The following is a 110,334-nucleotide window of genomic DNA, read 5'->3' on the forward strand; positions in this document are numbered from 1 at the left end:
ATCAGTACAAGATTTTCGCGAATGCAACCGCGACATTGCGCGGGGGGCCATCGGATTCAGATTGGTCGATTGAGCTGATCTGTGATCTGAGCGCGAAAACCTGTGCCGTGACTGAAATCGGCACCCCGCCAGCGAATGCACCCCAAGTTGCCCGCCGTCTTGAACAGTGTTTTGTCCCTAGCCCCGAAATTAACGCTGACGCAGCCCAGCCCACGGGTGAGCCGCCGACAGATGTTGGGGTGGCGGAAACCACGTTTGATCAACAGGCCCCTACCGAAAATCCGTTAGAGGGTGCTGTACAGGAAACCTGCGGTGTCGCGCTTGTCGATGAGCAAAGCGATGTAGCGATCATGCAAAGACTGCTGATCATGGTCGGTTCTGATCCCGGCGTCGTTGACGGGTTTTTGGGGCCCGCGACATTCGAAGCGATGGATGATCACGTCGAAAATTCCGGCTGGGATACGTCAATTCCTGATCTGATTTCACAGCTCGATCGTTTGCACTGTTCGGGCTCCTGAACGCCTAATTCCTTTTCAAGGGAACGCTGGATGCACGGCTGCGTGTTCCCTTTGGCGTGCATAAAGATAAAGAAAATAGCCACGCGTCTAGAGGTCCTATCCGTTTGGGACTTTCGATATCTCTTTGACCCTTATGATTTTTCTCGCTGGTCTGCGAAACACTATCCAACGAAATCATACACGGTCAGGGCCGCGCTTTCCCTCCTCTAGCGGTCCTGACATTTAGAAAAGAGATAGGCGCTCCCATGAAAGATATCCTTACCCCAACCGTATTCGACGTTCTTGGAACAGTAGAAAATGACGTCATTCAACACGTAGAAGGTGCCGTTGGCATCAACGGTCTTAAAGGCAGCGACCGCATTAGCACCGCGTCAGAAAATGATCTTGTTGCGGGCGATATGGTTGGCAAGGAATGGACCTTTTACGATGGGGAATGGCATTACGATGCGGACGCCGTCATCGTGTCAGATTACGGCAGAACGGACACGTTTTCGGATACCATCACCACGGGCGCGGGCAATGATGTCCTGCTGGGCAACGGCGGCAACGACATGCTTTTTGCTGGTGCCGGTAACGACCGAGCAAATGCTGGTCGCGGTGACGACTTTGTTTTTGGCGGCTATGGCAACGATATCTTGAACCTTGAAAGCGGCGATGATTTTGCTGAGGGCGGGTACGGCAACGACACGATCAATGGTGGTTCCGGTGATGATGTCATCTACGGCGATCTTCAAAGCGAAAACCTTCTGGACGGCGCAGGCGCCGGGGCCGCAACGTTCGAAGATTTTGCCGACAGCGGCACGTGGACGATGACGGATACATTTGGTGACGCCGTCATTTCACAATCCGCGCAAACCATCGCCGGTGAAACCTACACAATTTCGTTCGGTCTGGCTGCGAACCTGGCTGGTGGCCAGTCAACCGGTGCCGTTGATGTGATGTGGAACGGTGAAGTGATCGATACTGTCCAAACAACGTCCGGCGCGTACGAAACATTCCAGATCGATGTTGTTAGCACAGGAAGCGAAGGCGAACTAAGCTTTAAGGCCGTCGAAAGCGAAGGCGATGTTACGTATAATTTTGACGGGCCGATTGTTTCTTATGAGGTCGAATTTGAATCGGGCGGAACCAGTGTTGTTGTCGATGCGTTCGCACCGGGCCAGGCAAAATTGTATCAAGTGATCGATGGTCAGTTGAACGTCTTTGATGTTGAATCAAAGGATTACGTTACCGTCGGGGACCAGCCCGATTTCAAGATTAATTCGATCGGTTTCAACATCGAAGACGACCTTATTTATGGTGTTGCCAAGTCGAACGGGACGGATTCTTTGGGGAATGCTGTCGGCACGTCTGACATTGTGATGGTCGATGCATCTGGCGAAACTTACCGCGTTGGTGACGGGTTCTATGGCGACTACGTTGGTGATTTTGACGGCAGTGGAAATCTTTGGACATTCCAGTCGGGCATTGACCGCGTGAGCGTTGTTGATGTTGATCAGTTGGATGCAGATGGCAATCCACATATCGACCACTACAAATTCCCGAAAGATTTGTTCAGCGATCGGACATACGACATCGCCTTTAATGATAAAGATGGCAGTTTTTACGCTGTCGTTTCCCCGGGCAAGAACGGCCAGGCGGGCAAGGTTGTAAAGATCGACGTCAGCGGTGTGACCGAGGGCGCCATGCCGACATTCACAGAAATCGCGATCACGGGCACGCTGTATGGCGACGAAATGGAAACGGGTCTTGTGAAAGGGGCCTTTGGTGCGGTCTTTTTGGACGGTGAAGGCAATCTGTATTTTGGCCTTAATAAAGGGGACCATGATCTAGATGCGTCCACAGGCACCGAAGGCGCGATCTTTCAGGTTCACGCCGATTGGGAAACGGGCCAGGCCTATGCCGAGTTCATGTCAGAAGCCCCCACCACTGGATCCAACGACGGTGCGGTTGACCCGCGCGCTGCTGATCCTTTCGCGGAAATCGATGCGGACGCGGCGGTTTTGATCAGTGAACCAACACTGACTTTGGTGGACGGCGGCAACGACGTTCTGCGGGGTGGCCGCGGTGATGACGAGATTTACGGCAACGAAGGTGACGACCACATCAATGGTGGGGCAAACGAGGACCTGTTGTTCGGCGGGCAAGGCAATGACAAGTTATTTGGCGGAGGCGGAAACGATGTTTTGCACGGCGAGGACGGCAAGGACAAACTTTGGGGCCGGGCCGACGATGACGAGATGTTTGGCGGCGCGGGCAATGATTACCTGAACGGCGGAGAGAACAACGACAGCCTGTTTGGCGGCGAAGGCGTCGACAAAATTGTCGGTGGAACCGGATCAGACGTCATCGAAGGCGGCGCTGGCAATGACCATCTTTGGGGCGGGAGCTGGTCCGGCGATGGCAGCGAAGATACGTTCATTTTTTCATCCGGAACCGGAAAAGACTATGTTCATGACTTCGAAGTGGACAGGGACATCGTTGATTTGTCGCAGTTTTTCACGGATCGGCAAAGCGTCGAAGACGCCACGACGGATCATGGGTGGGCCACGGTTATCGATCTTCAGCTTCTGGATGGAGGCCAGGACGGTGACCGGATTGTTCTTAAATCGGTCAGCGCAGATGACCTGAGTGGTGACAATTTCATTTTTTGATGCGCAAGACATTTGAACATCCGGCAAGACAGGGCCGGTCGGAATGACAGAAAGATTCCGACCGGCATACTTGCCAGTATCAGCGTTCAAATTGCGAATTTCCCGACTGCGGATTGGAGTGACGACAATGTATATGACACGGCGACACGCGCTCCGTTTGCTTGGACTGTCTGAAAGGTCTTCACCGGTTGATGTACGGGTTGCCCGTCGTTCGATGGCTTTCAAGCATCATCCCGATATCTGTAATAATGTCTTGGGGGCGACGCAAAAAATGGCCGCCATGAATGCCGCGGCAGATTTCCTTTTGTCAATTCTGGAACGGGAACGTTCAGATGCATCCCCACAAGACATATCTTTGCCAGCGAAGGCCGCTTTTGCGAGTAAGGGTTTGTCGTATGAAGGGACAGCGGCCGATCCACGCAGTGCAATGGCTAAGACGACGGTGGAGCGAATGTTGGGCGTTCCCGCCTTGAGGAATGCTGGGAATTCAGCGCCTATTTTCGGGCAAAATGACGTTGTGAACCGTAATTCAACACCCTCCAAGTCAGTCGCGGAGTCCTATCGGCGCACAATTGTTCAGATCGGTGAAACTGCTGGTGGCTCTTCTGTTGATATGAAAATACTGGCTTTTCCGACAGGACACATTTAGATATTTGTCCGAAGCAAAACCTCTACCCGGATGCGTTCTTGCGATCCCGTCGCGACACGTTTGTCCGTTATTGCCTTTAGCTTTCTGACAGCGCTGCGGACAAGATGGCCAGGATCTTGCGCAATGACAGCATCGAGGCTTCCGTTTCGAAGGGCCGCCTCAGTGAACGGGGTGCGTTCATGGGAAATTTTGATCAGATGATCGGTGTTCATATTTTCGTTCAAGATCGTTAGCGGCACGCGGGCTTCGGATGACAGCACATATACCCCGACGAGGTCCGGATTGTTGATGACCGAATTATAAATAACGCGTTCAGCGCGTTCTTCGTCGCCATACGTTTCCAAGGAGGGCAGGGGGCGCAATCCGGGGGAATGTTGGTTCATCTCGGCGTCAAAACCGATCCGACGTTCAAGACTGTCGCGTGACCTCATGCTTTCGGAGATGACGAGGACAGAGCCTTCAGGTGCAGGGCAAAACCGGCCAATAAGCGTCGCTGCGGTTGCGCCTGCGGCATGGTGATCTGTTCCGACCCAATGTTCTTCCATTGTAGATTGATCGGCGATGAAAGGCAGCGCGGCTACGCCCCGTTCTTGCAAACGAAAGATCGCGTCACGCACCTGTGGCGATTCAGGGGCCATAATCGCGACGCCGGTTGTCTCGTTCGGATCGAGCGTTGCAAGAAAGGCCGAAATGCTATGGGGATCGTTTTCATCAATGTGGACCACATCGCACCAAACGAGGTCGGTCGCGAACGTCTCGTTTGCTTCGTCAATATGGCGCACGATTTCTTCTAGAAACAGGTCACCCGAGCGTGGGAGAGCGAAAACAAATCTGTACCTTTGGGATCGTGCAAGGTTTGCAGCCTGAATGTTGCGCACAAAGCCGAGTTCTTGGATTGCATCGTTTACGCGATCCACAGTTCGTTTTTTCACGCCTTCACGTCCATTCAAGACCCGATCCACTGTCGCGCGGCTGACGCCAGCCGCTTTCGCGAGGTCTTTCGTGGTGGGTCTTAACATAACTTCTCTGACGTCCATCAATGCGTATTCCATCATCTTATCAGACCTTTGCCCTGTCACAACTGCATCATTTCGGTCCCGTCTAGCAGTGTGTTTCGAGGATTATAGGTCATTTTGAGGCACGTGCATCAAAAATATGTTGCATTGACGCACGTGCCTCATTTAGCAATGTAGGGAGCGTGAGTCGTGGCGGGGAGCCATGTCCCGCCATAACTGGGAGGAGTTACCCTTATGAAAAAGAACCTATTCACCACAGCAGCAGTGGGCGCGATCATTGCATCCGGCCTCGCTAGCTCTGCGATGGCTGATGGCTATGCAACTGATCTGACACTGTGCTGGGCCGCTTGGGATCCTGCGAATTCCCTGATTGAGCTAAGCAAGGATTTCGAAGAACAATCCGGCCACACGATGAATTTCGAATTCGTGCCTTGGACCAGCTTTGCCGACCGAATGCTGAATGAGCTGAACTCGGGCGGGCAATTGTGTGACCTGATGATCGGTGACAGCCAGTGGATCGGGGGCGGCGCTGAAAATGGCCACTACGTGAAATTGAATGATTTCTTTGATGCGAACGGCATCAGCATGGACGATTTTCTGCCCGCGACGGTAACCGGTTACGCGGAATGGCCAAAGAACACGCCAAACTACTATGCGCTGCCAGCTTATGCGGATGTTGTTGGTTGGACGTACCGCAAGGACTGGTTTGAACGCCCAGAGCTTCAGGCCGAGTTTATGGAAACGTATGGCTATGCTCTCGATGCGCCAGCTGACCTCGGCCAGCTCAAGGACATCGCCGAATTTTTCCAAGGTCGTGACGTCGATGGCACCACTGTTTATGGCGCTGCGATCTACACAGAGCGCGGGTCCGAAGGCATCACGATGGGTGTCACAAACGCGCTTTATAACTTTGGTTTTGAGTATGAAAACCCGGATCAACCCTATGATTTGGATGGTTTTGTGAACTCCGCAGGGGCGGTTGCCGGTCTTGAGTTTTACAAGGAGCTGTACGACGTCGGGACGCCTCCGGGATCGTCAAATTGGTACATGGGCGAAAATATCGATGCCTACCGTTCTGGTCAGGTCGCGATGCAGATGAACTTTGCGTTCGTGTGGCCCGGTGTGGAAGCGGATGAAACTGTTGGCGGCGGCAATTCCGGGTTTTTCCCGAACCCCGCAGGCCCCGCAGGCCAGTTCGCCCAGCTTGGCGGGCAGGGCATTTCGGTTGTTGCCTATTCCGAAAAGCAGGACGCGGCGTTGGAATATATCCAGTGGTTCGCGCAGCCTGAAATCCAGCAGCGCTGGTGGGATCTGGGTGGCGCATCTGCACTGCGCGCCGTTGTCGAAGCTGATGATTTCGCCACAAGCCAGCCGTATGCGCAGACGTTCCTTGACAGCATGGCGATCGTTAAAGACTTCTGGGCAGAGCCTGCCTATGCGGACCTTTTGATCCCAATGCAGGAGCGCATGCACAACTTTGTCATTGCTGGTGACGGCACGGCCCAAGAGGCCCTGGACGGTTTGGTTCGTGATTGGACCGAAGTGTTTGAAGACGAAGACAAGCTTTAACATCCTCCCTGTCGGATGCCCTTCCTGAGTGGGGCGTCAGATAACAGCTCTGGCCGGCCGGTTGGTTGGCCAGGGCGCCCTTCATTGAACATTGACGTTTGCGCGAGGGATGCACGCCCCGCGACAAGGACACACACCATGACCCTTTCCCCCATGGAAACAGCGGCAGCAAAGACGCCCGATAGTATGGCAAAGCGCATTCGCGGGCTGTCTAACAGGACAATTGCGTGGATATTTGTCGCGCCGACGATTTTCCTGCTGCTGGCCGTGAATATCTTTCCGCTGATCTGGACGATCCGGCTGAGCTTTACCAATTTTCGCGTGAACCGCCCCAACAATGATGTCGAATGGGTTGGGCTGCGCAATTACGAACGCATCCTGAATGATCCAGATGTGTGGAACACGATGCAGGCCACCGCGCATTTCCTGATCTGGACGATCACGTTGCAGGTGTTGATCGGCTTTGCGCTCGCCTATCTGATCAACAAGAAATTCAAAGGCAACGACATGTGGACGACGATCATCGTCTTCCCGATGATGTTGTCCCCCGCTGTTGTCGGCAATTTCTGGACGTTCCTGTATCAGCCGCAAATTGGCCTGTTTAACTATGTGGTCGCGTTCTTTACCGGCGCTGATCCGGCAAGTTTTTCGATGATTGGCGATGTGCATCTGGCGCCTTGGGCAATCGTGATTGCCGACACATGGATGTGGACGCCCTTCGTTATGTTGATCTGTCTGGCGGGCCTGCGATCCATTCCCGACAGTATTTATGAGGCCGCCGAATGTGACCGTGCATCCAAGTGGCGCCAGTTTTGGACAATCACTATCCCTATGGCGCTGCCGTTCCTAATGCTGGCCGTGCTGTTCCGCGGGATCGAGAATTTCAAGATGTTCGATCTGGTCGTGCAACTGACGGGGGGCGGGCCGGGTAACACCACCACGCTGACCTCAATCGACCTCAAACGCGAAGCATTCGAGAAATGGCGCACGGGCTATTCGTCCGCCTACGCCGTGATCCTCTTCGTGACCGTCTTTGGCCTTGCGTCGATCTACGTCAAAGCCCTGAACAAGGTAAAAGAAAGATGAGCTTTTCTGTCACAGAGCCCACAAAGGGCACCAAATGGTTCGCCGGAATTTTGGTGATCGGCTATGCCTGCATCACCTTGGTTCCCCTGCTTTGGATTGTCGCGACGGGGTTCAAATCCCCCGCAGATTCCATCGCCTATCCACCCGTGGTCGTTTTTGAACCCACGCTTGAGGGGTACGTGAACCTGTTCACCGACCGCACCCGTGCGACCCCTGACATGATCGAGGCCGCAGGACCTGCCGAAACCTGGTATGACCAGATTGCCCGCGAACGTGGCACCGTCATTTCCGGCCCATCACGGTATGGCGAACGTTTCCTGAACTCAGTCATCATCGGATTTGGATCGACGTTTCTGTGCATGGTTCTAGGTACGATGGCCGCTTACGCGTTCAGCCGCTTTAAGGTCCCTCTAAAGGATGATCTGTTGTTCTTCATCCTGTCCACGCGGATGATGCCGCCTATCGCGGTCGCCATTCCGATCTTTTTGATGTTCCGCAATCTGGGCCTGAACGACACGCACCTTGGGATGATCCTGCTGTATACCGCCGTTAACCTGTCCCTGTCGGTTTGGCTTCTCAAAGGGTTCATCGACGAAATCCCGATTGAATACGAAGAAGCGGCCCTGATCGACGGCTACACACGGTTCCAGGCGTTCTACAAAGTGGTCCTACCACAGGCCGCCACCGGCATCGCATCCACCGCCATCTTCTGTCTGATCTTTGCATGGAATGAATATGCCTTTGCGGTTCTGCTGACGTCTGGCACGGCACAAACGGCACCACCGTTCATCCCGACAATCATCGGCACATCGGGCAAAGATTGGCCTGCAGTTGCGGCGGGCGCGACGATCTTCCTCGTGCCGGTCATGGTTTTCACCATCCTGTTGCGCAAGCATCTGCTGCGCGGGATCACATTCGGGGCAGTCCGCAAATGATGAATATACTCAACGGTTTGCTGCGGCTTCGCCGTGGTCCCTGGGAAATGCTGGCGACGATCCTGATCGCATTGGGGGTCATCATGCTGATGCAGCCCTTCGTGATCGGCCTTTACAGCTATTCCTTCATTGTCACCCTTGTCGGCACGGTGATGTTCATCATCGTCAGCCATTTTCCGGAGTAATCATGGCACAGATACGTATTGAAAACGTGCGCAAGGATTTCGGGGCGTTCAACGCGGTGAAATCTTCGACGTTCACGATTGAGGACGGCGAATTCTTTATGCTGCTGGGCCCGTCAGGCTGCGGCAAGACCACGACGTTGCGAATGATGGCAGGGCTGGAACTGCCCACATCGGGCGAGATTTATATCGACGGCGAAGAGGTCGGCATGAAACCCGCCTCGCAGCGCGATATTGCCTTCGTGTTTCAGATGTTCGCTTTGTATCCGCATATGAACGTGGGCAAGAACATCAGCTACCCGTTGCGGTCGCAGGGCATGCCCAAAGCCGCCGTGAAAAAGAAGGTGGACGAGATTGCTGAGATCCTTGGCATCACGGACATCCTCAACAAACCTGTGGGCGGGCTTTCGGGTGGGGATCGTCAGCGTGTTGCCCTTGGCCGTGCGATTGTGCGTGACCCCAAGGCGTTTTTTATGGATGAACCACTCGGCGCGTTGGATGCAGAGTTTCGCGAACACATGTCCGAAGAACTGCGCGCGCTGCATGACCGCATGAACGCCACCACCGTCTACGTCACCCACGACCAGCTAGAGGCGATGCAGATGGGCGACAAGATTGTGGTGATGAACCATGGCGTCGTCGAACAATTCGGTGTCCCGCAAGACATCTACGATTGGCCTGCGACGAAATTTGTGGCGCAGTTCATCGGATCACCGTCGATGAACTTCCTCGATTTTCACGGAATGATCGGCAAGGGCGGCAACGAAGTGCGGCTGAACGACGTCGCGCTGAGCGTCCCCACAAGCATTGATGGTGCCAATGGTGTGATGTCGTTTGGCGTGCGTCCTGAACATGTGCGTCTTGATGACAGTGCGGCCTATCGTGGTCGGGTGAAGGCAACAGAATACCTGGGAACGACGCAGATCGTGACGCTTGAAACAGCAAACGGTGATATCAAAGCCCGCGTGGCCAGTTCTGACAAAGTCAGTGTTGGCGATCAAACGGGGCTTACGTTTGATCCGCGCACGATCACCTTATTTGACGCGGACACCGGTGCTGCGCTGCTTTCGCAGGCCAACGAAGGAGTGCTGATCCATGGCTGAAGTGACCCTGACAGGAATTTCCAAAAACTACGGTGACGAGGTCGCATTGGACGACGTGACAATGACCATTCCGGACGGTGCGTTTGTTGTTCTGCTTGGGCCGACGGGGGCGGGTAAAACCACGACGCTGCGGATGGTGTCGGGGCTGGATAAACCGGACACAGGGGCGGTGACGATTGGCGGCCGTGATATGGCGGCCCTGACGCCGGCACAGCGCGATGTGGCGATGGTGTTTCAGCAATACTCGCTTTATCCGCATCTTACCGTGCGCCAGAACCTTGAATTTCCTTTGAAATCCCCGATCCTGAAAACCCCGCAAGCGGAGATTGACCGCAAGGTCGGTGAGGTCGCAGAGGTTTTGCAGATCACCCACAAGCTCGACAACAAGGCGACGGCCCTGTCGGGCGGGGAAATGCAGCGCGTGTCGATTGGGCGGGCCCTCGTGCGCGAACCCTCTGTGTACCTGATGGACGAACCGCTAAGTTCGCTGGATGCCAAATTGCGGTCTGATCTGCGGATTGAATTGAAAAGCATTCAGGCGGATTCAGGGGCAACGATGCTTTATGTGACCCATGACCAGACCGAGGCCATGACGATGGCGACGCACGTCGGCGTTTTGGACAATGGTCGGTTGGTGCAATACGGCAGCCCGCGCGAGATTTATGAAGACCCTGTCAGCATCTATGCCGCCAGCCGCCTTGGCCAACCGCGCATCAACGTGTTGCCGTCGGATGTGTTTGGCGGCGCGCCCAGCACGGCCACCCATATCGGGTTGCGCCCCGAACAGATCATGCAAGGTGACGGCGAAGACAGCTTTGTGCAGCGCGTCGAACATCTGGGCGATCAGACCCGGCTGCATTTGTCATTCAAATCGCACGATCTGATTACGGTGACGGACGCGCGCACGATCCTCAAAGAAGGGGACATCATCAAAATTCGCCCGGACAAACCATTCTTTTTTGACGCCTCTGGCGCTCGTATTTCGTAGGAGAGACACCATGAAACAGTTTACCAATGCCAAACAGGACATGGTGACCGAAGCGATTGATGGCACGATCGCCGCATCGGGCGGGACATTGACGCGCCTGGATGGGTACCCCCACATTCGCGTCGTCGTGCGCACCGATTGGGACAAATCCAAGGTTGCCTTGGTCTCGGGCGGCGGGTCAGGGCACGAACCGGCGCACGCGGGGTTTGTCGGCGAAGGCATGCTGACGGCGGCGGTTTGTGGTGACGTGTTTGCGTCGCCATCGGTTGATGCGGTGCTGGCCGCGATCCTTGCGGTGACAGGACCGGCGGGCTGTTTGCTGATCGTGAAAAACTACACCGGTGATCGGTTGAACTTCGGGCTCGCAGCGGAACGCGCGCGCGCCTTTGGCCACAAAGTCAGCGTTGTCATTGTCGACGACGATATTGCCCTGCCGGATTTACCACAAGCAAGGGGTCTTGCGGGCGCACTTTTCGTTCACAAAATTGCAGGCGCAATGGCAGCAAACGGCGCCAACCTTGAGGCATGTACGATTGCGGCGACGCGGGTAATCGCATCGACGCGCAGCATCGGCTTGTCGCTGGATACCTGTTCTGTTCCCGGATCGTTAAAGGAAGATCGCATCCCGCCCGGGATGGCGGAACTTGGCCTTGGCATTCACGGTGAGGCGGGCGTTGAACAAGTCGCATCGGCGGGGGCCGTGGACGCAATCACGAAGATGACGGACAAACTGAGTGTCGATATGCCAAAGACGCCCCACGTCGTTTTAATCAATAACCTTGGCGGCGCGTCCTGCCTTGAAATGGCTATCCTGACGGACAGCCTTTTGTCATCGGATTTCGGGCAATACATTCGCCTTGTTGTCGGTCCGGGTACGATGATGACCGCACTTGATATGCACGGGTTCTCGATCTCGCTTTGCGAACTGGCCGACGGGGACGAAAAGTTTCTGAAAGAAGCCGCGAATGTGCTGGCGTGGCCCGGTTGTCGGTCAATTGAAAAGCCCACGATCCTGCCGCTGCCGGATGGTCTAACACCAATTCGAGCACCTGCTTCTGCACATGCGCCAACAAAGGCATTCTTGACGCACTGCTGTGAAGTGCTGATCGCCGCGGAAGGTGATTTGAACCTGCTTGATGCAAAATCAGGGGATGGTGATACCGGATCCACCTTGTCTGGTGCGTCTCGTGCTTTGATTGGGGCGATGGATAAATTGCCGCTTGCAGATCATACACAGCTTTACCGTGCCATCGGGTTGGAGTTGAGCCAGACAATGGGCGGATCTTCTGGGGTGTTGCTTGCGATCTTTTTTGCAGCAGCTGGGGATGCATCATCGTCCGGCCAGACGATGCGGGATGCCTTGATATCAGGGCTTGACCGGATGCGCCAAATTGGCGGCGCTAATCCCGGTGATCGGACCATGGTTGACGCATTGTTGCCCGCGTTGGAGGCTTTGAGCGACGGATTGCCTGCGGCTGCAACGGCCGCGCGCAAAGGGGCGGAATACACGGCCTCGTTGACGTCTGCAAAGGCGGGGCGCGCAAGTTATATCAACGCAGAGCAGCTTGAGGGGCATATCGACCCGGGAGCAGAGGCCGTTGCGCGGTTGTTTGAGCATTTGGCCAACTGACATGCAGCCTACAACACTAAGTGCCTACCTTGCCCGCAACGCAGGCGAGGTAGCACTCGCTGACCTGATCGAATGTATCGCGAGCGCGCGTTGGTCTATATCCAACCTCGTCAAGGCAAGTGCGCTGGACGGTCACCAAGGGGCTACGGACGAAATCAATCCACAAGGAGAGGTTCAAAAGCCGCTCGATATTTTGGCGGATGAAGCGTTTTTTCAATCTTGCAGTGCCAACAAAAACCTGTCGGCTTTGATTTCAGAAGAGGTGGAAGAAGTAACCCGGCTGCGCCCTGCGCAGGCAGGGACATTCGTTTTGGCATATGATCCGTTGGATGGGTCATCAAATGCGGCGGGGGGGCAGTGCGACGAACGGGCGTATCCGTCTTCTTGATGTTGCCGCCGCGACGCCCCACCAGCGCACATCTGTCATTCTTGGCGCGCGTGAAGAAACCGATCTGATCGGCGCGGCTTATTCCTGATCAATTCTAGGACACCAATATGGCTCTTATTTCGCTCAAACAACTGATGGACGATGCTAGTGAGCATGGCTATGCCATCCCCGCATTCAACGTCAACAATATGGAACAGATGCTGCCGATTATGGGCGCCGCCGATGCCACAGACAGCCCTGTGATCATGCAAGCCAGTCGCGGCGCGCGGGCATTTGCTAATGACATTGTCCTGTCCCATCTCATCAAGGCTGCGATAGCTCTTTATCCTCATGTTCCTGTTTGTATGCATCAGGATCATGGCAATTCGCCCGCAACGTGTATGTCTGCAATCGCCAACGGTTTCAGTTCGGTGATGATGGATGGATCATTGTCAGAAGATGGTGCCACGCCCACAACATTTGAGGAAAACGTGGCTGTCACCGCCAAGGTGGTTGAGATGGCCCATCTTGTCGGTGTGTCTGTTGAAGGTGAAATCGGCCATCTTGGCAGCCTTGAAACAGGGCGAGGAGAAGCCGAAGACGGCCACGGATTTGACGGCGTGCTTTCCAAGGACATGCTCCTGACCGATCCCAATGAAGCAGCACGATTTGTTGAGCTGACGAAGGTGGACGCATTGGCGGTTGCGATTGGCACGTCGCACGGGGCCTATAAATTCACGCGCAAACCGGACGGGGATATTCTTGCGATTGATCGGCTGAAGGAAATCCATGACCTCATTCCCGATGTTCCGCTGGTGATGCACGGCGCGTCATCCGTTCCCGAGGAACTCCAGGACATTATCAACGCCCATGGTGGGGACATAAAGCCGACATGGGGTGTTCCCGTGGAAGAAATCCAGCAAGGGATCAAGTTTGGCGTGCGCAAGGTCAATGTCGATACGGATTTACGGATGGCGATGACCGGCGCGATCCGGCAGGTGCTTACGGCGAACCCCGCCGAATTTGACCCTCGGAAATATCTTGCACCGTCTATCGCGGCCATGAGGTCGGTTTGCGAACACCGTTATGAGAGTTTTGGTGCGGCGGGGCGCGGCAGTGCAATCAAGCCACTGGGCTTACCCGAGATGGTAAAATTGTTTTACTAGCACCGCGTTTCGCAACTGGATGCTGTGCGCAAATGGCAAATCCCCGACAATCGCATTTCAAGCACGTTTTGTCGTGACGAGGGATGGACGTTATGCATAGAAGCATGTGAATTCATTCCAGAGTTTTAAGTCAGGACGCCGCATGCCGACCCCAGATCACCGCCTGTTAAATGGCATCCCCGTTAAGACACGTATCATCGATGAGGTTCGCGATTACACGGATCGCCAAGACACCATGCCACGGCTGGTTTCGATCCTGATCGGGGATGTGCCAGAAGCAGCGGTTTATGTGCGCAACCAAGCGCGTAGTGCAAAGGCAGCCGGATTACCGTTTGAGCAAGAAAACTGGCCCGGTGATATCACGCAAGAGACGTGCAAGGCGCGTCTGTTGGAAATGAACGATGACCCGACGGTGTTGGGGATTATTCTGCAACGCCCCGTGCCGGAGCATATCAATGTGCGGTCATTGCAATCGGCAATTCACCCTCTGAAAGACGTCGAGGGCATGAACCCCGCATCCATCGGCAATATTGTCTATTCGGACGTGGCTTTGGCGCCGTGTACAGCGGCGGCAAGTGTTGAGCTGATCAAGCAGACAGGTTTGAACATGGAAGGGCTTGAGGTCGTGATGATCGGGCATTCCGAAATCGTTGGTAAACCCGCAGCGATGATGTTGATGGCCGAAGGCTGCACTGTCACCGTGTGCCACCATATGACGCGGTCTGTGCCGATGCATTCACGTCGCGCCGATGTTGTTGTCGTCGCCGTAGGCAAGGCCCATCTGGTGGGGCCGGACATGATTAAGCCTGGGGCGGCGGTCATTGATATCGGGATCAATCAGATTGAAACCGAAGATGGCCCCAAAATCGTTGGTGATGTGGATACAGACGCTGTGTTGGATGTGGCCGGTTGGATCACGCCTGTGCCGGGTGGGGTTGGGCCAGTGACGGTTGCTATTTTGATGCGCAACGCCATTGTCGCCCACCAACGCCAGATCGCGGCGGGTTGGCTTTAGATCGCTAGGATTCCAACGCCCATGAAGGCAATGATGCAGCCCGTCCATTGCGGCAGGGTCATCCGTTCCTTCAGGAACATCCATGCCAGTACAATTGTCAGCAATCCGAACATGGATGACGTAACAGAGGCATATTGCGCGTCCGGCAGCGCACCTGCGGACAACACACAATAAAGCGCGACGCCATCGGCCACCCCCATGGCAACCAAACACGGCAACGCCGGGCGGCCCGGCCAGAACGGCTGCTTGAACATCAGCAGGATTACCACCACCAGCCCCACCGCCATGAGGCGCGTGACGAGGGTTGTGGACATCTCTCCGCTGATGTCCGCCGCCGCTTGACCCAAGGCAAAGGTGCCCGCAAAGCCGCAAGCAGAGATTACGGAAAAAAGGATCGTGGGGCCAAATGACGGGGCCGCGTCTTCGCCATCATCCGACAAGGCGGCAACCAAACCGACCCCGATGACAATGGCCAGAACCGCCCCCCACTGCAAAAGACTGATCGGTGTGCCTTGCCATGTGGCAACAGCAACCGACAGGATCGGGTAACTCGCGATCAGCGGGGCGACAAGGCGCACGGGCCCACGTTTGAACGCGTGATATAGGCCGAAGGTTGCGATCACAAAGAACACGCCCGCGCCCAGCGACAGCCAGATGGCGGTGGTGGACAGGGCATGAATATCGCCTGTGACGCCCATAAGGCCGAGGTGAAACACAAGCCCCGTGACGAGAACCACAAAGATACATCCTGTCAGCGGTGTTTTCTGACTCAGAAACCGGACGCAGATGTCATGGAATCCCCAGCACAGCGCGGCGATCAGCCCCAAGGCGAGGGCACTCATTTATCGGACCGGAAGTAGGGAATCATAAAGACGAGACAGGCGATCAGAAAGAACACCGATCCGAACATCGCCCAAAAACTGCCAATGGATGCTATAATAAAGCCAATTGCGGAAACCACAAAGAGGATCCAGCCGAGAAAAGTGATCTGATGATTGCTCATGTGGTCCGATTTTGTTTGCTGGAAAACAGGGGGCGTGTATTCTCTACGTTAAATAATTATTCCGCTCATGCAACACGAGTTGGAAAGGGAACCCCATGCTAGACGACTACCCTAAGGTTCAATCCGGCCCGCCGAAACCCAGTTCTGTGATCAGGCCGCAGGTATTTTCCATGCCACCGGGCACGGAACGCTATGTCGTCGAAGGGCAGGGGGCTGTCCTAATCCCGATTGAGACGGGCGATCAGATCACCATTATCAACGACGAAGGTGGGCAGCGGTGCGAAATTGTCGTCTGCGATCCAAAGGGCCGCGTGGATGCTGGCATCATCGGGGCCGCGACCCATGGCGATGCGGGTGGGCTAAAGGCGCTATTGGATAGTGATACCCAATCCTTGCGGGGTCTGCGCATGGGGCTCGATGCGCGTGGGATTGATGTGGCAGGTGCGCAAGCCGTGCATCTGTTTGAAACAACGACACCAGCCAAGACCGAAGCCAGCTTTACCGCGACCCGCGATGGGTCTGTCATCATCGCCGCCCCCGGTGGCGTGATGGATAGTGAAACCCAAGACACCGCAACGCCGTTGGTGGTGATGATCAAGCGCGCGGTGTTGAAAAGCCATGTGAAGTTTGAATTGCCCGATCCGCTGGCCGACCCTGTGGCCGACATTCGCGTGCATACCCAAACCGCCGAGGCGTTTTTTGTCAAAGCGGGGGATTACATCCAGATCATTGATGTGGATGGCCGTCAGTGTACGGATTTTGAATGCTTTTCTGCGCGAAAGCTCGACAAGGGCATCGAACATGCGCTGGACGTGACGACCACGCGCACCCTGATGGGCCACGCTTATCCGATGCCGGGGCTTCATGCGAAATACTACGATCAGGAAATGGTACCGTTGGTTGAGGTCGTGCAGGACACCTGCGGGCGCCATGATGCCTTTGCGTTGGCGTGCAGTGCGAAATACTACGACGACATCGGCTATCCCGGCCACGTGAATTGTTCTGAGAACTTCAATAAGGCGCTGGGCAAATTCGGTGTCACGGGCCGCCCCGGTTGGATGGCGATCAATTTCTTTTTCAACACGTTTCTGGATGACCACGGTGTCATGTATTCTGATGAACCGTGGTCGCGCCCCGGCGATTACGTGTTGCTGCGCGCGCTGACCGACATTGTTTGCGTGTCCAGCGCCTGCCCGGATGACACGACAGCCGCCAACGGCTGGAACCCCACCGATATTCACGTCCGCACCTACAGCGGCAAAGAAACCTTTCAGCGGGCCATAGCGATCCGCACGACCCCAGATTCGGAGCCGAAAATGACCAAGCAAACCGGTTTCCACGACAGCTTTGCCAAGCACACGCGGAATTTCATTGAATACAAAGGCTATTGGCTGGCGAATGGTTTTGCCGAAGTTGGACCGATCGAGGAATACCATGCCTGCCGCGAAAAGGCGGTCATTATGGATCTGTCGCCCCTGCGCAAATTCGAAATTACGGGGCCGGACGCAGAGGCGCTGTGCCAATACGCCTTTACCCGGAATATAAAGACACTGGCGATCGGCGGCGTGGTCTACACGGCCATGTGTTACGAACACGGCGGGATGATTGATGACGGCACGGTGTTTCGTCTGGGTAAGGACAACTTCCGCTGGATCGGCGGGGATGACTACGGCGGGGAATGGCTGCGTGAACTGGCCGAAAAGCATGGGCTAAAGGCGCTCGTGCGATCCTCTACGGATCAGTTGCACAATGTCGCAGTGCAAGGGCCGGAGTCCCGCGATCTGCTGCGCAAAATCACATGGACCGCGCCGCATAATCCCGAATTTGATCAACTGGGCTGGTTTCGTTTCACACCTGCACGTTTGCACAACGAGAGCGGCACGCCGTTCGTGTTGTCGCGCACGGGCTATACCGGAGAGCTTGGCTATGAAGTCATGTGCCATCCAAAAGACTGCGCCGAGATTTTTGATGCGATCTGGGACGCGGGCCAAGACCACGGGCTAAAACCCATGGGGCTTGAGGCGCTGGATATGGTGCGTATTGAGGCGGGTTTGATCTTTGCTGGTTATGATTTTTCAGACCAAACGGACCCGTTTGAGGCAGGTATCGGGTTCACCTGCCCGCTGAAATCCAAAACGGATGATTTTGTAGGGCGCGATGCGCTGATCCGGCGCAAGGAACACCCGATGAAAAAGCTCGTGGGGCTTGAGATCGACAGCAATGTCGATGTTGGCCACGGCGACTGCATCCACATCGGCCGCGCGCAAATTGGCGAAATCACGTCAGCGATGCGCTCTCCGCTGCTCAAGAAACACATTGCCTTGGCGCGGATCGATGTGGCCCACGCAGAGCCGGGAACCGAGGTTGAGATTGGCAAGTTGGATGGCCATCAGATGCGTCTGCCTGCGCGGATCGCCGAGACGCTCGCGGCATATGATCCGACGAAAGAAAAGCCACGCTCATGATGCGGTGTGTTCTGCCTTTGGTGTTCATGGCAGCCAGTGTTCAGGCGCAGTCGGTCAAACTGGCGGCGGACGAGATTGAGATCCTGCTGTCTGGCAACACCGCGATCGGCGTTTGGGACGACGTGCCGTACCGCCAGTATTTCGGGGACGACGGCGTGACCATCTTTGCCCAAGACGGGACGCGATCGGCCCGCGGTGAATGGCGCGTGGATATGGATGCGGATGAATACCAAAGCATCTGGGCCGGCGATGGGAACTGGGAAGGCTGGTTCGTCATGGAATATGCGGGCGACTGGTTTTGGGTCAGCAAGACAACGCCACCCTCGCCGTTTTCTATGTTAGACGGGGAACAGCTGGTCGCGGACTAGGCATCGACAACAAAAAAGGGGCAATACGATGATCCGTCTTGCGGCAATTTTGGCGATTTTAGCCTGTCCGGTCACGGCGCAATCGTTGTGTGATGTTTTGGATGATCTGGATGGTGATATTCTGGATTTGCCACAGGGGCAGGCGAACTGCCGCACATCGTTGGCACTTGGCGGCACGCGCAGTATTCATTGTGCGTTGGAATTCTCCTATCGGTCTGACGCTGCGGTGCAGGCGTTTGATGAACTGGTCACGCAAATGACGGCTTGCATTGGCCAGGATGCGACCGTCACTCGGGACCAATCCGTGAACCACCCTGACGCATACGATTTGCGCACATTTGAAAACGGTTCACGCGCCTATGCAGTGTCGATCAAAGACAAAGGCGCCTTGCGGCAAACCCTTGTCTTTGTGCGGGTACAGCGCCCCTAGTTCTTAAGGTATTCTGAAAGGCTGTCATCCAGCGCGTCGATCCATGGGGTGTGGTGTTTGGGGGCCATGGTGCCGGTGATGACAGATTTGTAGCCATTGTCGCGGAACGTCATGATGCCCTGTTTCTTGTGGCCCTTCCACGCTTTGAACGCCTGACAGGCCCCTTCAAGATCAAAGCTGGGATAGTCCGTTTCGGCCACCAGTTCTTTGATGTAGTCGCCCTGATACCAGATCGCGTCATAGTCATCTTCGCCCGCGTCTTCGCGCGCGATACGGTCGGCGACATCGGCCTCCATTGTCGCGTGATCAGGGATCGCGATGCGGCCCATGATGACGTCGCGCGCCCACCAGGCTTGTGCGTCGAACATGTTGAAGGTGAACCATTGGTCCTGCATGCCGATATAAAACAGATCGGGGTCATGGACGTAGGCGACGCCCTTATACAGATCGGAAGTGGCCAAGCGGTTTGCAGTTTTCAGGCGCAATGCATCGGGCAGGAACGGAAAGTGGTGTTTGTAGCCAGTGCACAGGATCACGGCGTCCACATCGCGTGATGTACCATCTTTGAAATGTGCGGTGTTGCCGTCCACGTGGGTCAGCAACGGAACCTCGGCCCAGTTGTCGGGCCAATCGTAGCCCATGGCGGCGGTGCGGTGGCTGACGGTGATGGATTTCGCGCCGTATTTCCAGCACTGGCTGCCAATGTCTTCGGCGGAATAGGACGTTCCGACGATCAGGATATCCTTGTCTTTGAACTCCATCGCGTCGCGGAAATCATGGGCGTGCAGCACGCGGCCCTTGAAGCTTTCAAACCCGTCGAATTGCGGGACGTTGGGCGTGCTGAAATGGCCATTGCAGACGATGACGTGATCGAAGACCTCGGTGTAGGTATGATCCTCGGGCAGGTTACAAACGGTGACGTTGAATGTCCCGTCTTCCTTTTCGACCCAACGCACAGCGTGTTCGAACTTGATCCAGTCGCGCACGCCAGCCTTTTGCACACGGCCTTGGATGTAATCAAACAACACGGCACGGGGCGGATAGGATGCGATCTGTTTACCAAAGTGTTCTTCGAACGAATAATCGGCGAATTCCAGACCTTCCTTCGGCCCGTTCGACCAAAGATAGCGGTACATCGAACCGTGCACAGGTTCGCCGTATTCATCTAGCCCCGTGCGCCATGTGTAGTTCCACAAGCCGCCCCAGTTGGATTGCTTTTCAAAGCAAACGATTTCCGGGATGTCAGCACCTTGGGCCGCCGCCGATTGAAAGGCGCGCAGTTGGGCAAGACCAGAGGGCCCAGCCCCGATTACAGCAATTCGTTTTGTCATATCGATTGGTTCCCTTGGCGTTTCGGTTGACCCAATTCGACGCCAAACCACCCATAAAAGTCAACAAATATTCCTATCAGTAAAGTATTGCGGTGCGCGGTCTGGCGTGACGGGCCGGGTGTGGTTAGAATTGTTGCGACGTAAGAAAACGAGGAAGATCATGACGAAACCACATTTCAGCTTTTGGGTGGTCGCTGTCTTGGGGCTGTTATGGAACCTCGGCGGCTGTCTGAATTACATCATGCAGACGAACCCCGACAACGTGGCGCAGATGCCAGAGGTCTATCAGGTGATCATCAACGGCAGGCCTGCATGGGCCACGGGCGCGTTTATGATCGCTGTGTTTGGTGGGGCCGTCGGGTGTATCCTGCTTTTGTTGCGGCGCAATGTGGCGGCATATGCTTTGCTGGTGTCGCTGATGGGAGTCCTTGTGACGGCGGTCTTCACAGTGCAGGTGGCGGGCATTGTGCCGTCTGTTTTACTGTCGGTCTTGGTGGCCAGCGCGTTGCTTTGGTATTCGACGTTTGCGCGTCGCGCAGGCTGGTTGCGCTGACACAGAAAAGCCGCGCCCAAGGTTTCAAGGACGCGGCTTTATGAGTGACCGCCAGATCAGATATCCAGCGTGTTGGCCTTTTCCCAATCCGAGAAGTGGCCGCAGAAATCGTTCCATTCCTGCATTTTCATCTTGAGGTAGGCGGCTGAGAATTCTTCGCCCATCGCCGCCTTAAGGCCCTTGTCCTTATCGTATTCGCGCAGGGCGTCGAGCATGTTGAGCGGCAGTTTCGGTGCACCGCGGACCTTGTGACCGTCCGCGTACATGTCGATGTCATGGCGTTTGCCCGGATCGGCCTGCGACCGTACACCCGACAGACCTGCCGCGATGATGACGGCCTGCAACAGGTAGGGGTTCACCGCACCGTCCGGCAGGCGCAATTCAAACCGGCCGGGGCCGGGGACGCGCACCATGTGCGTGCGGTTGTTGCCTGTCCATGTGACCGTATTGGGTGCCCAAGTCGCACCAGACGTCGTGCGCGGTGCGTTGATGCGTTTGTAGCTGTTCACCGTCGGGTTGGTGATCGCGGCAAGCGCGCTCGCGTGTTTCATGATGCCGCCAAGAAAGTGACGGCCCTTGTCGGATAGGCCCAATTCGGCGGTCTGGCTGCTGTCATTGGGTTCGGCCGCGAACACGTTAGTCTTGCCCGCAGCGTCCCAGACCGAGATATGCGCGTGGCAACCGTTGCCCGTTAGGCCCTCAATCGGTTTGGGCATGAACGTCGCGCGGTAGCCATGTTTTTCAGCGACGCATTTCGTCATGAACTTGAAGAAGCTGTGCTTGTCAGCGGTCTTAAGCGCGTCGTCGAAATCCCAGTTCATTTCCCACTGGCCGTTCGCGTCCTCGTGGTCGTTCTGGTAGGCACCCCAGCCGAGCTCAAGCATATAATCGGAAATCTCGCGGATCACATCGAGGCGACGCATAAACGCCTGTTGGTCATAACAGGGCTTGGCGGCGGTATCGAATTCATCGCTGATCTGATCACCCGCTGGGGTTAGCAGGAAAAACTCAGCCTCGATCCCCGTTTTGACGTGCATGCCTTCGGCGGCGGCCTCTGCGATCAGTTGGCGCAGCACGTTGCGCGGGGCTTGTTCGACGTCCTCGCCTTCCATCACGCAGTTGCCGGGCACCCATGCGATTTCTTTGTTCCACGGCAGGATGATCACCGCCTCGGGGTCTGGCACGGCCAGCATATCGGGGTGGGCAGGGGTCAGGTCCAACCATGTGGCGAACCCGGCGAACCCTGCGCCGTCTTCCTGCATATCCGCAATCGCGCGGGCCGGAACCAGCTTGGCGCGTTGCCCGCCGAACAGGTCCGTAAAGGAGATCATGAAGTATTTGATGCCGTTGTCTTCGGCGAATTTTGCGAGGTCTGTAGCCATCGTTTTTATCCCTGTCTTGGTATGGAAAGGGCGCGTGCCAGTGTTGGCCGCGCCCTGTTGTTATCAGAATCCTGTGCCGGGTTTGCCGGGGTACCAATCGGTGCCTGCCAGCGGAACCTTGGCCATTGCGGCCGCTTCCATTGTCAGAGCAACCAAATCCTCTGGTTCCAGATTGTGCAGGTGGTTTTTGCCACACGCCCGCGCGATCGTCTGTGCCTCAAGCGTCATCACCTTGAGGTAGTTTTTTAGGCGACGACCGCCTTCGATCGGGTCAAACCTCTTCATCAGCTCCGGGTCTTGGGTGGTGATGCCTGCGGGGTCTTGGCCTTCGTGCCAGTCATCATACGCACCCGCTGTGGTGCCCAGTTCGTTATATTCCTTTTCCCACTTTGGGTCATTGTCACCCAAAGCGATCAGGGCCGCTGTGCCGATTGCCACTGCATCAGCGCCAAGCGCCATGGCCTTGGCCACGTCCGCGCCAGAGCGGATACCGCCAGACAGGATCAGTTGTACCTTGCGGTGCATGCCAAGGTCTTGCAGTGCTTGAACGGCGGGGCGAACGATGGCGAGAGTGGGCTGACCGACATGTTCGATGAACACATCCTGCGTCGCCGCTGTGCCGCCTTGCATACCGTCCAGAACAACCGCATCTGCGCCCGCTTTGATCGCCAGTGTCGTGTCGTAATAAGGGCGCGCGCCCGCGACTTTGACGTAGATCGGGACTTTCCAACCTGTAATTTCGCGCAGTTCAAGGATTTTGATTTCAAGATCATCAGGGCCGGTCCAATCCGGGTGGCGACAGGCAGAACGCTGGTCGATCCCCTTGGGCAGGTTGCGCATGTCCGCCACACGGTCAGAGATTTTCTGGCCGAGCAACATGCCACCGCCACCGGGTTTCGCGCCTTGCCCCACAACGATTTCAATCGCGTCTGCTTTGCGCAGGTCGTCGGGGTTCATGCCGTAACGGCTGGGCAAGTACTGATAAACCAGCTTGTCAGAATGCCCGCGTTCTTCGGGTGTCATGCCGCCGTCGCCTGTTGTGGTTGATGTGCCTGCCATGGATGCGCCACGGCCCAAGGCCTCTTTGGCGGGGCCGGACAATGCGCCGAACGACATGCCCGCAATGGTGATTGGGATGTCCAATTCGATGGGGTTAGACGCGTTCAGCCCGCCGATGGTGACGTTCGTGTCGCACTTCTCGCGGTACCCTTCCAAAGGATAGCGGGAAATGGATGCGCCCATGAACAGCAGGTCGTCAAATGATGGCACCTTGCGTTTCGCGCCGCCCCCACGGATGTCGTAGATGCCCGTGGCCGCCGCGCGGCGGATGTCGGAATTGACGTCTTGTGTGAACGTCGCGGATTGGCGCGGCGTCGTTGTCGGGATTTTGTTGTTGCTCATTCTTATGGTCCCTCAATACGCGCCAGCGTTATCAACGTCGAAGTTATACAGATTACGGGCGGACCCGTATCGCGTGAAATCTTTGGGATCGGCATCGATGCCTGCCTCGTCCAGAAGCCCCTGCAGCAGCGTCAGATGCTCATCGCGCATCTCTTTCTTTTCGCAATCCGCCCCAAGGGATTTGACGCTTCCGCGCACAAAGAACTGTGCTTCATAGCAGCTGTCGCCAAGCGCGTCGCCCGCGTCGCCGCACACCACAAGATTGCCGGACTGACCCATAAACGCAGACATATGGCCGATGTTGCCCTGAACGACGATGTTGACGCCTTTCATGGAAATCCCGCACCGCGAGGACGCGTTGCCTTTGACAACAATCAATCCGCCATGGCCCGTCGCGCCCAGATATTGGCTGGCATCACCTTCGATGACGATCTTACCCGACATGATGTTTTCACCCGTACCCGGACCAGCAGAGCCGCGGATGTTTACCGTCGCCTGTTGGTTCATGCCCGCGCAATAATACCCCGTTGATCCTTTAACAGTGACCTCAATCGGGGCGTCCAGCCCGCAGGCAATGGCGTGGCTGCCGCGTGGGTTGATGATTTCCCACTGGGTTTGGTTCGTGTCGGCAGCTTGCGCATGCAGCGTCTTGTTGGTTTCACGCAGACCGACGTCTGACAAATCGATTGTTTGCATACTTATGCGGCCTTTTCAGAAGATGTCGGGGCTGAAGAGTGGCTCCAGAAATAGACGGTGGCGGGCTCGGGTTCCCAAACGCGGGCGTTTTCGATGCCCGGCAGGTCAACCAGCGCGCGATATTCGGACCCAAACGCCACGTATTGATCGGTTTCGGCCATCACGGCGGGTTTGCAGGCAATCGGGTCGCGTACAACGCCAAAGCCGTCTTTGGTGCCCACAAGAAACGTGAAGAATCCGTCGAGATCATCAAGCGAGCTTTCCAGTGCTTCGCCCAAAGTCGCGCCGTTCTGCATCTGCCATGTGAGGTAGGCCGCGCCCACTTCGGTGTCGTTTTCCGTTTCGATGTGCACCCCGTCACGGCGCAGTTTGCGGCGCAGGGAATTGTGGTTGGACAAAGATCCGTTGTGCACAAGGCACTGATCGTCGCCGGTGTTGAACGGGTGCGCGCCCATGGTTGTGACGGCTGATTCTGTCGCCATGCGGGTGTGGCCGATGCCATGGGTGCCCGACATGGATGGCACATCGAATCGTGCCGCCACGTCTTTGGGCAGGCCCACTTCTTTGAAAATCTCAATCGAGTCGCCGCGGCTCATGACGCGGATGCCACGATCCATTTCATCGAGTGCTGTGCGGGCCGTTGCAGTGGTGCCAGCCGGAAGATCAAGAATCGCATGGGTGCTTTTGATCGTCATCTTAACCGTACCGCCCAGAACCTTCGCGAGGGTTTTGTCGAGGCCGTCAAAGGCAACATCGGGGTCATCCGATTGCACGGTCATCTTCGTGCGACCTGCTGATTCTCCGCCATAAATTGCAATACCTGCACTATCAGGGCCACGGTCTGTCATCGTGACGAGCATTGCTGTGAGCATCTCACCCAGCTTGGGTTCAAGCGATTTGTCTTTAAGGAACAACCCTACAATTCCACACATTTCGTGATTCCCTTTCGTGCGCTGCTTGGCAATTACGCAATCTGCTTAAACGCTATCATCAAAAAACAGAAACTCAACCGTGGGGAAACTTTTTTTCACTTAAGGCAAAAAATGCTATGGGAAAACGACATTCCATGTTTCATTTTCGTCAACGGCCCGTCGTGGGTGGCAGGGCCGCGTCTAAACAAAGCTGAAAAGGGGACACCTGTGGAAGAACAATTAGCCGAACTGGCCGCGCAAGTCGCGGCACTGGAAGCCGCGAGCGGGGGCAGCGTCACGAATACGATGTTCGCCGAAACCTATTACTACCTGACCATCCCGCTGATGATTATCATTCACGCGGGGTTCCTTGCGTATGAAATGGGCGCGTCGCGGCTCAAGAACGTGCTGAGCTCGGGTGTGAAGAACATCCTCGCGTTCGCATTTATGATCCCGACGTTCTACTTCTTTGGCTGGTGGATTTATTTCGGTTTCCCAACAGGTATTCCCGGTGCAGCCGGCCCTATGGGCATTTCCGGCGTTGAATATGCCAACGCGATCGCGTGGGGCTGGGGTGACAGTGCGCAGTACATGGGGCCAAACATCGCCGATAACATTTCTGGCGTGTTCTTTGGTGCGTTTGCGCTGTTTGCCTGTACGACAGCATCCATCATGTCCGGTGCCGTGATTGAACGCATCCAGACGGTTGGGTTTATCATCCTTGCTGTTGTGCTCGGCTCTTTCGCTTGGGTCGTTGCGGCCGCTTGGGGGTGGCATGCTGATGGCTGGTTGGTCACTAAATTTGGCGTCCATGACTTTGGTGCGGCTGGCCTTGTGCACGCTGTTGCCGGTTTCTTTGCGCTGGGTGTTCTTATCAACCTTGGACCACGCATCGGTAAGTTTAACGCTGATGGTTCGGCCAACCACATTCCGGGGCACAACATGCCGCTGACTGTTGTGGGCCTGATGCTGATCATCGTCGGTTTCTGGGGCTTCTTGATGGCCTGTGTCGTGCCTCCGGGCGAAGCATGGAGCTGGTTCCCGGACAAGTTTGCCACGATCTACGGCACGCCGATTACGCTCGGGTCGCTGTCGTTCAACATTCTGATGGGTGTTGCGGGCGGTATCATCGGTGCGTGGTTGTTCACCCGTGATCCGTTCTGGATGATGTCGGGCGCTCTGGCAGGGATCATCTCGACCGCGTCTGGCCTTGATATCTACTTTCCGGCGCATGCTTTCGTCATCGCGTTCTCTGCGGGTATCATCCTGAAGCCTTGCGCGGATTGGTTGGAAAACCGTGGTATCGACGATGCAGTTGGCGCGGTCACCGTGCACGGCACAATCGGCCTTTATGGTTTGATCATGCTGGGCATATGGGGCGCTGGTTTCCCGGCACTCGCGATCGACAATGCACCAACTATCAGCTTGGTTGGCCAGATCGTCGGGGCTGTCGTGTTCTTCCTGCTGGGCTTCGTGCCGGGCTACGTTGTGTCCCTCATTCTTAAGATGCTGGGCATGCTGCGTGTTCCCGAAGGTGCGGAAATTGCGGGCATGGACGCCGTTAAGGTTCCAGCCGCGGGCTATCCGGAATGGGGCAATGACGCACCCGTCACACCTGCGCATCCCGCTGAATAATGAAACATAAAGGAGAAACACATGTTCTTTCCAAGTGACGAAGCAAACTGGGCGGCCATTGATGGCGCGATGTTCATCGGGTGGGGGTCTATGCTTCCTGGTTTGATGACATTCATTGCTGCGGTGATCTGTGTTGCGGTTCTGGTGATCGGTCAAAGGTCCGAAGTTGCCAAAGCCAAAGCGTTCGACAAATAAGCGCCGTTCGCAGAACCAAAACAGGAGGGCCGTCCATAGGGGCGGCCCTTCCCGCTTGAATTGCCTGACAGGAAAAAAAGTTGCACCGCAATGTTGCTTTTTGAAATGGGCTGGGGCTGAATACTGCTCAATACAAAAGACTCGCAAACAGGGAACAGACACATGGCCATTCTATGGAGAGCCTCCGCGCTCGCGCACCGTCACGCTGAAATCGGCGGAGAACTTGAGGATTGGAACGGGATGGGCACCGCGTGGTTCTACGATCACACGCCCGAACGCGCCAAAGCCGACTATGAGGCGATCCGCACATCTGCGGGCCTTATGGATGTGTCCGGCCTAAAGAAAATCCATGTCACGGGGGCCGACGCGGCCTATGTGATTGACCGCTGCACGACCCGCAACGTTGAAAAGATCGCACCGGGGCGCGCGGTTTATGCGGCGATGCTGAATTCCGATGGTAAGTTCATCGATGACTGCGTGATCTATCACTTGGCCGTCAATACATGGATGGTCGTCGTCGGCACGGGTACGGGCATGGAATCCCTGACGGCCGTGGCGGCGGGCAAAGATTGCAACGTCCTGTTTGACGATGATCTGCACGACATCTCCTTTCAGGGGCCGAAATCCGTGGATATTCTGGCGACGCAAATCCCGGCTATCCGTGATCTCGCCTATTTTGGGATCATGCAGACGCGCCTGTTTGGTCGCGACGTTATGATTTCGCGGACAGGGTATACGGGTGAACGTGGGTATGAAATTTTCTGCCGCGCCAAAGATGCCGTGCACTTGTGGGATAACATCCTTGAAACGGGCGGCGACGATGTGCGTCCGACGCAATTTAGCACACTCGATATGCTGCGCATCGAAAGCTATCTGCTATTTTATCCCGGCGATAACTCCGAAACCTTCCCGTTCCCGGATGAACCAGCTGGCGATACACTTTGGGAACTTGGTCTGGAATTCGTTGTGTCACCGGGCAAAGAAGGTTTTATCGGCGCCGAGAACCACTACGCCCTGCAAGGCAAAGAGCGCATCAAGATCTACGGTGTGCAGCTAACCGACAGCATGGACCAGATGGAAATGCATGCACGCGTCATGAGCGGCGGCAAAGACGTGGGCGTCATCACCTACGGTCTGAGTTCCGAGCTTAACGGTTATTCCGTCGCCATTGCGCGCCTTGATCCATCCGTGGCGAAAGCTGGGACAAAGCTGACGGTTGTACAGCCGGACGGCACCGAACTTGCGGCGACGGCAGAAGAAATGCCGTTCTATGACAAAGACAAATCGGTCCGCACCGCCAAGGGCTGATCTGCTGTTCTGGGCGCGGCGGGACACCTGCCGCGCCTGATTTCCTGCACGAGGACAAGATGTCGAAATTTACCTTTCCCGAAAGTATCCGCAGCCGCCCCGTCTATGGCACGCTGGAACCGCGCGCAGGTGCCGCGCATTTACTGATCGCTGACGCCCACGGCGCTGAGGCGATCCTGGATATTGCAACGCCGGATATGATGGCCAAGGCCCATATCATCTACATCCCAAAGGGAGAGGCGTTCGAAGACAAGCTGCGCGCGCTGAACCCTGCGCAATTCTACGCTGGCCCGACCTACGGTGCCGCTGAAAGCCGCATTCACAAGGCATTGTCAGATGCGAAGATGGGTTTGCAGGTCTATCTGAGTGGCACCGAAGGTTTGATGGGGCAGGCGCAACACGCGGCCATGCAGGCTGGCATTCCGCACACCGCGATCCAGACCGAACACCGCGGATCTGTCGCGCGCCGCATGCAATGTGTGCACTGCAAAGGCATTACCGAAGACGTCGAAATCGATCCGTTTGTCTGCGCGCACTGCGGGCTGAACTTGTTTGTGCGTGACCACTATTCGCGCCGTCTGGCCGCCTATCAAGGCGTGTGCATCGATGCCGAAGACCCGGGCAACGTGCCCGAAGCCAAGGGGATTTACGAATGAGCGGGGCCGAGAAAATCGCTGTGACCGTCACGGATATTGTGCCACTCAACGAACTGGTTACACGGTTCGAATTCAAGCGTACCGATGGTGGGCTGTTGCCGACGTTTTCGGGCGGCGCACACACGGTGGTTGAGATGCGGGACGGTGATTTGACCCGCATGAACCCCTATTCGCTGATGTCCGACCCGATGGATCAGACTGCCTACACAATTTCCGTGCGGCGCGACGACGAAGGGCGGGGCGGATCGCTGTTCATGCACAGGAACGTCTCTGTCGGGGACGAAATGACCATCAGCTATCCGGTCAATCTGTTCAGCCTTGATCTGCGGGCCAAGAAACATTTGTTTGTTGCAGGTGGCATCGGGATCACCCCGTTCTTGGCGCAGATCAAACAGCTTGAAAGGTTCAATGGAAATTGGGAACTGCATTACGCCTGCCGCTCAGAGGCGCTCGGGTCGTACGTGGACGACCTGACCAGCCATCACCCCAATGAAACGCATGTTTATTACGACGATCAGGATCAGGCGATTGATCTGGTGAACCTGCTCGACGGGCAACCGCTCGGCACGCATATCTATGTGTGTGGCCCCAAGGGGATGATCGATTGGGTGCGTGCGACGGCGGCCAAAGAAGGCTGGCCGCGAGAGGCGATCCACTACGAAGAATTCCTTGCGCCACAGCCGGGCAAACCATTTGAGGTGAAGCTGGCCGTTTCCAACAAAGTTATCCAGGTGGGTGAACAAGAAAGCCTACTGGAAGCGATAGAGCGCGAAGGCGTAGATGCGCCCTATCTGTGTCGGGGCGGGGCCTGTGGGCAATGCGAAACCCGCGTCATTGATTACACTGGCAACTTCATTCACCGCGATCACTGGCTTGAGGATGACGAACATGCCTCGGGAGAGAAAATCATGCCCTGTGTGTCCCGCTTTGAGGGCAAAACCCTTGTTTTGGATAGGTAGACCATGACAATTCAGTTTAACGACGAAACCTTCCGCGACGATTATTCGTTCCGCAATTCCGAATGGGCGATCAAGCGGTTCCCGTTTCCGTTTCATGAAGACAGCTACATGTATTCGGTCAACATGGAACAGCACCGTGGCGGCCCAGAAGGATCGGTCTACGAAAAGCGGTTCGATGTGGATGAACACTACGTCGCCGAAATGCGCGACCGTGCGATGGTGCTGGCCGATGATCCGCTGCGCTGCCAGTCCCTGCCGCATATGACGCTGGCGGGCTGGGATCTGCTCGAACTGATCATGGTGTCCAAATCCGAAGACTACCCCGACCTGTTTGAGCTGTATCGCGATGGCAACAACTGGCGCTGGGTGAACAAGCCATTGGGCATCGACGACAGTTTTGTGTTCTTGGACGAAACGACGCTGCCTTACGGACCGATGGAATATATCACCCGTCAGGCTCAGGGGGATTTCTGTGTGCTGGACCAGCGCGATGATAACCTGTGGATGGATGCGGGCACGGTTACGACGCAGGCGGATTGGTCGCTGGATTTTGATATCGGTATGAATTTCTTTGAATGGCACGCGCCGGTGCCGCTGGCCCACGAAAAGGGTATCTTTGTTCGGGCGTTGAAATTCCTTCTCAACATCCAGCAGGGCGCCCCCGCGCGGCGGTTGAACTGGACGATGACGGTCAATCCGTTGCTCGATACCTCGCCTGAAAACTACCACAAATGGGGTATCCAGAAGACGACGATTACGCCTGAAAACATCGGGGCCAAACAACACCTGCGGGTGGAGCTACAGACGTTCTTTCGTTTGCCACGATCCAACGCGTTGGTCTTCCCGATCCGGTGTTATCTGTGCAATTTCCAAGACCTGATGACTGTGCCCAAATGGGGGCGCCGTCTGCACCGCGTGATCCGTGATCTGCCCGAAGAATTGGCGACGTACAAAGGCTTCATCGACAATCGCCCGATGATGTTGGACTATCTGTCAAAGTTTGATGATGGCCAGCCAACGTCTGATGGAATTTGGCCTGATCTGGACAGTGAACCGCCACTGAAAGCCTAAGGTAAAATGGATAGAACGCGCGTCATTCAGGGTTTCAGAATGATGCGCGTTTTGCTTTTGTTGGGTGCGATCTGTTGCGGAACGTCTGTTGCGGCGCAATCGTGTCGTCAGGCCCTGGTGTTGGCGCTGGATGTGTCGGGGTCGGTTAATCAGACGGAATACCGTCAACAAACCGATGGGCTGGCTGCGGCCCTTGACGCGCCAGACGTGCGCGATTTGATCCTGTCGGGGATTGAGGCCCCTGTCGTCCTTGCGGTTTATGAATGGAGTTCGCGGAACCACCAATATGTTATTCAACCTTGGATCAGGCTGGACAGTGCTGTCGCGTTGGACGCAGCAATTGCGCGCATCAGGGGCCACCGACCAGTGCGCGCGGGCCTGAAGACCGCGCTGGGCACGTCTTTGACGTTTGCGGCTGGCATGTTGGATCAACAATCACAGTGTTGGGAATTGACGATTGATGTGTCTGGTGATGGACGCAACAACATCGGGCCAACAGCAAGGCAGGCCTATTCGCTTGGCGGGTTCGAACGTGTGACCGTGAATGCTTTGGTCGTTGGCGATCCGCTCGGCGGGACCATAGATTCAAACGGGCTGAGTGGGGAATTGCTTCGCAGCTACTTTGAAGATGAGGTGATCCGTGGACCTCAGGCCTTTGTCATGGTCGCAAATGGTTACGGGGATTATGCCGACGCGATGCGCCTAAAGCTGATCCGCGAGCTGACCTTGCCGATGCTGGGGCAACTTAGCCTGCCTAGGCGTCCTGCGGGTAACTGATGATGGAAAGATAGCGCGCTGGCAAAGCCACAAGGATTTCGGGCCCATGCGGGGCGTTCGCATCAAAGAACAGCGTATCACCGGGTTTCAAGGAATAAACGGTGTCACCATGGCGATAATCGACTTCCCCTTCGAGCATGTAAATCGTTTCGATTCCGCCATGTTGGAACGTCGGGAACACATCTGATTTATCGGACAGCGTGATCAAATAGGGTTCTACAATCACGCCGCTGGAGTTCGATCCGATATGACCCAGCAGGTTGTATTGGTGGTTGGCGCGGGTTCCTTCGCGGTCCATCTCAACGCCTTCGCCGGCTTTCGTATGGATCGCTGCACGCTTTTCTTCAAATCCGCGAAAAAACGACGTTAGCGGCACTGACAAAGCGTCCGACAAAGACTGCAAGGTCGTCAACGACGGTGACGTGTTGCCGTTTTCAATCTTGGACAACATCCCGATGGAAATGCCCGTGGTGGCTGACAGTTCGGCAACAGTGATTTCCTGCTTGCGCCGATACGCGCGCACTTCGCGGCCAATCGCGACTTCAAGTACCTTTTCACGAGTCTCACGAATACGGTGAGGGTCTTGCTGTAAAGTCCGGGCGTTCATTAGGAATCCAATCGAATACTCGTATCGAGATAGGTCATTGAAATCGCCGCGCAAAGGGGCGACACAATAATTTCTTCCCGACTATGGCCTAGCGTAGCATTAATTTTTCTTGTTAGGATAATTTTATGCCTGACACTAATATCACCACCATTGGCTTTCTGATCTTCCCCGGTTTTCCGATGTCCTGTCTGACCTCGATGATCGAACCTTTGCGCGTGGCAAATGAAATCAACGGCACGGATGTTTTTGGCTGGAAACTGGTGTCAGAAGATGGTGGGCGGGTGCAGGCCAGTGCGAACGTCTGGTTTGAACCGGACCTGTCTTTGGCGGACTGCGGGGCGCTTGATCAATTGTTTGTCCTCAGCGGGCCGACGTCTCAGTTTGAGGCGCAACAAAAGTCCAACGGGCAATTGCGCAAGCTGGCGCGCCACGGCGTGGCAATGGGTGCGATTAGCGGCGGTATCTTTCCATTGGCCCGTGCGGGGTTGTTGGATGGGCAGGTCACGTCTGTGCATTGGTGCTATGAGGCGGCGTTCAGTGCGGAGTTTCCGCATATTGCGGCAACGGAACATGTTATTGCGATGGGGGGCAAATGCCTGACGGCATCCGGGGCCGCGGCTGCGTTTGATCTGTCGCTGCATCTGATCGATGAGGCGATAAACGCAGACACGGCCACCGAAGTGGCCTGTTGGTTTCAGCATCCAGTGGTGCGCGGGCAGGGGGTAACGCAGCGCAAGCCGACGTTTGCAGCGGAAATCACCAACGATATGCTGCCCGATATCGTTCGCAGATCGATTGATATCTTTACGGCCAACATTGAATACCCGCTGAAAATATCCGAGGTTGCGGCGGAAATCGGCGTATCATTGCGCCAGCTTGAACGGGTTTTTTTACAGGCCACGGGCAAGACGCCGCTGGGGTATTACAAATCAATCCGCATGCACAAAGCACGGCATTTGTTGCTGTATGGCAAGGACAACATGATCCAGATTGCACTGGCGGTTGGCTATTCCAGCACAGCCACCATGAGCCGTACCTACATGGAAGAATTCGGCATCTTGCCCAAGGATGATCGTAAGAAAATCAATATGTTCCGCGTCAAAGAAAACACAGTTCTGCCCCAAGCCTAGGCGGTTGAGTAGGCCGCCGCGATCAGCGCATGATGCAGCGTCGCCGCTGAGGCACGCGGACCAAGGATGCGGACATGATCATCGTCTGCGCGCCGGATCACGAAACATCCGAGTTGGTGAACGACGGTGCGGCGCACATCGCCTGACTCCATCTGGCGGATCGGGATGTTGCACAGCCGTTCGCACATGTCTTCCATTGCTGCACCGCGCAGATCAAAACAAACCCAAGCGCCTGATTGTTCGGTGACAGACGCGCTGTCACCGAAGTGGTCTTTCAACTGATCGGCGAGCAGTTCATGCGTGTTACGCGGCGCGCCCAGCATCCATTGCGCGGGGCCCATGCAAAATCCGGCCTCTGGGTCACGCAGTACGGCCCGCCCGATGGCAGGCACGGCACCCAGCAGTTGTCTTAACGCTTTTTCACAGGCCGCTTCTTTGCCCAAACGTGCAACGACAGACGCTAACGCAAGGCCATCGTTTTCCTCGATGGTGATGTGATCGAAGGCATCAACGCGCGGTTCAGTGCCGCCCAATGCGGTTATTGGCGTAAGATCATGCACGGAGCCGTTCTCCCTCTGGGTCGATAAAGTGGGCGCTAACGATTTCGACTTCGACGGAAACGTCTGTCAGCGGGCTGACAAGGCGCATGCGTTCGCCCATCCGTTCAGCCCCGTTCTTGAGAAACCCGATCGCGATGGAATGTCCGAGGTTGGGCGAATAACAGGCGCTCGTGGCGTAGCCTTGGTCGTGTGCTGCATCGACGGGGCCATCGGCATTCATCAAATGCGCACCAGCTGGCACTGGGTCTTTGGGATCAACCGGTTTGATGCCAACCTGGCGCAGATCGCCATCCGCATTCAGGCCATCGCGCTCGGACAGGATGGACCCGATGCTGTCTTTCTTTTTGGACACCATCCGCCACATGCCAAGGTTTTGCGCGGTGGTCGTCCCGTTCAATTCATTGCCTGCCGCGTGGCCCTTTTCGATGCGCATCACGCCGAGGGCTTCGGTGCCATAGGGGGTGACGTCGAATTCGGCCCCGACCTCCATGATTTTACGCATCAGCGCGTCGCCGTAGGCCGTGGGTACGGCGATTTCATAGGCCAATTCACCCGAAAACGAGATGCGGAACAACCGCGCCCGCAGACCGCCGCAGATGGTGATATTGGCACAGGCCATAAAAGGGAACGCGTCGTTGGAAATGTCGACGTCCACGATTTTTTCCAGCAGCTTGCGGCTGTTAGGCCCTGCAACGGCGTATTGTGCCCAGGCCTCGGTTGTCGAAATCAACTGTACGTCCATGTCAGGGAACAGACATTGGCGCACAAATTCCATGTGGCGGTAGACAGGAAGGGCATTGGCGGTCGTTGTGGTGACAACAAAGTGGTCTTCGGCCAGACGCGCGGCGGTGCCATCGTCCATCGCGATCCCGTCTTCACGCAACATCAGCCCATAACGGACCTTGCCCACGGCGAGTTTCGCAAACCCGTTACAGTAGATTTTGTTTAGAAAATCAGCAGTATCCGTGCCTTGCACATCCACCTTGCCCAGTGTCGTTACATCGCAAACCCCGACGGAATTGCGGGTCGCCAGAACTTCGCGGTCAACGCTTTCACGCCAGTGGGTTTCGCCTGTGCGCGGGAACCATTGCGCCCGCATCCAGTTGCCGACCTCAACGAACACTGCACCTTGTTCTTCGCCCCATTTATGACTGGGTGTCAGGCGGGTCGGGTGGAATTCCATCCCGCGATGACGCCCGGCAAAGGTGCCGATGGCAGTTGGCGTGTAGGGGGGGCGGAAGATTGTCGTACCAACCTCTGGGATGGTTTTACCCGCAAGTTCGGCCATGATCGCTAGGCCACCCATGTTGGATGTTTTGCCCTGATCCGTCGCCATCCCGAGCGTCGTGTAGCGTTTCAAGTGTTCAACGCTGCGAAACCCCTCTTGGTGGCTGAGTTTGACGTCCTTTACAGTCACATCGTTTTGCTGATCCAGCCACGCGCGGCTGCACCCTTCGACGTACCAGAATGGCTTGAGGTTGATCGGGGCGTCTTCGGCCTCTGGTACCTTCGCCAGCCGCCCCTTAAGCCCCAATGCGGCCTTCGCCGCAGCCGCGCCGCCCTGCAACGCGCCATGCGTCGACATATCGCCATTGGCGGCCCCCGCGACCATCATACCGGGGGGCAATTCACCGCCCGGCACGAACGCCGCGAGGTCCTCGTTCCACGTCGGACGGCCCCGTTGATGGCATGTCATATGCACGTTCGGGTTCCATCCGCCGGACAGACCCAGCGCGCCGCATTCCAGCGTGCGCGTGCCGCCATCTGCGAGCCTCACTTCCGCAAAAGTCAGGCCCAACCGCCCCTTGGTGTCGATGATTTCGCCGTTCAGCACTTCGTAGTTCGCGGAGCGCGGCGCATCCGCCCGCACGTCCACCACGGCCGCAATTTTCACGCCCTGCGCATGTAGATCCGCAGCGGTGCGGTGCCCGTCGTCATTGTTGGTAAAGATCGCGATACGTTTGTCTGCTGCGACCCCAAACCGGTTGGCATAGGTGCGAATCGCCGAACCGAGCATGATGCCAGGGCGGTCGTTGTTTTCAAACGCGATGGGGCGTTCGATGGCTCCTGCGGCCAAGACTGTGCCTTTGGTGTAGATGCGCCACAGGATTTGGCGGGGTTTGCCTGCGTCGGGCATGTGCATGTGGTCGCTGACCCGTTCAACCGCACCGTAAATGCCGTGATCAAACGCACCAATCACCGTCGTACGCGTCATGATCCGCACGTTGGACAAGCTGCCCAGTTCGGCCAAGGCAGAGGCAACCCACGCGGTGCCAGCGTCTTCCCCAATCGCGATGGTTTCGCTGTTCAACCGTCCACCAATCGTGAAATCTTCGTCCGCCAAAATCACCTGCCCGCCGGAGCGTCCTGCGGTCAACGCGGCAGACAGCCCTGCCGGACCTGCACCAATGATCAGCAAATCGCAGTGCAAAAAACCTTTGTCATAAACGTCAGGATCATCCTTTAACGAAAGCGACCCAAGGCCCGCGGCGTTGCGGATGATCGGTTCGTATACCTTTTCCCAGAACGCCTTGGGCCACATGAAGGTCTTGTAGTAAAAGCCCGCCGTCAGAAAGTTTGAAAACCGGTCGTTGATCGACAAAAGGTCGAATTTCAACGACCCAAGGCGGTTTTGGCTTTTGGCCAACAAACCATCGTAAAGTTCAATCGTTGTCGCGCGGGTGTTGGGTTCTTGGCGCGCGCCGCCACGCAGTTCGACCAAGGCGTTTGGTTCTTCGGACCCCGCCGTCAGCACGCCGCGCGGGCGGTGGTATTTGAATGAACGCCCCATCAGCCGCACGCCATTTGCCAACAGCGCGGAGGCCAGAGTGTCGCCCTGATGGCCCGTGTAGCTTTTGCCGTCGAACATGAATTTCAACGTCCTGGTGCGGTCAATCTGGCCGCCCTCTATCCGGTTTTTCTGGCTCACTTGCTTCTTCCCCGTGCGCGGGCCACATCACGGGCGAGTTCTACTTTCGAAATCTCATGCGTTACCGTGTTGCGGGTCACGACGAGCCAACTGCGATCACCCTGTTCATGAAACCAAAGCTCATTGTGCCAACCGGCGGGGTTGTCGCGCAGGTAGCCGTATTCATAAAAATCCCGCGCGGCGGTGTCTGACTGCCAATCGGGGCGGTCGATCAGTTTTGCATCGCCCATATAGGTGAATTCGGCGCTGTCGCGGGGGCCAAGGAGGGGGTGGTTGATAATCATCAGCAGGTCTCCTCAGTGCAGGTTGGGCTGATTGCCCATGCCTTTTTCATCGATCATGTGGCCTGTCTCAAACCGGTTGAACCGATAGGCTGTGGCCGTTGGGTGGGGTTCGTCGCGCGCGAGCAGGTGCGCAAAGCAGAAACCGGACGCAGGCGTGGCCTTGAACCCGCCGTAGCACCAGCCGCCATTGAAATAGAGCCCGTCGATATGCGTGCGGTCGATGATGGGCGATCCGTCCATGGACATATCCATAATACCGCCCCACATCCGCAGCAGGCGCGCGCGCCCAAAGGCCGGGAAAATCGCCATGCCGCCTTCGCAGACGTCTTCGACCACGGGCAGGTTGCCGCGCTGGGCGTAGGAATTGTAACCGTCCAGATCGCCGCCAAAGACCAGTCCGCCCTTGTCAGACTGGCTGCAATAGAAATGGCCCGCGCCGAACGTCACAACGCCCGGCATCACGGGTTTCAAACCTTCGGACACAAACGCCTGCAACACGTGGCTTTCCATTGGCAACTGCATGTCGATTTTAGACATCAGGCGGCTGGATGATCCGGCAACCGCGCAGCCCACTTTACCCGCACCGATATACCCGCGTGACGTTTCTACGCCCACGACGCGGCCATTTTCCTGTTTGAACCCAGTGACTTCGCAGTTCTGAATAATATCAACGCCACGGCTGTCCGCCCCGCGCGCATAGCCCCAAGCCACTGCATCATGGCGCACCGTGCCACCGCGATGCTGCGCCAATCCGCCCTTGATCGGGAAACGGGCGTCGTTGGTGTTCAGATAGGGGTAGCGTGCCTTGATCTGTTCGGTCGTCAGCATCTCTGCATCTGCGCCATTCAGAATCATCGCATTGCCACGGCGGATAAACGCATCGCGCTGGGCGTCCGAATGGATCAGATTCAGGATACCGCGCTGGGAAATCATCGCGTTGTAATTGAAATCTTGTTCCAACCCCTCCCAGAGCTTCAGAGAGAATTCGTAGAACGGTTCATTGCCGTCCAGCAGGTAGTTTGAGCGGATGATCGTCGTGTTGCGGCCCACGTTGCCACCACCGATCCAGCCTTTTTCAAGGACGGCGATCCTTTTTTGTCCGAATTCCTTGGCAAGGTAGTAGGCCGTCGCTAGTCCGTGGCCGCCACCACCAATGATAACAATGTCATAATGAGGCTGCGGATCGGGATCGCGCCAGGCCGGGGTCCAGCCTTTGTGACCCGTGAGGGCCTGTTTGATCACCTGAAATCCTGAATACCGCATAAAACAGCCTCCTAAAGACAGCATGCCGAAAAACCGAGTCCTATTGGGTGCTGGGATCGGACAAATCCCTATCCAAAAACGACATTTCACGCGGGCAACTCAGCGTACCAGCATACCCCAAGAAGAAAAAAACTTGATTGGTAGGAAAATAATGCGAGAGTGAAAGCAGATGTACGCAGAAGCGATCATAAGAATCGCATCGCAGATGTCTCTGGCCCCTAAGACTCGGGGCACGCGAAGCGCCGGTTTTCGGGGCGATGCCAAAATAGGGAGAAAGACATGAAAAAATTTACCACAGCTTTGACAGCGGGCGTGCTGGCATGTGCACCGTTTGCCGCAATGGCCGAAGATAGCAGCGATCCGATTGTGATCCCAATCCACAACTGGTCCAGCCAGATTGTGATGTCCAACGTGGTTGGCCAAATCTTGGAAGAGCAGGGTGCAGCCGTCGAATATGTCACCACAGACAGCCAAGCGGTCTACGAATCGATCCGGCTGGGCGATGTGACGTTTGAAGTCGAAGTCTGGGAAGGCGCATTTGGCGCATCTTTCCGCGCGGCACAGGAAAAGGGCGGCATCGTAGATGTTGCGACCCATGACGCTGTTACACGCGAAGACTGGTGGTATCCAATGTGGACCAAAGATGCATGCCCCGGCCTGCCTTCCTGGGAAGCATTGAATGACTGTGCGGCGTTGTTCGCGACAGCTGAAACAGGTGATCAGGGCCGCTATCTTGATGGTCCGGTTGACTGGCTCAAGCACGGTCAGGAACGCGTCGAAGCGCTGGAAATGAACTTTGTCGTTGTGAACGCGGGTTCCGCCGCAGCGCTTTGGGCTGAAATCGGCGCCGCCGAAGCTGACCAGCGCCCCATCGTTGTGTTCAACTGGACACCAAACTTTGCCGAAGCCGTTTGGCCCGGTGAGTTTGTTGAATTCCCAGCATGGGAAGATGGTTGTGATACAGACCCAGCCGTTGGTCCGAACCCTGACGCATTGTTCGATTGCGGCAACCCGGCAACAGGTTACCTGAAGATCGCCGCATGGGATGGCATGGAAGAGAAATGGCCAGGTGCCTACGCGACCCTTCAGCAGATCAATTTCACCAACCCACAGATCGCTGAAATGGCCAAAATGGTCGACATCGACGAGATGGAGCCTGAAGAGGCAGCCGAAGTCTGGCTCGAAGAGAACGCGGACGTCTGGAGCGCTTGGGTCAACTAAACCCGTCTTCACACGACCTATATATACTGTTCCCCGTCCGGTGTACTCTGGGCGGGGACATTTCTCGCAAGGACCATCATGTCAGCTGAACCTCCGGTAATTTCCTGTAAGAATGTATGGAAAATCTTTGGCCCGAACCCTGAAGCATTTCACAAACAACTGACACCCGAGATGAGTTTTGAAGACATTCGCGCCGCGGGATATATCGCCGGTGTGAAAGACGTCACCATTGATGTTCACAAAGGTGAAATGCTGGTGATCATGGGGCTGTCAGGGTCTGGCAAATCCACGCTGGTGCGATGCTTTTCGCGCCTTCATGACATTACCGGCGGAACGATTTCTGTCGACGGGCGGGACATTATGTCTTTGCCGGAAAAAGAGCTGATCGAATTGCGCCGATCCAAAATGGGGATGGTGTTTCAGTCGTTCGGATTGCTGCCGCACCGCACGGTTCTTGAAAACGTGGCCTTCCCGTTGGAAATGCGCGGCCAAGACAAACACACGCGGCGCGAACGCGCGCTTGAGGTGGTCAAACTTGTCGGGCTTGAGGGGCGCGAGGATTATTTCCCGCGCGAGCTGTCAGGCGGTCAGCAGCAACGTGTGGGCATCGCGCGGTCTTTGGCGATCGAGCCCGATATCTGGTTTCTGGATGAGCCGTTTTCGGCGCTTGATCCATTGATCCGCCGCGAAATGCAGGATGAATTCTTGCGTCTGCAAAACATGCTGAACAAGACGATTGTGTTCATTACCCACGATTTCGACGAGGCGTTGCGCCTTGCCGACCGGATTGCGATCATGAAGGACGGCGCGGTTGAGCAATGCGACACACCCGACCAGATCGTATTGCACCCCGCGACGGAATATGTCCGCAAGTTCACCGAAGAGATCGACAAGGCCCGCGTTGTGACGGCAGGTGCGTTGTCCAAAGAAGGTACAAAAGGCACCGGCGATCCTGTGGATCACAGCACGTCAATCAAGGATTTGGCAAAGGTGTTGGTCCATGACAAACGCAAAACCATCCCCGTTGCCAAAGATGGATCGGTGATCGGTGCGCTGGATCGTGCAGATGCTTTGTCTGTTCTGCTTGGGGACGACTGATGGCAGAGGTCGCGACCAGCCCATCAACGACCTCATCGACACGCAAAAACGTCGTAAGCGGGCTTTTTATCATTGCGGCCGTGCTGACCGTCGCGCAGTACCTGGGACTGCTGCCTGAATGGCTCCACCGGCTGCCGGAACGGTTTGTGCCGCCATTTGAACAATGGTTGGACGCGACGTTCAACTTCATCAAAGACGATTTGCACCTGCTGGATCTGACACGATTTTTGACCGGCGGCCTGCAGTGGCTGATTGATGCATCGTCCAACATTCTATTTGGCAAACGCCGCTGGCCGAATTTCCAACCAATCCCGTGGACGGCGATTACCGCCGTGGCGGGTGTGGTCGGGTATTACCTAGGCGGCTGGCGTCTGGCGGCCTTGGGGGCAGGGACGTTCATTTGGACCGCCCTGATAGGCCAGTGGGAAATCGCGATGGAGACGATGTCAGTCTTGGTTGTGGCGGCACCTCTCGCGTTCATGATCGGCCTTTTGTTAGGGATTTGGGGTTGGAAAAGTAAAGCGGTCGAAAACGCGCTGACACCTATCCTTGCGCTGCTTCAGACGATCCCGTTCTTTACCTATCTCTTGCCCGCTGTGATCTTCTTTAAGGTGGGGCCTACGGCGGGGGCGGTCGCGACGACCGTTTATGCGATCCCGCCGATGATCTTAATGACGTCTCTGGGCCTCAAAAAGGTGAGCCCCGAAGTGGTGGAAGCAGGGAAAATGTCCGGCTGCTCGCGGTGGCAAATGCTGCGCTATGTCTACATCCCGTCCGCCCGCTCAGAGATTTTGGTGGGCGTGAACCAGGTTATCATGCTGTCGCTGGCAATGGTTGTTTTGACCGCCTTCATCGGCATGCCGGGATTGGGTGCAAAACTGTTGTCGATGATGGGCAGCTTCAAACTGGGCCGCAGTCTGGAAATCGGAATTACGATTGTTTTGTTGGCCGTAATGCTGGACCGCTTGTCAAAGGCATGGGTCGTCAAACAACCGGTACATCACGAAAAAGGAACCAGCTGGCTTGTGCGCCACAAGTTTTCCGTCATGGCATTGGCCGCATTTGTCGGCTGCATTATTCTGGCGCAATTCGTGGCCGTCGCGGGCGAAATTGGCCGCGGTCAGGATTTCAGTCAGGGCCGTGAACTGGACCGTTTCGTCAAAGACGATCTGCTTCAAAATCCGGTCTTGAAAGCGGTGACAAACGGGTTGCGCGTGTTCATGAACAACTACGTTCTGATCCCGTTTCGCAACTTCCTGCTGTCGATCCCCACGCCGGCCTTTATTGCCATTGTCGTTGCAATCGCTTGGGGCATGGCGGGACGCAAACAGGCGTTGATCGCATTCTTGTTCTTTTTGTGGGTCGCACTGTCGGGCTGGTGGGACCGGTCTGTGATCACGATCTACTATGTGCTTACATCCACGGTAGTGGCCGCCTTGATTGCCATTCCCTTGGCCGTGTGGGGCGCAAGCCCGCCAGCCGAGCGGATCGATTTTTCAAAAGGCTTATCACTTTCGATGGCGGTCGGCGTTCTCAGCCTCGTTTTCCGCCGCAGTGTTATCTTCTTTGGTGCAGCAATCGCAGCAGGCGTGTTGCGCTACATCCTTTGGTCGTGGGGTCTGTTCGGTGAGGAACCGAATGCGGTGATTTATGGCATAGTGTTCTGGGCCATTTTCGCTGTCAGTTTCTATGTGATCTGGAAACTCGTAGGGCAAATGCTGCGCGATGTGTTCTTGTTGTTGGCTGCTGATACGGCGCAAACCTTTCCAAGTTTTGTGTATCTGTTGCCGGCAATCATGCTGTTTTCAATCACGCCGATTGCAGTTTTGTTTGCGATCGTGATCTTCGCCATGGTGCCACTGATCCGCTACACCATCGAAGGCCTGCGATCCGTGCCAGAAGAAATGACCGAAGCCGCAGATATGTCTGGCGCCACGCGAATGCAGAAACTGTGGACGGTGCAATTCCCAATGGCCCTGCCGACGATGGCCGTCGGGTTTAACCAGGCCCTGATGTTTGCGTTTTTCATGACCATGATCGCGGCCTATATCGGGACAATTGATCTTGGCCAGGAATTGCAGCGGACCTTGGCTGGCACGGACTTGGGAAAGAATTTTGTTCTCGGCCTGAACGTGGCGTTCATGGCACTGAGCTTTGATCTGGTGATCAATCACTGGGCCACCAAAAAGAAGCGCACCTTGGGTCTTAAATAAACGCGCCGCCGTGGATGGGGTGACAAAACAGAGAAGTTTTTGGGGCAGTTAGAACAGACCAAAAATGAACTTCGCCAGAACAATGTTGTAAGATTCCCGGTAGCATGGCGATCTGTTAGTCGAAGTCCGGAGGGCTAAGTACTTGAAGCCAGATGGAGGCGAGTACCGGAATCGAACCGGTGTACACGGATTTGCAATCCATCGTCTTTCCTCACAAAAATAGACACTTAGGGTCAAAAAAGTATCAGGACATTTGGCGAACAAGAAATGAACCTGATACCCGTGTTTTGGCAGGCTCAAAGCCATGAGCGGCATGGCGTTGATCTGGGCCGCGAATGTCAAAGGCTTGAAACCCGCCGCCAAGATTGTGCTGATCCAACTGGCTGACTTCCACAATAAAGAGACCGGCCAGTGCAATCCCAGCGCACAGCGTTTGGCGGATGAATGCGAGATGGGCCGCGCTACACTTTTTCGGCATATGACGACGTTAGAGGAATGCGGCCTTGTCACGCGCCATGCCCGTGGGGATGGCGATGGCGGGCGCGGGTCCAATCAGTATGAGCTGCACCTCGACATTTCCCTCGGTCCAAGCGCACGCCCGAAGGGTGGGGGTAGCGATCCTAATGGGGTTGAGTCTCAAAATGAGACGGGGGGAAACGTCTCAAAAATGCGGGAGAAAAGTCTCAAGGGTGAGACGGGGGTAGTCTCAAATCGGGACAGGAACCTTACCATTGAACCTAAGAAAGAACCTCCTTCGCGCAGGCGCGAGGCGGTGGAGGCTGAGAAGATTTTGGCGGCCTATCCGCCCGACCGTTTGCGGGGCAAGGCGGTCTGCATTGCCCAGATCGAAGAGGCCATGAAGGAAGAGATCGAATCCGAGGACTTGCTGTTAGCGGTCCAAGCCTACGCCACCGACAGCGCAGGATTCACTCGTTCGAAGGTCTGCTTTTCCGACAACTGGTTTCAGTCGCGGCGCTGGCTGGCCTTTGTCGAAAGGCAGGCGGAAGATCGAGAAAAGGCGACGGCATTACAGGTTGATCACCACAAACGGCTGGCCTGTTGGATCAGCGACCGCAGCCCGATGTGCAAGCACATTACGGCCCCGCAGGTCACGGCATTGCTTGCCTCAAAGCTGGTCACAACAGCCCAAATCCAAGCCGCTGGCCTCAGAACATGACCGCAACCGATCCGACCACAGAGCAGACAGCAAGGTTACCCACCGATTACATCGGCGGGACTTGTGAGGGGCGGCGAGCCTCCCCTTCAAACCCCAACCAGACGCGCGAGGAGCGCGTCAAGGAAGGCCTTTCCGAGACTGTGATCTTTCGATGCACAGTTGCGGAAAAGGCCGCGCTTGTCGCCAAAGCGGACGCGGTTGGACTGCCCAATGCCACGCTGATGCGTGAGGCTTTGGGGCTGGTCCAAGCACGACGGCGCAAGCCCGTGCCGCGTGTTGATCCGCTGTTGACCGTTGCCGTCGCCCGCGTTGGCGGCAATCTCAATCAACTGGCGCGCTGGATCAACGGGGCCGTTAAATCTGGCCGCGCAAGCAACATCGATGCACTCAAGGTCAGCATGCGGCTTGTCGCGATTGAGCGCCAGCTTGCGCAGATCATTGGCCAGCACAGCGATGGCCCGCGATGATCATCTCGTTCTTTTCGTCCGGCACGGGTGGCGGTGCGGCCCCCGTCGATTACCTGACCGCCCCCGAGGTTTTGGCCTATGACGAAAACCGCAACCTGATCCGCGATGAATACGGCCAACCGCAGACCAAAATTCGCGACCCACTGCCAGAAGTGCTCCATGGAAACCCTGACCGGACGCGGGATTTGATCGACGCCAGCGCGAACAAGTGGAGCTACACCGCTGGCGTGGTCAGCTTTGCGGACAGCGATCAGCCCAGCGAGGACGCCCAGCAAGAGGCCATTGAGCTATTTGAGGCTCTGGCCTTTGCGGGGCTTGAGGCGGATCAATACGACTGCCTTTGGGTGCGCCATGTCCACGAGGGCAATGTCGAGCTGCACTTCTGCACGCCGCGCTTGGAGCTGGCGACGGGCAGGGCGTTGAACATCGCACCGCCCGGCCATGAGGCCGCGTTCAGCACATTGCGCGACGTGTTGAACAAGACCCACGGTTGGGCCGACCCGATGGAACCTGACCTTGCTCGTGACTTCAAACTTGTACGCGAAAGTGCTGACCGCGCCGAGGCGAGGCAGGTCATCGTTTCCGCGCTCTATGACCAGATCGACGCGGGCTTGATCACCGACCGCGCGTCGATGGTCGCGTTCTTTGAAGACACAGGGTTCGAGGTCACGCGCCAAGCCGCAAAATCAATCAGTGTCCGCGATCCTGAATTTACGAAACCGTTCAAACTTGAAGGCGTCCTGACCCATGAAAACTGGTCCACAACCCGACACGCAGAAATCGCGGCTGAGCATGAAACTGACGCAGATGCAAACCGAACAAGAAGACTTGATGGCATCTCACATGACAGCCTTCGTTCGGACCTCGCGGACCATGTTGAACGACGCGCAAAATACAATGAAGAACGATACGGCGCACTTTCTGTTTCACAACAGGAACTTGTTCGAGGAACGAATCGAACTGATCAAGAATTGGATGACGTTCTCACCTTGGATCATCACGGGGATAATCGTGACGGGGATCGCCTTGATGATGGTCGCGAGCTGGCTTTGGACGGTACAACTGACGCGCTCGGAACTGACCGAACTGGGCCTGACGCGGATCGACAGGGAGGACGGGACATGGCTGGTGCTGGACCCGACCAAGACGCGACTAAGGAGCTGTACGCTGGGCGGCAGATCAGTGACCTGCATCAAGCTCGAGGAGAACTAAATGACGGCAACCCTGACAGCCTTGGAACGCGACTTGCTCGCCTGCGTCGAGCGGTTGGTGACGGCCTGCGAGGTCTCAGCAAAGGAATTGAGCGGATTAGAGGAACGCTCGACGAACGGGATGCAGAGCCAGATGGATGGTATCGCACAATGCGTGACGCTGCTGGTGCGTTCGCAGGCCGTATCAATGCAAGCATTGCGTGGATTGTTGAACGAGGAAGCGAGCTACGCGACGCTGGACGAACAATTGAGCAGGAGCTTGAGCTTAGCGAAGGACGCCGAAGAGAGGCTGAGACAGAGCTAGAAGCGCGGGAGGTCGAGATGGACCGGAGGTTGACGCATTGATGTGGCAAAACCGATTGACAAATGGTAACGTATATGTCACCAACGGCCGTAATGAATAAGCTTGTTGTCTATGTCACCGAAGCGGGGAAAACGCCGTTTGATGATTGGTTCAATGGTCTGGATACGGCGGCAGCATTGAAGGTGCGAACGGCGCTTGCACGGATCGAGACCGGAAACCTTGGCGACGTGAAGCCAGTCGGACAAGGCGTGTCAGAGCGGCGCATCACCTTCGGCCCCGGCTACCGTGTCTATTTTGGGCAAGACGGGGATACCTTCGTGATCCTGCTGTGTGGCGGCACCAAGAAGCGCCAGTCGAAGGACATCGAGCAGGCCAAAGCATATTGGGACGACTACAAGGCCCGCAAAGAGGAAGGCGAATAACATGCCCCTGACGAAAGACTTCAAAGACACAATCAAGGCACGCGCCGAGCGCGATCCTGAATTTCGCGCTGGTCTGTTCCGTGAAGCCATTGAGGCGATGCTCAGCGACGATTTGGAGACGGGTAAGGTGCTGCTCCGTGATTATGTGAACGCCACGGTGGGGTTCGAGGCCTTGGCGCAAGACATGGACAAAGACCCCAAGAGCCTGATGCGGATGCTCAGCGCCAAGGGAAACCCACGCGCTGACAATTTGCTGGCAATGGTATCGCGGTTGAAGCAGCGTGAACGGATGTCGTTTTCAATCACCCCGAACGATAGACAGCATGTGTAGCGTTTCGCTCAACCAGATTGCGCTTGGTCAAGACCCTTTGCCCTATTTGAGAGCTGAAAGCTATTTTGATCGGTGAAGCTTTCACCGCGTGATACGGTTTTGGCTCGTTTCGAACTAAGTCTCGGGACACCTGACTAATGTAGGTTTTCTATCTTGGTCAACCACTGGGAAAAAACTGGGCACTCTTCGCGCATTCGAGCTAGAGTCACGTCCAGTGCTGCAACGTTCCCGTGAAGGACCTTGTTATAGCCGGGCACGAGCGCCTTAATTCTCTTTGAAGGAGCCGTAATTGGACTGTCGTTGATGTGCTCAGGTGTTTCGAATGCGTCGCGGATCCCTTGAAAGTCAGCTGCCATAGCACTTTCGCCCATCCCCTTGGCCATTAAAGTGGGGTCGCTGAATAAGAGGCCTTCGAACTCATACATCGCCACAAATGGTATAAACCTCGCGGCCATGACCGCACCGTAGCGGTATTCAAAATCTTCAGAGAGCGCGGCTTGTATGTGCGCAGCTTTTCCAGCGACGTCCATTGCCTCGCAACCAGACCGTCCTGGCCAACCCGTCTGCTCATTCGCAGGCAGCGCATAGTAGTCAACAATTGTCGTTCCAAAAGCTTCCTGATCTTGGGCCAGATGTCTAGAAATCTCAGTATGAACTGAATCCCAAGGGCAGGCACCACCGCGCCTTTTTCGAATTCGTGACCTTCCAACTAGACGAGCTGAAACCCCGGTAAACCCTTTAGTGTAAAGGTGCGGCGCGAGGACAGAATTGACGAATTCTTCTTCGGTCTGGCCTTCTACATGAACTAGGATGCGCGTCACTTGTTATTGCCCGCCCGGTCTTCCGCCAATTTCATTTTTTTCCCAAAGTTCACCAAGGCTGTAGTCATCAAGCCATTCTCCAAGGTCTGATTTGTCCAGCCTTTCAAAAGAGGATGCGCCTCCATCATGTTGCACCACGACGACTTCTTCGGGTTCAAACATGTCAAGCAGCATGGGCGACTGCGTCGAGATGATCACTTGGACGTCTTTTGAAGCCTGTCGTACCAAAGCTCCCAAAACGGTGATGGCTGAGGGATGCAGACCCAGTTCAGGTTCGTCCAATAGAATTACCGAAGGTTTGTATTGTTCCGGCTGTAATAGAAGAATTGTCAACGCAATGAATCGAAGTGTGCCGTCAGAAAAACTGGACACATCAAAGTAAGACTCCGTCCCACGGTGCATCCACTCCAATCGAATTCTATCTTCGTCTAGCGATCTTGGCTCAAGCACGAAATCATCGAAGAAAGGAGCAATGCGCCGGATAGTATTCCGGATCATTCGATATTCTTCCTCGTGCTTTGTTTTCAGCAGATAGAGGAAAGCGGGTAGGTTCGCACCGTCGGCACGGAAGTACCTGTTATCATCGACGTTCGCGGTCTTCTTCAAAGGTGATGTGTCGCTGGTGTCATGGAAATGGTACACGCGCCAACTTTGCAAGGCACTTCGGACGTGCGCCCTAACGGAAGCAGAGCTTTTTGAGCTAATTGCAGCTTCGGCGCCAGCACTGCTCAAACCTTCGGCATAGGGATGTGGGTACGAATTTTTTTTCCAAAAATAGACCGTTTCTGAGGTTGGTACCAAACCATCCTCTACTGTTGGGGATAAAGAGATTTCGTACTGATCCACATGATCGTTGAGGTAGACGTGAAGGGAAATCTCCGAGGTTTGCTTCGAACCAAAGTGCAGAATAGAATCTGCCCCACCAGATTTTTTAACATAGTTCTCTAAGCGGCCTTCGGTGATTTCCCGGAGGAACTTGAAAACTCCAATAAAATTTGATTTGCCTGACCCATTGCCCCCGATCAAGACATTGATATCCTTGATGTCGAGGTTCAGCTTTGCAATGCTCTTAAAGCCGCTGATGGATATTTTATCTATTCGGGCCAATGTGTTATGCCTCTTCGAGCCTGTTTTCCGCCTTGGTCATATCCGCTATCATACCCCGGACTTCCTGCGATTGTCTTCTTTGCAAAGCATTTGGCAGTTGGCTGCGTTTGTTTTGCCCCCTGCGTGCCAAGGATCGATGTGGTCGGCTTCCATCCCTTCAATCGGAAAGGTCTGTTTGCAGACGGGGCATTCGCCGTTTTGCCGTTCAAACGCCTCGGTTCTATCTTTTTCGGTGAACTTACGGATGCTTAGGTGGCGTTCCTTGCCGTCGAAGATGTAGCTGTAAATGCCTGATTTGGCTGATACATCATCATCAATAAGCAGACGCTTGACCTCATCTTCTGCCTTTGCAGCATCGATAACTGCGGGGCCATATTCGTTGTAAAGCGGCCCCCACGGAACACCCTTCATCTGTTTGCGATACTTGGGAAAACAGGCCTGCGCCCATTCGATGACAGCTTGGAAATAGTCCCAAAGTTCTTTGGCTGACTGCTGCTTTTGATGGTCCGACATGTATTGCTCTATGTCGCCACCCGGTGCGTGCCACATAATTGCCGTTTCAAGGTAATCTTGTCGGATCGCGGAGCCTGTCAGATAGTTTGAGCCGATAGCCTGTGCGGGGCAGTTTGGGCGGCTGAACCACTTTTTGGCGTCTGTGACCCATTCACCATGGTAGACCGCGTTGCGCAGCTCTTGGTTGGTAAGTTGCTCGCCCGCGATGTTGATGGTTTTGAACCATTCAAGTTTTTCTGTGTCGGTGCCGCTGCATTGGTAGACTGTCAGCGGGTAGTCGAGCAGCTTTTCCTGTTCATCATCCTGCAGATTGTGAAATGCGCGCTTTTCTTTGATTGTGCCGAACTGAACCGAAAAATCGCCTTGGACATACTGGCACAGCGAGATTGTGCGCTGTTGGCCATCGATGATCTCGAACTCACCATTTTCGCGCACAGACCAATACATGACATTCAAGGGGAAGCCCTTGGAAGCAGTGTCGATCACAGCATCGCGCTGAGCGTCTTTATAAACGAATTCACGTTGGAAAGGTGGCCGGATATCCAGCTTGCCGCCGTAGCCCGTGACGCCGCCTTCGGTATTGTCTGTATAGCTTCCGCTTAGCTCTCGGACAGTGATTTCTTTCAGGATAATCTTCATAGTGCTTTGTTCTTTATTACTATTCTGGCGTAAATTTCTTTTCCGTTTATGCGAAAGCGGCTAACTCTCCCCGTTTGTTCTTCGACTAGCACCCGATCAATGCCAAGTATCGAAAACTGATCAGGGTTGTATTTATTCATGAAGGTGATCGGCACACCCATCAGGCCTTCATAGTCTGTGGGGATCTCATTTGTCTTTGAGACTTCGATGGCGTCAAAATTATCGTATTTTGGATAGGAGGCGGGGTCATACGTCTTGTAAAGCGGCAGGACTTCGTGCCGTTTTGAGTTGTCTAGGTTGGTAAACCAGCAGGTGTTGTTGGAAGAAACGACCCGATTGCCATGCTCGTCCATGCGTGCTTCCGTCCCGTGCAATGGATAATGGTCTGGGACAATGAAGCCAGAAAAATTTCGATTGCTGTTAATTCCGATCCAGAGCTTGTCATCTTTCAGCAGGCTGAAAATGTCCTTGTAAGCAATCGCGTTCCACGTCCCAACCACAAGAAACTTCTTGTCGTGCTCTACCAGTTGCGCAACATATTCGCGGAAAAGCGAGAACGGGGGGTTTGTCACAACGATATCGGCTTCCTTGAGCAGCTCGACACATTCCACGCTGCGAAAATCGCCGTCACCATTGAGCGTCTTGATACCAATTTCTTCTAAGTCAGGGACCTTATTTTGATTCTTGTCGCCTTCATACTCAAGGTAAATCGCCGCCTCATTATCATGGCGACTGAACAACTCCATATCCTGACTTTTGTAGCAGGTCGTGATCAACTTCTTTAGGCCGAGCTTTTCAAAGTTATAGGAAAAGTAGTGAAAGAAGTTGCTGATGCGCGGATCATCGCAGTTGCATAACACAACTTTACCTTCAAAGTGATGGCGATAGTGCTTCAGCTCTTTTTCAACATCAGCAAGGCGTGTGTAAAATTCGTCACTTTTAGCTTTGCGCGCTTGCTGCAGCGTCTTGTTGGTGGCCACCCTTGCCATATTGTCTGCTCCGTCTTTTTGTTGTTGCTTTCTTGGTTAGCGACCGACGTCTTACCGATCAAAAATCGAAAGTTCTTTGCGCCGGTGCTTCATCAATATGCGCAGAAGTCTTTGTGCGATGACTATGCCCACGGGGCCGAGCACCACCATGGCGAAGTAGAGGGAACGCGCAATGTCCCAAGTTGCCTGACCTGACGTGGCAATCAGTGCAATCACGCCACCAAAAAACAAGAACGCGCCCGAAATGCCAACTTGCCGCGCAAAGGTAAGAACCTCTTGGTCGCAAGGATCCAAATCAGATTTTGCGACTTTGGGCTGGTGATATGTGTCAGTCATGTCGGCGTTCCTTTCTAGAGTGTGTCGAAATATTTGCAGGTAACCTGCGCTGGCGTCTCGCCAGTTTGAGCGGACTGGGCGGCGACAAAGCCAATTATCTTGCCAAGCTTGGCTATTGGCAAACCTGCCTCTCGTCCCTCGTTTTCGGTAAGGACAGCAATCGCGCAGGCTTCCGCCAGTTCTGGATCGTTGCTTTTGTGAGCCTTGCCGACTCCCGTCAGTAACCACTCTAAGTTAATGGCGAACGCTTCACTAATCTTGACTGCGGCTAATGCGGGAATCTCACGTTTTTCTTGTTCGTAGTATTTGTAGGTGCGGTCTGACACGTCGATTGCGGCGGCCATGACGGGCTGCGTCAGGTCATTGTCCTTGCGAATTTCTCTCAGTCGCAGGCCGATTCCAGACAAGTCAGTTGACAAGATGCACCTTTGGTTATTAAAAGTGACTAATAGTGCACTTTGGTTGTGTTCAGGGCGATTTTGTTCACTCTTGCATTGTTCAGAAGTAGAATCCAACGGAAAGGTGAGCCGTGACCAAACCACTCGAAACACCGAAAGAACTGGCCGATCGGGTAGGCCTGCCCGTGACCAACATCCGATATCTGATCCGCGAGGATATGCTGGATCATATTTTTACCGCACCTGGACAGCGCAACCCGAAGATTCCCAGCGGCGCTTGGGAGAAGTATGTCTCTCAATTCACGGTCAAAGCGCAAAAGCCGGCGCGATGCAGAGCAGGCCAAGAAATGGGGGCAGACAAATGACGCGGCACACACCCATCATGGCCAGTGAGACCACTGCCGCGCGGTTGCTCGATCTGCGGACAAACGAGTTCAAGGCTTTGGTCGATGAAGGTCACCTACCGCCGGGGCATGAAATTGCGCCCGGCGTTGTTCGTTGGGATACTGAGGTCCTCAAACGAATTTCAGCGGGGGATGTGGCAGAGCTATGGGATCAAATTCAGTGGTAGGCCGACGCAAGAAATACCTTTGGCGGCATCCGTCCGGCCGTTGGTATGTGCGCAAGAGCGTCAACGGGAAGATGATTTATCTGGGACGTATCACTGCTGAAGAGGGTACGGCTGAATTCGACCGCCAATATTGGGAAATTTTAAGTGGCAAAAAGGCTAATGTAAAAACGTCGTGGACTGCGCTCATCGGCGCAATGCGAGAAACAGACAAGTGGGCCGGGTTTTCCCCCCGCTACCGAGGTGACCTTGAAAATGCCTTCGAATATCTGACCGAAAAAATCGGCAATATGGATGTGTCTCGGCTAACCCAAGCCGATATCTACGAGGCGATGGACCAAAATCGCCATCGGGTCAGGTTTGCCAATTACCTTCCCACAGCGATCAGCATGTTGTGCAAGTTGGCGATCCGAAAGCGTTGGCGTGACGACAATCCTGCAACCGAAATAGAACAGCTCAAAGTTCCAGAAGGTCGCAAGAAGCCACACTTGCCATGGACCGATTGGGCTGTTGAGAAGATGCGGGAAGAGGGCGCGCCATTGCCTCGTCTGATTTTTGAGATTGGTGTCGGAAGTGTGCAGCGTCCCGGCGACTGGGTGGATTTTCAATGGGGCGACTATGACGGCGATACCCTTAAACTGCGCCAGAATAAGACAGATACCGTCCTGTCACTGCCCTGCACGATTGCACTCAAGGCGGCACTGGACGGTGCGAAGGCCGATCTGGGGTTCGCGCCCCACCCATCGCGCCACATCCTGACGCGCGCTAACGGTTCCAAAATGGACTATCACGCGATGGCCCGTGTCATGGTGCGCGAGCGTAAGCGGTTAGGCCTGATGGCCCATGACCAACACGCCTTGCGGTATCGCGGCGTGATGGAATTGGCGTGGGCGGGATGCACTGACGATGAAATCGCCAGCTACAGCGGCCACACATCCAAAGAGATGATCATCAAATATGCGGGTGAGGCGCGGCAAATCATGCGGGCGCGACAGGCGGTAGCAAAGCGCAAATGACCCCGAACAGAACAGGCACAGAACGTGAAACTGATACCAGAGGTGATACCCAATGAGCAGGAAAATTCGTAACCCATTGTTTTTATTGGAGGCGAGTAGGAGAATCGAACTCCTGTACACGGATTTGCAATCCGCTGCGTAACCACTCCGCCAACTCGCCGCCTTGTGGTCTGGGCTGCGTTTAGCGGCCAACGGCGCCGGGTTCAATGGGGGAATTGGTTGACTTGGGCGGTTGTGCAAATGTCGCGCAAAGGGCCGTTGCCCACGCCACTGCGCTGTGGCATGAAGAACAGGTAGAATCTGAACGAAAGAGTTTAGCTCGTGGCCAACTACCAAAACCGCAGAAATCTGATGGTCGACACACAGGTCCGCCCGTCTGATGTTACCAAATTCCCGATCATCGAAGCCCTGCTTCATATTCCGCGCGAAGACTATGTGCCGGACGATAAGCGCGATGCGGCCTACGTTGGCGAAAACATTGCGATTGGCGGCGATCGTGTTCTGCTTGAACCACGCACATTGGCGAAGATGCTGGACGCGCTTGATGTGCAGCCCAGCGATGTTGTGCTCGATCTTGGATGCGGGTTTGGCTATTCAACGGCGGTTCTGGCGCAGCTTGCTGATTTTGTCGTCGCTGTTGAGGATGACGCGGCCCGCGCCGAAGAGGCGCAGCAAATCTTGTCATCCCACGGCGTAGACAATGCGGCGGTGTTCGAAGCACCCCTGGTCGAAGGTGCGGCGAAAAATGGCCCCTACGATGTGATTATTCTGCAAGGTGCTGTGGAAACCATTCCTGACGCGTTGTTGGCACAGATCAAGGAGGGCGGGCGCATCGCGGCAATTTTTGCCGAGGGTGCGTTGGGCGTGGTCCGTGTGGGCCGCAAGATTGACGGCATCGTCAACTGGCGCATGTCGTTTAATGCAGGTGCGCCTGTGTTGCCCGGTTTTGCCAAAGACGCGGCATTTACGTTTTAAACAACTTCAACGGTAGGGGCCGCATGGGCCGCCCCGAGTAATTCTAAACGGGGACTTGATCATGACCAGCTGCCGGACGTTCCTTGCAATGTGTTTTGCTGCAACTGTATCCGCATTGCCTGTCAGTGCAGAAAGCCTTGGCGATGCGTTGCGTGACACCTACCACAATTCCGGCCTGCTGGATCAAAACCGTGCGTTGTTGCGGGCCGCAGACGAGGATGTTGCACAGTCATTGGCTGCATTGCGTCCCGTGATCACGTGGCAGGCGCAGGCGATTTATGCGACGTCATCTGCGGCAACGACAAACAGCTTGTCAGACAGCCTTGATGGGACGATTTCCGTCACGGCGAGCCTTTTGTTGCATGATGGTGGCGCAAGCGCACTGGCAACCGAAGCGCAAAAAGAACTGGTGCTGCAAACGCGCCAAGGTCTTGTTCAGGTTGAACAGCAAGTCCTGTTTCGCACCGTGTCTGCCTATATGGAAGTGCGTCGCGCGTCTGAATTTCTGGCCCTGCGCCGCAGCAATGTCGGTGTGATCACTCAGGAATTGCGCGCAGCACGGGACCGGTTTGAAGTCGGTGAAGTGACGCGCACAGATGTGTCCTTGGCCGAAGCCCGCCTTGCCGCCGCGCGCAGCCTTTTGGCCGCAGCCGAAGGTGGTCTTGTGCAGGCCAACGAAGAATATCGCGCGGCGGTCGGGCGTGTGCCGGGCCGTTTGGCCGTGGTCAGCCCTGCGGATGTGCAACAAGATCTTGAGGCCGCGCGGGCCTTTGCGGTGCGCCGCCATCCCGATGCGCTGGGCGCGCAGCATGCCGTGTCCGCCGCAGAACTTAACATCCGTCGTGCCCAAGCGGCGCTAAACCCCACTGTGGGGTTGAGCGGAACATTGGGTTTGAACGACACCGGTGATGCCACCCGTCAACTAAGCCTGACCTATGGCGGCACGATTTATCAGGGCGGCCAGCTGCAATCGATTATTCGACAGGCGCAGGCACGTCGAGATGCATCCCGTGCGTCCCTTTTGATCACGTCCCAAACCATCAGCCAGAATGTGGGCAATGCCTATGCGCTTTTGTCGGTGGCCCGGGCCAGCCGCGATGCTTCGACCCTGCAAGTTACTGCAGCCCGCACAGCATTTCGTGGTGTGCGCGAAGAAGCCACATTGGGTGCGCGGACCACGCTTGATGTGTTGAACGCGGAACAAGAACTGCTGGATGCGCAGGCAAACGCGATTTCTGCGCAAGCGGATGAGGTCGTAGCCAGCTATCAGGTATTGGCGTCTATGGGCCTGCTGACGGCGGAACACCTGAACCTCGGCGTGCAATCCTATGATCCGACAGCCTATTACAACCTCGTGCGCGACGCGCCGGCAACGGTATCGCGCCAAGGTCAGGCGCTGGATCGTGTTCTGGAATCCATTGGCGAATAGATAACAGTTTAGTTGATCAAATCCCGACTATCTGTTGTTTGGATTGTTTCGGCAGGGTAAACAGTACACCTGAGGCCAAAGCAGGATAAACAATGTCCGATCCCGTGACGAACGTAGAAATCGAAGACGTCTTGTCGTCCATCCGTCGCCTTGTAAGCGATGGAGATAAGGCGCGTACGCGTGATCCGGCCCCGGTTGAGGCGACCGATAAGGCACCACAATCCGAAGCCGAAGAAGCCCCCGAATCGACACCGCAAAACGATTTGTCGGATCGTCTGGTACTGACGCCCGCATTTCTTGTGGTGGATGGGGACAATGAACCCCGCGACGCCGATCATGCGCCCCAAGACGATGCAAATGATGATGGCGACGACGAGTGGCACGAAGAAGACTGGCCGGACCAGCAGCCCGAGCCCGAAGCCGAAAGCGATGTGGACGAGGCCCCGCTGCCGCTGACGGAAATGGTTTTCGAAGACGTCGATGATGACCCATCCCCGGACGATAGCGCGCCGTCCGCGACAGATCGTTCCGGCCTTGTCGCAACGATAGCCGAACTCGAAGCGGCGATCAGTGCTGGTGACGATGATTATGAACCGGACGGCAGCGAAGCGGTGTCTGAAACAATCGCTTGGCCTGGTGCCACGGCGCGTGATGTGGACGCGATCGAAGATGCCGACATCAGCGATGAAACCGAAGACGACGCCGTCCATGACGATGAAAACCACGAAGACGCACAGCAGGGCGTCGAAACAACTACGTCAGACCACCAAGACGCCGAAGACGTCCCGACAGATGCCGACGAAAGTGCTGAGCAGATTGACGAATACGGTGACGATGATCTTGATGGACTGCTTGAAGCAGGCGGGGCGACGCTGGACGAAGAAGCCCTGCGCGAATTGGTGTCCGAAGTCGTGCGCGAAGAACTGACAGGCCCGCTGGGCGAACGCATCACACGCAACGTGCGCAAACTGGTCCGCCGTGAGATTTACCGCATCCTATCCAGCCAGGAATTCGACTAAAGCGGCACAGTTTCGGCGAGGTTGAGCAGGCCGTCAATGTCCAAATGGGCCTCAAGGTGGTCAGCCAGTGCGTCAAGCGTGGCATCGACACCCGCATCGTAGTGCATCGTTTGAACCGGCGCGCCGATGCCCGCCATATAGGCGTTGCGAAATCCGTCAGACGTGAACAGCCCATGCAAATAGCAACCTTTGACGCGCCCATCGGCGCTTGCGGCACCGGCGCGCCGACTATCCAGTGTCAGCCAACCGTTGCGGCCGTCCGGCCCCGTCGTTTCGCCAATATGGATTTCATAACCTGTCACAGGATCGCCCGTCGCGTCATAGGTTGCGTTGCTGAGGGTGACAGTCTTTTGCGCGGACATCACGGTTGTGACATCCAGCAACCCAAGCCCGCGCACACGGGTTGCAGGGCCTTCAATGCCTTCGGGGTCTGCAATTTCGCGACCCAGCATTTGATAACCGCCACAAATCCCCAAGACATGCCCACCGCGCCGAACGTGGGCCAGCAAATCCGTATCCCACCCTTGCGCGCGAAAATGCGCGAGGTCGGCAATGGTGGATTTTGACCCCGGGATCAGCACGAGGTCCGCATCGCCGGGCAGGGGGCGTCCCGCCTCTATGATTTCAACGGTGACATCAGGCTGGGCTGCCAGCGGATCAAGATCATCGAAATTGGCGATCCGGTTCAGACGGGGCACGACGATTTTGATCGCACCACCTTTGCGGGTCGCCACATCCATCACGTCTTCGGCAGGAAGTTTCCATGCGTCCGCAAACCACGGCACAATCCCCAGCGGCACCCAACCGGTATGATCGGTGATTGCTGTCATGCCTTCAGCGAACAGCGTCGTGTCACCGCGAAATTTGTTGATGGCAAACCCTTTGATCCGCACGCGGTCATGGTCAGGAAGGATAACATCGGTGCCAACCAATTGCGCAATCACACCGCCGCGGTCGATGTCGCCGACAAGGATGACAGGGCAATCCGCTGCCTCTGCAAAGCCCATGTTGGCAATGTCGCCTGCGCGCAAATTCACCTCAGCCGGTGATCCTGCGCCCTCTATCACGATAAGATCATGTGCAGCCGCAAGGCGGTGATAACTTTCGAGAACACGCGGGATCAGGTCGGCCTTACGCGTCCCGTATTCACGTGCTTTCATTGTGGCGAACCGTTTGCCTTGCACGATCACCTGCGCACCCACATCCGTTTCAGGCTTGAGCAAGACGGGATTCATATCGGTGTGCGGTTCAAGCCCGCAGGCCCGCGCCTGCAGTGCCTGTGCGCGGCCAATTTCACCACCATCCGTCGTCACGGCGGCATTGTTAGACATGTTCTGCGGTTTGAAGGGGGCAACCGACAAACCACGGCGCACGGCTGCGCGCGCGATGCCAGCCACCAACATGGATTTCCCCACATTGGATCCCGCCCCTTGGATCATGATTGCCTTCGCCATGCGCATCCTCCACGGTACGTGTCTAGCAGGCGCGTAGGTAAGGGGAAGAGCATGTATACACCGACGCATCTGATTTTCGGGATGGCCGCGTTCGGACGCCCTGACGCGCCAAAGATAACGGCCGCAGCGATTGCTGGGGCGGCGATCCCGGATCTGTCGCTTTATCTGTTGGCGGGCACGCATTTGTTGATCCTTGGCACCGATCCGCAGGTCGTCTTCGGCGAAATGTATTTTTCGGACGCGTGGCAAAGCGTCTTTCGAATAGACAATTCTTTTTTGGTGTGGGGGATGGTGTTGGCCTTGGGGCTGGCGCTGCGCCGTGCGTGGATCGTTGCGTTGGCGGGGTCCGCGTTGCTCCATATCGGGTTGGATTTTCCGCTACATCATGATGATGGCCGCGCGCATTTCTGGCCGATCACGAATTGGATATTCGAAAGCCCGGTAAGTTATTGGGACCCTGCACACTTTGGGCGCATCTTGACCCCGATCGAGGTTCTCGTGTCGTGGGGCGTGTGCGCGTGGCTAAGTCAGCGGTATAGGGGATCGGCCATGCGCGCCGTCATCGGCGTGTTCGGCCTGTTGCAGGTGCCTGTTGCTTACGCTTGGGTTGTCGGGGTCGGGACGTAACCGCAATATCGCAAAAGAAAAACGCGACCCCGAGCAGAGGGCCGCGTTCTTTGGCAGTCTAAACTTTGGAAACGATTAAGCGGCTTGGCTTTCGAGTTCAGCGGCTTCGGCCACTGCACGACGTTCGCTTTCTTCACGTGACAGCGCCACGGAGGTGCGAACACCTTTGCCTACGAAGTCCATCAGACCTGTCACAACGCGTTCGTTGGGGTCGATGCCAGCACAGGACAATACTTCGCGACCATCGCGGGACCGGGCCCAGCGTGCGATCTGTTCTGGTCCGTTGCCATACTTCTTGTCGTCTGCAATCGCGTCATCCAACGCGGCCAAGACCACAGCCGCAAATAGCTTGCGTGCGCGGTTGCCTTGTTCGTTGTTGAATGCTGTGCCGTCGACGAAATCTCGCATATTCGGTCCTTGTTGTTATTAGCCTTGTATCTGGCGTGATGGCACTTATGCCCTGTATCCGCCCGATTCGGGGTTCTTCATTTGGAATGGCAGCCATGCGTTTATGGCATACCTGCGACTCTCAGTAAACAGTATCTGGTTGGCTTGCGCGGTGTTGCGACCCAAGATATAGGGTCCGTTAAACTTCCTTCAACCTTTTGACATCATTTGGACACATTTGAGCATGGCAAAGATTAACGGCAACGAAATCCGCATTGGTAACGTGCTTGAGCACAATGGTGGCCTTTGGGTCGCAGTCAAAACGGATCATGTAAAACCTGGTAAGGGTGGTGCGTTCGCACAAGTAGAACTGCGCAACCTGCGCAATGGTTCCAAGCTAAACGAACGCTTCCGGTCCGCCGACAAAGTTGAGAAGGTCCGTTTGGAGCAAAAAGATCAACAATTCCTCTACGAGACGGATGGAATGTTGACGTTCATGGACACCGAAACCTACGAGCAGATCGAACTCCCGTCCGAGCTGTTGGGCGAACGCCGCCCGTTCCTGCAAGACGGGATGATCGCCGTTGTAGAATTCCACGAAGACGAAGCGCTGAACGCGCGTCTGCCGCAAAAAGTCACCTGCCGGATCGTTGAGACCGAACCAGTGGTAAAAGGACAGACCGCGGCCAATTCGTTCAAGCCCGCAATTCTGGACAATGGTGTGCGTGTGATGGTGCCGCCGTTTGTCGGGCAGGATACGGATATCATCGTCGATACCGAAACGATGGAATATTCCGAACGTGCGTAACAACGACGTTTTCGGCAAACGGATTTACGGGCGGCGCAGCAATGCGTCGCCTGCTTTCATGTCGCCTGTTGCGCGATCAAACCGAAGGTGTGCCAACGCGCGACCATCGCTTTGTGTAAACAAAGTGCCTGCCGGTTTCCCGTCTGCGGTGATATCGGACCCCATGGGGGCGCTGCCCTCAATCTCGACTTGGGTCAGGCCCTTTTTCAGTTCTGTCTTGTGCTTCATCCGTGCGGCGATTTCCTGGCCGACATAGCAGCCTTTTTTGAAATCCACCCCGTTGAGGCGTTCAAACCCGGCCTCAAGGATATAGGTGTCCGGTGTCAGCTCGATCCCGGTTTCGGGGATGATATGGGCCACGCGCAAGGCGTCCCAATCGGTATCATCCGACTGGTTTGTGTCTGAATACATCCGCCACCCCAGATCAGGATGGCGCGGATCGGGCAGGGCACCGTCAGGGGCCGGACCTGTGCCGCGCGACACGACCAAGGGCATTTCGTCGATCTGCACATCTGCGCGGAGGCGATACATCGCAAGGCGCTGCGCCAGCGTCGGGGCGTGGGACGTTGCAACATCAATCAGGATCGTGTCACCGCGCGTCGTGATGAAAAAGTCGGCAATGTATTTGCCCTGCGGCGTGAGCAGGGCGGCATAGACCAGCGCGTCGCGCGATTTGGTCACATCGTTTGTCACCAATCCCTGCAACAAATCGGCGGCGTCGGGGCCCGTCAGGCCGATGAGGGTACGATCAGTCATGAGAGGTACTTAAGAACCCGCAGGACGTCTGAAAAGGCGCGCGAGGAAAGATCGTTTCGGTTGATCCGCCTTGTATGTTTTGGTGGCCTTGCGCGGGCGGCGGGGTTGTTCGCTGACTTGTTTGCCGTCGCGAAACTGCAAACGGTACAGATCGGCATAAAGCCCGCCACGGGCCAGCAGGGCATCATGAGTGCCTTCATCTACAACGCGGCCTTGGTCCATCACCACGATCTTATGGGCGTTTTGAATGGTGGACAGGCGGTGTGCGATCACCAGCGTCGTGCGCCCTTGTGCGAGCGTATCAAGCGCGCTTTGCACGATGGCTTCTGATTTTGTGTCCAATGCGCTGGTCGCTTCGTCCAGCAACAAGATCGGCGTGTCGCGCAGCAAAGCCCGCGCAATGGCGACGCGCTGGCGTTGGCCGCCCGACAGGTTTGACCCGCGCGGACCTGCGGGGCTTTGCAACCCGTTGGGCAGATTGGGCAGGAAATCCGCGACATGGGCGGCAGTCAGGGTGGCCTGCAATTGGTCATCATCCACGTCCGTGCGCCCCAAAAGGATATTGTCGCGCAGGGTTTCGTCAAACAGTGCTGCGTCTTGGGACACGGTAGAAATCCGGGCGCGCAAGGCATCAAGCGCGACGGTTTCGATCTGTGTGTCATTCAACAGGACTTTGCCAGATTGGGGTTCAACCAGACGTGTCAGCACATTGAACAACGTGCTTTTGCCCGCGCCGGATGCCCCCACCAGTGCGGTTGTCTGGCCTGCTTCGGCGATGAAGGATGCCCCGTTCAGCACGGGAAGTTCACCGTAATTCAGATGGACGTTATCAAATTGGACGCGCGGCGCATCCATCGGCGGCAAGACGGGGGCGGGTGGCGACACCACCGTCGCCTTGGTGTCAAACACGTCCAGCAAACGGTCAATCGCGGCGGCCGCAGCCTGCCACAGCCCTGCAATATTGGCGAGCCGGCGCAGCGGATCAAACGCGATCGCCATTGCCGTGAAGAACGACATGAACTGGCCGACTGTCTTTTCGCCGTCAATAATTTCGGACCCGCCGTAGATGATGACCGCCAAAAAGCCCAAGCCCGCCATGATATCGACCGTGCTGGACATCAGGCCTTGGCCGAACGACGCCTCTGTTTCGGTGCTGACGCGGCGTTTCATCAGGCGCTGGTATCTTTTGGCCTGATAGTCCTCAAGGCTGTTGAGCTTGATTTGTGATATGCCGTGAAACACCTCGTCCAGACGGGTGGACATATCCGCGGACACTTCGCGCGCGATACGGGCCTTGCGACGCACGAAAGATTGCAACGCGAAGGACGGGATAACCACAACAGGAATGCCCAGCATTGCAATCAACATCCATTGCCAGTCAATCCACATGGCAACAGAAAACAAACCAATAACGGCGACGAAATCGCGTGCGACGCCGGTCACAAGGGACGTCCACACACCGCTAAGCGCCTGCACATCGCCCTGCACACGTTCGATCAGCTGGCCGGGTGGGTGGATCTGGTGATAGGCCGTATCAAGCCCGATCAGGTGATCCATAAGGTCTGATCGCATTGCCGCGCCGCTTTTTTCGGACACGTATTTCATGATCACACGTTGGCCCAGGGCGGTCACCGCACGGATCAGAAAAATCGCCAAGATAAGAAGTCCGACCAACCAGATACTGCCGGTTTCGCCGCCCACAAAGATGCGGTCAAACATAGGTTGCATCATAATGCTGAGAGAACCGAACGTCAGACCTTCGGTGACCATCAACACAACGGCAACCGCCAGCCAGCCTTTGTGGTGGCTTAGATATTCGCTCCATAGCCATTTCATCATGGGGACGCTGGTGCGTTGTTCGGGTTCGATTGGGGTGGTCATGCAAGGGTTCCTGCTAAAGCGTTGATTTTATGTACGCGTAAACACCCGTTGGTGAAAGGGTGGCATTGACGCGCCTCAGCACTTGGATAGTCTCTCATCAAGGGCCGCACATAAGGACGCTTTGCATGTTTGCCAATGGTTTGACTTACCTCGCTATTCCCGGACCATCGGTGATGCCCGACCGCGTGTTGCGCGCAATGCATAGGCCTGCGCCAAATATCTACACCGGCGAATTGCACGACGTCACCCGAAGCCTGTTCCCGGACCTGAAGGCCGTCGCAGGCACAAAGCACGATGTGGCGATCTATATCGCCAACGGCCACGGCGTTTGGGAGGCCGCGTTGTCGAACGTCATTGCCGAAGGCGACACTGTGTTGGTTCTGGCCACTGGGCGTTTTTGCGTCGGCTGGGGCGAGATGGCCGACAGTCTTGGCGCGCAGGTTGAAACGATTGATTTCGGCGACAGCGACGCGGTTGACCTCGCGCAGGTTGAAGCCGCGCTAAAGGCTGACACAGGCGGCAAGATCAAGGCGATCCTGACTGTTCTGGTGGATACGTCCACGGGGGTTTTGAACGATATCAAAGGCCTGCGTGGTGTTCTTGATAAAGTAGGCCACGACGCATTGTTGATGTGTGATTGCATTGCGTCGCTGGGCTGTGATGAATTTCAAATGGATGAGTGGGGCGTGGATATCACCGTCGCGGCGTCCCAGAAGGGTCTGATGACACCACCGGGCATCGGGTTTGTGTGGTTCAACGACAAAGCCGACCGCGTGAGGGGCGACATGAAACGCGTGTCGCGCTATTGGGATTGGCGCCCCCGCGCAAGCGGTGAGGAATACTGGCAGTTCTTTGATGGAACGGCCCCGACGCACCACCTTTATGGGCTGCGCGAGGCGCTCGACATGATCAAAGAAGAAGGGCTGTCCAACATTTGGGCGCGCCATGAAGGTTTGGCCAAGGCGATCTGGGCGGCGATCGATGCGTGGTCCTTGGACGGACCGCTGGCGATCAACGTGGCTGACGTTGCGCAACGGTCGCGCGCTGTCACATCGCTGCGTCTGGATGAGGGTCAGGGCGATGCCCTGCGTGCATGGTGCGAAGACGCGATGGGCGTGACGCTGGGCATTGGTTTGGGCCGCACACCGGCGTCAGCGTTTTTTCGATTGGGTCACATGGGCCACGTCAACGGCCATATGGTATTGGGGTTTTTGGGTACGATTGATGCAGGGCTTAAGGCGCTGGGCATCGCGCATGGCAAAGGTGCGCTCGAAGCGGCGTCAGCTGTCCTCGCGGACCTCGCTGGCGCGCAACCGCGTATCGCCCGCGCGGATAACAGCATCGATAAGTGCTGCGGATAATATCACCCAGACGATCCCTTTGAGCGCGGCGAGCGTGAAAAACGCCATGAACAACGTCAGCCCTGCCGTGATCAAAAAGGCATTGGTGTAGTTTTCAACCTTCTGGGGGTAGTGGCGCATGTCGGCTCCTCGGGTGATCGTGCACCGCGATCTTAACCCCGATTCCTGAAAAATCACCTAAACCTTTTGTGCGTCCGCCAATGCCTTGGGCAAGGCTTTGCTGACCAGTGCCATGTCTTTGGGAACACTACACGAAATCCGGATGCAGCGATCTTGCGGGGTCACAAAGGGCATCCGCACGAACACGCCTTGGGCAACAAGACTGGCCAGAACCGCCCGCGCAAATGCGCCGTCGCGCCCGCAGTCTATGGTGACGAAATTGGTGGCCGACGGAATGGCGATCAGCCCGTTATCTTCGGCGATTTGATATAAGGTCTGGCGCGATGCCTCGACCTTATCGCGCACATCGGCAAGCCAATCCTGATCGGCGAGCGCGGCCAATGCGCCGATTTGGCTGACCCTGCTCATCCCGAAATGGTTGCGCACGCGGTTGAACGCGCCAATCAGGGACGCATGCCCGACAGCATACCCAACCCGTGCACCTGCCATTCCGTACCCCTTTGAAAAGGTCCGCATCCGAATGACGCGGCTGTCGCTGGTGTTCAACGGCGGCGCGGTGCCGTTCGGGGCAAGTTCGATATAAGCCTCATCCAGAACCAAAAGACAGTTTTCGGGCAATCCTTCTATCATCCGCTGGATCGTGGCCGCCGTGTGAACGGTGCCCATCGGATTGTCCGGATTGGACATATAAATCAGTTTTGCGCCAACCTGTCGCGCTTTGGCGATCAAATGATCGGGGTCTTCGAAATCGGCGGTGTAGGCAACCGTGTGGATCGTTCCGCCATATCCTGTCACATGATAGTTAAAAGTTGGATAAGCCCCCGCGCTCGTCACAACAGGCGTTCCGGTCGTCACCGTCAGGCGCACCAGACTGTCCAGCAGGCCGTCAATTCCGGCGCCCACGACGATTTCATCCATTCCAACGTCCAGATGTGTGGCCAGTGCGGCGCGCAAATCGTGGCTTTCGGGATCGCCATACATCCATGTTTCCTTGACCGATTGGCGCATGGCGCGGATGGCGTTGGGGGATGGGCCAAAGGTGCTTTCGTTTGCGCCAAGGCGGGCCTTGAACGGCGCAGCTGCGGCGCGTTCCTGGGCTTCGGGGCCGACAAACGGGACGGTGGAGGGAAGGGACGCGGCAAGCGGCGTCAGGAGCGGGTTTTGATCTGGTCTTTCGGACATGGGGGGAGTTTGCGGCCTTCCTTCCCCTTTGAAAAGAGTTAACGCAGTCACCATCTCTTTTAGAGGAGGGAATGTTATGCCCAAACTAACAAGACGTGGATTTATGGCGACAACCGGTGCCGCCTTTGGTGTGCGCGCAGTTGCCCCGATTGCCCGCACAGGTGGTGGACGCCGCATCCTGACGCTGGTTTATGACAAAGGTCTTGGCATGATGCGTGCCGTGGAACGGGTCGTGCCATAAGCCCCGAACAGCCTGCGGAACGAGGCCCTTCGGGGAGAGTTTATCAGCCTAGATGAAGCCTAAATCTCGTTCAACTGGGCGAGGGCGGCGCTGAGCTGTGCGATTTCTTCGTCGCGCAACGCCAGATTTGCCTTGGCTTCTTCAACGACGTCCGCGCTGGCGTTTGCTGCGAATTTCGGGTTGCCCAGACGCCCGCGCAGGCCGCCCGCCTCTTTTTCGACTTTGCCCAAGGCTTTGGTAATGCGGGCCTTTTCGGCGTCTACATCGATGATGTCGGCCAGTGGCAAGGCGAATGTCGCGCCTTTTGTGCCCACGGTCAGCGACCCTTTGGGGGCCGTGCCTTCGGTGAGGGAATCCACCCGTGCGAGGCGTTTGATCAAAGCCTCGTTGCCTGCCCAAGCGGTGCGCGCCGCGGCGTCGGCCTCGGTCTGGATCAGGGGCACGTAGAGGCCTGCAGGTACATTCATTTGGGCGCGGGTTGATCGAATGTTTTCAATCACTTGGATGACCCATGACATTTCGGCGTCGGCCGTATCATCGACCAGATCAAGGTCCAGTTCCGGCCAGTCCTGATGGGCCAGAAGCGTGTCGTTGCCATCAAGTGCCCACAGTTCTTCGGTGATGAAGGGCATGATCGGGTGCATCAGGATCAGGCATTGGGACAGAATCCAGTGCATAACCCTTTGAGTTTCTTCTTTTTCTGCGTCCGATCCATCCATAAGCAGGGGCTTGGACAGTTCGACATACCAGTCGCACACCTTGCCCCAGACGAATTTATAAAGGGCGTCGGCGGCATCGTTAAACCGATACGTTTCAAGTGCGGAATTGACGTCAGCCAAGGTGCGCGCGGTTTCCCCGATGATCCATTTGTTCACCGATTGGGTGATATGGGTCGGGTATGGGTCTGGTATGGGTCCGGTATGGGCGCGATCCGTACCGAAGGCCCCATTCAATTCGGCAAAACGGCAAGCATTCCAAAGCTTTGTCCCGAAATTACGGTATCCGGCGATGCGCGATGTATCGAGCTTGAGAGCACCGCCCAAGGACGCCATCGCCGCGTTCGTAAACCTTAACGCGTCGGCGCCGTATTCGTCGATGATATCGAGCGGGTCGATGACGTTGCCGGTCGACTTGCTCATCTTTTTGCCCTTGGCGTCGCGCACGAGGCCGTGGAGGTAGATGGTGTCGAACGGGATTTGATCGACAACGGCGAGCTGCATCATCATCATCCGCGCGACCCAGAAGAACAGAATGTCCTGACCTGTGATGAGGTCGGAGGTGGGGAAGTATTTTTGCAGTTCGGGTGTGTCCTCTGGCCAGCCGAGCGTACCGATGGGCCAAAGACCGGAGGAGAACCATGTGTCGAGGACGTCGGGGTCGCGGTAGAGTGGTATCCTTGCGTCGCTCATGTCTTTCTCTGCGTTTTCCAAGAGTTCTTGCTCGGAGCCATAGAAGCAGAACTCATAATTGGACCACTCTTTACCGTAGTAGTCCCGGGCTAACTTTTCAGCACCCTCTTGGGTACTGGCGCAGAACGGATAATGCACGTGACTTCGATCGTTTCGAGCATGCTGCCCGGAAGGTGCAAACAGACTACCATCTTCGCCTAATTGTGGCCCATACCAAACCGGAATCTGGTGTCCCCACCACAGCTGGCGCGAGATGCACCATGGTTCGATGTTTTCGAGCCAGTGGTAATACGTTTTCTCGCCCGACTCCGGCAGGATTTTGACGGTGCCGTCGCGCACCGCGTCCAGCGCGGGTTTCACAATTTTGTCGGTCTCAACGAACCATTGATCCGTCAGCATCGGTTCGATGACGACCTTGGAGCGGTCGCCAAAGGGCTGCATGATTTTCTTGGCTTCGACGAAAGGGACGGTCTCGGTCAGGTCGGACTCACTGCCCTCGTCATCCTTAACCTTGCGGGTAACGTCGTGCATCACGGCGAGCCCTTCGGTGGTGATGTCAGCGATGACTTTGTCGCGGGCCTCAAAGCGGTCCATGCCACGGTAGGCGTCGGGCACAAGGTTCATCGCCGCGATCACGGATTCGTCCGGCACGGAGGTTTCCCCATTGGCGATTGCTTGAGCGGTGGCGGCTTCTTCGGCGTAGGGTTTTCCATCGGCGCGCATCGCGCCTTTGGTGTCCATCAGCGAATACATCGGGATGCCGTTTCGTTTGGCGGCCATGTAGTCGTTGAAGTCGTGCGCGCCGGTGATTTTTACCGCGCCGGACCCGAATTCCATATCTGGATAGTCATCCGTGATGATCGGGATCAGGCGACGGTGTTCTTTTGGCCCAACCGGAATTTCACATAGTTTTCCGATGATTGGCGCGTAGCGTTCATCCTTTGGATTAACCGCAACGGCGCCATCACCCAGCATTGTTTCAGGCCGCGTCGTCGCGATTGAGATATAGTTACGCGTTTCGCTAAGTGTTATGTTTCCGTCTTCGTCTTTTTCGACGTATTCATAGGTGACCCCACCCGCGAGCGGATATTTGAAGTGCCACATATGGCCGTCGGTTTCGATGTTTTCGACCTCAAGATCGGAAATCGCGGTTTCGAAATGCGGGTCCCAATTGACCAGACGTTTGCCGCGATAGATCAGGCCTTTGGTGTACATTTCAACGAACACTTTGATGACGGCGTCGTGGAAATTTCCTTGGGCGTCAGCGGGGGCACCGGGGGCGCCGGACATGGTGAACGCCTCGCGGGACCAATCGCAGGACGCACCGAGCCGCTTGAGCTGGTTGATAATCTGGCCGCCTGATTCAGCCTTCCAATCCCAGACCTTTTCGAGGAATTTTTCGCGGCCCAGTTCGACCCGTTTGGGCTGTTGGGTTTCGGCGAGTTGGCGTTCAACGACCATCTGTGTGGCGATGCCTGCGTGGTCCGTGCCCGGCTGCCACAGCGTGTCAAACCCGCGCATGCGGTGCCAGCGCACCAGAATGTCCTGCAACGTGTTGTTGAAGGCGTGGCCCATGTGCAAGACGCCCGTGACGTTGGGGGGCGGGATCATGACGCAATAGGTTTCGGCGCGCGACGCATTTGCGCCGGCCTTGAAGGCGTCGGCAGACAACCAACGGTCGGTGATGCGGGCTTCGGCTTCGTGCGCGTCGAATTTCTTTTCCATCGGCATGGGTCATGTCCTTTTGTAACGGGCTTCACATAGCGGGGGCGCGGCCAAAGGAAAAGGCAGATCATTGCTAATGGGATGTTTACCCGTCTTGCGTAGATCCGTGGTGTTTTGGTCTTTTGCAGGGATTGGTGATGGCGATCAGGGCTGGCGCTGGCACATCATGGCCGGACCCTTGCGCCAACGGGCCCTGGCGCGCCACCTTTGAAACGGCCGCCCTGTCGTGGGACACGCGGTGTTTGCGTGCTGATATGCGCCTGATCGCCCCGCCCGCGGTCGCACGTTTGAGGGGTAGACGCGCGGCCTGTGCAAGTTAGTGTTCTTTTGAACCGATCGGGAGCGATGTTATGGATAAGTTTGGAAAATCCCAATCCGTCAAACGGGTTGAAGATGTGCGTTTTCTTACCGGTGGTGGCCGTTATGTGGACGACATCGCACCGCTTGGATCACTGCGCGGATATGTTGTGCGATCCAGCGTGGCGCATGGCACATTGGCCGCCCTTGATGTCAGCGATGCGCGTGCGGCGGACGGTGTGCATTTGGTCCTGACGTTGCCCGATCTTGAGGCCGCGGGGCTGGACGTGGCCATGGATGCCACTGTCGTCACCAACCGCGATGGCACCAAGGGCGCGACACCCGAACGCCCGATTTTGGCGCGCGACCGCGTTCGTTTCGTGGGGGAGGCGATTGCCTTTATCGTGGCGGACACAGTGGCGCAGGCCAAAGACGCCGCCGAGATGATCGAGCTGGATATCGACGATATGGACGCCCATATGGCGCTGGCGGCGGGCGGGCCTGTGTTGCATGCGCAAGCCCCTGACAATGTCGCGTTTGATTGGGGTTTGGGGGATGAAGACGGCGTGGCGGCGGCGCTGGCCGGTGCGGCGCATGTCATCGCTGTGCCTGTCGAAGACAACCGCATTATCGTCAACTCCATGGAGCCACGGGGCTGTTACGCCGAACCCGAAGGCACGCGTTTGCACGTCAGCGTCAATGGGCAAGGCGTGTGGGGCACGCGCGATAAGGTCGCCGCGAAGCTGGGGCTGGACGTGGCAGATGTGCGGGTCACGAACCCGGATGTGGGCGGCGGATTTGGCATGAAGGCCATGGAATACCCCGAGACGTTTCTATGCGCCTACGCTGCGCGCACGCTGGGGCGCGCGGTGGCGTGGATGTCGGACCGGTCCGAAGCCATGCAAAGTGATAATGCGGGCCGTGATCTGGTCAGCACCGCCACGCTGGGGTTTGACGCGGATCATCGTCTGATCGCGTACCATCTGGATACGGTGGCCAATATGGGGGCCTATAATTCTGAATATGCCCAGCCGATCCAGACGGAATTGTTCAGCAAAGTTCTGCCCGGTGTTTACGACATCAAGACGGTCTATATGCGCACGCTTGGGGTTTATACCAACACCACGCAGGTTGATGCCTATCGCGGCGCGGGCCGTCCCGAAGCGATTTATGTGCTGGAACGGGCCATGGATGCGGCGGCGCGCGAAATGGGTGTTGATCCGTGGGATTTGCGGCGGCGCAATTTCATCAAGGCGGATCAGTTTCCTTACACATCGGCAACGGGCCAGCCCTATGATGTGGGTGATTTTGAACGGGTGTTGGCACGCATCGGGGTTGAGGCGGACCGCACCGGATTTGCAGCGCGCCGCGACGCAAGTGCGGCTGCGGGCAAACTGCGCGGGCAGGGGCTGTGTTATTACATCGAAAGCATCCTTGGATCGCCCGAAGAAACATCGCGGGTCGATTTTAACGCGGACGGGTCCGTGTCTATTTTTGTGGGGACGCAATCGGGCGGGCAGGGGCATGAAACCGTGTTCGCGCAATTCCTGGCGGATCAGACGGGCATTCCTGCGGACCGGATCGCGGTCATTCAAGGCGACAGCGATTTGATTGCGACGGGCGGCGGCACGGGTGGGTCACGCTCGGCCACGGTGCAAAACACTGCGACGCTGGCCACGGTTGCCGCGATCACCGATGGATTTGCCGCCTTTCTGGCTGAGGCCGAGGGTGTGGCCGCCAAAGATGTGTCCTTTGACGATGAACGGTTCCGCATCGCGGGCAGCAATCTGACGCCCAGCATGCTTGAGGTCGCCGATATGGCGCGCGCGGCGGGCCGGGATGATCTGCTCAGCCAGTCAAAACGCATCAAGCTGGAACAACGCAGTTATCCCAACGGTGCGCATGTGGCAGAGGTTGAAATCGACCCCGAAACAGGTGTTGTCACTGTTGAACGCTACACCGTGATTGATGATTTTGGTAATCTTATCAATCCGATGCTGGTTGAAGGCCAGATCCATGGCGGGGTGGTTCAGGGGATTGGCCAAGCGTTGAGCGAACGGGTTGTTTATGACGAAGACGGTCAGCTGCTCACGGCGTCGTTTATGGACTACGGGATGCCACGCGCAGATGATGTGCCGATGATGTATTTTGACACCGAAGCAACGGAGAGCCTGTATAATCCCATGGGGATGAAGGGCTGCGGGGAGGCGGGCACGGTTGGCGCGCTGGCCGCAATCACCAATGCCGTGCAGGACGCGCTGTGGGACAGGGGCATCCGCGAGGTTCAGATGCCGTTTACGCCGCACCGGGTATGGATGATGTTGCAGAAAAATGTCGCTGCGTAGTTGGTTCACGTCCCTGATCGGGCGGCGTTGGCATGCCGAAACCGCACCTGCGCGCAAACGGGGCCCGGCAACCCATGTGATTATTCTGGATGGCACGATGTCGTCGTTGGAACCGGGGTGCGAAACCCACGCGGGGCAACTTTACAAACTGCTGCGCGAGGCCGGATCGCGGGCGAATTTAACGCTGTATTATGAACCGGGCATTCAGTGGACCAATTGGGGCGCCACGTTGGACGTGATGCAGGGGCGCGGGATCAATCGCCAGATCAAACGGGCCTACGGTGTGCTGGCGTCACGCTACCGCGATGGGGATCGCATCGTTTTGGCGGGGTATTCGCGCGGGGCCTATGCGGTTCGATCGCTTGCGGGGGTGATTGATCTGGTCGGCTTGGTGCGGCCTGATCACGCGGCGGAACGCAACATCCAGCTGGCCTACCGCCATTACAGACGGGGCGGGCGCGGTGCCGCCGCCGCCGCGTTTCGTGCCCGCAAATGCCACCCGTCCGTCGAGATTGAGGCCGTTGCCGTTTGGGACACCGTCAAAGCGCTGGGGCTGCGGTGGCCCGTGTTGTGGCGATGGTCGCAGGTGGAACACGCCTTTCACAATCACGCACTGGGCGCATCGGTGAACCACGGGTTCCACGCGCTGGCCCATGATGAAACCCGCGATGCCTATGCGCCGGTTCTATGGGCCTGTCCGCCCGGATGGTCGGGCCATATGGAACAGGTCTGGTTTCCCGGCACCCACGGCGATGTGGGCGGGCAGCTGAACGGGTATGAACCTGCGCGACCATTGGCCAATTTGTCGCTTGTTTGGATGCTGGAACGCCTGGATGCCTGCGGGCTGCCCCTGCCGGATGGTTGGGCGACGCGGTTTGAAACAGATGCAACCGCGCCGTCCACGGGCAAATGGCGCGGTTGGTCAAAGCTGTTTTTGACACGCGGGGCGCGGGTTGTGGGGCGTGATCCGTCCGAGAGGCTGCATCCGTCCATTCAGGATCGCAACCCGTCCGCGCAACCCGTTGGTCAGGCCACGTTCTGAAGGCTGGTTGCGGGGGCCAGCCCCAAGGCGTGGCACACATCGCGCGTAAGTTCGGGTTTGTTGAGCGTGTAGAAATGCAAATGCTCCACCCCTTCGATCAGCAATGTGTCGCACAATTCGCTGGCGTGGGCCGTTGCCAAAAGATCGACGGTGTCCGGCGTTGCGTTGCCAAATGCATCGCGCAGTACCTGCGGGATGGCGGTGCCGCATTGATCCGCGAAGGTCTGCACGCCGGACCAGTTTTCGATTGGTAGAACGCCGGGCAGGATTGGTGCAGTGATGCCCGCATCCGCGCAGGCATCGCGAAAGCGCAGGAAAGTTTCGGCTTCAAAGAAGAACTGCGTGATGGCGCGGGTCGCACCGGCGTCGATTTTCGCCTTGAGGTGGTCGATGCACGCGGCTTGGCTGGCAGCATCGGGGTGGGTTTCGGGGTAGGCGCCCACGGTGACGTCAAACCCTTTGTCCGCAAGGGCGCGGGTCAGATCAATCGCGCCGTCAAATCCGTCTGGATGGGACTGGTAGGCGCCTGTGCCTTTGGGGGGATCGCCGCGCAGGGCAACGATGTGGGTCACCCCCGAGGCGCGATAGCTTTCGGCGATGTCGAGCGTTTCGCGCCGCGTTGCATCCACACATGTCAAATGCGCCGCGACGTTCAGATCCGTCGCCTGCCCAAGTGCTGCGACCGCTTCGTGGGTCAGTTTGCGGGTCGTGCCGCCCGCGCCATACGTGACAGAGACAAAATCCGGTTGCAGCGGCGCGAGCGTTTGCACGCAGTCCCACAGCCTGAACGACGCCTGAACTGTTTTGGGCGGGAAGAATTCGAAGGACACGGACGGGCGGTGCATGGTTTTCTCCTCATAGGGTTGCCCTATAATCGGTCTTTGCGTTACATGAGGCAAATTCATAACTTTCACGAAGATCATGAGGCCTCCTCAGATGCATATCGAGTTCCGCCACCTACGCACGATCAAGGCGATCCATGAAACCGGAGGGCTGGCCCGCGCTGCGGACACTTTGGGGATCACGCAATCCGCGCTGAGCCATCAGATCAAGGGGATCGAGGACCAAGCGGGCGTGGAGCTGTTTGTGCGACGATCCAAGCCATTGAAATTATCGTCGGCGGGGCAACGATTGCTGGCCGCCGCGGACCGGATTTTGCCCGAGGTCGCAGCCCTTGAGGCGGAGTTTGCCGGGTTGGTGCAGGGCAGCACGGGGCGGATGCACATCGCGATTGAATGTCACGCCTGTTTTGAATGGCTGTTTCCAGTGCTTGAGGGGTTTCGCAAGGCGTGGCCGGATGTGGATGTGGATATTCGCCCCGGCCTTGCGTTTGATGCTTTGCCAGCCTTACGCAAAGAACAAGTCGATCTGGTGGTGTCGTCTGACCCCGAAGACCTGCCCGGTGTGACGTTCCTGCCGTTGTTTGATTATGACCCTGTGTTTGTGGCGGCCACCAACCATCCATTGGCGCAAAAGGAATTCATCGAGGCAGAGGATTTTCGCGACGAGACGCTGATCACCTATCCCGTGGATCGCGCGCGGCTGGATGTGTTTTCCCAGCTTTTGACGCCCGCCAAGGTTGCCCCGCGTGACGTGCGACAGGTTGAACTGACGGCTGTTATTTTATTGCTGGTCGCATCGGGGCGCGGTGTGGCTGTGCTGCCCGATTGGGTGGTGCGTCAGGCGTCCTATGGGTCCGATTATATCACGCGGCCCTTAACTAAGACGGGATTGACCCGCCGTCTTTATGCCGCGGTGCGTGATGGTGATGCGGATTTGCCGTTTGTGGCGCATCTGGTGCGAAATGCCCGCCAAGAAGCGGTGAAATTACAGCGCGCCTAGGGTGGTTTTCTGGTCTTGCAGCTGCTGACAGGCTGGCGCGAAGGCAACCGCGGGGCTGAACAGGAACCCCTGTGCGGTGATGCAACCCATGTTGATCAAATCACGACTTTGGGCTTGGGTTTCGACGCCTTCTGCCACGACGCTGACGCCGAGGCCGGACGCGATGTTGAGGAAACCGCGCACCAGAACTTCGGCGGTGGGATCATGGCCAAGCCCTGCCACGAAGCTGGTGTCGATCTTTAGTTCATCAAAATCCAGCTGGCGCAGGTGGTGGAAGGATGCAAATCCGGTGCCGAAATCATCCAGCGAAATCCGCACGCCAAGTTCGCGAAAACTGGCGATCGAGGCCTGAATGGTATCGGCGGCGCGGGCAATAAAGACATCTTCGGTGATTTCGAACGTCAGATGTTTGGCGGCGTCGGGGTTGTCGGCCACAATGTTTTTGAGATCCTGACGGCCCGAATAGGTCGCAAGCGCGACTTCGGACACGTTCAAGGACACTTGCCCCGGATCAAGCCCGGCGTTGAGCATGGTGTTGATGTCACCCACAACCTGATTGGCGATGGACATCATCAGATCGCCCTGAAGGCCGAGTTCGTCAATCTGGTCAATGAATTCGGATGGCAGGTGGATTTCGTTTGGGCCGCGTTCCCAGCGGGCGAGGGCCTCAAACCCGATGATCTGTCCGGTCGGGAGGTGAATTTTCGGCTGGTAATAGGGTTTCAAGGACCGGTCCGAGATGCTTTCGATCAGCAGTTGTTTGTTTTCAGCGGTCATGCGCGGCGCGAACAGGTGGGGTTGGTACAAAACCGGCGCGCCGCTGGGGGAGGATTTGGCGGCGAACATCGCCTGATCCGCCGCGGAACACAGGGCTTGTACCGATGGCAGGTGGCCGCCGCCGGTGGCTGCGGCGCCGACGCTTGCCACGATTTTGAGGGAGCGTGCGTTCCAGTGGATGGGGCGGGCGATTGTCCGGGCGATGGCGACGCCGTATTCCATGATCCCGTCCGTATCGCCCAAATCGTGTACCGCGCAGACAAATTCATCCCCGCCCAAACGCCCCACGATGCCGGACTGCCCGATAAGGGCCTGCAAACGTTCTGCGGTCTGGATCAGGACTTCGTCGCCTGCCTCGTGGCTGTAGGTGTCATTGATGGGTTTGAAGCTGTCGAGGTCTACCAGAAAAACCGTTATTTCCCCGCCGGTTAGATTGCGATCTTCGAGCATGACATCAAGTGCGACGTCAAAGGCGCGCCGGTTCAGGATTCCTGTCAGCGTGTCCAGACGGTGGGATTCTTCGAGCTGTGCGAGGCGCTGCTTTGACTCGCGCTCGGCTTTGAAGAGGTCTGCTTCGGTGGTGAGGTGTTGGCGCAGCGTGTCGATTGAGCTGTACAGGAACAACACCAGAAAACCTGCGGCGACCCCCCATTGCGTTGTCGTTGAACTGAGCGGTGCGGATTGGCGTAGCACGAAAAAGGCGATCACCATCATCATCATGGCTGGCAGCAGCATCACGCACAGAAATGTTGGCACGCGCGACCACGTGTTTGCCAGATAGACCTGAACCCCCATGATCCACATCATTGCGGTGATCTTGACCGCGAGCGACGGGTCTTGGGCCAGATACAGCGCCGGAAACAGATAGAGCACCGTATTGATGCTGCACAAAATCAGCGCGAACAGAATGACGCGGTCCGTATCGAGCGCGTGAAACAGGGTCTTGCGGCGCAATATCTGGTTCAGGCAGACCTCACCCGCGATGACCGCCGCGAAAACAGCCATTGCGACGCGGGGATGGCCCACAGACCAGCACAGCCCACACACCAGCAGGATCCCTGCGATCTGCAACGGCATGTCGCGCTGCGTCAGACGGGCGACGGTCCTGTATTGGGGGCGTGCAGAGGCTACGATTCGGTTAAACACACACGGTCCTTGCGGTTGCTGGCGCTATTTAAGCATAAATTGACCAGTCGGAGTGTTAAAGCCATCAACAATTTGCACCGAATTGAGAATGGCCCTTGTGACGTGGTGTGGAACGGCCTTATCGGGCGTTCTTCCCCCCCTTGTCCACTCATCAGTGAAGGCCTATACGCCGCGGAACGTCAGTGCGGGGCCAATATGGGCCGCTGCCAAAGGAGAACGACATGGTTGCCAGTGCGAACCTCAATGTGATGATGAAAACGGCCCGCCGCGCGGGGCGTGCATTGTTGAAAGACTTTGGCGAAGTCGAGAACCTTCAGGTGTCGACGAAGGGCCCGGGCGATTTTGTAAGCCGTGCGGATCGCAACGCGGAATATCTGATCAAAGAAGCCCTGATGGAAGCCCGCCCGACCTATGGTTTTCTGGGCGAAGAAGGCACCGAGATTGAGGGCCAGGACCCGACACGCCGCTGGATCGTTGACCCGCTGGATGGCACCACGAATTACCTGCACGGTTTACCCCATTGGGCCGTGTCCATCGCGCTGGAACACAAAGGCGAAGTTGTTATCGGCGTCATTTACGACCCGATGAAGGACGAATTGTTCTTTGCCGAAAAGGGCAGTGGCGCGTGGATGAACGAAAAGCGTTTGCGCGTTTCGGGCCGCACCACGATGATTGAATCCGTATTTTCAACCGGATTGCCGTTTGCGGGCCGTGCGGATTTGCCAGCCACTTTGCAAGACCTGGCGCGGATTCTGCCGACCTGTGCCGGTGTGCGCCGCTGGGGCACGGCATCACTGGATTTGGCCTATGTTGCCGCGGGCCGGTATGACGGGTTCTGGGAACGGCGCCTGAAATCCTGGGATATGGCTGCGGGCCTGATCATTGTGCGCGAGGCGGGGGGCATTGTTGAATCCCTGAACCCGGCGAACAACATTCTGGAGAGCGGCGAAGTGATTTGCGCCGCAGAGCCGATTTTCGAGAAGTTCGCGAAGGTTATTCGCACCACCTAAGTCTGTCTTACAGGTCTGCGAAAATATCGATCTGGTAGCCGTCGGGATCTTTGACGGTTGCATATCGTTGCCCCCAAAAGGCGTCCCATGGGTCTACCGTCAGGGTGTGGCCTGCGTCCTTTAGGGCGGCTGCAACTGCGTCCACCTCAGCGGGGGTGTCGCATAGCATCGCAAAACTGGAATGGTTTGGTGGCGTCGGCGCGTGCCCTGTGAGCTGTTCCATCAGTTCTGCGGTGTCGATCATCAGGCGCACTTCGCCGGGTTTGGCCACGGGTTCCACGTGTTTGTCATCGGCCCCCCAACTGGGAAACTGAAACCCGAGCAATTCGTAAAAGGCGACGGTTTTCGCCATATCTTTGGACGATACGGCAACAGCATCAAGTTTGATCATGGATTAGGCCTTTGCGTCAGAGGGATGATTGACCCCGTCGTTCCAGACGATGGGTTCGTGTTCGGCAGGGTTCACGCCCTCGATGCCGCCCATGTTGACGCCGTATTCATTGGTGTTGGAGCGGCGGCGATGGTGCGTGTAAATCCCGCAGGTCTTGCAGAAATGGTGCTGGGCCGTGCTGGTGCCGAAGGTATAAAGCGTGAGGTTATCCGCGCCGCGCACGATTTCAAGATCGCCCACGTTGACGGTGACGGCTGCCACAGTGCGGCGGCGGCAGAACGAACAATCGCAGCGCCGTGCGGTGTTCAGCCCATCGGCCAGCGTCACCTTGAGTTCAACCGCGCCGCAATGGCATGTCACTTTGGTCAGGTCGGTCGTCATGGGGTGTCCTTTGTGTAATCGTCGGGCACGTAATTTATGCCATCAAGCCACGGCATCGGATCATGATCCTGCGGGTGCGCGCCGTCAATCGCGGCAAGGTTGATCGCGTAACCGTCTGCGGGATTGGCGTGTTGATGGTGGGTGAAAATGCCGCAATGGCGACAGAAATAGTGCTGCGTTTGGCGCGTGCCCCACAGGTAAAGCGACAGATCGTTTGCCCCTTTGATCACGTCGACATCGCCTTGATTGGCGAACACCACCGCCGCGCCGCGTTTGGCGCAGAAATCGCAATTGCAGCGCCGTGCGTTTGAAACGGGTTCGGCCAGTGTCACGGCAAGTTCAACTGCGCGGCAATGGCATGTCACTTTGGTCATCTGCGCCTCACGACGATGGGGATGTTGGACCTTGGATAGTCGGTTTCGGGGTGGGGGGGATGACCGTGGGTGCGGTCCCAGTACCGCGTTCCGCCCCGTTGCAACCAGACTGGAATTGTCAAAATCAAACCCGCAACGAAGCCGCCCACATGGGCCCAGTAGGCCGTGCCGCCGCCGTTCAGATCACTGCCCAAACCATTGAACACCTGAAGCGCCATCCACACGCCCAACACGATGAAAGACGGGATCGGAAGGATGCGAAAGAAGATGATGAAAAAGATGAAAATATCGATGCGTGCTTTGGGAAACATCAACAGATAGCCGCCCATCACGCCCGCGATGGCCCCTGATGCACCGACCATCGGGATGCGGCTGAACGGTTCGAACATGAACTGGATATAGGCCGCGACAAGCCCGCAAAGGACATAGAAGATCAAGAACGGGACGTGGCCCATTTCTTCTTCCATGTTATCGCCGAAAATCCACAAAAACAGCATGTTACCAGCCAAATGCATAAAGCCGCCGTGCAGAAACATATGGGTGAAGAACCCGGTGTAGCCCTCACCGCGTTCAAATAGGACGGGCCAGAAGGCGTAGTCGTACAAGAACAGATTGGCCGCACTTACGTCGCTGAGGGCGCCGTATTGCCACAGATAAATCACGACGTTGATGCCAATCAGCGCGTAGGTGACGAAGGGCGTCTTCTGGGACGGGTTGTGATCGCGGATAGGAAGCATGGGGGGACCGTCCGCGATAGGGCGCGGACGGTCAAGGGGGGATTAGCGGCGCGCAGGGCCGCCGACGTCCGCCAAAAGCGCGGCATTGCCGCCCGCCGCCGTGGTGTCGATGCAGATGTGGCGTTCGTGCAGAACATGGCCCGCATCAAGCGCGCCCGTGATCAGTGGCACGATTGGCCCTGTGCGTTCAGACAAGGCCTGTTCATAGGCGCGCGCAGTGTCTGCGTCGCCGTCCCAAACCACCGCTGCGCAGTCCAGTGTCACCAATGCGGAGGCCGGAAATTGTGCATCCGGTACGGTTGGCACGCCGCCCATCACCGTGTCGGCGTCTGCTTGCAGGCGTTCATCGGGGATGATCGCGATACCGCCCAAGGCTGTCACGGTGTCCGCTTGTGCGCGGGCATCGGGGCCAAGGCACGCGATCGGGCCGCGTGGATGGGCGGACAGACGGTTGGATTCGCCTGTTGGCCCGGGCAGATCGACGGCCTCTGACGAGGGGATTGGCGGCACGCCGAGAGATGCGGCAAATCGTGCCATATATTGCGGCCCGCCCGCCTTTGGGCCGGTGCCTGACAAGCCTTCGCCGCCAAACGGCTGGCTGCCCACAACCGCACCGATCTGGTTACGGTTGACGTAGATGTTGCCGGCGTGGATTTCTTCCACGATCTTTTGCACGCGGTCATCGATGCGGGTGTGCAGCCCGAACGTAAGGCCGTATCCGGTGGCGTTGATATCAGCGATAACGCGGTCCAGATCGCGGGCCTTGTAGGTGACGACGTGCAGCACGGGGCCGAAAATTTCGCGGGTCAGATCGCTGATGCCGTCGATTTTCAGAACGGTCGGGGCTACGAAGGTGCCGCCGCTGGGCAGATCGAGCGCGTAGATCTGGCGGCCTTCGGATTTGGCCAGATTGATGTGATCCTGAATGCCTTTGCGCGCGGCGTCGTCGATGACAGGGCCGACATCTGTGCTGAGGTGCCACGGATCGCCCATGGCCAGTTCTTTCATCGCGCCCTTGAGCATGTGGGTGACTTTGTCTGCGACGTCTTCTTGCAAATACAGCACGCGCAGGGCCGAACAGCGCTGACCTGCCGATTGGAACGCCGATTGCACGATGTCGCGCACGGCGTGTTCGGGCAGGGCGGTGGAATCCACGATCATGGCGTTCAGCCCGCCTGTTTCCGCAATAAGCGGCGTGCCGGGGGTGCAGTTGTGTGCCATGGCGGTGCGGATTTTGAGCGCTGTGGCGGTAGACCCGGTGAAGGCCACGCCGTTGATGCGCGCGTCAGACGTCAGCACGCCGCCGATGTCACCGCCACCGGGCAAAAGCTGTAAGGCCGATGCTGGCACGCCGGCCGCGTGCATGATCTGAACAGCGCGGTGCGCGATCAGGCCGGTTTGTTCGGCCGGTTTTGCAAGGACCGCATTACCGGAGGCCAGCGCGGCGGCGATTTGTCCGGTGAAGATCGCCAGCGGGAAATTCCACGGGCTGATACATGTCCAGATGCCGCGTGGAGTGGGGGCGCGGGCCTCAGCCTCGGCTGCGTAATAATACAGGAAATCAACGGCTTCGCGGACTTCACCGACAACGTCGAGCATGGTTTTGCCCGCTTCGCGGTGCAGCATCGCGAACAATTCGGTTGCGTTGTCTTCGTAGGCTTTGGCGACGCGGCGCAGAATGGCGGCGCGTTCTGTTACGGGGGCGGACCATGGCTGGGCGGCACCGATTGCCGCTGTCGCATCCTCGGGCGTGGCCCATGTGATGTGGCCGACAGTATCATTGTGCAGGGCAGGATTGCGCACGGGACGTGCATCGGAATTTGAGTTTTTTTGCCTAGATGAAGTCAGGGGCGCAGCGTTCCATGTCTGGCGGTGGAACGGGGTGCGGCCTGTATCGATATCGCCAAGGGTCGGGCGATGCGTGATGTCCCAGCCGCGTGAATTGGCGCGGTGGGGTTCAAACAGGGCCGGGCCATGGGGCAAATCGGGTGTGTCGCCGATCTGGGCGAACGGATCAGCGGCGACGGTTTCTGGGGCGACGTCTTCGTCGACGATCTGGTTGACGAAACTGCTGTTGGCGCCGTTTTCAAGCAAGCGGCGCACGAGGTAGGCCAGCAGGTCTTCGTGCGCGCCAACGGGGGCATAGACGCGGCAATGAGTGCCTTCGTCTTTGAGCACAATTTTGTGCAGCACTTCGCCCATGCCGTGTAGGCGTTGGAATTCATAAGCATCCACGCCGACGCCTGTGTCCTTGGCGATGTGCAGGATCGCGGCGACGGTGTGGGCGTTATGGGTGGCGAATTGCGGGTACAGACGGTCTGTCAGGCCCAGCAATTTACGCGCATTGGCGATGTAGCTGATGTCGGTGTGGGATTTGGCGGTGAACACCGGAAAGCCATCGAGGCCGAGCACCTGTGCGCGTTTGATTTCCGCGTCCCAATAGGCGCCTTTCACGAGGCGGACCATCAATTTGCGGTCGGTGCGCGCCGCGAGATCACCCAGCCAGTCAATTACGTGGCCTGCGCGCTGCCCGAAGGCTTGCACGACCACGCCAAATCCATCCCAGCCTGCCAGCGCAGGATCGCTGACCACGGCTTCGATGACGTCGAGGGACAGGGACAGACGGTCGGCTTCTTCGGCGTCGACGTTGAAACCCTGTCCGGCGGATTTGGCCAGCATGGCAAGGGAGCGCAGGCGCGGCACCAGTTCGGCCATGACGCGGTCGCGCTGGGCTTCTTCGTAGCGCGGATGCAGGGCGGACAGTTTGACGGAAATGCCCGGATTTTCGGCCACGGTGTCATGCACGCAGGCCTTGGCGATGTTGGAAATCGCGCGAGAATAGGCAAGGTGGTAGTGCTTTGCGTCCGCTTCTGTTCGGGCCGCTTCGCCGAGCATGTCGTAGCTGTAGGTAAAGCCGAGCGCTTCCATGCCCGCGGCGCGTTTCATCGCCTTTTCGATGTCCACCCCGAGCACGAATTGCTGACCCATCACGCGCATGGCGCGGCCGACGGCGGTGCGGATCACAGGTTCGCCGAGGCGCTTGATGGCGCGGCGCAAGGGCTGTGCCATGCCGCGATCATCGTCTAATACACGGCCCGTCAGCATCAGCGCCCATGTAGAGGCGTTCACGAGGCTTGAGGTCGATTTACCAAGGTGCGTGCCCCAATCGGACGGCGCGATTTTATCATCAATCAGCGCATCGATGGTGTCCGCATCCGGGACCCGCAACAATGCCTCTGCGAGGCACATCAGCGCGATGCCTTCGTCCGTGGACAGCCCGTATTCGGCAAGGAAGACCTCCATCAGGCCGGGATCGGATGCGGCGCGGATCTGGCGCACCAGATCGGCCCCTTTTGCGGTGATATCGCTGCGGTCTGTGTCTGACAGCGCGGCCTGCGTCACGAGGGATTTGACGGCTGTGGCTTCGTCCATCAGGTAGGTGGCATCGATTTGGGCGCGGGTCTGGCTTGCGGTATCTTTGGCCATTGGGCTCTCCGAAAAAGGTTGATTTGTCCGGTGGTCTTTGATCCAGTATATTGCATATTCATGATCCGTTTCGACTGTGATTATATCATTTGTCGGGTTGATTGGCTAAAGAATGGGGTAAAGCATGACCAATGGGACTTCTGAGCTGGATGGATTTGACCGCAAGATCCTGGATGTGATCGCGGTGGACGGCAGAATCAGTGTGACGGATCTGGCCAAGCGGATCGGATTGTCCAAATCGCCAACGCAGGCGCGGTTGCGGCGGCTAGAGGAAACCGGCGTCGTGCGGGGGTATCGCGCGCTGTTTGATCCGATCCGTTTGGGGCGTGATCATGTGGCGTTCGTCGAGGTGAAACTGAGCGACACCCGCGAATCCGCATTGTCCGCATTCAACGCTGCCGTTCTGCAAATCCCCGAGATTGAACAATGCCACCTGATTGCGGGGGCGTTCGACTATCTGCTGAAGGTTCGTACCAGCGGGATGACCAGCTATCGTCTTGTATTGGCAGAAAGATTATCGACCTTGCCCCATGTCGCCAACACATCAACCTACGTTGCCATGCAGGCTGTCAAAGAAGAAGCAATCGCGCCGAAGGGCGAATAAGTTGACCTGAGCGCGGGGCGCGCCACACTTAGGGTATGAAATATGCAGCCCTTTTGGCGGTTATCGCCGCCCCCGCTTTCGCTGATTGTCCCGCTGGCACGGATTATTCGGCTGATATCGTTCAAATTGTAGAGAACATGCGCGCCGCACCGTCCGAGGGGGCCGCGCGCGGGTATTCTGCGGCGATGTGGGAGATCTGGCTGGATGCGCCGGATGAATTGGCGCAGGCGATGTTGGACGAAGGGCTGGCGCTGAACCAGATGGGGGACCGTGCGGCGAGCCGTGCAAAGCTGTCCGAACTGGTCGCCTACTGCCCCGATTATGCGGAAGGGTATAACCAGCGGGCGTTTGCCGCATTCCTGCAAAGCGATTTTGAGGCCGCGTTGGTTGATCTTGATGCAGCCATCGCATTGCAACCTGTTCATCTGGGCGCGTTGACGGGCAAAGTGTTGACGTTGATCCGAATGGGGCGCGAGGACGAGGCACAAACCGTTTTGCGCACGGCCCTTGCGATCAACCCGTGGCTGGCCGAACGCGCGTTGTTGGATGAACCGGTCGGCGAAGATATCTGACGTTTATCTGCTAGACGCCGCGCCGCAGATGCCTATGGTCTGCCACGCTGGTCCGCGTGGTGGAATGGTAGACACTGGAGACTTAAAATCTCTTGGCTTAACGGCCGTGCCGGTTCGAGTCCGGCCGCGGATACCAGCTTTCGATTTTAGTGACTGCGCCAGAGGCCCGTTGGGAGCCTCCGGCGGGGATATTTTAGAACCAAAGAAGGCGGGTTATTGCAGGCGGGCCGCCGAGAGCGCGATGGCTTGTTGGTAGACCGTTGCGGCGTTCCAGTCGTTCAAGACGCGGAAGTTTGCGGTGCCTTCCTGAAACGGCTGGCCGGGCTGCCAGCCTTTTTGGCGCAGGAAGTTGGCCGTCGACGCAAGGCTGTCTGTCACGGAATACAGATCAACGCGCCCATTGCCGTCAGCGTCCACGCCGTAGCGCAGCGCATTGCCCGGTAAGAATTGCGTGTGGCCCATTTCGCCGTGTGCCGCGCCTTGTTGATTGGGGGACAAACCGCCCTGATCCACCAGCATCAATGCGGCAATCGCGTGTGGTGTGAAGAAATCGGCGCGGCGGCAATCATAGGCGACGGTTGTGATGCTATCGACCACCGGGGTGCTGCCCAAGGTGCGGCCAAATCCGGTTTCCATGCCGTGGATTGCCAGCAAAATGCCTGCAGGAACACCGTAGGCATTTTCAAGTTGCGCGTAGAAGTTTGCGTTGCGGTCCCGTTCGCGGCGCATCTGGCTGGCAAAGCTATCAAGGCTGCCAAGGCGGATGCGGATAAATTCGTTCAACTCATAGCGCACGCCGGTCTGGTTGCGGTCTGCGCGGATGGTCGATGTGGAATATTGCGCGTTTGCAAGGGCTTGAAGGCCTGCTTGGCGAACGCCCGCGGCGGCGGCTTCTTGGGCGAAGGCCTGTTTCCACGTGTTAAAACCGGATGCATCATTGCCACAGGGCGCTGCAAGGGCAGGGGCCGCCAGAACAGCGAAGGCCGTGGCGAGGATGGATTTGGGGACAAAACGCATGAGGTTACTCCGGGTAAATAAGGTTAACGCAACGCTAGCATGTTTCCTGCAAGTGTTAAGTCAGGATTTCGCGACCCGTTAATCGCGCGTTCCTGCGAACCGTTCTGCCCAATCATCGCGTTGTTCATCGCTGATTTTATCAAACAGGTTTTCAGGCACGGTGAAGGCATGGCCTGCGGGCAGGGCGCGCACGGCTTGCGCCATGTCAGTGGGCCAATCCATATCCATCGTGTTCATCGCCGAGAGCAGCTTTGCCGATGCGGTCGGGATGAAGGGTGCGGACAGCACCGCGTAGATGCGGATCAGGTTCAGGGCGAGGCGGATTTGCGCGGCGGCCTGATCGGGATCGGTTTTGAAGACGGACCATGGGGCGGCGGCCTGTAGATATTCGTTGCCAGCCGCCCACATGGCGCGCAATTCCGCGGCTGCTTTGCGGATTTCGATGTTGTCCATCGCGGTTTGATAGGCGGTGAGGCGGGTTTGCAAATCGTTGATCAGGGTGGTTTCTGCATCGCCCCATTCGCCGCCCTCGGGCACATCTTCGGAGAATTTCGAGCGGCAGAATTTCGTCACGCGGGACACGAAATTGCCGAGCACATCGGCGAGGTCCTTGTTGCAGTCGGTTTGAAACTGATCCCATGTGAATTCAGAATCCGATGTTTCCGGTGCGCGGCTGAGAAGCCACCAGCGCCAGTAGTCGGCGGGTAGGATTTCAAGCGCTTGATCCATGAACACGCCGCGCCCGCGTGATGTGGAAAACTGGCCGCCGTCGTAGTTCAGGTAGTTGAAGGATTTGAGGTAATCGACACGTTTCCATGGTTCCCCCGACCCGATGATCGTGGCCGGAAAGCTGAGCGTGTGGAACGGCACGTTGTCCTTGCCCATGAACTGGGTGTAGCGCACATCGTCCGCGCCGCGGTCCGTGCGCCACCAGCGCGCCCAATCGCCGCCAGTGGCGTCCGACCATTCCTGGCTACAGGCGATGTATTCAATCGGCGCGTCAAACCAGACGTAGAACACTTTGCCTTCCATGCCGGGCCACGGTTCTTCGCCGCGCATCACGGGCACGCCCCAGTCGAGATCACGGGTGATGCCGCGATCCTGCAGTCCGTCGCCGTCGTGCAGCCATTTTTTCGCGATTGAGGTCGTGAGGACAGGCCAACCCGTTTGGCTGTCGATCCATTGATCAATGTCGTCTTTGAGTTTGGATTGCAGCAGATACAGGTGTTTCGTGTCGCGCATTTCCAGATCGGTGGAGCCTGAAATCGTGGAGCGCGGATCGATCAGATCGACAGGATCAAGCTGTTTTGTGCAATTGTCGCATTGATCGCCGCGCGCGGATTCAAACCCGCAATTTGGGCAGGTGCCCTCAATATAACGATCCGGTAAATAGCGCCCGTCGGCATGGGAATACATCTGCGTTTCCATGCGTTCTTCGATCAATCCATTGTCGGCCAGAACCGCGGCGAAATGCTGGGTGAGCTTTTTGTTCTGCTCGGAGGAGGACCGCCCGTAGTGATCAAACGACAGGTTGAACCCTTTGGCCAACGCATCCTGAACGGCCCACATTTCGGCGCAATATTCATCGACGGGCTTGCCCGCCTTGGCCGCGGCCAATTCGGCGGGTGTGCCGTGTTCGTCCGTGGCGCACAAAAACAGAACCTCATTGCCGCGCCCGCGCAGGTAGCGGGCATACAGATCAGCCGGCAGTTGGCTGCCGACCAGGTTTCCAAGGTGTTTGATCCCGTTGATATACGGAATAGCGGATGTGATAAGGTGGCGTGCCATGGGGTGCGATTGGTCCTGCGTTACGTGTTGAATGCAGGTCTAGCGGACAGGCCGCGCAAGGGCCAGTGGGGTTGATGCGCTGTGCCGGATCATCCGTGCCAGTGTGTCGATCAAAACGGCGAAAAAGGAATGTGACATGATTGCCTATGTGACTGTTGGGGCCGATGATCTTGAGGGCGCGAAACGCTTTTACGGGGCGATTTTGCCAGCGCTTGGTTATGGGCTGAAAGAGGGGCCTGAGGGGCTGAGCTATGCATTGCCCGTCGCGCAGGGTGAGAGGGCTGTCTTTCCCGACTTTTATGTAAAACCGACGTTCAATGGTGAGCCTGCATCCGCTGGAAACGGTGCCATGACCGCGTTTGAGGCTGCAAGCCAGAAAGACGTGCGTGATCTGCACGCAGCCGCGATTGCGGCGGGTGGCCATGATGAGGGCAAACCGGGATTTCGCGCGTCTTATGGGCCGCATTTTTATGTCGGATACCTGCGCGATCCCCAAGGCAACAAGATTGCGTTGTTTTCAAGCGATCCGGCAGAACCCGGGCGGGACGACTAAAGCAGTGGTTTAGCGATCGCGCGCGCGGCCAAGCAGCCGCCCAATGATAAAGGATGTGCGCGGGGCGTAGACGTAGGGGGTTTTGTCGCTGCGGGTGTCGCGCACGCGCATGCGGCTTAGCCCGAATACCACCAATGCGATGTGACCCAGCGAGATGAAGTAAAACAACGCAGCCGGGCCGAAGGTTTCGATCAAAAGGGACGTTCCCCAAGGCGCTGCAATCGCGCCCACGGCATAGAAAAACATCAAAGCGGCGGACAGTTCGATGCGTTCTTCGTTGGTCGCAAAATCATGGGCGTGGGATGCGGCGACGGAATAGACAGGAAAGGTGGTGAACCCGAAAAATGCCGCACTTGCCATGACGCTAATGGTTCCAAGGCCGGATGCGGCCACTGTAATGGCGCAGGACGCAACCGATGCCACCGATAGCCAGATCAGCACCCAGCGGCGGTCGTATTTATCTGCCAGCCAGCCTGTCGGGTATTGTGCAATCGCGCCGCCTGCGACGAAGGCCGCGAGGAAAAGGCCGATTTGGGACGCGGCGAGCCCGACCTCTTGGCCGTAAATCGGGCCGACCATGCGAAATGACGCGGATGACAAAGCGGCGACCAGAACACCCGCCACGGCCAGCGGTGACATGCGCCACGCGAGCGATGGGCGCAGGCGCGGGGCGGCGGGGATTTCGGGTTGCGGCACACGTGTCAACGCGAGCGGTAGCATCGCCGCGCAGCACAGAATTGTCAGTAAATTATAGGCGATATAGGTTTCCAAGCTGGCCAAGGTGCCAATCATCAACTGTGCGATCAGGCTGCCGCCCATGTCCACAACGCGGTAGGTGCCCATCGCGCGGCCCCGTGTTTCGTTGGTGACTTTGGCCTGTAGCCAGCTTTCGATGACGGTGTAGCACCCTGCGATGCAGATGCCCGACATGATGCGTAACAACGCCCACGCCGTTGGATCAAACACGAGGATATGCCCCGCCATCCCGATGGATCCCATGGCCGTGAAGACGGCGAACGCGCGGGAATGGCCGACTTCGCCCATAAGGCGCGGTGCCCACCAGCAGCCGATGAAAAACCCGACAAAATGCATAGAGCCGAGAAAGCCGACTTCGGCGCGGGTGAAACCGGATTGTAACCCTGTCAGCGCATCCAGTGGTCCCACACCCCCCGACGACAATTGCAACAGCAACACGGACAGCAAAAGGGCGGCAAAGGAAATCATCATGCGCATGGGCCCATAAAGACCTATCGTGCCGAGACTTCTAGGCCTTAATCGTCAAGACCTGTTCCAGCCGCGTCATTACTGAACCCGCGGGGGCAAGGGGGTAGGGGGTTTGGTTGATAAAACGGTGTTCGCCCGCGTCCTTTCGACGGCGACGCCTGCGCGCGCTGCGTCTGACATCAGTGCAATGAACAGTGCGGGGTTGTGCAGCCCCTTGGGCGGGCTATTGTCTGCCCAAACCGCCAAAGGGGTAACGATATGAAACAGATAAAGCTTGGCCGTACGGGCATTATGGTCAGTGATTGGTGTCTTGGCACGATGACATTTTCCACCCAGACGCCCGCGCAGGACGCGCATCGACAGATTGATATGTGTCTAGACGCAGGGGTGAATTTCCTCGACACGGCGGAAATGTATCCGGTCAATCCGATGCGCAAGGAAACTGTCGGGAATTCCGAACGCTGCATTGCCGAATGGATCGCGGCATCGGGGCGACGTGATGAGGTGGTGATTGCCACCAAAGCGGGCGGTGACAGCGCGATGATCCGGGGCGGAGAAGGGTTTTCGCCCGACAACATCCTGTCCATTCTGGATGGAAATCTGCAACGGCTTGGCACGGATTACATCGATTTGTATCAGCTGCATTGGCCCATGCGGGGGTCTTATGCGTTTCGTCAAAACTGGACGTTTGATCCGTCAGGGCAAGACCGTGCGCGCACGATGGATCACATGGGCGGTATTCTTGATAAACTGAAGCAGGCGCAGGCGGATGGCAAAATCCGCGCGTTCGGATTATCCAACGAATCCGCCTGGGGCACGACCAAATGGATCGACATTGCCGAAGACATCGGTGCGCCGCGCGTGGCGTCCGTGCAGAACGAATATTCGCTGCTGCACCGCCTATATGACACGGATATGGCGGAAATGTCTGTGAACGAAGACGTTGTGTGTTTTTCATTCTCGCCGCTGGCCACCGGGCTTTTGACGGGCAAATACCAGAACGGCGCTGTGCCGGACGGATCGCGGATGACCCATGGGCCCAAGCTGGGCGGGCGCGTGACGGAGCGGGTGTTTGACGCCGTCGACGCCTATCAGATCGTTGCAGACAAACACGACATGACGCTGGCCCATATGGCGATGGCGTTCCAGCGGTCACGCCCGTTCAAGACCAGTGCAATATTCGGTGCCACCACATCTGCGCAATTGGCGTCGTTGTTGGAGGGCAAGGATTTGGAGCTGTCAGACAGCTGCCTTGAGGATATCGACACCGCCCACCGCGCCCATCCGCAGCCTTATTGATCAAAAGGAGCGGCTGCGCCGCCCGTGATGTTTTGTTTGGCGTTTGGGGGCGCGGGCCGTGCCAGGTTGCCCATTGAGGGTGTGCATCTGCCCTGCGCCTCCGGCGGGGATACTTGTGAACCAAAGAAGCGGGGTTACGACATCAAATCGATGCGGAATCGCGGGCCTTCCCCTGTGATGTCTTCGAGGATGTCCATGGCGCGGTAGGCGGCGATGGCTGTTTCGTTGCCCGCGTCTGTTCCGATGGTCAGGCGGGTTGCGTTGATGGCTTTGGCGTGGGCTTTGGCCGCGAGGATCAGGGATTCTCCGATACCGTGCCCACGGTGGCCGTCGTGCACGAACAGATGATGGATATCGAGGCGGATATCGCCGTGATGCAGGACCATTGTTGGTGTCAGCCCTGCGTAGCCGACAGCATTGCCGTTTTGTTTTGCGATCAGCGCCGTAGCCATGGGGGTTGGGCCAAAAAAGATGTCGTGCAGATGGTCTTGCGTCACTTTGGCGGTGTCGCCGTGAAAGGCGGACAGGGCTTTGATCATCGCGTGGATGGCGGGAAGATCGGCGGGGGTGGCGTGGTTGATGTCGGTCATGGGATGACTTCGCCGCTTGGGGGCTTGCGTGTCAAGATCGCGTGCTTAAGGTCACCACAAATCAAGGGAGATATTCATGCCATTAGAGATGAACCGAGAGGTGTTTATCACTGCCGCCATCACCGGATCAGGCAGCACACAAGACCGCAGCCCGCATGTGCCCCGGTCCCCCGAACAGATTGCCAACAGTGCGATTGATGCGGCCAAGGCAGGCGCGGCGGTGGTGCATTGCCATGTGCGTGACCCTGAAACAGGCGTGCCATCGCGCAACCTGGAATTATACCGAGAAGTGACGGACCGCATCCGCGCGGCGGACGTGGATGTGGTGTTGAACCTGACCGCAGGTATGGGCGGTGACATTGTGTTTGGCGGTGTTGAAAACCCGCTGCCGACGGTTGCAGGCACGGACATGGTGGGCGCGACGCAGCGGGTGGCCCATGTGGCCGAGTGCCTGCCGGAAATTTGCACGCTTGATTGCGGTACGATGAATTTCGCCGAGGCCGATTATGTCATGACCAACACGCCAGGCATGTTGCGCGCGATGGGGCAGATGATGACTGACCTTGGCGTTAAGCCCGAGATCGAGGCGTTTGATACCGGCCACCTTTGGTTTGCCAAACAGCTGGTGGCCGAGGGGATTTTGAAACCGGATGCGCTTGTCCAGCTGTGCATGGGGGTGCCGTGGGGCGCGCCGGATGATCTCAACACGTTTATGGCGTTGGTCAACAATGTGCCGCCGGAATGGACATTCAGTGCCTTTGGTTTGGGGCGTTCGCAAATGCCCTATGTCGCCGCATCCGTGCTGGCGGGGGGCAATGTGCGTGTCGGGCTTGAGGATAATCTGATGCTGGATCGTGGTGTTCTGGCGACCAATGCGCAGCTTGTTGAACGCGCCCATGGGATCATCGAAAACCTTGGGGCCAAGGTGATTGGCCCCGCCGAGGTGCGCGAAAAGCTGGGGTTGGTGAAACAAGCCCCGAAATGAGGCTGCTTGCCCTTCTTGCCCTGACAGCCTGCGCACAAACGTCTTTGCCGGAACCCTTCGGTGTGACAATGGTGGAGGAAACCACCTGCATCGGACAGGGCGGGCAAATCGTGATGGGGCCGGACGGCGCATTTTGCGCGAATGGCTGAGGGGCAGTGATGATACGGATTTTGACGGCGTTGATGATTTTGGCCTTGGCGGCCTGCACTGGCGCGCCAGACATCGTTGAACCGCGCCCTGTGTTTCGCGACACGGACGCGCAAATTGCATCACAAACCGATGTCACCGCGCAGCGGATGGCGGGGGAGTGGATCATACGCCAGAGAGTGCCGGCGGCAGATGGCCCTGTGTCGGCTATGACCCTTGCGGCGTTGCCTGCGGGTGCTTTGCAGTTGTCATTGCTTGGCGGGGATTGTGTGGAGGATGTGTGTTTTGAAGAAGAAGCGCTTGTTTTACTGACACCCACAGGCCCCGGGCGTTGGACACCGGTTAATCCCCCCGCAGGATGGCCCGCGCAAGAGATCTGGGTGATGTGGATGGATTTTGACAGCCGGACCGCCGCCATTGGCACCCCGTCGGGCGAATTTGGCTGGATCATGGACAAAAATCTGACCGGTGGGGGGGATCGCATCACTGCGGCACGCGACATCATGGAATGGTTTGGCTATAATATGGACCAGTTGAATGAGGTGGTGCGATGAAGACGAGTGCGAAACATGTGTCGGTTGTGTTTGGTTTGGCGCTGGCCCTTGTGGGCTGTGACGAGATTGCGATGCCCGGCGCCGCGCCTGCTGCTGGTGGTCTTGGGGGCAGTTCTGCGCCGCGTGAATACCTTGTGCTTGGGTCAAACATGGGGTTTGAGGAATGCCGCGCGCGCGGTGGCCTGATTATTCGCGACAGTGGCAGCCCGATGGTGGCCTGTGATCCGCGTGTGCGTGGCACCCCTGTTCCGGCTGGTGAATTTGACCACCCCGGCAGCCCCGTGCCGCAAGTGACGGCAGAGGGTTAGTCCCCCCGTGTGATGCGCCCCTGCCAGCAGTTGTTCATCGCTGACCTGACATCGACAAATCCAATCTCTGGATCATCAAGAACCCGTGCGGCGTAGGCCATAATGTCGTTTCGGGGCACGACGGATCCGGTGCCGTATTTGATCCGTTCGTCACCTGTGTAGCCGCGCACCAGATATGTTGGTGAGACGAGCGTTTCAGGCACCACGTCGCCCCCCGCATATGGCGCGCAATCCCCGGCGCACAGAAAAATCGGCCCTGTTTCGGTATAGGCGTTCAGCCCGTCAAACGGGCGGTGGGCCAGTATCAAATAGGGTTCACCTTCTGGCACCGCTCCAAGGCAGTGGCGGCACGGATGGACGCCCCCGTCAGAGGTCTGGACCTCGAGCGGTAGATCGTAGCTGTCGCGGCCTTTGTTTTTGATGTCGTGCACATGCGCGGTGGGCAGGCCTGAATAGGTTAATCTCATCTTGTGGTCCTCGTTTTGTTTTGCTCTTTCTGGTGAAAGCGACACGCAGGGGCGACCCGAAAGCTGCGCATAGAAATGAAGGGCAAGTAGATGGCACAAAAAGCTGCGATTATTGGCGGTGGCGTTATTGGCGGCGGTTGGGCTGCGCGATTTTTGCTGAACGGATGGGATGTTGCGGTGTTTGATCCTGACCCGCAGGCCAAACGCAAGATCGGTGAAGTTCTTGATAATGCGCGCGCGTCCTTGCCCGGATTGTATGACATGCCGATGCCCGATGAAGGCACACTGAGTTTTCATGACACCATGGCGGGGGCGGTCGACGGTGCGGCGTGGATTCAGGAAAGCGTGCCGGAACGCCTTGATATCAAACATACTGTCTATCGTGAATTGCAGGATGCGTGCGATGCCGATGCGGTTATCGCGTCCTCGACCTCGGGGTTCAAACCGTCCGAGTTGCAAGAAAACGCGACCCGCCCGCAGCAAATTGTCGTGTGCCATCCGTTTAACCCCGTTTATCTGCTGCCGCTGATCGAAGTGGTCGGAACAGATGTGAACAAGGACATGATCGGCGGGGTCGAGGAGACCTTGCGCGGTGTCGGGATGTTCCCCCTGATGGTGAAAAAGGAAATCGATGCCCATATTGCTGATCGTTTCCTTGAGGCGGTCTGGCGCGAAGCGCTTTGGCTGATCAAAGACGGTATCGCCACGACGGAAGAAATCGATGAGGCGATCCGTATGGGGTTCGGGTTGCGCTGGGCGCAGATGGGGCTGTTTGAAACCTACCGCATCGCGGGTGGCGAAGCAGGGATGCGCCATTTCATTGAACAATTCGGCCCGTGCCTAAGCTGGCCGTGGACCAAGCTGATGGATGTGCCAGAGCTGACCGAGGAGTTGATTGACCAAATTGCGGATCAATCGGATGCGCAAAGTGGCCAGTATTCTATCCGCGACCTTGAACGCCATCGTGACGCGAACCTTGTGGGGATGATGCGCACCCTGAAGGCGCGTGATTGGGGTGCGGGGGCAATTTTGAACACGCACGATAAGACCATGAACCAGACACGCGTGGTGCCCGAAACCCTTGGCGATATTGTGGATCTTGGTAAGCCCGTCAAAACCGTTGATCGCGCGGTGCCGATTGATTGGACGGACTACAACGGCCACATGAACGAAGCGCGGTATTTGCAGGCCTTTGGCGACGCGACAGACCGTTTGATGGGGATCATCGGGTGTGATGCGGAGTACATCGCCACAGGCGGCAGTTATTTCACGGCTGAAACCCATATCCGCCATCTGGATGAGGTCCACGCCGGCGCGCGCATTCACGTTGAGACCCAAGTGATCCTTGGGGCGGGCAAAAAGATGCACCTGTTTCACGTTATGTACGAAGGGACTCGCATATTGGCGAGCGGGGAACACATGCTGATCCATGTTGATCTTGAGACCCGCCGCGCCAGTGATCCTGCGCCTCAGGTTGCTGAGAAACTGAAGCGCCTTGCGGCTGCCCACGCAGGATTGCCCCGCCCTGAAGGCGCGGGTGCGGCAGTGGGTGTGCGATGAAACGCGCGCTGATCACTGCGGGCGGGTCGGGCATTGGCCTTGCGATGGGGCACGCGTTCGAGGCTGCGGGATATGATGTTTGGGTGACGGATATTGACCGCGATGCTTTGGCCGCGTGCCCGCGCACGTGGACCTGTTGTGCGGCGGATGTGGCCAGTGAAGACGATATGCGCCGCCTGTTCCAAGAGATCGCGGCGGCGGGCGGGATTGATGTTGTGTGTGCCAACGCAGGCGTCGCAGGGCCCACGGCGAGCGTGGAACACGTGGCGTTGGAAGACTGGAAAACCTGTGTCGATATCACCCTAGGCGGCGCGTTTTTGACCGCGAAATATGCGACACCTTTGATGAAGGCGGCGGGGGCGGGTGCGATCATCGTCACGTCGTCGACGGCGGGTGTGTTCGGCTATCCCAACCGTGCGCCTTATGCGGCGGCGAAATGGGGTGTGATCGGGTTGATGAAAACGTTGGCGATGGAGCTTGGCCCGTTTGGCATCCGCGCTAATGCCATTTGTCCCGGCGCCGTTGAAGGCCCGCGCATGGAGGGCGTGTTGGAGCGTGAAGCCGACAGCAAAGGCATGAGCCGTGATCAGGTGTATGAGGGCTACGCTGCGGGTACATCGATGCGCTGTTTCGTTGAGGCGCGCGACATTGCCGATATGGCGGTGTTTCTGGCCAGTGACGGGGCGCGGCGGGTGTCCGGGCAGGTCATTTCAGTGGATGGGCATACCGAAAACCCTGATCCCAAGCCCTGACGTTTGGGTCGAATTTGCTGCGCAAATCCGATCAAGAGGGGGGCCAGCCCCCCGGCCCCCGAGATATTTTTGAACAAAAGAAGGGGTTAGAGGACGTCGGTCTGGAGGGTTTGGATGTAATTGGCGAGGTCGCGGGGGGTGATGCGGGCTTCTCGGACCAATCGATCAAAGTGTTTGGTGATCATTTGGACGCGTTCGGTGTCGCGAAACGCGAGGTAGTTTTGCCCCAGATAAATCACGGCGAGCAGCGGGCCGAACACGGTCACGGGTGCTGAATAGAGTTTGCGCGCATCAAACAAATGCAGGCGCAACGTCGGGTAGAGATCATCGTGTAGGGTTGCGATGTGATCCAGTTGGGCGGCGCGCAGATCAGCGGGGACGCCTGTGTAATAGCCCGAACCGGCTGCGAAACTGGCCAGTTCATCCATTGGGAGCGCGATTTCATAATCTGATCGCGCCTCGCGCATCCAGCGCAGGCGGTCTTCTGACGCGCCTATGGCTTGATCGGTTGAGCGCCCGAGGGAGGGCCCGTATTCCCATTGCAGCACTTCGGGGAGTTTGAACATGTCGGGCAGGCCCGCCGGAACGTGGCGGATTTTGTAGCCCGCGGCCTCTTGGTGCCAGGTGAATATCTGTTCATCCACAAGGGCGCGGGGGGCTTTGGTGACTTCCATTGCGGCGGCCACCAGATCTGCGGCCAGTTCGGGTTTGTCCGTCAGGCCCAGCAGCCAATCTGCGGACACCCCGAGTTGCGCTGCGCATTGCGCAACCACCTGTGCATTTGGCAAGCGTGCGCCTTCGTCTGTCAAAAGCTGCGACACCGTTGATCTGTCCACGCCGATGGCGCGGGCCAGCCCCGATTGCGTGGCCTGTTTGACCGTCATGGCATCGCGCAGGCGGGTCCGAAACAGGGTGGCACGGGTGCGTTTGTCTATAATTATGCTCATCTGGTGATAATTATCACAAATTGCGGGTTTTGCTAACAGTTTACAGAATTCCCGCAACAGCTTTGGGCGGCTACACCTGACGCAAGGTGTAATGCAGGGGGCCTTATGGACACGCGCAAGCGTACGATTGTCAAAGCGTTAATCTGGAATGTGATCGGGTTGCTGACGATGATCATGGTGGGGTTTATCGCAACGGGATCGTTTAAGCTGGGCGGGGTCATGGCGGCGGTGAACACGCTGATCGGGTTGTCGATGTATGTGATCTATGAGCGCGTTTGGGCGCAGGTCCGGTGGGGACGTCATGTTTGAACCACGCCGGTTCGAATGGCCCACGCTGGCGCTGATTGCCTTGTGTTACGCGGGGCTTTTGGCCGCCCTTTGGGTGTTGCCGACCTGGATCGCGATTGCAGGTCTTGGCCCGCTTGTGGCGCTTCATGCGTCGCTGACCCACGAAGTTGTCCATGGGCATCCGTTTTCCAATCAAACCCTGAACGCGGCGCTGGTATTTCCGGCTGTGACATTGGTGGTGCCTTATGCGCGGTTTCGTGCGACCCACCTTGCGCACCATCAAGATGAACGCCTGACCGACCCTTATGATGATCCCGAAACCAACTATGTTGATCCGGCTGTCTGGGATGGGATCAGCGCGCCGTTGCGGGCGGTGTTCTGGTTTAACAATCGTCTTTTGGGGCGGCTGTTGATCGGGCCTTTGTTGGGGCAGGTCATGTGGATGATCAGCGATGCGCGGGCGTGTCGCAATGGGGATCGCGGCGTTTTGATGGGCTGGCTGGCCCATGTGCCCGCACTGGCGGTGATGTTGGCGCTGATCTGGGCGGCGCCGCTGCCGTTCTGGGCCTATGGTATCGGGTGTTATATTGGCCTGTCGATCTTACGCATTCGCACGTTTCTGGAACACCGCGCCCATGATCTGGCCCGTGCGCGCACGGTGATTGTCGAAGACCGGGGGCCGCTGGCGTTCTTGTTTCTAAACAACAATTTACACGTTGTGCACCACATGCACCCGCGTGTGGCATGGTATGATTTGCCCGCGCTTTATGCACGAAACCGGGATCATTATCTGCGTCGCAATGACGGATATCGCTTTGCGTCCTACGCCGAGGTTTTTCGTCTTCATTTCTGGCGGGCCAAGGACGGTGTTCCCCATCCTCTCTGGCGTCGGGGGGACTAAGCGGGCATGAGGGGGCATGGACGCATGGATGCCGATCACAATTTTCGCCGCTTTGGCGCAAACCGCGCGGTTTGGGCTGCAAAAACAGCTGAAATCAACCGCCCTTAGTACAGGGGGCGCGACGTTTGCGCGGTTTGTCTATTCGTCGCCTTTGGTGATTGTCGGCGTGCTGATGTATGCGTCGATTACGGGGCAGACCCTGCCCGAAATTCCTGCGGTGTTCTGGGGGTATGCGCTGTTTGGTGGTGCGGCGCAGATCATCGCGACGATGTGTGTGGTTGCGCTGTTTGCCCATCGCAATTTTGCCGTAGGGATCACGTTCAAGAAAACCGAAGTGCTGATGGCGGTCCTTGTCGGGTTGGTGATCCTGGGCGAGGGCGTCACGTGGCTGGGGTTTGGCGCGATCCTGATCGGATTGTTGGGCGTTTTGCTGCTGTCTGATCCGCCCGAACGGACCGGCGCGCCTTGGCATAAACGCATCATGAACCGCGCGGCGGGCCTTGGTATTGCGTCGGGTCTGCTGTTTGCCTGTTCGGGTGTTGGGTATCGCGGCGCGTCACTGTCGCTTGAAACGGGCGATGTGTTTTTGCGGGCTACGCTGACCTTGGCCTGTGTGACGGCGGCGCAGACCATCGCGATGGCGATCTGGCTGCGGCTGCGTGAAGCGGGCGAAATCAGCCGAGTGGCTGCGTCTTGGCGCACCGCGAGCCTTGTTGGTATCACCAGCATGATCGGATCCACCTGCTGGTTCGTCGCCTTTACGCTGCAAACCGTGGCCTATGTCAAAGCGCTGGGTCAGATCGAATTGTTGTTTTCGATGGTCGTCACAGTTGTCTTTTTCAAAGAAAAGATCAGCGCGCGCGAATTGCAGGGGGGCGGGCTTTTGGTGGCGTCCGTTTTGGTGCTGGTTCTAGTCGTCTAGGGGGCGTTTGCCACCCAGCCGCGTGACCAGATGCGATTCATCATCGTTGCGAAAGAACGGCACGCTGGCGGGCGCGCCGCGGGTCAATCGGGCCGTGATTTCAGCAAGGACCACTTCGGTGATGAAGGGCAAATCCAGCGCGCGGGCGTCGCTTAGGGGTACCCAGTGCAAATGGCTCAGCTCGTCCTCGGCGTTTGAGAAATCGTCGGGGTCAGTGGTGAGGTGGGCTGCATCAACAAGGAAAAACCGCGCATCAAAGCGCCTTGGCCGGCCTGCGGGCGTGACTGCGCGAAACACAAATTCGAGGTTTGTGGCATCCGGAACGTGCCCGGTTGCAGCAAAGCCGCGCCAGCCGTGTGGGGCGCGGTCGGCAGGCCACGGGGCATTGCGGCCCAAGATTTGCCCAGTTTCTTCCCATAATTCACGGATCGCGGCAGCGGCAAGCGCGTTGGGGGGGAGGGCGCTGTCTTGTGCCAATCGCACGGCTTGCGTGTTGTTTACCGGCACATCAATCGCAGCGTCGCCCGCATCAACTGCGCCACCGGGAAAGACGTATTTGTTGGGCATGAAGGCCGCCGTCGCGCCGCGTTGGCCCATCAAAATGGACGGAGATGTCGCTGCGTCGCGCAGCAAAATCACTGTCGCGGCGTCCCGAATGGCGGTTTTGTCGATCATGGTGTCCCCGTTACAAAAGGGGTCAGTTGGCCCCGAACCCGTGCATGCGCCGCGCCCATTGGATCGCGACGATCATCCCCTTAAGCCTTGGCAAAAGGTAAAGCGAAAGAGACACGCATACAATCGTCAACACAACGGCCAGCACCATCGGATCGGGGCGCAGATGCACAAACGCAAAGTGCATCACAAATCCGAGGATATGCGCGACGATCAGGATTGTCAGATAGGCCGGACCGTCATCCGCGCGGTGATGATGTAGGTCTTCTTCACACACCGGGCAATTGTCAGCGACCTTAAGATAGCCCTGAAACATCATGCCTTCGCCGCAGTTGGGGCAGCGACGGCGCAGACCCCGCCACATTGCAGGCTTTGTGGGGCGGTCGTCGTGTAAATGGGCAGATGACGTTGGCATTTTGACCTCAACATTTGATCCAAGCGTTTTGCGCCCATTGCCCAACTTTTCATAGGGGCAAAAGTGTCGCGGGGGTGGGGCAGCGGAATTATTTTCGTGCCCGAGCGACGGAAGTTTTCATGTCGCCCGTTTTATGACCATCACCGCCTCAATGGGGGGCATGACTGAACGATATGAGTAGGAAAACAAAATGAAAACGACACTTTTGATGGCAGCAATTGCAGCAGGTATGACTTTGGCGGCAACCGCCGAAGCACGTGAAGGCCACGGCCAACGGGTGGACATGCCATCCTTTGAGGAACTGGACGTGAATGCGGACGGTGGCGTAACAGCGGAAGAAATCGCCGCTGCAATGCAAGCCCGCGCCGTTGCCCGTTTCGCCGAGGCCGACACGAACGGTGACGGTGGGTTGTCCGCTGAAGAACTAAGCGCGAATGCAGATGCGCAACGCGCTGAACGCATGGCCAACCGCGTGGCAGAGCGCATCGAAGCGGCTGATACCAACGGCGATGGTCTGTTGCAGGCCGAAGAAATTGCCGCACAGATGGAAGACCGCCGTGATGGCCGCCGCGGTGGTGGTGATGCCGAGCGCATGTTCGACCGCTTTGACACCAATGAGGACGGAACACTGAGCGCGGAAGAATTCGCCGAAGCGCAGTCCCGTATGGAAGACCGCCGTGATCGCGGGGACCATGGTCGCCGTGGTGACAAATAGGACCGGCACCTGAACGGTCGGGCGGTGTGCAATCTGTGCGCCGCCCGGTTGTGCCAATGGACTTGTCGAACGATGTATGATGTGGATAGCTGCAAATTAGATGGCAAATCAGGTGACCAATACCAGCGATGCAGATTTGCTCGCGGCGTTTGCTGCGGGCGACAGGTCTGCGGCGATGACACTGACGCAGCGGTTGACCCCGCGTGTAATGGGGCAGGCATTCCGAATGCTTGGCAACCGCGCAGAGGCCGAGGATGTGGCCCAAGACGCTATGATGCGGCTTTGGAAGATCGCCCCGGACTGGGACCGCGACCGCGCCCAAGTGACAACATGGCTGTTTCGGGTGGTTGCCAATCTGTGCACCGACCGTTTGCGCAAATCAGGGCGCGGCGTGGCATTGGACGCGATCGAAGAACCCAGCAGCGATGCGCCGTCCGCGGCGCAATCTTTGCAAGACAGCGCGCGCACATTGGCCTTGCGCGCGGCCTTGGCGGAACTGCCGGAACGTCAGGCGCGGGCCGTGTCACTGCGCCACCTCGAAGAATTGGGCAATCCAGAGATTGCGACCATTATGGACACGAACGTGCGAACCGTCGAAAGTCTGATTGCGCGGGGCAAACGCGCCTTGATTGCACGATTATCGGGGCGCAAAGCAGAATTGGGGTATGAAGATGAATGATGATGACAAAATTCTCGACGCGGGCTTTGCGCAGATGCGTGCGCAGGACGTCGTGCCCTCGGAAGGTCTGCTTGATCGGATCATGATGGATGCCGACAGTGTTTTGGCCGCCAACATCGCCCCGCCTGTGCGCACCAAACAGGGGCTTGGCGCGATGGTGCTGGATGTGATCGGCGGTTGGCCGTCGTTTGGGGGGCTGGCTGCGGCGACTGTTGCCGGTCTTTGGATTGGTGTCGCGCCGCCGGCCGCGTTGGCGGATATTTCGGCGGGGTATCTGGGGTCGACAGTTGAAGTGCCGCTGTTCGATACGGAAATTTTATTGGGGCTGGACGGGTAAAATATGAGCGAAGAGAACACAAAAAAACGCCGCTGGCAGCGGATTTTGTTGGTGGGTTCGCTCGCGCTGAACCTTGCTGTGGTCGGCGTTGTGGCGGGTGTTGCTTTTGGCGGTGGTCCTAAGGAACGCATGCAGCGGTTCGATTTGACGGTCGGCCCTCTGACCCGTGCAATGGACAACGACCGCCGTGAAGCTGTCCGCGATGCGTTGCGCAACAGCGGCGCATTTCGCCCGGCGGATCGCAATGGCATACGGAGTGATATGGCGGCGATGTTGAACACATTGCGCCAGGACCAGTTTGACGAAGAGGCCTTTCGCAGTGCCTTGTTGCGTCAACGCGAACGGCTGCAATCAGGGCAGGTGGCAGTGGTGGATGCCGTAACCGTGCAGATCACGGACATGAGCGCGCAAGAACGCGCGGAATTTGCTGATCGTTTGGAAGAACAATTGCGCCGCGGGGCGCCGCAGCGTGCGGATCGGTCAGGCGGCTGACAGGCTGACCTTGTTGCGCCCGCCATTCTTCGCAGCATAGAGAGCCACATCGGCGGCGTTGACCAGATCTTCGAGATCTTCCATGACATCCACTGCGTCCTTGCCCCCGCTAAGGCTGACGCCAACGGATACGGTGACGGTCACTTCGGTGCGTTCATCCCCTACGAAAAACGGTGTGTTGCCGATCAGATTGCACAGACGTTCCGCGGCCGTGCGCGCGTGGATGGCATCGCTGTTGGGGATCGCGACAAGGAATTCTTCGCCGCCAATACGTGCCAGCAAATCCACCGCCCGCAAATTGCCCTGCAACCGCTGCGCCACCTGACGCAAAATATCATCGCCTGCGCTATGCCCGAAGGTGTCATTGATGGCTTTGAAATGATCGAGGTCCAGCGCCATGATTGCGAACTGGCGTTCGTTCTTGCGGCTTTCTTCGGACAGGCGTGACAGGTGCGGGATTGCGTAGCGGCGGTTGAACAATCCTGTCAGTGGATCAGTGATCGCCGCCTCAAGCCCGGTTTCTACCGTGCGGCGCAGCGCGTCGGCCTCAAGTTTGGCCTGGATCAAAACGGCGCAGCGATGGCCGATTTCGGCGGGGTCAACGACAGCGCTGACAATATCGTTCGCCCCTAGATCCAGCGCCATTGCGGCCGCGTGGCGCGCATCGTGCGGCAACAGCGCAAGAATGCCCGCATGGCGCGTGCTGGATCGGCTGCGCAGTTCAGACAACAGGCGAAACAGGACTTTATCGTCCGTCAAATCATCCCGAAAATCAACAACATAGAGGTCGGCACCCGTGTGGCGCGATTGCCCTGCCAACAGTGTTTCAATGGGAATATGGGCCATGTCGGTGTTGGTTAATTTCGTGTCGGTCACGTCAAAATCGGAGGCAGTATTGGCCCCGGCTGACGCGATCACGACACGTGCGGGGGACGTGAATGTGCTGCATCCTTCGGCAAACCCTAGGGCTGTGCGCGTGCCTTCGCGCATCCGCAGTTCTGCGCGTGCATCACGGGATCGCAGCAGGCTTCTGATGCGCGCCTGCAAGATGTGATCGTCAAACGGTTTGGTTAAAACATCATCGGCCCCTGCCTCAAGGGCGGCAACGCGATCGCGCGGGGTCACAAAGCCGCCGGTCGCGATCACGGGAATCAAACTGGTGTGGGCGTTGGATTTCAGACGCGCACAAAACGCCAGTGCGTCGGCGACATTGGTGCCGGTGTCCAGCAGGATCATATCGGGCAAAGACGCATCAATTTCGACCTGCGCTTCATGTAATGTGGCGCAGGGGCGGACGCGGTATTGTGCCGCCAGCAATTTGACCTTGAGAACGATGCGATTGGTTGCCACGCAGTCAATGATGAGAATATCCCCGACCATTCTTGTTTCCTTTCGCGCTTTGCACCAATCTGAATTTGACCAATATTGTTGCTTAAATGGTTAAGAAACTCTTTCCACATCGGTAATTACTCTCAATGAAACCTGAACGCGCCGAACAGATCGCCATTTCCGCCCTCACGTGGCTGGCCTCAAACGATGAGCTTTTCCCTGTTTTTCTTGGGGCTTCGGGTGCTACGGCGGATGAGTTACGGGGGCAGGCGGAAAACCCCGCTTTCCTCGGATCGGTGCTTGAGTTCTTGACCATGGACGATGCGTGGGTCGTGCAATTTTGCGACCAAAATGGGTTAAAGTATGAAGAACCGTTACGCGCGCGTTATTCATTACCGGGGACGGAGGCGGTCCATTGGACATGACATCTTTGCCGATTCAGGGTCTTATTTTCGACAAGGACGGCACGCTGTTTGATTTCAACGCAACATGGGGCGCGTTTACGGGCGTTTTATTGGTGCAAGAAACGATGGCCACGCCAGAGGCATTGGATCCATTGGCGCAGGCGTTGGGCTACGATCTGACAACGGGGTTGTTTCGCAAAGACAGCCTTGTGATCGCGGGCACTGTGGATGAGGTCGTCGAAGCTGCGATGCCCTTCCTCGCCGAGACCGACCCAGAAGCGCTGGCCAAGCGGTTCAAGGCGGCCGCGATTCTGGCACCACAGATCGAAGTCACGCCGCTGAAGCCCTTGTTTACACAGATGCGCGACGCGGGCCTGATTTTGGGTATTGCGACCAATGACGCCGAAATTCCGGCGCGGGCCAACCTTGGTTCTGTCGATGTAACGTCTTTTTTTGATTTTATTGCCGGATTTGATAGTGGATTTGGTGGTAAACCTGCGCCCGGTCAGTTGCATGGGTTTTGCGAACAAACCGGCCTGCACCCGTCGGTGTGTGCCATGGTTGGCGACAGCACCCATGATTTGCACGCCGGTCGCGCCGCCGGAATGGCGACAGTGGCCGTTCTGACAGGCGTGGCAGAACACGATGAACTGGCCCTTCATGCGGATGTTGTTCTGTCTTCAATCGCGGATCTGCCGGTGTGGCTGGGCCTTCAAAGCTAAGTTCGCGACACCAGATGTCGCAAACTGCGTCGCACCTGCGCTTTTGCCTGTCAGTCTTGGGGCAACCAAGAGGACATCACCATGGCTGACACCGCACAACCCCGCCGCCGCCGTTCAGGTGGCCGCGCCGCCAATATCGCCGAACGCCAAACCGTGCAGATCAACCAGATGCCTTGGCGCATTCCCGTTAATACGGATCGCCCGACGGAGCCACTTTATGAGGAGGGCGTGCAGGCCATTCATGATGGCGCGATGCGTATCCTTGAAGATATCGGGATCGAATTTCTGAACGAAGAAGCGATTGAGCTGTTCAAGCAGGCGGGTTGCACCGTGGATGGCACGAACGTCAAAATGGGCCGTGACTGGGTCATGGAAATGGTCGGCAAAGCGCCTGCGCAATTTGACATCACGCCGCGCAATCCTGACCGCAAGATCACTTTGGGCGGCGGGCATATCCTGTTTGGCAATGTGTCATCGCCGCCGAATTACTATGATCTTGAGATTGGCAAAAAGGTAAGCGGGAACCGCAAACAATGCGCCGATTTGCTGCGTTTGACCCAGTATTTCAACTGTATTCATTTTGCGGGCGGCTATCCGGTGGAACCCGTCGATGTGCACGCCTCTGTGCGCCATTTGGACGTGGTGTTTGATAAAATGACCCTGACGGACAAGGTCGGCCATGCCTATTCGCTGGGCAAAGAACGGGTCGAGGACGTGATGACCATGATCCAGATTTCCGGCGGATGGAGCGATGAGGAGTTTGAAGCCAGCCCCAAAATGTACACCAACATCAATTCGACATCGCCGCTTAAACACGATGTGCCAATGATTGACGGGTGCCTGCGCTGCGTCCGGCGCGGGCAGGCGGTTGTGGTTACCCCGTTCACGCTGGCGGGTGCGATGGCGCCTGTCACGATGTCGGGTGCGGTGGCGTTGTCTATCGCCGAAGCGTTAAGCGCGATTGCCCTGTTCCAATACGTTCGCCCCGGTGCGCCCTGTGTGATTGGCACATTCACCAGTAATGTGGATATGAAATCCGGCGCGCCTGCATTTGGCACCCCTGAGTACATGCGCGCGACGCAAATGACCGGACAAATGGCGCGCTTTTACGGCCTTCCTATGCGTTCTAGCGGAGTATGCGCGGCCAACGTGCCCGACGGGCAGGCGATGTGGGAGACGAGCAATTCGCTGTGGGCGTCGGTGCAATCGGGCACCAATATGGTCTATCACGCAGCTGGATGGCTTGAGGGCGGGCTGATTGCATCCCCCGAAAAATTTGTGATGGATTGCGAGGTTCTCCAGATGATCCAGCGTTATATGGAACCGCAGATCACGGCGACCACGCCCGAGGACATCGCGGTGGATGCGATCAAAGAAGTCGGCCCCAACGGGCACTTTTTCGGCATCCAGCACACGCAAGACCGCTACGAGGATGCGTTTTATTCGCCCTTCGTGTCAGATTGGCGCAATTTTGAAGCCTGGGAGTTGTCGGGTGCTGTGTGGACCGCCGAACGCGCCCACCGCATTTTCAAAGACATCATCAACAATTTCGAAGAACCGCCCATGGATGCGGCCATTCGTTCCGAGCTTGAAGATTTCGTGGCGCGCCGCAAATCCGAGGGCGGCGCGCCAACTGATTTCTAGGCGTTACCCGCCAAGACACGCGGCGTAGGCATCCGCCATAGCGCGCAGCGTCTGATTGTAGTGATCCGGCCCGATTTCAATCGTGGTGCCAATCGGGTCTGCCAAGGCGGTGCGTGCATCGCTGCCTTCGCGGACCAGATCGACCCAAGTTGCACGTGATTGCGGGTCGCTGAGAACACAACTGACGTTTTGATCGCGCACCAGGGTTTGAAGCTCATCTATTTTCGCGGGGCTGGGGGCCGCTGCATCGTTCAGCGTGATCGCCCCCGTTGCGACCAGATCATACCGTGTGCCGAAATACTGATAGGCATCATGAGGCACGAGCAGTGGGTTGCGGGGCAGCGACGCAAGCTGTGTTTCGATGTCGCTGTCCAATTGGGCCAGTCGTTCAATCGTTGCTTGGGCATTGGCACCGTACAGATCCGCATTTTCCGGGTCTATTTCGCCTAGCCTTGCGGCGATCAGATCGGTCCAGACCATCGCAACCTGCGGATCAAGCCACGCGTGGGGATCGACCATCATATGGGCGGTGTCGTGATCATCATGATTGTCGTGGTCGTCATGATCTGCGTGGTCATCATGGTCATCATGGTCATCATGGTCATCATGGTCGTCGTGATCTTCTTCGTGGTCCGCATGTTCATCTTCATGATCATCGTGCTCACCATGCCCGTGATCATGGCCATCGTCCCAGTCACGCAGTTCGCGTTTTTCCCAACCGTCGGTGTCCAGCAGGGTCACGCGGGTGGTGTCCTGCGCCAAGGTATCAAGCGATTCTTCCAACCATGGGGTCAGGCCTTTGCCCATCCAGATCACAAGATTGGCGTTCTGCACCGAAGCAGCCTGTGCGAACGTAAATTGAAAATCATGGGGAGAGGCACCGCCGCTGACCAGCACATCAGGGGTGCCCACGCCGTCCATGACTTGCGCAACGAGGCTGTGAACAGGGGCGATGTCGGTGACAACATTTGGCACATCGGCCAAGGCGGGTAGGGGCATAAGGGCGAGGCAGGGGGCAATAAAGCGCATGATATGATCTCTTGTGATAAGCAACGCGGCTTGATATAAAAGATATGTTATAACATAACAAGAGGCAAAGATGGGTTCGGCGTTTCCACCTAAAACCACGTTTGATCACCACGATCATGCGCGTTGCATCACGTCTGCGATGACAGCGGCTGAGGCGGCCTGCGCTGTCGCAGGTTTGCGCCTGACGCCTGTGCGCCGCAGGACGCTGGAAATCCTTCTAGAAGCGCATGAAGCGTTGGGGGCCTACGATGTTCTGGCGCGGCTGGATGCGGACGGTTTTGGGTCAAAGCCACCCGTGGCTTACCGCGCGTTAACATTTTTAGTGGACGCGGGTCTGGCGCATCGGCTTGAGCGGTTGAATGCCTTTGTGGCGTGCGCGCATCCGGGCGCGGATCACGACCCTGCCTTTATGATATGCAGCCGTTGCGGCACCGTGGCCGAAGGCGAAGCGGGCAGTGCGATGCAAAATTCGGCGGCCGCGGCGGGGTTCCGGATTGAACGGACCGTTCTTGAGGCCGAGGGCATCTGCCCCGCATGTCAGGACGTTTAATGCCGCTTATTTCTGCCCAGAATATCGAAGTTCACCATGGCGCAACCCGCGCTGTTTTTGGTGTGTCGCTTGCTCTCGACCCCGGTGAGATCGTGACCATTGTCGGCCCCAACGGGTCCGGTAAATCGACGCTGCTGCGTGCAATGATCGGGGCGGTGACGCCCAACAAAGGCACGATCACCAAACAACCTGATCTGCGCATCGGTTACGTTCCCCAGACGCTTCATATCGATACGGCGCTGCCGATGACAGTGCGCCGTTTTCTCAACCTGCCCAAACGGGTGGGCGGGGGCAAAATTCAAGCCGCCCTTGCCAAGACGGGTGTTGAAGCGATTGAAAAACAACAGCTTAGCGGTTTGTCCGGTGGGCAGCTTCAGCGGGTGCTGCTGGCCCGTGCGATCCTGAATGATCCGCAAGTTCTGGTGTTGGATGAACCGACCCAAGGGCTTGATCAGCCAGCATCGGCGGCGTTTTACCGCCTGATTGAAACCTTGCGCGATGATCTTGGATGCGCGGTTTTGATGGTCAGCCACGAATTGCATGTCGTTATGTCGGCAACGGATCGTGTGATTTGCCTGAACGGACATATCTGTTGTGAAGGCACGCCCGATGTCGTGACCGCCGCCCCCGCCTATCGCGAACTTTTCGGCACCGGAACGGGCGGGGCGCTGGCGCTTTATCGACATGAACACAATCATGACCATGACCATGACCATGACCATGACCACGAGCATTCTGCATGACCCTACTAGATGATTTCATGATCCGCGCGCTTTTGGCCGCTGTGGGCACTGCGGTGGCATGCGGCGCGCTCGGGTGTTTTGTCGTGTGGCGCCGCATGGCCTACTTTGGCGACGCGACGGCGCATGCGGCGATCCTTGGCGTTGCGCTGGCCTTGGCGTTTTCCGTTTCGATCCCGCTGGGCGTTCTGATTGTTGCGCTTGGGATGGCGTTGCTTGTGGGGTCGCTGTCTGACACGACACTGACACCGGATTCATTGCTTGGAGTGTTGTCGCATTCCTCGCTTGCGCTTGGTCTTGTGGCGGTATCGATGATGCCCTCTGCGAGGGTGGATCTGGATGCCTATTTGTTTGGCGATATCCTGGTGGTCAGCCGCGCAGACCTGCTGGTGATCTGGGGCGGCGCGGCCGTTGTTTGCGGTGTTCTGGCGTGGCGCTGGCAGGCGTTTTTGTCGGAAATCCTGTCTAACGATCTGGCCTATGCGTCCGGGTTGAACCCGAAAAGGGACCGGATGTTGCTGACCCTGCTGATCGCGGCGGTCGTTGCGGTGTCGATCAAGGTCGTTGGCGCGCTGTTGATTACGGCCATGCTGATCATTCCCGCCGCCGCCGCCCGCCTGATCGCACGCGGCCCAGAAGCCATGGCAGGATATGCCACGGCCATTGGAATTGTCGCGGCCATTGGCGGGCTGTACGCGGCGCGCGGGTTTGGTACACCCGCCGGCCCATCCATTATCTGCGGGGCGGCTGCGCTGTTTTGTCTGGCCTTGGCCGTTTCGAAACTGCGGGCTTAATCTGTGTCCATCCAGATCGTTACGGGGCCGTCGTTGACCAACGACACGGCCATGTCTGCGCCGAATTGACCAGTTTGTGTGGGGGCTAATGTACCCATTTCAGCAGCAAACGCCTTATACAAGCGTTCGGCGTCTTTGGGTTCGGCTGCCGTTGAAAACCCAGGCCGATTGCCGCGCGATGTGTCTGCGGCAAGTGTGAATTGACTGATCACCAACGCGTCACCGCCGATATCGACTAGGGATCGGTTCATGCGCCCCTGATCGTCTTTGAATACCCGCAGCTTGGAAATCTTTGCTGCCAGTTTGGCGGGCGTGTCGTCCGTATCGCCCTGCATGGCGCAGACCAACACCAACAGACCTTTACCGCATTCGCCAATCAGCGTGCCATCAACGTGGACCTGCGCGGTACTGACCCGCTGGATCAGTGCCCTCAAAGGCCAAGCTCTGCTGCGGTGGGGGGATTGGCCCCCGCGCGCGAAACTGTAACGGCGGCGGCGCGAACGCCAAGGTGCAGGGCGGCGCGGATGTCTTCTGCGCTCAGGTTTGCGATTTTGTCTTTGCTTAGCAGGTTTGCGCGATCAAGCCCCGCCAAAAGCCCAGCGTTAAATGTGTCGCCTGCGCCGACGGTGTCGACGACTTCGGCCCGTTCAGATGGCACGAAAACCTCGTGATTGGCGGAATATCCTGTGACGCCGTCCGCGCCCTGTGTGATGCACACCAACTTTGCGCCCTTGGCCACCAGCCCGCGCGCGAGGTCCGCCAGATCGCCTTCGCCTTCAAACCAATGCAGGTCTTCGTCGCTGAGTTTGATGATGTCGGCGGCTGCCATCATTCGGTCAATGCGGGCGCGGTAGGCCACCACATCGCGAATGAAGGACGGGCGAATGTTGGGGTCAATAATTGTGACGCGGGCCGGTGCCTCGCGCAGCATCAGGGCCTCAAATGTGTCGCCGCAGCCATCCCCGACCAGTGAAATACCGCCGAAAAACAGTGCGTTGGCATCAATCGCAGGCGCAACTGTCAGGGTGCGCATCGCTGAGTTTTCGTCGTAAAACGCATAGGTCGCCTGACCGTTGACCAATTTGACAAAGGCAACAGTACAAGGCGCGACAAGTTTGGGCGACGGGCTGTGATCTACGCCGGATGCATCAAGTGCGTCGCGCAGGATATCGCCCAGAAAATCATTGGACATGCCGCACAGAAATTGCGTTTCCACGCCGAGCCGACCAAGACCAATTGCCGTGTTAAACACTGCGCCACCGGGGTAGGGCGCAAAGGCCGCTTCGCCGTCCGTTGTTTCGCGTGGCAACATATCAATCAGTGCTTCACCGCAGGCCAGAATCATTGTGTGTGTCTCCCTTATTCGCGGGGGTCATATCACTGACTGTTAGCGATAACAAATCCGACGCCTGCCGCAACAATCAACCCGACAACCACGGCCACGGCAATCTTGAACGCGGAATAGGGGCGTTCGCCCTGCACGCGCCCCGTTTGCCCATTGACTACAAA

The 110,334-nt window shown here is 57.2% G+C and carries 116 protein-coding genes and 3 tRNA genes (2 of these 119 only partly in view); 72 read left to right on the forward strand and 47 right to left on the reverse strand.

From position 1 onward, the window contains the following. The 3 genes from L0664_RS02175 to L0664_RS02185 form a co-directional block, all read left to right on the forward strand. Nucleotides 1-518: the 3' portion of a peptidoglycan-binding domain-containing protein gene (locus L0664_RS02175; RefSeq protein WP_235223986.1), read on the forward strand. It extends 184 nt beyond the left edge of the window; 518 of the gene's 702 nt are visible here — the last part of the coding sequence; its start codon lies beyond the left edge, outside the window; the stop codon is at nt 516-518. Nucleotides 519-763: 245 nt separating this feature from the next. After that, entirely contained in the window at nt 764-3,172 is a 2,409-nt protein-coding gene (locus L0664_RS02180; protein ID WP_235223987.1) for a DUF6923 family protein, read from the forward strand. Between the two features lie 127 nt (nt 3,173-3,299). Then, on the forward strand, nt 3,300-3,821 hold the full coding sequence (locus L0664_RS02185) for a hypothetical protein (RefSeq protein WP_235223988.1): 522 nt from the start codon (nt 3,300-3,302) through the stop codon (nt 3,819-3,821). Here L0664_RS02185 and L0664_RS02190 read toward each other — a convergent pair. Continuing rightward, on the reverse strand, nt 3,818-4,876 hold the full coding sequence (locus tag L0664_RS02190) for a LacI family DNA-binding transcriptional regulator (RefSeq protein ID WP_235223989.1): 1,059 nt from the start codon (nt 4,874-4,876) through the stop codon (nt 3,818-3,820). The genes L0664_RS02185 and L0664_RS02190 overlap by 4 nt on opposite strands. A 195-nt stretch (nt 4,877-5,071) precedes the next feature. Here L0664_RS02190 and L0664_RS02195 point away from each other — a divergent pair, with 195 nt between their 5' ends. The 11 genes from L0664_RS02195 to L0664_RS02240 all read left to right on the forward strand — a co-directional run bounded on the left by L0664_RS02195 (nt 5,072) and on the right by L0664_RS02240 (nt 14,878). Further along, complete coding sequence (locus tag L0664_RS02195; RefSeq protein WP_235223990.1) at nt 5,072-6,406, forward strand: ABC transporter substrate-binding protein; 1,335 nt, start codon at nt 5,072-5,074, stop codon at nt 6,404-6,406. A gap of 138 nt (nt 6,407-6,544) precedes the next feature. Then, nucleotides 6,545-7,492: a carbohydrate ABC transporter permease gene (locus tag L0664_RS02200; RefSeq protein WP_235223991.1), complete on the forward strand. Its 948-nt coding sequence runs from the start codon at nt 6,545-6,547 to the stop codon at nt 7,490-7,492. Continuing rightward, complete coding sequence (locus L0664_RS02205; protein ID WP_235223992.1) at nt 7,489-8,427, forward strand: carbohydrate ABC transporter permease; 939 nt, start codon at nt 7,489-7,491, stop codon at nt 8,425-8,427. Before L0664_RS02200 ends, L0664_RS02205 begins: the two co-directional genes overlap by 4 nt. Next, the gene (locus L0664_RS02210; protein ID WP_235223993.1) at nt 8,424-8,612 is read left to right on the forward strand and encodes a hypothetical protein; all 189 of its coding nucleotides are present in this window, start codon (nt 8,424-8,426) and stop codon (nt 8,610-8,612) included. Before L0664_RS02205 ends, L0664_RS02210 begins: the two co-directional genes overlap by 4 nt. Nucleotides 8,613-8,614: 2 nt before the next feature. Further along, nucleotides 8,615-9,712 (forward strand): ABC transporter ATP-binding protein, encoded by a 1,098-nt coding sequence (locus L0664_RS02215; protein WP_235223994.1) that lies wholly within the window; start codon nt 8,615-8,617, stop codon nt 9,710-9,712. Continuing rightward, nucleotides 9,705-10,700 (forward strand): ABC transporter ATP-binding protein, encoded by a 996-nt coding sequence (locus L0664_RS02220; protein ID WP_235223995.1) that lies wholly within the window; start codon nt 9,705-9,707, stop codon nt 10,698-10,700. Before L0664_RS02215 ends, L0664_RS02220 begins: the two co-directional genes overlap by 8 nt. 10 nt (nt 10,701-10,710) lie before the next feature. Continuing rightward, nucleotides 10,711-12,330, forward strand: coding sequence for a dihydroxyacetone kinase subunit DhaK (locus L0664_RS02225; RefSeq protein WP_235223996.1), 1,620 nt, complete (start codon nt 10,711-10,713; stop codon nt 12,328-12,330). Nucleotide 12,331: 1 nt separating this feature from the next. Beyond that, nucleotides 12,332-12,718, forward strand: a complete 387-nt coding sequence (locus L0664_RS02230; protein ID WP_235223997.1) for a hypothetical protein — start codon at nt 12,332-12,334, stop codon at nt 12,716-12,718. Beyond that, nucleotides 12,672-12,806, forward strand: a complete 135-nt coding sequence (locus L0664_RS18660) for a hypothetical protein (protein WP_418888005.1) — start codon at nt 12,672-12,674, stop codon at nt 12,804-12,806. The genes L0664_RS02230 and L0664_RS18660 overlap by 47 nt, the downstream gene beginning before the upstream one ends. Nucleotides 12,807-12,825: 19 nt before the next feature. Continuing rightward, nucleotides 12,826-13,863, forward strand: a complete 1,038-nt coding sequence (gene fba, locus L0664_RS02235) for a class II fructose-bisphosphate aldolase (RefSeq protein ID WP_235223998.1) — start codon at nt 12,826-12,828, stop codon at nt 13,861-13,863. A gap of 142 nt (nt 13,864-14,005) precedes the next feature. Beyond that, entirely contained in the window at nt 14,006-14,878 is an 873-nt protein-coding gene (locus L0664_RS02240; protein ID WP_235223999.1) for a bifunctional 5,10-methylenetetrahydrofolate dehydrogenase/5,10-methenyltetrahydrofolate cyclohydrolase, read from the forward strand. On the opposite strand, the gene L0664_RS02245 is transcribed toward L0664_RS02240, so the two are convergent. Next, on the reverse strand, nt 14,875-15,720 hold the full coding sequence (locus L0664_RS02245) for a DMT family transporter (RefSeq protein WP_235224000.1): 846 nt from the start codon (nt 15,718-15,720) through the stop codon (nt 14,875-14,877). The genes L0664_RS02240 and L0664_RS02245 overlap by 4 nt on opposite strands. Nucleotides 15,721-15,976: 256 nt before the next feature. Between L0664_RS02245 and L0664_RS02250 the strand changes: the two genes are divergently transcribed. Genes L0664_RS02250 through L0664_RS02260 form a run of 3 tightly spaced genes read left to right on the forward strand, consistent with a single transcriptional unit; the run spans nt 15,977 to nt 19,144 of the window. Next, a complete protein-coding gene (locus L0664_RS02250; RefSeq protein WP_235224001.1) occupies nt 15,977-18,346 on the forward strand; it encodes a DUF1989 domain-containing protein in 2,370 nt (789 codons plus the stop codon). Then, complete coding sequence (locus L0664_RS02255) at nt 18,343-18,714, forward strand: hypothetical protein (protein WP_235224002.1); 372 nt, start codon at nt 18,343-18,345, stop codon at nt 18,712-18,714. The genes L0664_RS02250 and L0664_RS02255 overlap by 4 nt, the downstream gene beginning before the upstream one ends. Nucleotides 18,715-18,742: 28 nt before the next feature. After that, a complete protein-coding gene (locus tag L0664_RS02260; RefSeq protein ID WP_235224003.1) occupies nt 18,743-19,144 on the forward strand; it encodes a hypothetical protein in 402 nt (133 codons plus the stop codon). Here the strand turns inward: L0664_RS02260 and L0664_RS02265 are convergent. Next, entirely contained in the window at nt 19,141-20,475 is a 1,335-nt protein-coding gene (locus tag L0664_RS02265) for an NAD(P)-binding domain-containing protein (protein WP_235224004.1), read from the reverse strand. The genes L0664_RS02260 and L0664_RS02265 overlap by 4 nt on opposite strands. A 160-nt stretch (nt 20,476-20,635) precedes the next feature. Between L0664_RS02265 and L0664_RS02270 the strand changes: the two genes are divergently transcribed. Beyond that, complete coding sequence (locus tag L0664_RS02270) at nt 20,636-21,028, forward strand: hypothetical protein (protein ID WP_235224005.1); 393 nt, start codon at nt 20,636-20,638, stop codon at nt 21,026-21,028. 56 nt (nt 21,029-21,084) lie between these two features. Here the strand turns inward: L0664_RS02270 and glnT are convergent, their stop codons facing one another. The 4 genes from glnT to L0664_RS02290 all read right to left on the reverse strand — a co-directional run bounded on the left by glnT (nt 21,085) and on the right by L0664_RS02290 (nt 25,439). Then, nucleotides 21,085-22,410: a type III glutamate--ammonia ligase gene (gene glnT / locus L0664_RS02275; protein ID WP_235224006.1), complete on the reverse strand. Its 1,326-nt coding sequence runs from the start codon at nt 22,408-22,410 to the stop codon at nt 21,085-21,087. 63 nt (nt 22,411-22,473) lie between these two features. Further along, the gene (locus L0664_RS02280; RefSeq protein WP_235224007.1) at nt 22,474-23,811 is read right to left on the reverse strand and encodes an FMN-binding glutamate synthase family protein; all 1,338 of its coding nucleotides are present in this window, start codon (nt 23,809-23,811) and stop codon (nt 22,474-22,476) included. 12 nt (nt 23,812-23,823) lie between these two features. Then, entirely contained in the window at nt 23,824-24,507 is a 684-nt protein-coding gene (locus L0664_RS02285; protein WP_235224008.1) for a GltB/FmdC/FwdC-like GXGXG domain-containing protein, read from the reverse strand. A gap of 2 nt (nt 24,508-24,509) precedes the next feature. Beyond that, nucleotides 24,510-25,439, reverse strand: coding sequence for a class II glutamine amidotransferase (locus L0664_RS02290; protein WP_235224009.1), 930 nt, complete (start codon nt 25,437-25,439; stop codon nt 24,510-24,512). 207 nt (nt 25,440-25,646) lie between these two features. On the opposite strand from L0664_RS02290, the gene L0664_RS02295 reads away from it, so the two are divergent. From L0664_RS02295 to L0664_RS02325, 7 genes are all read left to right on the forward strand, one after another. Next, nucleotides 25,647-27,053 carry an ammonium transporter gene (locus L0664_RS02295; RefSeq protein ID WP_235224010.1) on the forward strand — a complete coding sequence of 469 codons (1,407 nt, stop codon included), beginning with the start codon at nt 25,647-25,649 and terminating at the stop codon, nt 27,051-27,053. 21 nt (nt 27,054-27,074) lie between these two features. After that, nucleotides 27,075-27,248 (forward strand): hypothetical protein, encoded by a 174-nt coding sequence (locus tag L0664_RS02300; RefSeq protein ID WP_235224011.1) that lies wholly within the window; start codon nt 27,075-27,077, stop codon nt 27,246-27,248. Nucleotides 27,249-27,410: 162 nt separating this feature from the next. Further along, the gene (locus L0664_RS02305) at nt 27,411-28,556 is read left to right on the forward strand and encodes an aminomethyl transferase family protein (RefSeq protein ID WP_235224012.1); all 1,146 of its coding nucleotides are present in this window, start codon (nt 27,411-27,413) and stop codon (nt 28,554-28,556) included. 59 nt (nt 28,557-28,615) lie between these two features. Further along, a complete protein-coding gene (locus L0664_RS02310) occupies nt 28,616-29,212 on the forward strand; it encodes a dimethylamine monooxygenase subunit DmmA family protein (RefSeq protein ID WP_235224013.1) in 597 nt (198 codons plus the stop codon). After that, nucleotides 29,209-30,171 (forward strand): PDR/VanB family oxidoreductase, encoded by a 963-nt coding sequence (locus L0664_RS02315; protein WP_235224014.1) that lies wholly within the window; start codon nt 29,209-29,211, stop codon nt 30,169-30,171. The genes L0664_RS02310 and L0664_RS02315 overlap by 4 nt, the downstream gene beginning before the upstream one ends. A 3-nt stretch (nt 30,172-30,174) precedes the next feature. Further along, a complete protein-coding gene (locus tag L0664_RS02320; protein WP_235224015.1) occupies nt 30,175-31,242 on the forward strand; it encodes a heme-dependent oxidative N-demethylase family protein in 1,068 nt (355 codons plus the stop codon). Between the two features lie 6 nt (nt 31,243-31,248). After that, nucleotides 31,249-32,019, forward strand: a complete 771-nt coding sequence (locus L0664_RS02325) for a DUF1194 domain-containing protein (RefSeq protein ID WP_235224016.1) — start codon at nt 31,249-31,251, stop codon at nt 32,017-32,019. Here L0664_RS02325 and L0664_RS02330 read toward each other — a convergent pair. Next, a complete protein-coding gene (locus tag L0664_RS02330) occupies nt 31,997-32,626 on the reverse strand; it encodes a helix-turn-helix domain-containing protein (RefSeq protein WP_235224017.1) in 630 nt (209 codons plus the stop codon). The two genes, L0664_RS02325 and L0664_RS02330, sit on opposite strands and share 23 nt — an antisense overlap. A gap of 125 nt (nt 32,627-32,751) precedes the next feature. Between L0664_RS02330 and L0664_RS02335 the strand changes: the two genes are divergently transcribed. Next, a complete protein-coding gene (locus L0664_RS02335; protein WP_235224018.1) occupies nt 32,752-33,756 on the forward strand; it encodes a GlxA family transcriptional regulator in 1,005 nt (334 codons plus the stop codon). On the opposite strand, the gene L0664_RS02340 is transcribed toward L0664_RS02335, so the two are convergent. From L0664_RS02340 to L0664_RS02355, 4 genes are read right to left on the reverse strand one after another with little or no spacing between them, the layout of a single operon-like run. Next, entirely contained in the window at nt 33,753-34,316 is a 564-nt protein-coding gene (locus L0664_RS02340; RefSeq protein WP_235224019.1) for a sarcosine oxidase subunit gamma, read from the reverse strand. The genes L0664_RS02335 and L0664_RS02340 overlap by 4 nt on opposite strands. Then, entirely contained in the window at nt 34,309-37,245 is a 2,937-nt protein-coding gene (locus L0664_RS02345; RefSeq protein ID WP_235224020.1) for a sarcosine oxidase subunit alpha family protein, read from the reverse strand. The genes L0664_RS02340 and L0664_RS02345 overlap by 8 nt, the downstream gene beginning before the upstream one ends. Next, a complete protein-coding gene (locus L0664_RS02350; protein ID WP_235224021.1) occupies nt 37,242-37,529 on the reverse strand; it encodes a sarcosine oxidase subunit delta in 288 nt (95 codons plus the stop codon). The genes L0664_RS02345 and L0664_RS02350 overlap by 4 nt, the downstream gene beginning before the upstream one ends. A gap of 12 nt (nt 37,530-37,541) precedes the next feature. After that, a complete protein-coding gene (locus L0664_RS02355; protein WP_235224022.1) occupies nt 37,542-38,792 on the reverse strand; it encodes a sarcosine oxidase subunit beta family protein in 1,251 nt (416 codons plus the stop codon). Between the two features lie 279 nt (nt 38,793-39,071). Here L0664_RS02355 and L0664_RS02360 point away from each other — a divergent pair, with 279 nt between their 5' ends. The 3 genes from L0664_RS02360 to L0664_RS02370 all read left to right on the forward strand — a co-directional run bounded on the left by L0664_RS02360 (nt 39,072) and on the right by L0664_RS02370 (nt 43,324). After that, the gene (locus tag L0664_RS02360; RefSeq protein ID WP_235224023.1) at nt 39,072-40,013 is read left to right on the forward strand and encodes an ABC transporter substrate-binding protein; all 942 of its coding nucleotides are present in this window, start codon (nt 39,072-39,074) and stop codon (nt 40,011-40,013) included. A gap of 78 nt (nt 40,014-40,091) precedes the next feature. Next, entirely contained in the window at nt 40,092-41,111 is a 1,020-nt protein-coding gene (locus L0664_RS02365; RefSeq protein WP_235224024.1) for a quaternary amine ABC transporter ATP-binding protein, read from the forward strand. Then, entirely contained in the window at nt 41,111-43,324 is a 2,214-nt protein-coding gene (locus tag L0664_RS02370; RefSeq protein WP_235224025.1) for an ABC transporter permease, read from the forward strand. Before L0664_RS02365 ends, L0664_RS02370 begins: the two co-directional genes overlap by 1 nt. A 153-nt stretch (nt 43,325-43,477) precedes the next feature. On the opposite strand, the gene L0664_RS02375 is transcribed toward L0664_RS02370, so the two are convergent. Next, nucleotides 43,478-43,550, reverse strand: a tRNA-Cys gene (locus L0664_RS02375). A gap of 78 nt (nt 43,551-43,628) precedes the next feature. On the opposite strand from L0664_RS02375, the gene L0664_RS02380 reads away from it, so the two are divergent. From L0664_RS02380 to L0664_RS02400, 5 genes are read left to right on the forward strand one after another with little or no spacing between them, the layout of a single operon-like run. After that, the gene (locus L0664_RS02380) at nt 43,629-44,501 is read left to right on the forward strand and encodes a helix-turn-helix domain-containing protein (protein WP_235224026.1); all 873 of its coding nucleotides are present in this window, start codon (nt 43,629-43,631) and stop codon (nt 44,499-44,501) included. Then, nucleotides 44,498-44,968: a plasmid mobilization protein gene (locus L0664_RS02385; RefSeq protein WP_235224027.1), complete on the forward strand. Its 471-nt coding sequence runs from the start codon at nt 44,498-44,500 to the stop codon at nt 44,966-44,968. Before L0664_RS02380 ends, L0664_RS02385 begins: the two co-directional genes overlap by 4 nt. Continuing rightward, on the forward strand, nt 44,965-46,524 hold the full coding sequence (locus L0664_RS02390) for a relaxase/mobilization nuclease domain-containing protein (RefSeq protein ID WP_235224028.1): 1,560 nt from the start codon (nt 44,965-44,967) through the stop codon (nt 46,522-46,524). Before L0664_RS02385 ends, L0664_RS02390 begins: the two co-directional genes overlap by 4 nt. A 51-nt stretch (nt 46,525-46,575) precedes the next feature. Continuing rightward, a complete protein-coding gene (locus L0664_RS02395) occupies nt 46,576-46,905 on the forward strand; it encodes a type II toxin-antitoxin system RelE/ParE family toxin (protein ID WP_235224029.1) in 330 nt (109 codons plus the stop codon). Between the two features lies 1 nt (nt 46,906). Then, the gene (locus L0664_RS02400) at nt 46,907-47,236 is read left to right on the forward strand and encodes a helix-turn-helix domain-containing transcriptional regulator (RefSeq protein ID WP_235224030.1); all 330 of its coding nucleotides are present in this window, start codon (nt 46,907-46,909) and stop codon (nt 47,234-47,236) included. A gap of 134 nt (nt 47,237-47,370) precedes the next feature. On the opposite strand, the gene L0664_RS02405 is transcribed toward L0664_RS02400, so the two are convergent. Genes L0664_RS02405 through L0664_RS02430 form a run of 6 tightly spaced genes read right to left on the reverse strand, consistent with a single transcriptional unit; the run spans nt 47,371 to nt 52,060 of the window. Further along, nucleotides 47,371-48,057, reverse strand: a complete 687-nt coding sequence (locus L0664_RS02405; RefSeq protein ID WP_235224031.1) for a DUF4276 family protein — start codon at nt 48,055-48,057, stop codon at nt 47,371-47,373. A 3-nt stretch (nt 48,058-48,060) separates the two neighbouring features. After that, nucleotides 48,061-49,164 carry an AAA family ATPase gene (locus tag L0664_RS02410; RefSeq protein ID WP_235224032.1) on the reverse strand — a complete coding sequence of 368 codons (1,104 nt, stop codon included), beginning with the start codon at nt 49,162-49,164 and terminating at the stop codon, nt 48,061-48,063. Nucleotides 49,165-49,212: 48 nt separating this feature from the next. Beyond that, entirely contained in the window at nt 49,213-50,316 is a 1,104-nt protein-coding gene (locus L0664_RS02415) for an HNH endonuclease family protein (RefSeq protein ID WP_235224033.1), read from the reverse strand. Then, nucleotides 50,313-51,296, reverse strand: coding sequence for an adenine-specific methyltransferase EcoRI family protein (locus L0664_RS02420; RefSeq protein ID WP_418888006.1), 984 nt, complete (start codon nt 51,294-51,296; stop codon nt 50,313-50,315). The genes L0664_RS02415 and L0664_RS02420 overlap by 4 nt, the downstream gene beginning before the upstream one ends. Before the next feature lie 60 nt (nt 51,297-51,356). Next, nucleotides 51,357-51,641, reverse strand: coding sequence for a hypothetical protein (locus L0664_RS02425; protein ID WP_235224035.1), 285 nt, complete (start codon nt 51,639-51,641; stop codon nt 51,357-51,359). A gap of 14 nt (nt 51,642-51,655) precedes the next feature. Then, nucleotides 51,656-52,060: a helix-turn-helix domain-containing protein gene (locus tag L0664_RS02430; protein WP_215959608.1), complete on the reverse strand. Its 405-nt coding sequence runs from the start codon at nt 52,058-52,060 to the stop codon at nt 51,656-51,658. A 110-nt stretch (nt 52,061-52,170) separates the two neighbouring features. On the opposite strand from L0664_RS02430, the gene L0664_RS02435 reads away from it, so the two are divergent. The 3 genes from L0664_RS02435 to L0664_RS02445 all read left to right on the forward strand — a co-directional run bounded on the left by L0664_RS02435 (nt 52,171) and on the right by L0664_RS02445 (nt 53,623). Next, nucleotides 52,171-52,404: a MerR family transcriptional regulator gene (locus L0664_RS02435; RefSeq protein ID WP_235224036.1), complete on the forward strand. Its 234-nt coding sequence runs from the start codon at nt 52,171-52,173 to the stop codon at nt 52,402-52,404. Between the two features lie 17 nt (nt 52,405-52,421). Next, a complete protein-coding gene (locus tag L0664_RS02440) occupies nt 52,422-52,610 on the forward strand; it encodes a hypothetical protein (protein ID WP_235224037.1) in 189 nt (62 codons plus the stop codon). A gap of 194 nt (nt 52,611-52,804) precedes the next feature. Next, nucleotides 52,805-53,623 (forward strand): tyrosine-type recombinase/integrase, encoded by an 819-nt coding sequence (locus L0664_RS02445; protein WP_235224038.1) that lies wholly within the window; start codon nt 52,805-52,807, stop codon nt 53,621-53,623. Nucleotides 53,624-53,709: 86 nt separating this feature from the next. Here the strand turns inward: L0664_RS02445 and L0664_RS02450 are convergent. After that, nucleotides 53,710-53,783: transfer RNA gene (locus L0664_RS02450), tRNA-Cys, on the reverse strand. A 191-nt stretch (nt 53,784-53,974) separates the two neighbouring features. On the opposite strand from L0664_RS02450, the gene L0664_RS02455 reads away from it, so the two are divergent. The 3 genes from L0664_RS02455 (at nt 53,975) to L0664_RS02465 (ending at nt 57,046) form a co-directional block, all read left to right on the forward strand. Continuing rightward, a complete protein-coding gene (locus tag L0664_RS02455) occupies nt 53,975-54,598 on the forward strand; it encodes a protein-L-isoaspartate O-methyltransferase family protein (protein WP_268821571.1) in 624 nt (207 codons plus the stop codon). A 61-nt stretch (nt 54,599-54,659) separates the two neighbouring features. Further along, nucleotides 54,660-56,027 (forward strand): TolC family outer membrane protein, encoded by a 1,368-nt coding sequence (locus tag L0664_RS02460; protein ID WP_418888007.1) that lies wholly within the window; start codon nt 54,660-54,662, stop codon nt 56,025-56,027. 92 nt (nt 56,028-56,119) lie between these two features. Then, the gene (locus L0664_RS02465) at nt 56,120-57,046 is read left to right on the forward strand and encodes a hypothetical protein (RefSeq protein ID WP_235224040.1); all 927 of its coding nucleotides are present in this window, start codon (nt 56,120-56,122) and stop codon (nt 57,044-57,046) included. On the opposite strand, the gene L0664_RS02470 is transcribed toward L0664_RS02465, so the two are convergent. After that, entirely contained in the window at nt 57,043-58,500 is a 1,458-nt protein-coding gene (locus L0664_RS02470) for a cobyric acid synthase (protein WP_235224041.1), read from the reverse strand. The two genes, L0664_RS02465 and L0664_RS02470, sit on opposite strands and share 4 nt — an antisense overlap. Nucleotides 58,501-58,551: 51 nt before the next feature. Here L0664_RS02470 and L0664_RS02475 point away from each other — a divergent pair, with 51 nt between their 5' ends. Continuing rightward, nucleotides 58,552-59,127, forward strand: a complete 576-nt coding sequence (locus L0664_RS02475; RefSeq protein WP_235224042.1) for a cobalamin biosynthesis protein CobQ — start codon at nt 58,552-58,554, stop codon at nt 59,125-59,127. Between the two features lie 75 nt (nt 59,128-59,202). Here the strand turns inward: L0664_RS02475 and L0664_RS02480 are convergent, their stop codons facing one another. After that, nucleotides 59,203-59,535 (reverse strand): DUF6280 family protein, encoded by a 333-nt coding sequence (locus tag L0664_RS02480; protein WP_235224043.1) that lies wholly within the window; start codon nt 59,533-59,535, stop codon nt 59,203-59,205. 223 nt (nt 59,536-59,758) lie between these two features. Here L0664_RS02480 and efp point away from each other — a divergent pair, with 223 nt between their 5' ends. Further along, nucleotides 59,759-60,322: an elongation factor P gene (gene efp / locus L0664_RS02485; protein WP_235224044.1), complete on the forward strand. Its 564-nt coding sequence runs from the start codon at nt 59,759-59,761 to the stop codon at nt 60,320-60,322. A 24-nt stretch (nt 60,323-60,346) separates the two neighbouring features. Here efp and ygfZ read toward each other — a convergent pair whose 3' ends face one another. Next, on the reverse strand, nt 60,347-61,078 hold the full coding sequence (ygfZ, locus tag L0664_RS02490) for a CAF17-like 4Fe-4S cluster assembly/insertion protein YgfZ (RefSeq protein ID WP_235224045.1): 732 nt from the start codon (nt 61,076-61,078) through the stop codon (nt 60,347-60,349). 9 nt (nt 61,079-61,087) lie between these two features. Next, on the reverse strand, nt 61,088-62,959 hold the full coding sequence (locus tag L0664_RS02495) for an ABC transporter ATP-binding protein (protein WP_235224046.1): 1,872 nt from the start codon (nt 62,957-62,959) through the stop codon (nt 61,088-61,090). Between the two features lie 125 nt (nt 62,960-63,084). Between L0664_RS02495 and L0664_RS02500 the strand changes: the two genes are divergently transcribed. Next, nucleotides 63,085-64,320 (forward strand): pyridoxal-phosphate-dependent aminotransferase family protein, encoded by a 1,236-nt coding sequence (locus tag L0664_RS02500; RefSeq protein ID WP_235224047.1) that lies wholly within the window; start codon nt 63,085-63,087, stop codon nt 64,318-64,320. Here the strand turns inward: L0664_RS02500 and L0664_RS02505 are convergent. Together L0664_RS02505 and L0664_RS02510 are read right to left on the reverse strand one after the other, a co-directional pair. Further along, a complete protein-coding gene (locus L0664_RS02505; protein WP_235224048.1) occupies nt 64,240-64,440 on the reverse strand; it encodes a hypothetical protein in 201 nt (66 codons plus the stop codon). The genes L0664_RS02500 and L0664_RS02505 overlap by 81 nt on opposite strands. Nucleotides 64,441-64,497: 57 nt before the next feature. After that, nucleotides 64,498-65,622 (reverse strand): pyridoxal phosphate-dependent aminotransferase, encoded by a 1,125-nt coding sequence (locus L0664_RS02510; RefSeq protein ID WP_235224049.1) that lies wholly within the window; start codon nt 65,620-65,622, stop codon nt 64,498-64,500. 76 nt (nt 65,623-65,698) lie between these two features. Between L0664_RS02510 and L0664_RS02515 the strand changes: the two genes are divergently transcribed. Next, the gene (locus L0664_RS02515; protein ID WP_235224050.1) at nt 65,699-65,863 is read left to right on the forward strand and encodes a Tat pathway signal protein; all 165 of its coding nucleotides are present in this window, start codon (nt 65,699-65,701) and stop codon (nt 65,861-65,863) included. Between the two features lie 59 nt (nt 65,864-65,922). On the opposite strand, the gene L0664_RS02520 is transcribed toward L0664_RS02515, so the two are convergent. Then, nucleotides 65,923-69,003: a valine--tRNA ligase gene (locus L0664_RS02520; RefSeq protein ID WP_235224051.1), complete on the reverse strand. Its 3,081-nt coding sequence runs from the start codon at nt 69,001-69,003 to the stop codon at nt 65,923-65,925. Nucleotides 69,004-69,347: 344 nt separating this feature from the next. On the opposite strand from L0664_RS02520, the gene L0664_RS02525 reads away from it, so the two are divergent. Further along, complete coding sequence (locus L0664_RS02525) at nt 69,348-71,639, forward strand: xanthine dehydrogenase family protein molybdopterin-binding subunit (protein ID WP_235224052.1); 2,292 nt, start codon at nt 69,348-69,350, stop codon at nt 71,637-71,639. Continuing rightward, nucleotides 71,626-72,681, forward strand: coding sequence for a DUF2235 domain-containing protein (locus tag L0664_RS02530; RefSeq protein WP_235224053.1), 1,056 nt, complete (start codon nt 71,626-71,628; stop codon nt 72,679-72,681). The genes L0664_RS02525 and L0664_RS02530 overlap by 14 nt, the downstream gene beginning before the upstream one ends. Here the strand turns inward: L0664_RS02530 and metF are convergent. Next, nucleotides 72,666-73,526, reverse strand: coding sequence for a methylenetetrahydrofolate reductase [NAD(P)H] (metF, locus tag L0664_RS02535; protein WP_235224054.1), 861 nt, complete (start codon nt 73,524-73,526; stop codon nt 72,666-72,668). The genes L0664_RS02530 and metF overlap by 16 nt on opposite strands. Nucleotides 73,527-73,617: 91 nt before the next feature. On the opposite strand from metF, the gene L0664_RS02540 reads away from it, so the two are divergent. Beyond that, nucleotides 73,618-74,523 carry a LysR family transcriptional regulator gene (locus L0664_RS02540; RefSeq protein WP_235224055.1) on the forward strand — a complete coding sequence of 302 codons (906 nt, stop codon included), beginning with the start codon at nt 73,618-73,620 and terminating at the stop codon, nt 74,521-74,523. Here the strand turns inward: L0664_RS02540 and L0664_RS02545 are convergent. After that, nucleotides 74,509-76,446, reverse strand: coding sequence for a putative bifunctional diguanylate cyclase/phosphodiesterase (locus L0664_RS02545; protein WP_235224056.1), 1,938 nt, complete (start codon nt 76,444-76,446; stop codon nt 74,509-74,511). The genes L0664_RS02540 and L0664_RS02545 overlap by 15 nt on opposite strands. Before the next feature lie 221 nt (nt 76,447-76,667). Between L0664_RS02545 and L0664_RS02550 the strand changes: the two genes are divergently transcribed. Next, nucleotides 76,668-77,456 (forward strand): inositol monophosphatase family protein, encoded by a 789-nt coding sequence (locus tag L0664_RS02550; protein ID WP_235224057.1) that lies wholly within the window; start codon nt 76,668-76,670, stop codon nt 77,454-77,456. A gap of 7 nt (nt 77,457-77,463) precedes the next feature. On the opposite strand, the gene L0664_RS02555 is transcribed toward L0664_RS02550, so the two are convergent. From L0664_RS02555 to putA, 5 genes are read right to left on the reverse strand one after another with little or no spacing between them, the layout of a single operon-like run. Next, nucleotides 77,464-77,847: a VOC family protein gene (locus L0664_RS02555; RefSeq protein ID WP_235224058.1), complete on the reverse strand. Its 384-nt coding sequence runs from the start codon at nt 77,845-77,847 to the stop codon at nt 77,464-77,466. Nucleotides 77,848-77,850: 3 nt separating this feature from the next. Further along, on the reverse strand, nt 77,851-78,228 hold the full coding sequence (locus L0664_RS02560; protein ID WP_235224059.1) for a GFA family protein: 378 nt from the start codon (nt 78,226-78,228) through the stop codon (nt 77,851-77,853). Continuing rightward, the gene (locus L0664_RS02565) at nt 78,225-78,602 is read right to left on the reverse strand and encodes a GFA family protein (RefSeq protein WP_235224060.1); all 378 of its coding nucleotides are present in this window, start codon (nt 78,600-78,602) and stop codon (nt 78,225-78,227) included. The genes L0664_RS02560 and L0664_RS02565 overlap by 4 nt, the downstream gene beginning before the upstream one ends. Continuing rightward, nucleotides 78,599-79,339 carry a rhomboid family intramembrane serine protease gene (locus L0664_RS02570; protein WP_235224061.1) on the reverse strand — a complete coding sequence of 247 codons (741 nt, stop codon included), beginning with the start codon at nt 79,337-79,339 and terminating at the stop codon, nt 78,599-78,601. The genes L0664_RS02565 and L0664_RS02570 overlap by 4 nt, the downstream gene beginning before the upstream one ends. A 42-nt stretch (nt 79,340-79,381) precedes the next feature. After that, a complete protein-coding gene (putA, locus tag L0664_RS02575) occupies nt 79,382-82,825 on the reverse strand; it encodes a bifunctional proline dehydrogenase/L-glutamate gamma-semialdehyde dehydrogenase PutA (protein WP_235224062.1) in 3,444 nt (1,147 codons plus the stop codon). Nucleotides 82,826-82,949: 124 nt separating this feature from the next. Between putA and L0664_RS02580 the strand changes: the two genes are divergently transcribed. From L0664_RS02580 to L0664_RS02590, 3 genes are all read left to right on the forward strand, one after another. Continuing rightward, the gene (locus L0664_RS02580) at nt 82,950-83,429 is read left to right on the forward strand and encodes an Lrp/AsnC family transcriptional regulator (RefSeq protein ID WP_235224063.1); all 480 of its coding nucleotides are present in this window, start codon (nt 82,950-82,952) and stop codon (nt 83,427-83,429) included. 35 nt (nt 83,430-83,464) lie between these two features. Continuing rightward, nucleotides 83,465-84,001: a tetratricopeptide repeat protein gene (locus L0664_RS02585; protein ID WP_235224064.1), complete on the forward strand. Its 537-nt coding sequence runs from the start codon at nt 83,465-83,467 to the stop codon at nt 83,999-84,001. A gap of 50 nt (nt 84,002-84,051) precedes the next feature. Then, nucleotides 84,052-84,137: transfer RNA gene (locus L0664_RS02590), tRNA-Leu, on the forward strand. 77 nt (nt 84,138-84,214) lie between these two features. On the opposite strand, the gene L0664_RS02595 is transcribed toward L0664_RS02590, so the two are convergent. Both L0664_RS02595 and metG read right to left on the reverse strand, forming a co-directional pair. Beyond that, on the reverse strand, nt 84,215-85,018 hold the full coding sequence (locus L0664_RS02595) for a lytic murein transglycosylase (protein WP_235224065.1): 804 nt from the start codon (nt 85,016-85,018) through the stop codon (nt 84,215-84,217). A gap of 78 nt (nt 85,019-85,096) precedes the next feature. Beyond that, on the reverse strand, nt 85,097-86,806 hold the full coding sequence (metG, locus tag L0664_RS02600; protein ID WP_235224066.1) for a methionine--tRNA ligase: 1,710 nt from the start codon (nt 86,804-86,806) through the stop codon (nt 85,097-85,099). A 136-nt stretch (nt 86,807-86,942) separates the two neighbouring features. Between metG and L0664_RS02605 the strand changes: the two genes are divergently transcribed. Then, on the forward strand, nt 86,943-87,359 hold the full coding sequence (locus L0664_RS02605) for a VOC family protein (protein ID WP_235224067.1): 417 nt from the start codon (nt 86,943-86,945) through the stop codon (nt 87,357-87,359). 9 nt (nt 87,360-87,368) lie between these two features. Here L0664_RS02605 and L0664_RS02610 read toward each other — a convergent pair whose 3' ends face one another. Then, nucleotides 87,369-88,592, reverse strand: coding sequence for an MFS transporter (locus L0664_RS02610; RefSeq protein ID WP_235224068.1), 1,224 nt, complete (start codon nt 88,590-88,592; stop codon nt 87,369-87,371). Nucleotides 88,593-88,841: 249 nt separating this feature from the next. On the opposite strand from L0664_RS02610, the gene L0664_RS02615 reads away from it, so the two are divergent. Further along, nucleotides 88,842-89,882, forward strand: a complete 1,041-nt coding sequence (locus L0664_RS02615) for an aldo/keto reductase (protein ID WP_235224069.1) — start codon at nt 88,842-88,844, stop codon at nt 89,880-89,882. 134 nt (nt 89,883-90,016) lie between these two features. On the opposite strand, the gene L0664_RS02620 is transcribed toward L0664_RS02615, so the two are convergent. Next, on the reverse strand, nt 90,017-90,472 hold the full coding sequence (locus L0664_RS02620) for a GNAT family N-acetyltransferase (protein ID WP_235224070.1): 456 nt from the start codon (nt 90,470-90,472) through the stop codon (nt 90,017-90,019). 76 nt (nt 90,473-90,548) lie between these two features. On the opposite strand from L0664_RS02620, the gene bcoG reads away from it, so the two are divergent. Genes bcoG through L0664_RS02640 form a run of 4 tightly spaced genes read left to right on the forward strand, consistent with a single transcriptional unit; the run spans nt 90,549 to nt 92,466 of the window. Then, entirely contained in the window at nt 90,549-91,457 is a 909-nt protein-coding gene (gene bcoG, locus L0664_RS02625; protein WP_235224071.1) for a 3-dehydrocarnitine:acetyl-CoA trimethylamine transferase BcoG, read from the forward strand. Continuing rightward, nucleotides 91,454-91,606, forward strand: a complete 153-nt coding sequence (locus L0664_RS02630) for a hypothetical protein (RefSeq protein WP_235224072.1) — start codon at nt 91,454-91,456, stop codon at nt 91,604-91,606. The genes bcoG and L0664_RS02630 overlap by 4 nt, the downstream gene beginning before the upstream one ends. A 9-nt stretch (nt 91,607-91,615) precedes the next feature. Then, entirely contained in the window at nt 91,616-92,158 is a 543-nt protein-coding gene (locus L0664_RS02635; protein WP_235224073.1) for a lipocalin/fatty acid-binding family protein, read from the forward strand. Further along, nucleotides 92,155-92,466 carry a hypothetical protein gene (locus tag L0664_RS02640; RefSeq protein ID WP_235224074.1) on the forward strand — a complete coding sequence of 104 codons (312 nt, stop codon included), beginning with the start codon at nt 92,155-92,157 and terminating at the stop codon, nt 92,464-92,466. Before L0664_RS02635 ends, L0664_RS02640 begins: the two co-directional genes overlap by 4 nt. Here the strand turns inward: L0664_RS02640 and L0664_RS02645 are convergent. Continuing rightward, nucleotides 92,463-92,933 (reverse strand): DUF1203 domain-containing protein, encoded by a 471-nt coding sequence (locus L0664_RS02645; protein ID WP_235224075.1) that lies wholly within the window; start codon nt 92,931-92,933, stop codon nt 92,463-92,465. The two genes, L0664_RS02640 and L0664_RS02645, sit on opposite strands and share 4 nt — an antisense overlap. A gap of 90 nt (nt 92,934-93,023) precedes the next feature. On the opposite strand from L0664_RS02645, the gene L0664_RS02650 reads away from it, so the two are divergent. Further along, a complete protein-coding gene (locus L0664_RS02650) occupies nt 93,024-94,493 on the forward strand; it encodes a carnitine 3-dehydrogenase (RefSeq protein ID WP_235224076.1) in 1,470 nt (489 codons plus the stop codon). Continuing rightward, nucleotides 94,490-95,245, forward strand: coding sequence for an SDR family oxidoreductase (locus L0664_RS02655; RefSeq protein ID WP_235224077.1), 756 nt, complete (start codon nt 94,490-94,492; stop codon nt 95,243-95,245). Before L0664_RS02650 ends, L0664_RS02655 begins: the two co-directional genes overlap by 4 nt. 86 nt (nt 95,246-95,331) lie before the next feature. Here the strand turns inward: L0664_RS02655 and L0664_RS02660 are convergent, their stop codons facing one another. Further along, on the reverse strand, nt 95,332-96,192 hold the full coding sequence (locus L0664_RS02660) for a helix-turn-helix domain-containing protein (RefSeq protein ID WP_235224078.1): 861 nt from the start codon (nt 96,190-96,192) through the stop codon (nt 95,332-95,334). A gap of 105 nt (nt 96,193-96,297) precedes the next feature. Here L0664_RS02660 and L0664_RS02665 point away from each other — a divergent pair, with 105 nt between their 5' ends. The 3 genes from L0664_RS02665 to L0664_RS02675 are packed head-to-tail and all read left to right on the forward strand — an operon-like array spanning nt 96,298 to nt 98,303. Beyond that, on the forward strand, nt 96,298-96,501 hold the full coding sequence (locus tag L0664_RS02665) for a DUF2061 domain-containing protein (RefSeq protein WP_235224079.1): 204 nt from the start codon (nt 96,298-96,300) through the stop codon (nt 96,499-96,501). Beyond that, nucleotides 96,494-97,381, forward strand: a complete 888-nt coding sequence (locus L0664_RS02670; protein WP_235224080.1) for a fatty acid desaturase — start codon at nt 96,494-96,496, stop codon at nt 97,379-97,381. Before L0664_RS02665 ends, L0664_RS02670 begins: the two co-directional genes overlap by 8 nt. A gap of 16 nt (nt 97,382-97,397) precedes the next feature. Then, nucleotides 97,398-98,303: an EamA/RhaT family transporter gene (locus tag L0664_RS02675; RefSeq protein ID WP_235224081.1), complete on the forward strand. Its 906-nt coding sequence runs from the start codon at nt 97,398-97,400 to the stop codon at nt 98,301-98,303. On the opposite strand, the gene L0664_RS02680 is transcribed toward L0664_RS02675, so the two are convergent. Together L0664_RS02680 and L0664_RS02685 are read right to left on the reverse strand one after the other, a co-directional pair. Next, the gene (locus L0664_RS02680) at nt 98,292-98,978 is read right to left on the reverse strand and encodes an NUDIX hydrolase (RefSeq protein ID WP_235224082.1); all 687 of its coding nucleotides are present in this window, start codon (nt 98,976-98,978) and stop codon (nt 98,292-98,294) included. The two genes, L0664_RS02675 and L0664_RS02680, sit on opposite strands and share 12 nt — an antisense overlap. 22 nt (nt 98,979-99,000) lie before the next feature. Next, complete coding sequence (locus L0664_RS02685) at nt 99,001-99,390, reverse strand: DUF983 domain-containing protein (protein WP_235224083.1); 390 nt, start codon at nt 99,388-99,390, stop codon at nt 99,001-99,003. 190 nt (nt 99,391-99,580) lie between these two features. Between L0664_RS02685 and L0664_RS02690 the strand changes: the two genes are divergently transcribed. From L0664_RS02690 to L0664_RS02705, 4 genes are all read left to right on the forward strand, one after another. Then, nucleotides 99,581-100,105, forward strand: coding sequence for an EF-hand domain-containing protein (locus tag L0664_RS02690; RefSeq protein WP_235224084.1), 525 nt, complete (start codon nt 99,581-99,583; stop codon nt 100,103-100,105). Nucleotides 100,106-100,205: 100 nt separating this feature from the next. Continuing rightward, entirely contained in the window at nt 100,206-100,784 is a 579-nt protein-coding gene (locus L0664_RS02695) for a sigma-70 family RNA polymerase sigma factor (RefSeq protein ID WP_235224085.1), read from the forward strand. After that, nucleotides 100,771-101,121: a hypothetical protein gene (locus L0664_RS02700; protein ID WP_235224086.1), complete on the forward strand. Its 351-nt coding sequence runs from the start codon at nt 100,771-100,773 to the stop codon at nt 101,119-101,121. The genes L0664_RS02695 and L0664_RS02700 overlap by 14 nt, the downstream gene beginning before the upstream one ends. 3 nt (nt 101,122-101,124) lie before the next feature. Then, entirely contained in the window at nt 101,125-101,613 is a 489-nt protein-coding gene (locus L0664_RS02705; protein ID WP_235224087.1) for a periplasmic heavy metal sensor, read from the forward strand. Here the strand turns inward: L0664_RS02705 and L0664_RS02710 are convergent. Continuing rightward, the gene (locus tag L0664_RS02710; RefSeq protein ID WP_235224088.1) at nt 101,602-102,993 is read right to left on the reverse strand and encodes a diguanylate cyclase; all 1,392 of its coding nucleotides are present in this window, start codon (nt 102,991-102,993) and stop codon (nt 101,602-101,604) included. The genes L0664_RS02705 and L0664_RS02710 overlap by 12 nt on opposite strands. 95 nt (nt 102,994-103,088) lie before the next feature. Between L0664_RS02710 and L0664_RS02715 the strand changes: the two genes are divergently transcribed. The 3 genes from L0664_RS02715 (at nt 103,089) to L0664_RS02725 (ending at nt 105,712) form a co-directional block, all read left to right on the forward strand. Continuing rightward, nucleotides 103,089-103,367 (forward strand): DUF3572 domain-containing protein, encoded by a 279-nt coding sequence (locus L0664_RS02715; protein WP_235224089.1) that lies wholly within the window; start codon nt 103,089-103,091, stop codon nt 103,365-103,367. Beyond that, nucleotides 103,364-104,068: an HAD family hydrolase gene (locus L0664_RS02720; RefSeq protein ID WP_235224090.1), complete on the forward strand. Its 705-nt coding sequence runs from the start codon at nt 103,364-103,366 to the stop codon at nt 104,066-104,068. Before L0664_RS02715 ends, L0664_RS02720 begins: the two co-directional genes overlap by 4 nt. 81 nt (nt 104,069-104,149) lie before the next feature. Continuing rightward, nucleotides 104,150-105,712 (forward strand): trimethylamine methyltransferase family protein, encoded by a 1,563-nt coding sequence (locus tag L0664_RS02725; RefSeq protein WP_235224091.1) that lies wholly within the window; start codon nt 104,150-104,152, stop codon nt 105,710-105,712. A 3-nt stretch (nt 105,713-105,715) separates the two neighbouring features. Here L0664_RS02725 and L0664_RS02730 read toward each other — a convergent pair whose 3' ends face one another. After that, a complete protein-coding gene (locus tag L0664_RS02730; RefSeq protein ID WP_235224092.1) occupies nt 105,716-106,741 on the reverse strand; it encodes a zinc ABC transporter substrate-binding protein in 1,026 nt (341 codons plus the stop codon). A 70-nt stretch (nt 106,742-106,811) separates the two neighbouring features. Here L0664_RS02730 and L0664_RS02735 point away from each other — a divergent pair, with 70 nt between their 5' ends. From L0664_RS02735 to L0664_RS02745, 3 genes are read left to right on the forward strand one after another with little or no spacing between them, the layout of a single operon-like run. After that, nucleotides 106,812-107,291 carry a Fur family transcriptional regulator gene (locus tag L0664_RS02735; RefSeq protein WP_235224093.1) on the forward strand — a complete coding sequence of 160 codons (480 nt, stop codon included), beginning with the start codon at nt 106,812-106,814 and terminating at the stop codon, nt 107,289-107,291. Beyond that, nucleotides 107,291-108,034 carry an ATP-binding cassette domain-containing protein gene (locus tag L0664_RS02740; protein ID WP_235224094.1) on the forward strand — a complete coding sequence of 248 codons (744 nt, stop codon included), beginning with the start codon at nt 107,291-107,293 and terminating at the stop codon, nt 108,032-108,034. Before L0664_RS02735 ends, L0664_RS02740 begins: the two co-directional genes overlap by 1 nt. Continuing rightward, nucleotides 108,031-108,825, forward strand: a complete 795-nt coding sequence (locus L0664_RS02745; RefSeq protein ID WP_235224095.1) for a metal ABC transporter permease — start codon at nt 108,031-108,033, stop codon at nt 108,823-108,825. The genes L0664_RS02740 and L0664_RS02745 overlap by 4 nt, the downstream gene beginning before the upstream one ends. Here the strand turns inward: L0664_RS02745 and dtd are convergent. The 3 genes in view from dtd to L0664_RS02760 are tightly spaced (at most 32 nt apart) and all read right to left on the reverse strand, a layout consistent with a single transcriptional unit that may run on beyond the window. Further along, the gene (gene dtd / locus L0664_RS02750; protein ID WP_235224096.1) at nt 108,822-109,259 is read right to left on the reverse strand and encodes a D-aminoacyl-tRNA deacylase; all 438 of its coding nucleotides are present in this window, start codon (nt 109,257-109,259) and stop codon (nt 108,822-108,824) included. The two genes, L0664_RS02745 and dtd, sit on opposite strands and share 4 nt — an antisense overlap. Further along, nucleotides 109,256-110,170, reverse strand: a complete 915-nt coding sequence (locus L0664_RS02755) for a carbohydrate kinase family protein (RefSeq protein WP_235224097.1) — start codon at nt 110,168-110,170, stop codon at nt 109,256-109,258. The genes dtd and L0664_RS02755 overlap by 4 nt, the downstream gene beginning before the upstream one ends. A gap of 32 nt (nt 110,171-110,202) precedes the next feature. Further along, nucleotides 110,203-110,334, reverse strand: the 3' portion of a protein-coding gene (locus tag L0664_RS02760) for a TFIIB-type zinc ribbon-containing protein (protein ID WP_235224098.1). 987 nt of this gene lie beyond the right edge of the window; 132 of the gene's 1,119 nt are visible here — the last part of the coding sequence; its start codon lies beyond the right edge, outside the window; its stop codon occupies nt 110,203-110,205.

The organism is Octadecabacter dasysiphoniae (assembly GCF_021532615.1).
Taxonomy (GTDB): Bacteria; Pseudomonadota; Alphaproteobacteria; order Rhodobacterales; family Rhodobacteraceae; genus Octadecabacter; species Octadecabacter dasysiphoniae.

What these genes read in the sequence shown, in the direction of transcription:
- L0664_RS02180 (WP_235223987.1), top strand. Translation starts at nt 764, where the DNA reads ATGAAAGATATCCTTACCCCAACCGTATTCGACGTTCTTGGAACAGTA.
- L0664_RS02185 (WP_235223988.1), top strand. Translation starts at nt 3,300, where the DNA reads ATGTATATGACACGGCGACACGCGCTCCGTTTGCTTGGACTGTCTGAA.
- L0664_RS02190 (WP_235223989.1), bottom strand. Translation starts at nt 4,876, where the DNA reads ATGATGGAATACGCATTGATGGACGTCAGAGAAGTTATGTTAAGACCC.
- L0664_RS02195 (WP_235223990.1), top strand. Translation starts at nt 5,072, where the DNA reads ATGAAAAAGAACCTATTCACCACAGCAGCAGTGGGCGCGATCATTGCA.
- L0664_RS02200 (WP_235223991.1), top strand. Translation starts at nt 6,545, where the DNA reads ATGACCCTTTCCCCCATGGAAACAGCGGCAGCAAAGACGCCCGATAGT.
- L0664_RS02205 (WP_235223992.1), top strand. Translation starts at nt 7,489, where the DNA reads ATGAGCTTTTCTGTCACAGAGCCCACAAAGGGCACCAAATGGTTCGCC.
- L0664_RS02210 (WP_235223993.1), top strand. Translation starts at nt 8,424, where the DNA reads ATGATGAATATACTCAACGGTTTGCTGCGGCTTCGCCGTGGTCCCTGG.
- L0664_RS02215 (WP_235223994.1), top strand. Translation starts at nt 8,615, where the DNA reads ATGGCACAGATACGTATTGAAAACGTGCGCAAGGATTTCGGGGCGTTC.
- L0664_RS02220 (WP_235223995.1), top strand. Translation starts at nt 9,705, where the DNA reads ATGGCTGAAGTGACCCTGACAGGAATTTCCAAAAACTACGGTGACGAG.
- L0664_RS02225 (WP_235223996.1), top strand. Translation starts at nt 10,711, where the DNA reads ATGAAACAGTTTACCAATGCCAAACAGGACATGGTGACCGAAGCGATT.
- L0664_RS02230 (WP_235223997.1), top strand. Translation starts at nt 12,332, where the DNA reads ATGCAGCCTACAACACTAAGTGCCTACCTTGCCCGCAACGCAGGCGAG.
- L0664_RS18660 (WP_418888005.1), top strand. Translation starts at nt 12,672, where the DNA reads ATGCGGCGGGGGGGCAGTGCGACGAACGGGCGTATCCGTCTTCTTGAT.
- fba (WP_235223998.1), top strand. Translation starts at nt 12,826, where the DNA reads ATGGCTCTTATTTCGCTCAAACAACTGATGGACGATGCTAGTGAGCAT.
- L0664_RS02240 (WP_235223999.1), top strand. Translation starts at nt 14,006, where the DNA reads ATGCCGACCCCAGATCACCGCCTGTTAAATGGCATCCCCGTTAAGACA.
- L0664_RS02245 (WP_235224000.1), bottom strand. Translation starts at nt 15,720, where the DNA reads ATGAGTGCCCTCGCCTTGGGGCTGATCGCCGCGCTGTGCTGGGGATTC.
- L0664_RS02250 (WP_235224001.1), top strand. Translation starts at nt 15,977, where the DNA reads ATGCTAGACGACTACCCTAAGGTTCAATCCGGCCCGCCGAAACCCAGT.
- L0664_RS02255 (WP_235224002.1), top strand. Translation starts at nt 18,343, where the DNA reads ATGATGCGGTGTGTTCTGCCTTTGGTGTTCATGGCAGCCAGTGTTCAG.
- L0664_RS02260 (WP_235224003.1), top strand. Translation starts at nt 18,743, where the DNA reads ATGATCCGTCTTGCGGCAATTTTGGCGATTTTAGCCTGTCCGGTCACG.
- L0664_RS02265 (WP_235224004.1), bottom strand. Translation starts at nt 20,475, where the DNA reads ATGACAAAACGAATTGCTGTAATCGGGGCTGGGCCCTCTGGTCTTGCC.
- L0664_RS02270 (WP_235224005.1), top strand. Translation starts at nt 20,636, where the DNA reads ATGACGAAACCACATTTCAGCTTTTGGGTGGTCGCTGTCTTGGGGCTG.
- glnT (WP_235224006.1), bottom strand. Translation starts at nt 22,410, where the DNA reads ATGGCTACAGACCTCGCAAAATTCGCCGAAGACAACGGCATCAAATAC.
- L0664_RS02280 (WP_235224007.1), bottom strand. Translation starts at nt 23,811, where the DNA reads ATGAGCAACAACAAAATCCCGACAACGACGCCGCGCCAATCCGCGACG.
- L0664_RS02285 (WP_235224008.1), bottom strand. Translation starts at nt 24,507, where the DNA reads ATGCAAACAATCGATTTGTCAGACGTCGGTCTGCGTGAAACCAACAAG.
- L0664_RS02290 (WP_235224009.1), bottom strand. Translation starts at nt 25,439, where the DNA reads ATGTGTGGAATTGTAGGGTTGTTCCTTAAAGACAAATCGCTTGAACCC.
- L0664_RS02300 (WP_235224011.1), top strand. Translation starts at nt 27,075, where the DNA reads ATGTTCTTTCCAAGTGACGAAGCAAACTGGGCGGCCATTGATGGCGCG.
- L0664_RS02305 (WP_235224012.1), top strand. Translation starts at nt 27,411, where the DNA reads ATGGCCATTCTATGGAGAGCCTCCGCGCTCGCGCACCGTCACGCTGAA.
- L0664_RS02310 (WP_235224013.1), top strand. Translation starts at nt 28,616, where the DNA reads ATGTCGAAATTTACCTTTCCCGAAAGTATCCGCAGCCGCCCCGTCTAT.
- L0664_RS02315 (WP_235224014.1), top strand. Translation starts at nt 29,209, where the DNA reads ATGAGCGGGGCCGAGAAAATCGCTGTGACCGTCACGGATATTGTGCCA.
- L0664_RS02320 (WP_235224015.1), top strand. Translation starts at nt 30,175, where the DNA reads ATGACAATTCAGTTTAACGACGAAACCTTCCGCGACGATTATTCGTTC.
- L0664_RS02325 (WP_235224016.1), top strand. Translation starts at nt 31,249, where the DNA reads ATGGATAGAACGCGCGTCATTCAGGGTTTCAGAATGATGCGCGTTTTG.
- L0664_RS02330 (WP_235224017.1), bottom strand. Translation starts at nt 32,626, where the DNA reads ATGAACGCCCGGACTTTACAGCAAGACCCTCACCGTATTCGTGAGACT.
- L0664_RS02335 (WP_235224018.1), top strand. Translation starts at nt 32,752, where the DNA reads ATGCCTGACACTAATATCACCACCATTGGCTTTCTGATCTTCCCCGGT.
- L0664_RS02350 (WP_235224021.1), bottom strand. Translation starts at nt 37,529, where the DNA reads ATGATTATCAACCACCCCCTCCTTGGCCCCCGCGACAGCGCCGAATTC.
- L0664_RS02355 (WP_235224022.1), bottom strand. Translation starts at nt 38,792, where the DNA reads ATGCGGTATTCAGGATTTCAGGTGATCAAACAGGCCCTCACGGGTCAC.
- L0664_RS02360 (WP_235224023.1), top strand. Translation starts at nt 39,072, where the DNA reads ATGAAAAAATTTACCACAGCTTTGACAGCGGGCGTGCTGGCATGTGCA.
- L0664_RS02365 (WP_235224024.1), top strand. Translation starts at nt 40,092, where the DNA reads ATGTCAGCTGAACCTCCGGTAATTTCCTGTAAGAATGTATGGAAAATC.
- L0664_RS02370 (WP_235224025.1), top strand. Translation starts at nt 41,111, where the DNA reads ATGGCAGAGGTCGCGACCAGCCCATCAACGACCTCATCGACACGCAAA.
- L0664_RS02380 (WP_235224026.1), top strand. Translation starts at nt 43,629, where the DNA reads ATGAGCGGCATGGCGTTGATCTGGGCCGCGAATGTCAAAGGCTTGAAA.
- L0664_RS02385 (WP_235224027.1), top strand. Translation starts at nt 44,498, where the DNA reads ATGACCGCAACCGATCCGACCACAGAGCAGACAGCAAGGTTACCCACC.
- L0664_RS02390 (WP_235224028.1), top strand. Translation starts at nt 44,965, where the DNA reads ATGATCATCTCGTTCTTTTCGTCCGGCACGGGTGGCGGTGCGGCCCCC.
- L0664_RS02395 (WP_235224029.1), top strand. Translation starts at nt 46,576, where the DNA reads ATGAATAAGCTTGTTGTCTATGTCACCGAAGCGGGGAAAACGCCGTTT.
- L0664_RS02400 (WP_235224030.1), top strand. Translation starts at nt 46,907, where the DNA reads ATGCCCCTGACGAAAGACTTCAAAGACACAATCAAGGCACGCGCCGAG.
- L0664_RS02415 (WP_235224033.1), bottom strand. Translation starts at nt 50,316, where the DNA reads ATGAAGATTATCCTGAAAGAAATCACTGTCCGAGAGCTAAGCGGAAGC.
- L0664_RS02425 (WP_235224035.1), bottom strand. Translation starts at nt 51,641, where the DNA reads ATGACTGACACATATCACCAGCCCAAAGTCGCAAAATCTGATTTGGAT.
- L0664_RS02440 (WP_235224037.1), top strand. Translation starts at nt 52,422, where the DNA reads ATGGCCAGTGAGACCACTGCCGCGCGGTTGCTCGATCTGCGGACAAAC.
- L0664_RS02445 (WP_235224038.1), top strand. Translation starts at nt 52,805, where the DNA reads ATGCGAGAAACAGACAAGTGGGCCGGGTTTTCCCCCCGCTACCGAGGT.
- L0664_RS02455 (WP_268821571.1), top strand. Translation starts at nt 53,975, where the DNA reads ATGGTCGACACACAGGTCCGCCCGTCTGATGTTACCAAATTCCCGATC.
- L0664_RS02460 (WP_418888007.1), top strand. Translation starts at nt 54,660, where the DNA reads ATGACCAGCTGCCGGACGTTCCTTGCAATGTGTTTTGCTGCAACTGTA.
- L0664_RS02465 (WP_235224040.1), top strand. Translation starts at nt 56,120, where the DNA reads ATGTCCGATCCCGTGACGAACGTAGAAATCGAAGACGTCTTGTCGTCC.
- L0664_RS02470 (WP_235224041.1), bottom strand. Translation starts at nt 58,500, where the DNA reads ATGGCGAAGGCAATCATGATCCAAGGGGCGGGATCCAATGTGGGGAAA.
- L0664_RS02475 (WP_235224042.1), top strand. Translation starts at nt 58,552, where the DNA reads ATGTATACACCGACGCATCTGATTTTCGGGATGGCCGCGTTCGGACGC.
- L0664_RS02480 (WP_235224043.1), bottom strand. Translation starts at nt 59,535, where the DNA reads ATGCGAGATTTCGTCGACGGCACAGCATTCAACAACGAACAAGGCAAC.
- efp (WP_235224044.1), top strand. Translation starts at nt 59,759, where the DNA reads ATGGCAAAGATTAACGGCAACGAAATCCGCATTGGTAACGTGCTTGAG.
- ygfZ (WP_235224045.1), bottom strand. Translation starts at nt 61,078, where the DNA reads ATGACTGATCGTACCCTCATCGGCCTGACGGGCCCCGACGCCGCCGAT.
- L0664_RS02495 (WP_235224046.1), bottom strand. Translation starts at nt 62,959, where the DNA reads ATGACCACCCCAATCGAACCCGAACAACGCACCAGCGTCCCCATGATG.
- L0664_RS02500 (WP_235224047.1), top strand. Translation starts at nt 63,085, where the DNA reads ATGTTTGCCAATGGTTTGACTTACCTCGCTATTCCCGGACCATCGGTG.
- L0664_RS02505 (WP_235224048.1), bottom strand. Translation starts at nt 64,440, where the DNA reads ATGCGCCACTACCCCCAGAAGGTTGAAAACTACACCAATGCCTTTTTG.
- L0664_RS02510 (WP_235224049.1), bottom strand. Translation starts at nt 65,622, where the DNA reads ATGTCCGAAAGACCAGATCAAAACCCGCTCCTGACGCCGCTTGCCGCG.
- L0664_RS02515 (WP_235224050.1), top strand. Translation starts at nt 65,699, where the DNA reads ATGCCCAAACTAACAAGACGTGGATTTATGGCGACAACCGGTGCCGCC.
- L0664_RS02520 (WP_235224051.1), bottom strand. Translation starts at nt 69,003, where the DNA reads ATGCCGATGGAAAAGAAATTCGACGCGCACGAAGCCGAAGCCCGCATC.
- L0664_RS02525 (WP_235224052.1), top strand. Translation starts at nt 69,348, where the DNA reads ATGGATAAGTTTGGAAAATCCCAATCCGTCAAACGGGTTGAAGATGTG.
- L0664_RS02530 (WP_235224053.1), top strand. Translation starts at nt 71,626, where the DNA reads ATGTCGCTGCGTAGTTGGTTCACGTCCCTGATCGGGCGGCGTTGGCAT.
- metF (WP_235224054.1), bottom strand. Translation starts at nt 73,526, where the DNA reads ATGCACCGCCCGTCCGTGTCCTTCGAATTCTTCCCGCCCAAAACAGTT.
- L0664_RS02540 (WP_235224055.1), top strand. Translation starts at nt 73,618, where the DNA reads ATGCATATCGAGTTCCGCCACCTACGCACGATCAAGGCGATCCATGAA.
- L0664_RS02550 (WP_235224057.1), top strand. Translation starts at nt 76,668, where the DNA reads ATGGTTGCCAGTGCGAACCTCAATGTGATGATGAAAACGGCCCGCCGC.
- L0664_RS02555 (WP_235224058.1), bottom strand. Translation starts at nt 77,847, where the DNA reads ATGATCAAACTTGATGCTGTTGCCGTATCGTCCAAAGATATGGCGAAA.
- L0664_RS02560 (WP_235224059.1), bottom strand. Translation starts at nt 78,228, where the DNA reads ATGACGACCGACCTGACCAAAGTGACATGCCATTGCGGCGCGGTTGAA.
- L0664_RS02565 (WP_235224060.1), bottom strand. Translation starts at nt 78,602, where the DNA reads ATGACCAAAGTGACATGCCATTGCCGCGCAGTTGAACTTGCCGTGACA.
- L0664_RS02570 (WP_235224061.1), bottom strand. Translation starts at nt 79,339, where the DNA reads ATGCTTCCTATCCGCGATCACAACCCGTCCCAGAAGACGCCCTTCGTC.
- putA (WP_235224062.1), bottom strand. Translation starts at nt 82,825, where the DNA reads ATGGCCAAAGATACCGCAAGCCAGACCCGCGCCCAAATCGATGCCACC.
- L0664_RS02580 (WP_235224063.1), top strand. Translation starts at nt 82,950, where the DNA reads ATGACCAATGGGACTTCTGAGCTGGATGGATTTGACCGCAAGATCCTG.
- L0664_RS02585 (WP_235224064.1), top strand. Translation starts at nt 83,465, where the DNA reads ATGAAATATGCAGCCCTTTTGGCGGTTATCGCCGCCCCCGCTTTCGCT.
- L0664_RS02595 (WP_235224065.1), bottom strand. Translation starts at nt 85,018, where the DNA reads ATGCGTTTTGTCCCCAAATCCATCCTCGCCACGGCCTTCGCTGTTCTG.
- metG (WP_235224066.1), bottom strand. Translation starts at nt 86,806, where the DNA reads ATGGCACGCCACCTTATCACATCCGCTATTCCGTATATCAACGGGATC.
- L0664_RS02605 (WP_235224067.1), top strand. Translation starts at nt 86,943, where the DNA reads ATGATTGCCTATGTGACTGTTGGGGCCGATGATCTTGAGGGCGCGAAA.
- L0664_RS02610 (WP_235224068.1), bottom strand. Translation starts at nt 88,592, where the DNA reads ATGCGCATGATGATTTCCTTTGCCGCCCTTTTGCTGTCCGTGTTGCTG.
- L0664_RS02615 (WP_235224069.1), top strand. Translation starts at nt 88,842, where the DNA reads ATGAAACAGATAAAGCTTGGCCGTACGGGCATTATGGTCAGTGATTGG.
- L0664_RS02620 (WP_235224070.1), bottom strand. Translation starts at nt 90,472, where the DNA reads ATGACCGACATCAACCACGCCACCCCCGCCGATCTTCCCGCCATCCAC.
- bcoG (WP_235224071.1), top strand. Translation starts at nt 90,549, where the DNA reads ATGCCATTAGAGATGAACCGAGAGGTGTTTATCACTGCCGCCATCACC.
- L0664_RS02630 (WP_235224072.1), top strand. Translation starts at nt 91,454, where the DNA reads ATGAGGCTGCTTGCCCTTCTTGCCCTGACAGCCTGCGCACAAACGTCT.
- L0664_RS02635 (WP_235224073.1), top strand. Translation starts at nt 91,616, where the DNA reads ATGATACGGATTTTGACGGCGTTGATGATTTTGGCCTTGGCGGCCTGC.
- L0664_RS02640 (WP_235224074.1), top strand. Translation starts at nt 92,155, where the DNA reads ATGAAGACGAGTGCGAAACATGTGTCGGTTGTGTTTGGTTTGGCGCTG.
- L0664_RS02645 (WP_235224075.1), bottom strand. Translation starts at nt 92,933, where the DNA reads ATGAGATTAACCTATTCAGGCCTGCCCACCGCGCATGTGCACGACATC.
- L0664_RS02650 (WP_235224076.1), top strand. Translation starts at nt 93,024, where the DNA reads ATGGCACAAAAAGCTGCGATTATTGGCGGTGGCGTTATTGGCGGCGGT.
- L0664_RS02655 (WP_235224077.1), top strand. Translation starts at nt 94,490, where the DNA reads ATGAAACGCGCGCTGATCACTGCGGGCGGGTCGGGCATTGGCCTTGCG.
- L0664_RS02660 (WP_235224078.1), bottom strand. Translation starts at nt 96,192, where the DNA reads ATGAGCATAATTATAGACAAACGCACCCGTGCCACCCTGTTTCGGACC.
- L0664_RS02665 (WP_235224079.1), top strand. Translation starts at nt 96,298, where the DNA reads ATGGACACGCGCAAGCGTACGATTGTCAAAGCGTTAATCTGGAATGTG.
- L0664_RS02670 (WP_235224080.1), top strand. Translation starts at nt 96,494, where the DNA reads ATGTTTGAACCACGCCGGTTCGAATGGCCCACGCTGGCGCTGATTGCC.
- L0664_RS02675 (WP_235224081.1), top strand. Translation starts at nt 97,398, where the DNA reads ATGGACGCATGGATGCCGATCACAATTTTCGCCGCTTTGGCGCAAACC.
- L0664_RS02680 (WP_235224082.1), bottom strand. Translation starts at nt 98,978, where the DNA reads ATGATCGACAAAACCGCCATTCGGGACGCCGCGACAGTGATTTTGCTG.
- L0664_RS02685 (WP_235224083.1), bottom strand. Translation starts at nt 99,390, where the DNA reads ATGCCAACGTCATCTGCCCATTTACACGACGACCGCCCCACAAAGCCT.
- L0664_RS02690 (WP_235224084.1), top strand. Translation starts at nt 99,581, where the DNA reads ATGAAAACGACACTTTTGATGGCAGCAATTGCAGCAGGTATGACTTTG.
- L0664_RS02695 (WP_235224085.1), top strand. Translation starts at nt 100,206, where the DNA reads ATGGCAAATCAGGTGACCAATACCAGCGATGCAGATTTGCTCGCGGCG.
- L0664_RS02700 (WP_235224086.1), top strand. Translation starts at nt 100,771, where the DNA reads ATGAAGATGAATGATGATGACAAAATTCTCGACGCGGGCTTTGCGCAG.
- L0664_RS02705 (WP_235224087.1), top strand. Translation starts at nt 101,125, where the DNA reads ATGAGCGAAGAGAACACAAAAAAACGCCGCTGGCAGCGGATTTTGTTG.
- L0664_RS02710 (WP_235224088.1), bottom strand. Translation starts at nt 102,993, where the DNA reads ATGGTCGGGGATATTCTCATCATTGACTGCGTGGCAACCAATCGCATC.
- L0664_RS02715 (WP_235224089.1), top strand. Translation starts at nt 103,089, where the DNA reads ATGAAACCTGAACGCGCCGAACAGATCGCCATTTCCGCCCTCACGTGG.
- L0664_RS02720 (WP_235224090.1), top strand. Translation starts at nt 103,364, where the DNA reads ATGACATCTTTGCCGATTCAGGGTCTTATTTTCGACAAGGACGGCACG.
- L0664_RS02725 (WP_235224091.1), top strand. Translation starts at nt 104,150, where the DNA reads ATGGCTGACACCGCACAACCCCGCCGCCGCCGTTCAGGTGGCCGCGCC.
- L0664_RS02730 (WP_235224092.1), bottom strand. Translation starts at nt 106,741, where the DNA reads ATGCGCTTTATTGCCCCCTGCCTCGCCCTTATGCCCCTACCCGCCTTG.
- L0664_RS02735 (WP_235224093.1), top strand. Translation starts at nt 106,812, where the DNA reads ATGGGTTCGGCGTTTCCACCTAAAACCACGTTTGATCACCACGATCAT.
- L0664_RS02740 (WP_235224094.1), top strand. Translation starts at nt 107,291, where the DNA reads ATGCCGCTTATTTCTGCCCAGAATATCGAAGTTCACCATGGCGCAACC.
- L0664_RS02745 (WP_235224095.1), top strand. Translation starts at nt 108,031, where the DNA reads ATGACCCTACTAGATGATTTCATGATCCGCGCGCTTTTGGCCGCTGTG.
- L0664_RS02755 (WP_235224097.1), bottom strand. Translation starts at nt 110,170, where the DNA reads ATGATTCTGGCCTGCGGTGAAGCACTGATTGATATGTTGCCACGCGAA.